The organism is Neobacillus sp. MER 74, from assembly GCF_023714155.1.
The window spans coordinates 173,014-288,356 of sequence record NZ_JAMAUV010000003.1; the positions used below are offsets into that span (position 1 = coordinate 173,014).

The 115,343-nt window shown below is 40.6% G+C and carries 126 protein-coding genes, 1 tRNA gene, 1 other RNA gene, 1 pseudogene and 2 riboswitches (2 of these 131 only partly in view); of the genes and pseudogenes, 22 read left to right on the plus strand and 107 right to left on the minus strand.

Translation table 11 applies throughout. The features are described 5' to 3' along the window. The 5 genes from M3610_RS07510 to yugI all read right to left on the minus strand — a co-directional run. On the minus strand, window positions 1-397 hold the beginning of the coding sequence (locus tag M3610_RS07510; RefSeq protein ID WP_251457911.1) for a glucose-6-phosphate isomerase. The gene continues 950 nt to the left of window position 1, outside the view; 397 of the gene's 1,347 nt are visible here — the first part of the coding sequence; it begins with the start codon at window positions 395-397; its stop codon lies off the left edge, out of view. Window positions 398-516: 119 nt separating this feature from the next. Continuing rightward, window positions 517-1,680 (minus strand): iron-containing alcohol dehydrogenase, encoded by a 1,164-nt coding sequence (locus tag M3610_RS07515; protein ID WP_251458353.1) that lies wholly within the window; start codon window positions 1,678-1,680, stop codon window positions 517-519. 95 nt (window positions 1,681-1,775) lie between these two features. Then, window positions 1,776-3,059 carry a Glu/Leu/Phe/Val family dehydrogenase gene (locus tag M3610_RS07520; protein WP_251457913.1) on the minus strand — a complete coding sequence of 428 codons (1,284 nt, stop codon included), beginning with the start codon at window positions 3,057-3,059 and terminating at the stop codon, window positions 1,776-1,778. Window positions 3,060-3,086: 27 nt separating this feature from the next. After that, window positions 3,087-4,286, minus strand: a complete 1,200-nt coding sequence (locus M3610_RS07525) for an ornithine--oxo-acid transaminase (RefSeq protein ID WP_251457915.1) — start codon at window positions 4,284-4,286, stop codon at window positions 3,087-3,089. Window positions 4,287-4,464: 178 nt separating this feature from the next. Then, window positions 4,465-4,869: a S1 domain-containing post-transcriptional regulator GSP13 gene (yugI, locus tag M3610_RS07530; protein ID WP_251457918.1), complete on the minus strand. Its 405-nt coding sequence runs from the start codon at window positions 4,867-4,869 to the stop codon at window positions 4,465-4,467. A 232-nt stretch (window positions 4,870-5,101) separates the two neighbouring features. Here yugI and M3610_RS07535 point away from each other — a divergent pair. Then, window positions 5,102-5,296 (plus strand): annotated as a pseudogene (locus M3610_RS07535) (helix-turn-helix domain-containing protein); the annotation flags it as partial. A gap of 145 nt (window positions 5,297-5,441) precedes the next feature. On the opposite strand, the gene M3610_RS07540 reads toward M3610_RS07535, so the two are convergent. The 6 genes from M3610_RS07540 to M3610_RS07565 all read right to left on the minus strand — a co-directional run bounded on the left by M3610_RS07540 (window position 5,442) and on the right by M3610_RS07565 (window position 9,386). After that, on the minus strand, window positions 5,442-5,705 hold the full coding sequence (locus M3610_RS07540) for a DUF1871 family protein (protein WP_251457921.1): 264 nt from the start codon (window positions 5,703-5,705) through the stop codon (window positions 5,442-5,444). Window positions 5,706-5,813: 108 nt separating this feature from the next. Beyond that, on the minus strand, window positions 5,814-7,010 hold the full coding sequence (locus M3610_RS07545; protein WP_251457924.1) for an alanyl-tRNA editing protein: 1,197 nt from the start codon (window positions 7,008-7,010) through the stop codon (window positions 5,814-5,816). A 125-nt stretch (window positions 7,011-7,135) separates the two neighbouring features. Then, window positions 7,136-7,570, minus strand: coding sequence for a hypothetical protein (locus M3610_RS07550; RefSeq protein WP_098572778.1), 435 nt, complete (start codon window positions 7,568-7,570; stop codon window positions 7,136-7,138). 154 nt (window positions 7,571-7,724) lie between these two features. Next, a complete protein-coding gene (locus M3610_RS07555) occupies window positions 7,725-8,252 on the minus strand; it encodes a superoxide dismutase family protein (RefSeq protein WP_251457927.1) in 528 nt (175 codons plus the stop codon). Between the two features lie 87 nt (window positions 8,253-8,339). Continuing rightward, entirely contained in the window at window positions 8,340-8,549 is a 210-nt protein-coding gene (locus M3610_RS07560) for a hypothetical protein (RefSeq protein WP_098572776.1), read from the minus strand. A 93-nt stretch (window positions 8,550-8,642) separates the two neighbouring features. Next, window positions 8,643-9,386 carry a peptidylprolyl isomerase gene (locus tag M3610_RS07565; protein WP_098572775.1) on the minus strand — a complete coding sequence of 248 codons (744 nt, stop codon included), beginning with the start codon at window positions 9,384-9,386 and terminating at the stop codon, window positions 8,643-8,645. Between the two features lie 114 nt (window positions 9,387-9,500). On the opposite strand from M3610_RS07565, the gene kapB reads away from it, so the two are divergent. Both kapB and M3610_RS07575 read left to right on the plus strand, forming a co-directional pair. Next, window positions 9,501-9,881 carry a kinase-associated lipoprotein KapB gene (kapB, locus tag M3610_RS07570; protein WP_098572774.1) on the plus strand — a complete coding sequence of 127 codons (381 nt, stop codon included), beginning with the start codon at window positions 9,501-9,503 and terminating at the stop codon, window positions 9,879-9,881. A 3-nt stretch (window positions 9,882-9,884) separates the two neighbouring features. Further along, complete coding sequence (locus M3610_RS07575; RefSeq protein ID WP_251457930.1) at window positions 9,885-10,094, plus strand: hypothetical protein; 210 nt, start codon at window positions 9,885-9,887, stop codon at window positions 10,092-10,094. Window positions 10,095-10,107: 13 nt separating this feature from the next. Here M3610_RS07575 and kapD read toward each other — a convergent pair whose 3' ends face one another. The 9 genes from kapD to M3610_RS07620 form a co-directional block, all read right to left on the minus strand. Continuing rightward, window positions 10,108-10,731, minus strand: a complete 624-nt coding sequence (kapD, locus tag M3610_RS07580) for a 3'-5' exonuclease KapD (RefSeq protein ID WP_098572773.1) — start codon at window positions 10,729-10,731, stop codon at window positions 10,108-10,110. Between the two features lie 177 nt (window positions 10,732-10,908). After that, a complete protein-coding gene (locus M3610_RS07585; RefSeq protein ID WP_251457933.1) occupies window positions 10,909-11,292 on the minus strand; it encodes a hotdog fold thioesterase in 384 nt (127 codons plus the stop codon). 108 nt (window positions 11,293-11,400) lie between these two features. Then, window positions 11,401-11,628: a hypothetical protein gene (locus M3610_RS07590; protein ID WP_251457935.1), complete on the minus strand. Its 228-nt coding sequence runs from the start codon at window positions 11,626-11,628 to the stop codon at window positions 11,401-11,403. Between the two features lie 170 nt (window positions 11,629-11,798). Next, window positions 11,799-13,307 (minus strand): leucyl aminopeptidase, encoded by a 1,509-nt coding sequence (locus M3610_RS07595; RefSeq protein ID WP_251457937.1) that lies wholly within the window; start codon window positions 13,305-13,307, stop codon window positions 11,799-11,801. A gap of 166 nt (window positions 13,308-13,473) precedes the next feature. Continuing rightward, window positions 13,474-14,082, minus strand: coding sequence for a 3D domain-containing protein (locus tag M3610_RS07600; protein ID WP_251457939.1), 609 nt, complete (start codon window positions 14,080-14,082; stop codon window positions 13,474-13,476). A 150-nt stretch (window positions 14,083-14,232) separates the two neighbouring features. Then, entirely contained in the window at window positions 14,233-14,556 is a 324-nt protein-coding gene (locus M3610_RS07605; RefSeq protein ID WP_098572768.1) for a YuiB family protein, read from the minus strand. Between the two features lie 140 nt (window positions 14,557-14,696). After that, window positions 14,697-14,822 carry a YuiA family protein gene (locus tag M3610_RS07610; RefSeq protein ID WP_180230041.1) on the minus strand — a complete coding sequence of 42 codons (126 nt, stop codon included), beginning with the start codon at window positions 14,820-14,822 and terminating at the stop codon, window positions 14,697-14,699. Window positions 14,823-14,979: 157 nt separating this feature from the next. Next, window positions 14,980-15,420 (minus strand): NUDIX domain-containing protein, encoded by a 441-nt coding sequence (locus M3610_RS07615; protein WP_251458355.1) that lies wholly within the window; start codon window positions 15,418-15,420, stop codon window positions 14,980-14,982. Window positions 15,421-15,612: 192 nt separating this feature from the next. Then, complete coding sequence (locus M3610_RS07620) at window positions 15,613-16,830, minus strand: NAD(P)/FAD-dependent oxidoreductase (RefSeq protein WP_098572766.1); 1,218 nt, start codon at window positions 16,828-16,830, stop codon at window positions 15,613-15,615. Between the two features lie 453 nt (window positions 16,831-17,283). Here M3610_RS07620 and M3610_RS07625 point away from each other — a divergent pair, with 453 nt between their 5' ends. Beyond that, on the plus strand, window positions 17,284-18,282 hold the full coding sequence (locus M3610_RS07625) for an NAD(P)/FAD-dependent oxidoreductase (protein WP_251457941.1): 999 nt from the start codon (window positions 17,284-17,286) through the stop codon (window positions 18,280-18,282). A 41-nt stretch (window positions 18,283-18,323) separates the two neighbouring features. Here the strand turns inward: M3610_RS07625 and erpA are convergent, their stop codons facing one another. After that, window positions 18,324-18,689: an iron-sulfur cluster insertion protein ErpA gene (erpA, locus tag M3610_RS07630; protein ID WP_285850992.1), complete on the minus strand. Its 366-nt coding sequence runs from the start codon at window positions 18,687-18,689 to the stop codon at window positions 18,324-18,326. Window positions 18,690-18,818: 129 nt separating this feature from the next. Further along, complete coding sequence (locus M3610_RS07635) at window positions 18,819-19,058, minus strand: YuzB family protein (protein WP_098572395.1); 240 nt, start codon at window positions 19,056-19,058, stop codon at window positions 18,819-18,821. A 225-nt stretch (window positions 19,059-19,283) separates the two neighbouring features. Here M3610_RS07635 and M3610_RS07640 point away from each other — a divergent pair, with 225 nt between their 5' ends. Beyond that, on the plus strand, window positions 19,284-20,351 hold the full coding sequence (locus tag M3610_RS07640) for an NAD(P)/FAD-dependent oxidoreductase (RefSeq protein ID WP_251457943.1): 1,068 nt from the start codon (window positions 19,284-19,286) through the stop codon (window positions 20,349-20,351). A gap of 86 nt (window positions 20,352-20,437) precedes the next feature. On the opposite strand, the gene M3610_RS07645 is transcribed toward M3610_RS07640, so the two are convergent. Continuing rightward, window positions 20,438-20,764, minus strand: coding sequence for a YuzD family protein (locus M3610_RS07645; RefSeq protein WP_098572393.1), 327 nt, complete (start codon window positions 20,762-20,764; stop codon window positions 20,438-20,440). 123 nt (window positions 20,765-20,887) lie between these two features. Between M3610_RS07645 and M3610_RS07650 the strand changes: the two genes are divergently transcribed. Beyond that, a complete protein-coding gene (locus M3610_RS07650; RefSeq protein ID WP_231507843.1) occupies window positions 20,888-21,151 on the plus strand; it encodes a NifU family protein in 264 nt (87 codons plus the stop codon). A gap of 63 nt (window positions 21,152-21,214) precedes the next feature. Here the strand turns inward: M3610_RS07650 and yutH are convergent, their stop codons facing one another. Continuing rightward, on the minus strand, window positions 21,215-22,225 hold the full coding sequence (yutH, locus tag M3610_RS07655) for a spore coat putative kinase YutH (protein ID WP_251457945.1): 1,011 nt from the start codon (window positions 22,223-22,225) through the stop codon (window positions 21,215-21,217). Window positions 22,226-22,422: 197 nt separating this feature from the next. On the opposite strand from yutH, the gene M3610_RS07660 reads away from it, so the two are divergent. After that, window positions 22,423-22,935, plus strand: a complete 513-nt coding sequence (locus M3610_RS07660) for a phosphatidylglycerophosphatase A family protein (RefSeq protein WP_251457948.1) — start codon at window positions 22,423-22,425, stop codon at window positions 22,933-22,935. Between the two features lie 29 nt (window positions 22,936-22,964). On the opposite strand, the gene M3610_RS07665 is transcribed toward M3610_RS07660, so the two are convergent. Further along, window positions 22,965-23,729: a TIGR01457 family HAD-type hydrolase gene (locus M3610_RS07665; RefSeq protein ID WP_251457951.1), complete on the minus strand. Its 765-nt coding sequence runs from the start codon at window positions 23,727-23,729 to the stop codon at window positions 22,965-22,967. Window positions 23,730-23,798: 69 nt separating this feature from the next. Then, on the minus strand, window positions 23,799-24,236 hold the full coding sequence (locus tag M3610_RS07670; RefSeq protein WP_251457954.1) for a DUF86 domain-containing protein: 438 nt from the start codon (window positions 24,234-24,236) through the stop codon (window positions 23,799-23,801). A 231-nt stretch (window positions 24,237-24,467) separates the two neighbouring features. Here M3610_RS07670 and M3610_RS07675 point away from each other — a divergent pair, with 231 nt between their 5' ends. Both M3610_RS07675 and M3610_RS07680 read left to right on the plus strand, forming a co-directional pair. After that, entirely contained in the window at window positions 24,468-24,734 is a 267-nt protein-coding gene (locus M3610_RS07675; RefSeq protein ID WP_251457956.1) for a DUF3055 domain-containing protein, read from the plus strand. Window positions 24,735-24,790: 56 nt separating this feature from the next. Continuing rightward, a complete protein-coding gene (locus M3610_RS07680) occupies window positions 24,791-25,081 on the plus strand; it encodes a cytosolic protein (RefSeq protein ID WP_098572387.1) in 291 nt (96 codons plus the stop codon). 82 nt (window positions 25,082-25,163) lie between these two features. Here the strand turns inward: M3610_RS07680 and M3610_RS07685 are convergent, their stop codons facing one another. Further along, complete coding sequence (locus tag M3610_RS07685; protein WP_373561672.1) at window positions 25,164-25,430, minus strand: YutD family protein; 267 nt, start codon at window positions 25,428-25,430, stop codon at window positions 25,164-25,166. Between the two features lie 124 nt (window positions 25,431-25,554). Here M3610_RS07685 and M3610_RS07690 point away from each other — a divergent pair, with 124 nt between their 5' ends. Continuing rightward, complete coding sequence (locus M3610_RS07690; protein ID WP_098572385.1) at window positions 25,555-26,175, plus strand: YhcN/YlaJ family sporulation lipoprotein; 621 nt, start codon at window positions 25,555-25,557, stop codon at window positions 26,173-26,175. A gap of 111 nt (window positions 26,176-26,286) precedes the next feature. Here the strand turns inward: M3610_RS07690 and lipA are convergent, their stop codons facing one another. Continuing rightward, on the minus strand, window positions 26,287-27,204 hold the full coding sequence (gene lipA / locus M3610_RS07695; protein ID WP_251457958.1) for a lipoyl synthase: 918 nt from the start codon (window positions 27,202-27,204) through the stop codon (window positions 26,287-26,289). A gap of 202 nt (window positions 27,205-27,406) precedes the next feature. Between lipA and M3610_RS07700 the strand changes: the two genes are divergently transcribed. Continuing rightward, window positions 27,407-28,405, plus strand: coding sequence for a M23 family metallopeptidase (locus M3610_RS07700; RefSeq protein ID WP_375375189.1), 999 nt, complete (start codon window positions 27,407-27,409; stop codon window positions 28,403-28,405). A gap of 21 nt (window positions 28,406-28,426) precedes the next feature. Here M3610_RS07700 and yunB read toward each other — a convergent pair whose 3' ends face one another. The 23 genes from yunB to M3610_RS07815 all read right to left on the minus strand — a co-directional run bounded on the left by yunB (window position 28,427) and on the right by M3610_RS07815 (window position 51,579). Continuing rightward, window positions 28,427-29,218 (minus strand): sporulation protein YunB, encoded by a 792-nt coding sequence (gene yunB / locus M3610_RS07705; protein ID WP_098572383.1) that lies wholly within the window; start codon window positions 29,216-29,218, stop codon window positions 28,427-28,429. 139 nt (window positions 29,219-29,357) lie between these two features. After that, window positions 29,358-29,660, minus strand: a complete 303-nt coding sequence (locus M3610_RS07710; RefSeq protein WP_098572382.1) for a YunC family protein — start codon at window positions 29,658-29,660, stop codon at window positions 29,358-29,360. A 64-nt stretch (window positions 29,661-29,724) separates the two neighbouring features. Beyond that, a complete protein-coding gene (locus tag M3610_RS07715) occupies window positions 29,725-31,077 on the minus strand; it encodes a bifunctional metallophosphatase/5'-nucleotidase (RefSeq protein ID WP_251457961.1) in 1,353 nt (450 codons plus the stop codon). Window positions 31,078-31,084: 7 nt separating this feature from the next. Then, window positions 31,085-31,906: a sulfite exporter TauE/SafE family protein gene (locus M3610_RS07720; RefSeq protein WP_251457963.1), complete on the minus strand. Its 822-nt coding sequence runs from the start codon at window positions 31,904-31,906 to the stop codon at window positions 31,085-31,087. Window positions 31,907-31,927: 21 nt separating this feature from the next. Next, window positions 31,928-32,773 carry a DUF72 domain-containing protein gene (locus M3610_RS07725; RefSeq protein ID WP_251457966.1) on the minus strand — a complete coding sequence of 282 codons (846 nt, stop codon included), beginning with the start codon at window positions 32,771-32,773 and terminating at the stop codon, window positions 31,928-31,930. Window positions 32,774-33,147: 374 nt separating this feature from the next. Further along, complete coding sequence (sufB, locus tag M3610_RS07730) at window positions 33,148-34,545, minus strand: Fe-S cluster assembly protein SufB (protein WP_251457968.1); 1,398 nt, start codon at window positions 34,543-34,545, stop codon at window positions 33,148-33,150. 93 nt (window positions 34,546-34,638) lie between these two features. Then, window positions 34,639-35,076: a Fe-S cluster assembly sulfur transfer protein SufU gene (gene sufU, locus M3610_RS07735; protein WP_251457970.1), complete on the minus strand. Its 438-nt coding sequence runs from the start codon at window positions 35,074-35,076 to the stop codon at window positions 34,639-34,641. Then, window positions 35,066-36,295 (minus strand): cysteine desulfurase, encoded by a 1,230-nt coding sequence (locus M3610_RS07740; RefSeq protein WP_251457973.1) that lies wholly within the window; start codon window positions 36,293-36,295, stop codon window positions 35,066-35,068. Before M3610_RS07740 ends, sufU begins: the two co-directional genes overlap by 11 nt. Then, a complete protein-coding gene (sufD, locus tag M3610_RS07745; RefSeq protein ID WP_098572375.1) occupies window positions 36,295-37,605 on the minus strand; it encodes a Fe-S cluster assembly protein SufD in 1,311 nt (436 codons plus the stop codon). Before sufD ends, M3610_RS07740 begins: the two co-directional genes overlap by 1 nt. Window positions 37,606-37,626: 21 nt before the next feature. Further along, complete coding sequence (gene sufC, locus M3610_RS07750; protein WP_026567865.1) at window positions 37,627-38,412, minus strand: Fe-S cluster assembly ATPase SufC; 786 nt, start codon at window positions 38,410-38,412, stop codon at window positions 37,627-37,629. A gap of 381 nt (window positions 38,413-38,793) precedes the next feature. Continuing rightward, window positions 38,794-39,639, minus strand: coding sequence for a MetQ/NlpA family ABC transporter substrate-binding protein (locus M3610_RS07755; RefSeq protein WP_098572374.1), 846 nt, complete (start codon window positions 39,637-39,639; stop codon window positions 38,794-38,796). Between the two features lie 13 nt (window positions 39,640-39,652). Then, entirely contained in the window at window positions 39,653-40,282 is a 630-nt protein-coding gene (locus M3610_RS07760; RefSeq protein ID WP_051633834.1) for a methionine ABC transporter permease, read from the minus strand. 34 nt (window positions 40,283-40,316) lie between these two features. Beyond that, on the minus strand, window positions 40,317-41,342 hold the full coding sequence (locus M3610_RS07765; RefSeq protein WP_251457976.1) for a methionine ABC transporter ATP-binding protein: 1,026 nt from the start codon (window positions 41,340-41,342) through the stop codon (window positions 40,317-40,319). Between the two features lie 169 nt (window positions 41,343-41,511). Then, a riboswitch (SAM riboswitch) is annotated at window positions 41,512-41,621 on the minus strand. Window positions 41,622-41,741: 120 nt separating this feature from the next. After that, entirely contained in the window at window positions 41,742-43,058 is a 1,317-nt protein-coding gene (locus M3610_RS07770; protein WP_251457979.1) for an O-acetylhomoserine aminocarboxypropyltransferase/cysteine synthase family protein, read from the minus strand. A gap of 69 nt (window positions 43,059-43,127) precedes the next feature. Further along, a riboswitch (SAM riboswitch) is annotated at window positions 43,128-43,239 on the minus strand. 82 nt (window positions 43,240-43,321) lie between these two features. Further along, window positions 43,322-43,681, minus strand: coding sequence for a hypothetical protein (locus tag M3610_RS07775; protein WP_251457982.1), 360 nt, complete (start codon window positions 43,679-43,681; stop codon window positions 43,322-43,324). A 215-nt stretch (window positions 43,682-43,896) separates the two neighbouring features. Beyond that, a complete protein-coding gene (locus M3610_RS07780; RefSeq protein ID WP_251457985.1) occupies window positions 43,897-44,205 on the minus strand; it encodes a thioredoxin family protein in 309 nt (102 codons plus the stop codon). Window positions 44,206-44,212: 7 nt separating this feature from the next. Beyond that, window positions 44,213-44,569 carry a toprim domain-containing protein gene (locus M3610_RS07785; RefSeq protein WP_026567857.1) on the minus strand — a complete coding sequence of 119 codons (357 nt, stop codon included), beginning with the start codon at window positions 44,567-44,569 and terminating at the stop codon, window positions 44,213-44,215. Window positions 44,570-44,711: 142 nt separating this feature from the next. Next, window positions 44,712-44,951 carry a YusG family protein gene (locus M3610_RS07790; protein WP_251457988.1) on the minus strand — a complete coding sequence of 80 codons (240 nt, stop codon included), beginning with the start codon at window positions 44,949-44,951 and terminating at the stop codon, window positions 44,712-44,714. Between the two features lie 107 nt (window positions 44,952-45,058). Beyond that, on the minus strand, window positions 45,059-45,442 hold the full coding sequence (gene gcvH, locus M3610_RS07795; RefSeq protein ID WP_026567855.1) for a glycine cleavage system protein GcvH: 384 nt from the start codon (window positions 45,440-45,442) through the stop codon (window positions 45,059-45,061). A gap of 76 nt (window positions 45,443-45,518) precedes the next feature. Beyond that, entirely contained in the window at window positions 45,519-45,875 is a 357-nt protein-coding gene (locus M3610_RS07800; RefSeq protein ID WP_251457993.1) for an arsenate reductase family protein, read from the minus strand. Window positions 45,876-46,058: 183 nt separating this feature from the next. Beyond that, a complete protein-coding gene (locus M3610_RS07805) occupies window positions 46,059-47,843 on the minus strand; it encodes an acyl-CoA dehydrogenase family protein (RefSeq protein ID WP_251457996.1) in 1,785 nt (594 codons plus the stop codon). Between the two features lie 77 nt (window positions 47,844-47,920). Continuing rightward, window positions 47,921-49,096, minus strand: coding sequence for an acetyl-CoA C-acetyltransferase (locus M3610_RS07810; RefSeq protein WP_251457998.1), 1,176 nt, complete (start codon window positions 49,094-49,096; stop codon window positions 47,921-47,923). Window positions 49,097-49,206: 110 nt separating this feature from the next. After that, the gene (locus M3610_RS07815) at window positions 49,207-51,579 is read right to left on the minus strand and encodes a 3-hydroxyacyl-CoA dehydrogenase/enoyl-CoA hydratase family protein (RefSeq protein ID WP_396953638.1); all 2,373 of its coding nucleotides are present in this window, start codon (window positions 51,577-51,579) and stop codon (window positions 49,207-49,209) included. 219 nt (window positions 51,580-51,798) lie between these two features. Here M3610_RS07815 and M3610_RS07820 point away from each other — a divergent pair, with 219 nt between their 5' ends. From M3610_RS07820 to M3610_RS07830, 3 genes are all read left to right on the plus strand, one after another. Further along, entirely contained in the window at window positions 51,799-51,930 is a 132-nt protein-coding gene (locus M3610_RS07820) for a YuzL family protein (protein WP_098572409.1), read from the plus strand. A gap of 102 nt (window positions 51,931-52,032) precedes the next feature. Beyond that, window positions 52,033-52,326, plus strand: a complete 294-nt coding sequence (locus tag M3610_RS07825; protein ID WP_251458004.1) for a hypothetical protein — start codon at window positions 52,033-52,035, stop codon at window positions 52,324-52,326. A 71-nt stretch (window positions 52,327-52,397) separates the two neighbouring features. Next, window positions 52,398-52,733, plus strand: a complete 336-nt coding sequence (locus M3610_RS07830; RefSeq protein WP_251458006.1) for a spore coat protein — start codon at window positions 52,398-52,400, stop codon at window positions 52,731-52,733. 45 nt (window positions 52,734-52,778) lie between these two features. Here the strand turns inward: M3610_RS07830 and M3610_RS07835 are convergent, their stop codons facing one another. The 5 genes from M3610_RS07835 to M3610_RS07855 are packed head-to-tail and all read right to left on the minus strand — an operon-like array spanning window position 52,779 to window position 56,653. Next, entirely contained in the window at window positions 52,779-53,030 is a 252-nt protein-coding gene (locus tag M3610_RS07835) for a DUF2573 family protein (protein ID WP_026567848.1), read from the minus strand. After that, window positions 52,990-53,769 (minus strand): siderophore-iron reductase FhuF, encoded by a 780-nt coding sequence (gene fhuF / locus M3610_RS07840; protein WP_251458009.1) that lies wholly within the window; start codon window positions 53,767-53,769, stop codon window positions 52,990-52,992. The genes M3610_RS07835 and fhuF overlap by 41 nt, the downstream gene beginning before the upstream one ends. Then, complete coding sequence (locus M3610_RS07845; protein WP_251458361.1) at window positions 53,762-54,580, minus strand: ABC transporter ATP-binding protein; 819 nt, start codon at window positions 54,578-54,580, stop codon at window positions 53,762-53,764. The genes fhuF and M3610_RS07845 overlap by 8 nt, the downstream gene beginning before the upstream one ends. Before the next feature lie 16 nt (window positions 54,581-54,596). Beyond that, window positions 54,597-55,652: a FecCD family ABC transporter permease gene (locus M3610_RS07850; RefSeq protein ID WP_251458012.1), complete on the minus strand. Its 1,056-nt coding sequence runs from the start codon at window positions 55,650-55,652 to the stop codon at window positions 54,597-54,599. Next, window positions 55,649-56,653 carry a FecCD family ABC transporter permease gene (locus tag M3610_RS07855; RefSeq protein ID WP_251458014.1) on the minus strand — a complete coding sequence of 335 codons (1,005 nt, stop codon included), beginning with the start codon at window positions 56,651-56,653 and terminating at the stop codon, window positions 55,649-55,651. The genes M3610_RS07850 and M3610_RS07855 overlap by 4 nt, the downstream gene beginning before the upstream one ends. A gap of 237 nt (window positions 56,654-56,890) precedes the next feature. On the opposite strand from M3610_RS07855, the gene M3610_RS07860 reads away from it, so the two are divergent. Further along, entirely contained in the window at window positions 56,891-57,871 is a 981-nt protein-coding gene (locus M3610_RS07860) for an ABC transporter substrate-binding protein (protein WP_098572358.1), read from the plus strand. Between the two features lie 480 nt (window positions 57,872-58,351). Here M3610_RS07860 and M3610_RS07865 read toward each other — a convergent pair whose 3' ends face one another. Beyond that, complete coding sequence (locus M3610_RS07865) at window positions 58,352-59,521, minus strand: FtsW/RodA/SpoVE family cell cycle protein (RefSeq protein WP_251458016.1); 1,170 nt, start codon at window positions 59,519-59,521, stop codon at window positions 58,352-58,354. 105 nt (window positions 59,522-59,626) lie between these two features. Beyond that, entirely contained in the window at window positions 59,627-60,391 is a 765-nt protein-coding gene (locus M3610_RS07870; protein ID WP_251458019.1) for a DUF4931 domain-containing protein, read from the minus strand. A gap of 205 nt (window positions 60,392-60,596) precedes the next feature. Between M3610_RS07870 and M3610_RS07875 the strand changes: the two genes are divergently transcribed. Next, window positions 60,597-61,379 (plus strand): undecaprenyl-diphosphate phosphatase, encoded by a 783-nt coding sequence (locus M3610_RS07875; protein ID WP_098572354.1) that lies wholly within the window; start codon window positions 60,597-60,599, stop codon window positions 61,377-61,379. A gap of 36 nt (window positions 61,380-61,415) precedes the next feature. Here M3610_RS07875 and M3610_RS07880 read toward each other — a convergent pair whose 3' ends face one another. The 3 genes from M3610_RS07880 to M3610_RS07890 all read right to left on the minus strand — a co-directional run bounded on the left by M3610_RS07880 (window position 61,416) and on the right by M3610_RS07890 (window position 64,348). Continuing rightward, complete coding sequence (locus tag M3610_RS07880; RefSeq protein ID WP_251458022.1) at window positions 61,416-62,078, minus strand: FMN-dependent NADH-azoreductase; 663 nt, start codon at window positions 62,076-62,078, stop codon at window positions 61,416-61,418. A 190-nt stretch (window positions 62,079-62,268) separates the two neighbouring features. Next, window positions 62,269-63,642: a sensor histidine kinase gene (locus M3610_RS07885; RefSeq protein WP_251458025.1), complete on the minus strand. Its 1,374-nt coding sequence runs from the start codon at window positions 63,640-63,642 to the stop codon at window positions 62,269-62,271. Further along, window positions 63,620-64,348, minus strand: coding sequence for a response regulator transcription factor (locus M3610_RS07890; protein ID WP_098572408.1), 729 nt, complete (start codon window positions 64,346-64,348; stop codon window positions 63,620-63,622). Before M3610_RS07890 ends, M3610_RS07885 begins: the two co-directional genes overlap by 23 nt. A gap of 521 nt (window positions 64,349-64,869) precedes the next feature. On the opposite strand from M3610_RS07890, the gene M3610_RS07895 reads away from it, so the two are divergent. Further along, entirely contained in the window at window positions 64,870-66,231 is a 1,362-nt protein-coding gene (locus tag M3610_RS07895; RefSeq protein ID WP_251458028.1) for a sensor histidine kinase, read from the plus strand. Between the two features lie 40 nt (window positions 66,232-66,271). Here M3610_RS07895 and M3610_RS07900 read toward each other — a convergent pair whose 3' ends face one another. From M3610_RS07900 to nadE, 8 genes are all read right to left on the minus strand, one after another. Then, entirely contained in the window at window positions 66,272-68,614 is a 2,343-nt protein-coding gene (locus M3610_RS07900) for an immune inhibitor A domain-containing protein (RefSeq protein ID WP_285851018.1), read from the minus strand. A 437-nt stretch (window positions 68,615-69,051) separates the two neighbouring features. After that, on the minus strand, window positions 69,052-70,569 hold the full coding sequence (locus tag M3610_RS07905; protein ID WP_026567831.1) for a flotillin lipid rafts scaffold protein FloT: 1,518 nt from the start codon (window positions 70,567-70,569) through the stop codon (window positions 69,052-69,054). A 13-nt stretch (window positions 70,570-70,582) separates the two neighbouring features. Further along, complete coding sequence (locus M3610_RS07910) at window positions 70,583-71,125, minus strand: NfeD family protein (RefSeq protein WP_251458033.1); 543 nt, start codon at window positions 71,123-71,125, stop codon at window positions 70,583-70,585. A 245-nt stretch (window positions 71,126-71,370) separates the two neighbouring features. After that, window positions 71,371-72,105, minus strand: a complete 735-nt coding sequence (locus M3610_RS07915; RefSeq protein ID WP_098572349.1) for an amino acid ABC transporter ATP-binding protein — start codon at window positions 72,103-72,105, stop codon at window positions 71,371-71,373. A gap of 15 nt (window positions 72,106-72,120) precedes the next feature. Further along, a complete protein-coding gene (locus M3610_RS07920) occupies window positions 72,121-72,819 on the minus strand; it encodes an amino acid ABC transporter permease (protein WP_251458363.1) in 699 nt (232 codons plus the stop codon). Next, a complete protein-coding gene (locus M3610_RS07925) occupies window positions 72,806-73,636 on the minus strand; it encodes an amino acid ABC transporter substrate-binding protein (protein WP_311315818.1) in 831 nt (276 codons plus the stop codon). The genes M3610_RS07920 and M3610_RS07925 overlap by 14 nt, the downstream gene beginning before the upstream one ends. A gap of 107 nt (window positions 73,637-73,743) precedes the next feature. Further along, window positions 73,744-75,174, minus strand: a complete 1,431-nt coding sequence (locus M3610_RS07930) for an amino acid permease (protein WP_251458035.1) — start codon at window positions 75,172-75,174, stop codon at window positions 73,744-73,746. 224 nt (window positions 75,175-75,398) lie between these two features. Then, window positions 75,399-76,220, minus strand: a complete 822-nt coding sequence (gene nadE, locus M3610_RS07935) for an ammonia-dependent NAD(+) synthetase (RefSeq protein WP_251458038.1) — start codon at window positions 76,218-76,220, stop codon at window positions 75,399-75,401. Between the two features lie 124 nt (window positions 76,221-76,344). Between nadE and M3610_RS07940 the strand changes: the two genes are divergently transcribed. Next, a complete protein-coding gene (locus M3610_RS07940; RefSeq protein WP_098572345.1) occupies window positions 76,345-76,857 on the plus strand; it encodes an acyl-CoA thioesterase in 513 nt (170 codons plus the stop codon). 97 nt (window positions 76,858-76,954) lie between these two features. Here the strand turns inward: M3610_RS07940 and M3610_RS07945 are convergent, their stop codons facing one another. The 5 genes from M3610_RS07945 to M3610_RS07965 all read right to left on the minus strand — a co-directional run bounded on the left by M3610_RS07945 (window position 76,955) and on the right by M3610_RS07965 (window position 81,583). Next, window positions 76,955-77,950 (minus strand): DUF3231 family protein, encoded by a 996-nt coding sequence (locus tag M3610_RS07945; protein WP_251458041.1) that lies wholly within the window; start codon window positions 77,948-77,950, stop codon window positions 76,955-76,957. Between the two features lie 117 nt (window positions 77,951-78,067). Then, window positions 78,068-79,042, minus strand: coding sequence for a cation diffusion facilitator family transporter (locus tag M3610_RS07950; RefSeq protein WP_251458044.1), 975 nt, complete (start codon window positions 79,040-79,042; stop codon window positions 78,068-78,070). A gap of 126 nt (window positions 79,043-79,168) precedes the next feature. Continuing rightward, window positions 79,169-79,402, minus strand: coding sequence for a group-specific protein (locus M3610_RS07955; RefSeq protein WP_251458047.1), 234 nt, complete (start codon window positions 79,400-79,402; stop codon window positions 79,169-79,171). A 64-nt stretch (window positions 79,403-79,466) separates the two neighbouring features. After that, complete coding sequence (locus tag M3610_RS07960) at window positions 79,467-80,471, minus strand: AI-2E family transporter (protein WP_098572342.1); 1,005 nt, start codon at window positions 80,469-80,471, stop codon at window positions 79,467-79,469. 95 nt (window positions 80,472-80,566) lie between these two features. Further along, the gene (locus tag M3610_RS07965) at window positions 80,567-81,583 is read right to left on the minus strand and encodes a polysaccharide deacetylase family protein (protein ID WP_251458050.1); all 1,017 of its coding nucleotides are present in this window, start codon (window positions 81,581-81,583) and stop codon (window positions 80,567-80,569) included. A gap of 248 nt (window positions 81,584-81,831) precedes the next feature. On the opposite strand from M3610_RS07965, the gene M3610_RS07970 reads away from it, so the two are divergent. Then, window positions 81,832-82,299 carry a hypothetical protein gene (locus M3610_RS07970; RefSeq protein ID WP_026567818.1) on the plus strand — a complete coding sequence of 156 codons (468 nt, stop codon included), beginning with the start codon at window positions 81,832-81,834 and terminating at the stop codon, window positions 82,297-82,299. Between the two features lie 43 nt (window positions 82,300-82,342). Here the strand turns inward: M3610_RS07970 and M3610_RS07975 are convergent, their stop codons facing one another. From M3610_RS07975 to M3610_RS07985, 3 genes are all read right to left on the minus strand, one after another. After that, the gene (locus tag M3610_RS07975; RefSeq protein ID WP_251458053.1) at window positions 82,343-82,723 is read right to left on the minus strand and encodes a 2Fe-2S iron-sulfur cluster-binding protein; all 381 of its coding nucleotides are present in this window, start codon (window positions 82,721-82,723) and stop codon (window positions 82,343-82,345) included. 4 nt (window positions 82,724-82,727) lie between these two features. After that, entirely contained in the window at window positions 82,728-83,576 is an 849-nt protein-coding gene (locus M3610_RS07980) for a family 1 encapsulin nanocompartment shell protein (protein ID WP_098572340.1), read from the minus strand. A 216-nt stretch (window positions 83,577-83,792) separates the two neighbouring features. Then, on the minus strand, window positions 83,793-84,365 hold the full coding sequence (locus M3610_RS07985; protein ID WP_251458056.1) for an IMEF encapsulin system ferritin-like cargo protein: 573 nt from the start codon (window positions 84,363-84,365) through the stop codon (window positions 83,793-83,795). 197 nt (window positions 84,366-84,562) lie between these two features. Here M3610_RS07985 and M3610_RS07990 point away from each other — a divergent pair, with 197 nt between their 5' ends. Next, a complete protein-coding gene (locus M3610_RS07990; RefSeq protein ID WP_251458369.1) occupies window positions 84,563-85,210 on the plus strand; it encodes a spore coat protein in 648 nt (215 codons plus the stop codon). A gap of 405 nt (window positions 85,211-85,615) precedes the next feature. Here the strand turns inward: M3610_RS07990 and ssrA are convergent. The 5 genes from ssrA to M3610_RS08015 all read right to left on the minus strand — a co-directional run bounded on the left by ssrA (window position 85,616) and on the right by M3610_RS08015 (window position 89,821). Beyond that, window positions 85,616-85,951: a transfer-messenger RNA gene (gene ssrA, locus M3610_RS07995) on the minus strand. Window positions 85,952-86,133: 182 nt separating this feature from the next. Further along, window positions 86,134-86,601, minus strand: coding sequence for an SsrA-binding protein SmpB (gene smpB / locus M3610_RS08000; RefSeq protein ID WP_026567812.1), 468 nt, complete (start codon window positions 86,599-86,601; stop codon window positions 86,134-86,136). 90 nt (window positions 86,602-86,691) lie between these two features. Then, window positions 86,692-86,922 carry a hypothetical protein gene (locus tag M3610_RS08005; RefSeq protein WP_251458058.1) on the minus strand — a complete coding sequence of 77 codons (231 nt, stop codon included), beginning with the start codon at window positions 86,920-86,922 and terminating at the stop codon, window positions 86,692-86,694. 42 nt (window positions 86,923-86,964) lie between these two features. Beyond that, window positions 86,965-88,563 (minus strand): spore germination protein, encoded by a 1,599-nt coding sequence (locus tag M3610_RS08010; RefSeq protein ID WP_251458061.1) that lies wholly within the window; start codon window positions 88,561-88,563, stop codon window positions 86,965-86,967. Between the two features lie 58 nt (window positions 88,564-88,621). Continuing rightward, window positions 88,622-89,821, minus strand: a complete 1,200-nt coding sequence (locus tag M3610_RS08015) for a Ger(x)C family spore germination protein (protein WP_098572336.1) — start codon at window positions 89,819-89,821, stop codon at window positions 88,622-88,624. A gap of 182 nt (window positions 89,822-90,003) precedes the next feature. On the opposite strand from M3610_RS08015, the gene M3610_RS08020 reads away from it, so the two are divergent. Continuing rightward, complete coding sequence (locus M3610_RS08020) at window positions 90,004-91,122, plus strand: GerAB/ArcD/ProY family transporter (protein WP_251458064.1); 1,119 nt, start codon at window positions 90,004-90,006, stop codon at window positions 91,120-91,122. A gap of 76 nt (window positions 91,123-91,198) precedes the next feature. Here M3610_RS08020 and rnr read toward each other — a convergent pair whose 3' ends face one another. From rnr to M3610_RS08080, 12 genes are all read right to left on the minus strand, one after another. Next, window positions 91,199-93,553, minus strand: coding sequence for a ribonuclease R (gene rnr / locus M3610_RS08025; RefSeq protein WP_251458067.1), 2,355 nt, complete (start codon window positions 93,551-93,553; stop codon window positions 91,199-91,201). Between the two features lie 26 nt (window positions 93,554-93,579). Then, complete coding sequence (locus M3610_RS08030; RefSeq protein WP_251458070.1) at window positions 93,580-94,326, minus strand: alpha/beta hydrolase; 747 nt, start codon at window positions 94,324-94,326, stop codon at window positions 93,580-93,582. A gap of 150 nt (window positions 94,327-94,476) precedes the next feature. Next, window positions 94,477-94,710, minus strand: a complete 234-nt coding sequence (gene secG / locus M3610_RS08035) for a preprotein translocase subunit SecG (RefSeq protein WP_098572332.1) — start codon at window positions 94,708-94,710, stop codon at window positions 94,477-94,479. Between the two features lie 147 nt (window positions 94,711-94,857). Further along, entirely contained in the window at window positions 94,858-96,156 is a 1,299-nt protein-coding gene (gene eno / locus M3610_RS08040; RefSeq protein WP_098572331.1) for a phosphopyruvate hydratase, read from the minus strand. Between the two features lie 25 nt (window positions 96,157-96,181). Further along, window positions 96,182-97,714 (minus strand): 2,3-bisphosphoglycerate-independent phosphoglycerate mutase, encoded by a 1,533-nt coding sequence (gene gpmI / locus M3610_RS08045; protein ID WP_098572330.1) that lies wholly within the window; start codon window positions 97,712-97,714, stop codon window positions 96,182-96,184. After that, complete coding sequence (gene tpiA / locus M3610_RS08050; RefSeq protein WP_098572329.1) at window positions 97,707-98,468, minus strand: triose-phosphate isomerase; 762 nt, start codon at window positions 98,466-98,468, stop codon at window positions 97,707-97,709. Before tpiA ends, gpmI begins: the two co-directional genes overlap by 8 nt. 212 nt (window positions 98,469-98,680) lie before the next feature. Continuing rightward, a complete protein-coding gene (locus M3610_RS08055) occupies window positions 98,681-99,865 on the minus strand; it encodes a phosphoglycerate kinase (protein ID WP_251458073.1) in 1,185 nt (394 codons plus the stop codon). Between the two features lie 142 nt (window positions 99,866-100,007). Next, the gene (gene gap, locus M3610_RS08060; protein WP_098572327.1) at window positions 100,008-101,015 is read right to left on the minus strand and encodes a type I glyceraldehyde-3-phosphate dehydrogenase; all 1,008 of its coding nucleotides are present in this window, start codon (window positions 101,013-101,015) and stop codon (window positions 100,008-100,010) included. Window positions 101,016-101,066: 51 nt separating this feature from the next. Further along, complete coding sequence (locus M3610_RS08065) at window positions 101,067-102,089, minus strand: sugar-binding transcriptional regulator (protein WP_251458075.1); 1,023 nt, start codon at window positions 102,087-102,089, stop codon at window positions 101,067-101,069. Between the two features lie 128 nt (window positions 102,090-102,217). Further along, window positions 102,218-102,484, minus strand: coding sequence for a glutaredoxin family protein (locus M3610_RS08070; RefSeq protein WP_396953635.1), 267 nt, complete (start codon window positions 102,482-102,484; stop codon window positions 102,218-102,220). 11 nt (window positions 102,485-102,495) lie between these two features. After that, window positions 102,496-103,818 (minus strand): RNA polymerase factor sigma-54, encoded by a 1,323-nt coding sequence (gene rpoN, locus M3610_RS08075; RefSeq protein ID WP_251458078.1) that lies wholly within the window; start codon window positions 103,816-103,818, stop codon window positions 102,496-102,498. Window positions 103,819-103,949: 131 nt separating this feature from the next. Further along, window positions 103,950-104,021: transfer RNA gene (locus M3610_RS08080), tRNA-Arg, on the minus strand. Window positions 104,022-104,225: 204 nt separating this feature from the next. Between M3610_RS08080 and clpP the strand changes: the two genes are divergently transcribed. Beyond that, the gene (clpP, locus tag M3610_RS08085) at window positions 104,226-104,834 is read left to right on the plus strand and encodes an ATP-dependent Clp endopeptidase proteolytic subunit ClpP (RefSeq protein ID WP_098572323.1); all 609 of its coding nucleotides are present in this window, start codon (window positions 104,226-104,228) and stop codon (window positions 104,832-104,834) included. Window positions 104,835-104,929: 95 nt separating this feature from the next. On the opposite strand, the gene M3610_RS08090 is transcribed toward clpP, so the two are convergent. From M3610_RS08090 to hisD, 13 genes are all read right to left on the minus strand, one after another. Next, on the minus strand, window positions 104,930-105,187 hold the full coding sequence (locus M3610_RS08090; RefSeq protein ID WP_251458081.1) for an HPr family phosphocarrier protein: 258 nt from the start codon (window positions 105,185-105,187) through the stop codon (window positions 104,930-104,932). A gap of 110 nt (window positions 105,188-105,297) precedes the next feature. Next, window positions 105,298-106,248 carry a DNA-binding protein WhiA gene (gene whiA / locus M3610_RS08095; protein ID WP_098572322.1) on the minus strand — a complete coding sequence of 317 codons (951 nt, stop codon included), beginning with the start codon at window positions 106,246-106,248 and terminating at the stop codon, window positions 105,298-105,300. A gap of 60 nt (window positions 106,249-106,308) precedes the next feature. Continuing rightward, a complete protein-coding gene (locus tag M3610_RS08100; protein ID WP_180230016.1) occupies window positions 106,309-107,292 on the minus strand; it encodes a gluconeogenesis factor YvcK family protein in 984 nt (327 codons plus the stop codon). Continuing rightward, window positions 107,289-108,182 carry an RNase adapter RapZ gene (gene rapZ / locus M3610_RS08105; RefSeq protein WP_098572321.1) on the minus strand — a complete coding sequence of 298 codons (894 nt, stop codon included), beginning with the start codon at window positions 108,180-108,182 and terminating at the stop codon, window positions 107,289-107,291. The genes M3610_RS08100 and rapZ overlap by 4 nt, the downstream gene beginning before the upstream one ends. Before the next feature lie 19 nt (window positions 108,183-108,201). Beyond that, window positions 108,202-108,660, minus strand: coding sequence for an 8-oxo-dGTP diphosphatase (locus tag M3610_RS08110; protein ID WP_026567789.1), 459 nt, complete (start codon window positions 108,658-108,660; stop codon window positions 108,202-108,204). A gap of 399 nt (window positions 108,661-109,059) precedes the next feature. After that, window positions 109,060-110,010: a thioredoxin-disulfide reductase gene (trxB, locus tag M3610_RS08115; RefSeq protein WP_251458084.1), complete on the minus strand. Its 951-nt coding sequence runs from the start codon at window positions 110,008-110,010 to the stop codon at window positions 109,060-109,062. Window positions 110,011-110,110: 100 nt separating this feature from the next. Next, on the minus strand, window positions 110,111-111,604 hold the full coding sequence (locus tag M3610_RS08120; RefSeq protein WP_251458087.1) for a tetratricopeptide repeat protein: 1,494 nt from the start codon (window positions 111,602-111,604) through the stop codon (window positions 110,111-110,113). A gap of 97 nt (window positions 111,605-111,701) precedes the next feature. Continuing rightward, the gene (gene hisIE / locus M3610_RS08125) at window positions 111,702-112,319 is read right to left on the minus strand and encodes a bifunctional phosphoribosyl-AMP cyclohydrolase/phosphoribosyl-ATP diphosphatase HisIE (RefSeq protein WP_098572318.1); all 618 of its coding nucleotides are present in this window, start codon (window positions 112,317-112,319) and stop codon (window positions 111,702-111,704) included. Next, window positions 112,316-113,077: an imidazole glycerol phosphate synthase subunit HisF gene (gene hisF, locus M3610_RS08130; RefSeq protein ID WP_251458090.1), complete on the minus strand. Its 762-nt coding sequence runs from the start codon at window positions 113,075-113,077 to the stop codon at window positions 112,316-112,318. The genes hisIE and hisF overlap by 4 nt, the downstream gene beginning before the upstream one ends. Beyond that, a complete protein-coding gene (gene hisA, locus M3610_RS08135; protein WP_251458095.1) occupies window positions 113,074-113,799 on the minus strand; it encodes a 1-(5-phosphoribosyl)-5-[(5-phosphoribosylamino)methylideneamino]imidazole-4-carboxamide isomerase in 726 nt (241 codons plus the stop codon). Before hisA ends, hisF begins: the two co-directional genes overlap by 4 nt. After that, window positions 113,796-114,422, minus strand: coding sequence for an imidazole glycerol phosphate synthase subunit HisH (hisH, locus tag M3610_RS08140; RefSeq protein WP_251458098.1), 627 nt, complete (start codon window positions 114,420-114,422; stop codon window positions 113,796-113,798). Before hisH ends, hisA begins: the two co-directional genes overlap by 4 nt. Window positions 114,423-114,534: 112 nt before the next feature. Continuing rightward, a complete protein-coding gene (gene hisB, locus M3610_RS08145) occupies window positions 114,535-115,122 on the minus strand; it encodes an imidazoleglycerol-phosphate dehydratase HisB (RefSeq protein ID WP_251458101.1) in 588 nt (195 codons plus the stop codon). Window positions 115,123-115,160: 38 nt separating this feature from the next. After that, window positions 115,161-115,343 carry the 3' portion of a histidinol dehydrogenase gene (gene hisD, locus M3610_RS08150; RefSeq protein ID WP_251458104.1) on the minus strand. The gene runs 1,098 nt beyond the window's last position, so the window shows 183 of its 1,281 coding nt (coding positions 1,099-1,281); its start codon lies beyond the right edge, outside the window; it ends in the stop codon at window positions 115,161-115,163.

Genomic DNA, 115,343 nt, shown 5'->3' on the forward strand with positions numbered 1-115,343 from the left:
CAAGGAGATCCATTAAATCTCTCATATAAGTGGAACTGATATTATTTCCAACAAAAATCACTTGAGGTGTATTTCTCTTATCCTTTGGAAGGACGTTATAGAAGCTGTGCTGGAGCATTTCAATCGCTGCTCTTGCCCCCAGATAAGATCCTCCAATTCCAATAACAAGAAGAATATCAGAATCAGCTTTAATTTTCTCAGCTGATTTTTGAATGCGTGAAAACTCTTCTTTGTCATAGTTGGTTGGGAGGTCAATCCACCCTAAAAAGTCATTACCCGCACCGGTCTGCTCATGTAGTGAGTGATGAGCAACTTTTACGGCATCACGTAAATATGTAAGTTCATGTTCTCCAAAAAAAGGTAAGGCTTTTGAGTAATCAAAATGAATATGTGTCATGCATGATCCTCCATAATTTTATTTACATAACCACTTTAACGAATGATGGGATGATTATCAAGGCAGGTCCACTATTGAAAGCGCACCCACTTTCGACAAATTTCTTAACTTTCGTAATTTTATAGTGATGCACGATAAATAGCTAAAACATCCTCACGGTTTAAACTGTTAAAATTCCCAAATTCACCGTTTTCCATCGCTCTGTCAGCCATTAAGTCTAGTTTCGAATCATCAATATCATAATCAATTAACCTTGATGGTGCATCAATACTATTCCAGAACTCACGTAATTTTTGAATTCCTTCAAGTCCTATTTGTTCTGCACTCTTGTCTGCTTCATTTACCCCAAACACCCGAATGGCAAGTTGCTTAAAGCGTTCAGGCTTCACGGCTAGATTATGCCTCATCCAATGTGGGAACAAAATCGCCAGGCCTCCGCCATGAGGAATGTCATATACGGCCGACACAGCGTGCTCTAGATTATGTGTAGCCCAATCACCGCGATAACCCATATTTAAAATTCCATTAAGAGCCATCGTTCCACTGTAAAGAATGGTCGCCCTATGCTGATAATTTTCTAAGTCCGCAAGCAACTTAGGTGCCGTTTCCATCACAGTAATCAATAAAGATTCACACATGCGATCTTGAAAATCTGTATTTTCTTCTAAATGAAAATAATGTTCAAGCACATGTGACATCATATCGACAATACCATAAATAGTTTGGTTCCTTGGCACCGTAAACGTGTTAACGGGATCTAAGATCGAGAATTTCGGATAAGTAACGGGACTTCCCCAGCCATACTTTTCATTTGTTTCCCAATTTGTAATAACCGAACCTGAATTCATTTCTGAGCCCGTTGCTGCGAGCGTTAACACCGTACCAAACGGAAGGGCATCTTGTGGAATTGACTTTTTAATAACAAGATCCCAAGCATCCCCCTCATATTTTGCACCGGCAGCAATAAGTTTGGTACAATCAATGACACTTCCGCCCCCGACTGCTAACAAGAAATCAATTCCCTCTTGTTTACAAATTTCCACCCCTTTTCGTGCGGTAGTAATCCGTGGGTTCGGTTCCACTCCAGGGAGTTCAAAAACCTCTGCTCCAATTTCTGCTAATAAATTTATTATATTTTCATACAAGCCGCTCCGTTTAATACTGCCCCCGCCATAGACGAGCAATATCTTTTTCCCGTAATGAGGTACTTCTGTTTTTAGTTGTTCCAACTCACCTTTTCCAAAGATCAATTTGGTCGGATTTAAAAAAGTAAAATTTTCCATCATTATACACCATCCTTTTCCTTACTCATTATTAGTTATTATCGTTCTTTTTGCAAAAAAACTTCCTCGCATCATCCATGATGCAAGGAAGTTTTTTATGCCCATCCCCTATACAAGGAGGCATCTGCCATTTTTTTGACGCCGATCATATACGCCGCCAAGCGCATATCCACGTTGTTAGTTTGGGACAGTTGATAAATATCCTCGAACGACTTGACCAGTTTATCGCGCAATTTCTCTTCTACTTCCTCTTCACTCCAATAATACCCCTGCTTGTTTTGAACCCATTCAAAATAGGAGACGGTCACACCACCTGCCCCAGCCAAAACATCTGGTACAAGCAAAATGCCACGTTCAGTAAGTATATTGGTAGCTTCAAGCGAGGTCGGCCCGTTTGCAGCTTCTACGACAATTTTAGCCTTGATGTTGTAGGCATTTTCAGCGGTAATCTGATCCGAAATCGCTGCAGGAACTAATACATCACATTCCTTCTCAAGCAGTTCTTTATTGGTGATGGTCCATTCGAAAAGAGTGCTAATCGTTCCAAAGCTGTCCCGACGATCCAACAGATAATTAATATTCAATCCATCAGGATTATAAAGTGCTCCATAAACATCAGAAATTCCAATTACAATCGCTCCTGCATCATGCATAAACTTTGCCACATAACTGCCTGCATTTCCAAACCCTTGAACAATGACACGGGATCCCTTAATGCGAATACCGCGTTTCTTGGCAGCCTCCTCAATACAAATGGTTACGCCCTTTGCTCCTGCCCTTTCCCGGCCCTCAGAGCCTCCAAGTACAAGGGGTTTGCCGGTAATAAAACCAGAAGAATCAAATTGGCGGAGACGGCTGAATTCATCCATCATCCACGCCATGATCTGAGAATTAGTGTACATATCGGGTGCAAGGATATCCTTCGTTGGACCAACAATTTGGCTGATAGCACGAACGTATCCGCGGCTTAATCGTTCAAGTTCACCGAATGACATCGTCCGCGGGTTACAAAGAATCGCTCCTTTTCCTCCGCCAAATGGTAAGTCAGCGATGCCACACTTCATACTCATCCACATCGATAATGCCTTCACTTCGGTTGCTGTGACCTTAGGGTGAAATCGAACCCCACCCATGGTCGGCCCAAGTGCATCATTATGCTGGGCCCTAAACCCGTTAAATATCTTGGTCGAACCATCGTCCATCCGCACGGGGATTCTAACATCCGACATTCTTAATGGCTCTTTCAATAATTCGAACATTTCTTCGTTATAGCCCATCTTTTTTAATGCATCATGAATAACAATCTGTGTTGAAGTGAGCAGGTCTAATGTCTCTATATCCTTATCACCGCCACTATTTGTTACATCATATATCCCCATTTTTGCACCCCTAGTATTTTTTACCTTTTATCCAAGTACGTTTTTAATCCTCTCCAAGGCCCAGTTCAGTTCATCTTTACTAATAATCAGCGGCGGCGCAAAGCGAATCACCGTGTCATGGGTTTCCTTACACAATAGTCCTTGCTCTTTTAATTGCTCACAATATTTGCGAGCCGGCTGAGATAATTCAACTCCGATAAATAATCCACGTCCGCGAATTTCTTTTATGATTGGATTTTTAATTTCTTTTAATTTATTAATAAAATACTCGCCAAGTTCTAACGATTTTTCTGCTAGCTTTTCATCCACCAGCACATCAAGGGCAGCTATGGAAACTGCACATGCCATTGGATTTCCCCCGAAGGTAGAACCGTGTGATCCCGGATTAAATACACCTAAAATATCTTTGTCAGCGACAACACATGAAATTGGAAACACACCACCGCCCAATGCTTTACCTAGAATATACATATCAGGTTCGATTCCTTCCCACTCACAAGCAAACATTTTACCTGTCCGGGCCAAACCAGCTTGAATTTCATCCGCAATAAACAAAATATTGTTTTCTTTACAAAGATCATAGGCGGCCTTCATAAAGCCTTCAGGTGGAATGACAATCCCAGCCTCTCCCTGAATCGGTTCAATTAAAAATGCCGCTGTATTAGGCGTAATCGCAGCCTTTAATGCCTCTAAGTCACCGTAAGGGATTAGCTTGATCCCCGGGAGCATGGGCCCAAACCCGCGTTTATACTCGTCGTCGGATGAAAGGGAAACTGCCGTCATTGTTCTGCCGTGGAAATTCCCTATACAAGCAATAATCTCCGCTTGGTTCTCGGCCACACCTTTTACATCATAGCTCCAGCGTCGTGCCGTTTTCACAGCTGTTTCCACTGCTTCCGCCCCGGTATTCATGGGCAGCACCATCTCTTTTTTCGTTAATTGACAAACCTTTTCATACCACGGACCAAGTTGGTCATTGTGAAATGCACGGGAAGTTAATGTAACTTTATCGGCCTGGTCCTTTAACGCTTGAATAATTTTTGGGTGACGATGTCCTTGGTTCACAGCTGAATATGCACTAAGCATATCCATATATTTATTGCCTTCTGGGTCCTCTACCCAAACACCTTCCGCCCTAGTAATGACAATTGGAAGCGGATGATAGTTGTTGGCTCCATATTTCTCTGTTTTAGCAATTAATTCATTCGTGTTTACATTTGCATTCATAAATAACCCCCCGTTTCATTGTTTCATTCTAATATTATGTACATATAGTACTATTGTAGCCGAGCATGAAAAAAGAATGAACACCCCAATATAATTTTATCCATGAAAAAGCTCTTTTTATGTAAAAAAAAGCCTAGCACCATGCTAATATAGCATTGGGTCTAGGCTTTACATGAATTTATTTTTTTATTAAATCTTCACGTTGTGACTGGTCAATCCACTCTTGTAGTTTATCTTTTAATGTGTTAAAACCTTGTTGGCCTTCCACTTCTGGAATAATCGCAGCAACTGGACGTTTACGAGGTTTCTTTGCCTTCGGAGCAGCCTGTTGAACAGGAGCTTCTTCCGTTGCACGAATCGAAAGTCCAATTTTACCTGCGCCTTCATCCACTGATAATACTTTCACCTTAATTTCGTCCCCAACTTTAAGGTGGTCATTAATATCTTTCACATAACCATGGGTAATTTCAGAAATATGGACAAGGCCTTGAGTATTATCGTCAAGCGCAACAAACGCTCCATATGGTTGAATTCCAGTTACTTTACCTGTTAAAATACTTCCAGTTTCGATCTTTTCTGACATGAAAACACTCCTAAGTAATTAATTATTTTATCCCTTATATACGCATTATAATATTATACCACAAAGAACGCTTTAAATCAAAAAAGATTGAAAAATAAACTGCAAATAATGCTTACCTTAGTGGGATTGTCGAAATTTCTTAACATAATATTCAAGGAAAGGGAAAGAAATAGTTACGAAACGTGATAAACTAATAGTGAGGAAATCTATTTTAAAGGGAAGGTGAACCAGTTTGAATACCATCGGCCAAACCATTAAAAATGCCCGTGAAATGCTCCATATGTCTCAGGAAGAGCTGGCACAAAAAGTAAGAGTTGGAATTCACACAATTGAGAAATACGAATCTGGAGAACAAATTCCTAGCACCCAAACCTTATTAAAGTTATCAACTGTATTAGATCTTCCTGCCACAGAATTGCTTGAACAATAATATGAATAATAACAAAGTTTTTCTATACTGCTGTATAAAAAAAGGAAATACTGGAAACCCTTATATCATAAGGCTTTCTAGTATTCCCCCTTTTTGAAGTGGACATCCATCATGGGATGTCCTTTTTTTTTGCCATGAAGTTTTAAATGGAACAAGCATCATTTGCTTTAATGACTAATAATTCTTTAGCTATTTTCAAGCACTCTTCCAAGGGAATTATTCTTTCAAAGGAAAAATCATAAATGCTTTGTATTCTTTTGGCCAACTCATCACAATCATCTAATTCATAGATAGCCTGAATGGTATCAGCGATTTCTGTGTCATATCCTCCATTAGTTAAGTTGAAGGGATTCCACTCATTTAATAGATCTACATATTGTAAATTTGTTTGCAGTTCTTTTCTCATTATTTTTAACTCCCAAATTTCGGCTTAAAAAAGGACTATTTTATTTCCTCATGGTCTCCAGTATACTTCTAAAAAAATGGAGTGTAAAAGATTGGTGCACCACACAAGTTATCTAACTATTTCCAATAGATGATGTAGCATTTGCTCTCCAGACACTAGTGCCTCACCGCCGCCCTGGGCAAATGAATCATTTCCTCCGCCCTTTCCGTTAATAAGCGGAAGGGCACTAGCGATTACTTGCTTCATACTTACCGTTTCAGCTTGTCCACGTGCACAAACCACTTGCAATCGCTTATCATTTTCCGATACAAAGTAAACAATAGCCGTTTCTTGTTCAGTAATTATGATTCGTGCTAAATTTTGCAATTCCTGAATGGACCGATTTTGAAACACCTCACTGACGAGGAGCTTCTCACGATGACTTCCTTTTTCAAGTAAGTCCTTCGCCTCAAAATGAAGGAGACTTTCCTGAGTTTGTTCAAGGTCTTTCTCTAATGTTTTGTTCGTTTCAAGGAGACGAAGGACAGCCTGTTCCATTTCCTTTTCAGGAGAATTCAGGATTTTTGTTAATTCCAGGAGCACCCTTTGTTTTTGTCCAAGCTGTGTAACTACTCGGTTCCCGCCAACAAATTGGACCCGCACCTTCTTCTTTTGTCGTTCCCAATCCAATACTTTTACCGCTCGAACCTCACCAGTAGCTCCTGGATGTGTCCCCCCGCACCCGTTATCATCAAAATCAGGAATAATAACCAGGCGAATATCCTCTTTCACTTTTGTCTCTTTTCGGAGATTATATTGAGACAATTCTTCTTCTGTAACCCATTTCGTCTCAATTGGTCTGTTTTCAAGGATGACCTGATTTGCTAGCGCCTCAGCTTCTTGTACTTGTTGCTCGCTAAGATGCTCCGTCTCTAAATCGATGGTAAGTATTTCTGCCCCTAAATGAAACCCAATTGTTTTGTATCCAAATAGGTGATCAAACGCCGCAGATAATAGATGCTGCCCGGCGTGTTGCTGCATATGATCCAAGCGTCTTTCCCAATCGATGGTCCCTATGACTTCCTTTCCAATATCATCGAATGGCCCATCAATGTAATGCCGAATTTCTCCATCGATTTCTTCCACGTTTATTACCGCTTTATTAGCAAGTGTTCCAAGGTCGTGCGGCTGCCCGCCGCCGGTTGGATAAAAGGCCGTTTGATTTAATACAATATACCAGCTGCCTGTTGGGTCTTGTTCTTGTTTTACCACTTTTGCTTTGAAAGTTTGTATGTATGGATCTTGATAATACAGTTTGTTCTCCATGTTTGTGGTCACTCCAATATATAATTATGAACTCATTGTCTAAAAAAAAGGAAAATAAATCAAGCAAACAAAAAACTGCTCCTCCTTTATGAGGAACAGTTTTTTCTAACTGATCTGTGACTTAACTACTTCTTATTTTTACGCTGTCCAAAAGAAGTAGGCATCGTTGGTAGGTTTTGTCCACCTTGCTGGGAAGTGCCCATCATTTGAGGAAAACCAGTTTGCTGTTGGCCTCCCATCATTTGAGGGAACCCGCCCATGCTTTGAGGAGTTCCTGATTGCTGGCCTCCCATCATTTGAGGAAAACCTCCCATGCTTTGAGGAAAACCTGACTGATGGCCTCCCATCATTTGCGGAAAACCGCCCATGCCTTGAGGAAATCCTGATTGCTGACCTCCCATCATATGTGGGAATCCTCCCATTTGTGGATAACCCATTTGATGATATCCTCCCATTTGCGGGAAGCCTCCCATTTGATGATACCCACCCATTTGCGGATAGCCCATTTGCGGGTAACCAGATTGTCCTGGAAATCCGCCAAAGAATTGTCTTTTTCCCAAACTTATCGCCTCCTAAATCGTCTCCATGCTAGTGTATGTCCACCTTTAGGAAAAGCTGTAGATTTCTACCTATTTACAAGAAAAAATTCAATGTTAAAGGCTATCACACTTAACTGATAGCCTGCCAAAAAATAATATTCTCATTCTAGCCGTTTTATTTGTTCGCTTTTTTATCTTTTGTTATTTCTCCACAGGCAATCCGTTTTCCAGAATCTCCTGAAGGCGGTGTCATACCATCATCTTTCCCTTCATCAATGACGATTGTGGTCCCGTCTTTTGTAAACAACGATGTCTTTCCATCTTTCAAGGTGACATTGGGTGCCGTTAAATCTACTTTTACAGACCCATCATCACCAACCATTAAATTAGGCAGATCGCCTGCATGTGCACCTTTGGGATGAAGAAGCCCATGTTCCTTATTATCGGGATTAAAATGGTTTCCTGCTGATTTAAAGTCTGGAGCTTTACATTTTCCCTTGTCATGGATATGAATCGCATGATCTCCGGCTGGAAGGCCATTTAAATCTACTGATAATTTTACGCCTTTGGCCTGCTCAGCTACCTTTATTTTGCCAAGGGAATCCCCTACCGCATTATACATCTCCACATCAATCTTTCTGATATTCTCTTCTGTACATCCTGTTAGAATGAGCAGTGGAATGATGATCCAGCTTTTCTTCATATGTATACTACCCCCACACTAGACAATTTGCATTTAGTATGAGCAATCCCCCGATCCTTTATCCAAACAAAAAGGAACAGTATTGGGTTAACTGTTCCTTGGAGTGTGCTCTTGATTTTGCAATTGTTTTTCTAATTCTTTTGCCTTTTTAGCCTCGCGTTTGGAGACTAAAATGATGACGCGCATCGTTAGTAAGGCTCCAATTAAGAAAATCGCAAAAGTGATTGCAGCAGGTATATATTCCGATTTATCTTCCGGAAAGTATAAAAACAATGAAAGTACCGATGGATGAAACATTTTTCTTCTCCCTTTCTCTAAAGGAACTGCTCTAATAATTCATTATAGCAACAAAAAACATTTCATACCACCTTCATAATCTACGGTTCATCGTTACTCTGCTAACACCTTGATTTTCTTAATGATCACATCTTTCTCAGGTTTATCTTGAGCACCAACAGGCGTGTTAGCAATTTTATCCACGATATCCATTCCTTCAACTACTTGGCCAAAAACCGTATGACGATGATCAAGCCACGGTGTACCACCGTTTTTATCATAGGCTTCAATAATCTCTTTCGGATAGCCTGCTTTTTCCATTTGGTCCTTCATGGCAGAATCTAGTGACGAGCTTTGCACAATAAAGAACTGACTTCCGTTTGTGTTGCTGCCTGAATTAGCCATGGATAAAGCACCGCGGAGATTATAAAGATTTTTCGAGAATTCATCTTCAAAAGGCTGTCCGTAAATACTCTCCCCGCCAGTACCGTTACCATTCGGATCACCGCCCTGGATCATGAAATCTTTAATAACCCTATGAAAAATAAGTCCATCATAGTAACCTTCTTTACCATGTTTTACAAAGTTTTCAACTGCTTTCGGAGCATACTTAGGAAACAATTTAATTTTTATATTTCCCATTGACGTCTCCATTTCAACGAGTTGTTCATTATCAAGCACCTCTGTTGAAAGCTGAGGATAGACGGCATTTGACACAGTTTGGTCCCCTTCCTTCTGTTCCGTTTTTGGCGCGGTCTTTTTGGTGGTTGCTTCTTCTTTCTTTGTGCTTGTCCCACAAGCAGCCAAAACTAGAACAATTGTAAATAATGTTAATAAGAAATGCAGATTCTTCCTCATATATCATTCCTCCAATTTTTTGACTTTAACCGAAATAAAATTATTTCACACATTGTTTTAAATTTACTATGATTCATATTAAAATAAAAGAGAAAAGTGGAAGGGGTGTTTTTTTTGTCGGAATTACAAATTGGTAAGATTGTTACAGCCATTTATAAGACTGGAAAATATATTGGAGAAATAACAGAGGTACGTCCACAGCATTATTTAGTAAGAGTTCTTGCTGTGCTTAAACATCCCATGCAAGGAGATTTACATAACCCTAAAGATGCAGATGTACTTATTTTTCACGAGAGAAAAGCGCTCAGCTTTCGGGAGCAGGCGAATATCCCCCTCAAAATGGTAAAGCCCTTTGAGAATGAGATTCCAGATTATAGAGAGTCGTTAAAAGAATCGTTAGCCAAAATGAAACAGGAATTAACAGAAACTAATTCAGAATGGGCTGAAATGAGCCTGAGAGCCTTGGAATCGCTTGAAAAGGATTATAAAATATAGGCTGTGTTAAAGCTCAATGTTAATTTTTGCACCCTGTTGATTGGAGTGGAAGGTGCGAAGACTCCTGCGGGAGGACGGGGCAGGGGAGACCCCACAGGCGCGCAGCGACGAGGAGGCTCCCCGGACCGCCCGCGGAAAGCGAAGCGCCTGGAGCGGAAATCAACAGGCAGATTAACAGAGCATATAAAAACGCTAAAGGCCAAATCAGTTTGAATGATTTGGCCTTTTATGCGAATTCATTTAATAACTTTGAAAAATCAATCCGATCCCCAATCGTGGTTGGCTCTGGTTTTTCTAAATAACGTTTATCCTTTTCAACGAGTTTGAATATATTAAAGGTAGTCAGCGCATCATCCAGTGCACGATGATGTTTGCCCGTTCCTTCTTTCCCGTATTCCTGAACTGCCTTCCAAAGTCCCGTTTGATTTTGATCACCAAAGAATCGTTTATATTCCATGGAAAGATCCAACTCCACTGCGTTTAGCGGAAACGCAATCCCTGCCTTTAAACAATTATGACGAAGAACCTTCATATCCATATTTCCCCAAGTAACAATGGTTGTTTCATAATTATTCTTGTTGAACTCCTCCAATTTTTTAACAAGTTCAAAAATAGATAAACCCTTGTCTACCTGTTGCTGAGAAATATGTAAAAAGGATTTACAGCGTTCAGTTAGTTTTGGAAATTTAAGTGGAGTAACAAAGGATGAAAACTGTTCTGTTACTTGATCATCTACGACTGCAACAATTCCAACTTCGATAATTTCCGCATAAAAATCCTTCATGCGAACATTCCGTTCAGGCATTGTAAACTCAAAATCGATAAATAAATGTTGCCGCCTTGCCCGCATCAATTTCACCACCTTTACGTTTACTCTTACTACATTATATAAAGAAACATGTACAAAAAATTGTGCTTTTTTTCTATTTTTTCTTATATTATAACACGAAACTAATGTTAATTTTTTAAATTTTTAATCAATAATAATCCTAATAATCCATTCTTCTACAAACAGATATTTTCGCGATTATTTTTTGAGCTTAATGACTGCCATCGTACATCTTGATACACAAATCATGCGGCCTTCTTCATCGGTAATTTTAATATCCCATACTTGAGTGGATCTCCCTTGATATAGGACAGTTGCAGTCGCTGTAACCACACCTTCCGTTTTCGGACGAACATGATTTGCATTAATCTCTAGACCCGCAACACCCTCCGTTTCTTTATCTGCCAATTCATATGCTCCTATACTGGCAACCGTTTCCGCCAAAGCAACAGATGCACCACCGTGCAGTAATCCAAATGGCTGACGAGTCCGCTCATCTACAGGCATGGTCGCCATAACCCTTCCTTTTTCAACTAGGGTAATCTCAATTCCTAAAGATTGCAGCAATGTATTTTCAATCATATTAATTCCTCCAATATGTAAACAGTTTTCATCTATATAAACTATTCGCTTTATTAACTAATTTTCCTTTTTTACATAAAAAAACAGCCCAAGAGCTGTTTTTTCATTTTAGTAATAATACGGGGCACCGAAGCCGGGATAAAAAGCCCCAGGAAAGCCTCCTGGCGGTGGAAATGGGGGTGGGGGCGGTGGATAAAATCCTGGATATCCGTAAAATGGCCGGCTAATTAACGCACCCCCTAATAAGCCTCCTAAAAATCCTCCAAGTAATGGCAAACCGAAGCCAATAAATCTTTGGTCTTGGACCTGATGAGGGTTTCGATAATAAGGGTACATGCAGCAAACCTCCTTCTTCTATACTTGCCTACACTATTTCATATGCGAATGGAAGGGGTTTTGAGTGGGCAAAAACAAAAGGCGGAAGCGCCAGGTTAGCGGCGTTTGCACTGGTGCGCTCCAATAGCACAAAAAAGCCTCCAAGATGTCTCGGAGACTTTTTCAAATCACTATTTCTCGATGGGTTCAAACCGTTCTACAAATAAGGCAAGTGTCCGGGTCATCACTCCGGTTGCACCGGCAGGTCCTAAATCATGGGATTTTGCGGTGGTAGCTGTCCCCGCGATATCTAAGTGCACCCATGGTGTTCCTTCGGCAAATTCACCGATAAAAGCCCCAGCAACCAATGCATGGCCTTCACTGCCAGGGGAATTATTTAAATCGGCCACTTTACTGTTTCTTACCCGTTCAATCTCCGTTTCAAACAATGGCAGCTGCCACATTTGCTCGCCTGCTTCCAGGGAAGCCCCTAAGACTTGATCATATAATGGACCATGATTAGTCATTGCCCCCGTTGTATGGAGACCAAGTGCGGTAATTACTCCTCCTGTTAAAGTTGCGACATCTACAAGATAGTCTGCACCGTGCTGTTTTGCATAGGTTACCGCATCAGCTAAGACTAGCCTTCCTTCAGCATCTGTATTTAAAACCTCGATGGTCTTACCGCTCATCGATGTAATCACGTCATCAGGCTTGAAGGCATTGCCGCTAATCATATTATCCGTAGAAGGAATAACCGCGACCACATTTTGTTCAGGCTGAATTTCACCGATGATTTCCATTGCACCAAGGACTGCTGCTGCTCCGCCCATGTCAGTTTTCATCCCCACGATCCCTGATTTCGTTTTAATGGAGTACCCTCCCGTATCGAAGGTTATGCCTTTTCCAATTAAGCCGATCACATCTTTCCATTCATCTTTCCCTTGATATTTAAGGACAATCATTTTAGGAGGCTCTGTTGAACCCTGATTCACGGCAAGGAATGCTCCCATTCCAAGCTTCTCTATTTCAGCTTTATCCAGGATTTCCACCTCAAAAGCATATTTACGTGCAAGTTCCCGAGCATAATTAGCCATATCTGTTGCCGTTAACATATTGCCAGGGATGTTAACGAGTGTTCGTGCCGAATTCGTTCCTTTACCAAATACATGTCCTACCGTTAACGAGGCTTGCACTTCATCTTCATCAAGGCTGTCACAATAAATCGTTAGATGAGCCAGCTTTCTCTCCGGTTCGTTCGATTTTTGCTTGTATCCTTCAAATTGATAGGTTGAGAGAGCAAATGCTTCGCTCAGCGCATGGGCAGCGTCCAAACCATCAACTTGTTCAGTTGTAAAGGAATCTAAATAAAAGGATGCTTCTTCAAGTTTATTTGCCTTCACTTCCTTAAAGAGACAGCCGAAAGCAGATTTTAGTTTATCAAAGGTAAATTCCTTTTCCTTCCCCAGGCCAACAAACCAAATACGTTTTGAGCCGATTTTCCCTAAACTATGTACTTTATTGATTCTTTTAAACTTTGCTGAAATGTCACTTGATTTTATGAGCTCTCTTAATTGGCCATTGAATGCATCATCGAGCAATGCTAAAAATCCTGTGAATTTTTCAGGTTTATCAAAGAGTCCAATGACTAAACCTTCGTGCTCTGTTGTTAATTCTAGTTCTTTTTTTACATTAAACAAATTACTTCACCTCCAAATTATTCGTGTTTAATTATAGCGAATTACCCTATTTATTTCGAGCAACTAATTATTATAAAAATAGGCTCTGGTAAAGTTGCCTGTTGCCTTCCGCTCCAATCAACATTTAACACAGCCTAAAAGTAAAAAACAGGCCAGCAGCCTGCTTCTATCTCTTCTCAGAACTAATATACTGCCCACGGAAGACTTGCATCGATTTATCTTCATTTAATGATTTAAGTGTTTGCTCTGTTAGTTTTCCATTCCCTTTTTGGACCACATAAATATCGAGCTTCTTTTTGCCCCACTTATTATAAACATCCTCAACCGTTTCATAATAAAGGTCTAGCTCATTCCCTTTGATAGCCCCGCCTTTATCGGCAACAACGCCATATCCATAGCCAGGGATAAAGAGGATCGTTCCAATGGGAAATACATTAAGGTCTGCTGCAATCGTAGAAAACAAATCACGTTTTACTTTTACACCGGAGTAAGTTATCCCATATTCAGGATGGCCAACACTTTTTCCTGTTGATTCTACTCCTGCTGTATATCCAGTGGCGGTAACTGTTTGTTTAGGATATTTTGACCAATCAATTTCATTTTCCAAGGACCTTTGGGTTCCTGAAACAGGTTCAGTCGACGCAAGAACAGACGCAAATTGGTTTAAAAACATTTGTGCATTTACTCCAGAGATTGATTGGAAGGTCGCAAAGACTGCCATTAAGAAGAGACAAACCATGGCCAAACGCCTACACCAATGTATCATTTTATTCATCAAAATTTTCACTCCTCCCAAAATATTCATTCCCAAGTTGAAGGAAAATATTCAAAAAAGGACAAGCGAAATTTTGCATGTGTGAGTGCAAATCATAAAAAAGACTCTTTCCAGGGGGGAAAAGTCCGTCTTTTCCCCTTGGTAAGAGTCTTAAAACATTTGGTATCCATTTTTTCGTAAAAGTTTGATCGTGAAACCTGCCGCTATCGCACCAGCTAGTCCACTTATTAAAATGAGAATATCAGCAGTGGCTAATGAAGTAAACCTGTGGCCCAATTCATTAAATGCCATTTTACTATTTGTAAAATATTCACTAAAACTCACTTTATCTACAATAAAAATGGCCACAATAGGATAAACTACAGCCATAACCCATGACATACGAAGCAGCATATTGAGAATAAACCCAATTCCAAAAAATAAAACAAAGAAAAGTAAAATCGATATGATTAAGACAACAATGCTCATTTGCATCCGAGATTCCCCCTTATACATCAACATTTAGTGTACTGAATGTCGAAAAAGGAGTCAATATAAACGAATGCATTTCTTTTATTTACAAGAAAAAAGCCCCTCGAATAATTCGAAGAAGCACTTCAATGATACGATAAACTTTATTCTTTTTTCTTGCCAGTTCCTTCGCAGCAGCTGCAGGTTTCCGATCCCCCTAGAACTAATTGAAAATAGCCCTTCCCTGCACAATAATCACATGCTTTTGAATCCACGATTTTTACTGTCATTTCTAAATCATCTCCTTAATAATTAACTTAATTTTCTGATAATATATCAAGGATTTTCTAAAAAAGAAAGGACGAAAATCTGGCAAATTCAATCGAGAAAGCGGATACATGTCAAGTTTTCTTACAATTACTTATCGTTACTTAAATTTTCTAAAAATTACAAAAATATTTTATAAGCTGTATATCCAAACTGATCTCCTGGGTTTAAATCACTAATCGCTTGTTTCAAGAAGGTAATATCTTTTCTAATTAAATATTGGAGTATGACAGAAGCATCTTTTTCATGGAATAATTCTTCGATCGCCATGAATCTCGCTTCATAAAGTTCGTTATCCTGATGACTAACCACCACCTGGTCACTCACCGGTTCAAGTAGAAAATGGAGCAAATTATCGCTAATTTCTCCTTTAATCACACCCGTTCTTAGACCAATTAGTCCCTTCACCCGACATTGGATTCCAGTTTCCTCCCATACTTCTCTAATAACCGCCTCATCCGCTGTTTCACCCATTTCAACAAAGCCTGCGGGCAGTGACCATTGGCCTTTTAAGCCGCCATATCGTTTTTTTACGACGAGCCATTTCCCCTCATTTGACATGACAACCCCTGCAACAGCCAACCAAACCTTGCCTCTTTTTTCACGACTACTCACCGAACTCCCCCTTTCACGATTCATTATTTTAATCATATCAAAAAGGGACAGATTTCTCTGTCCCTTTTACTAAATTTTTTCTGTGATTGAATTTTTATAACAATCTAGCTGCAGCGCCAAGGCGCTCCGCTTTTTTATTTAAAATACGTTAAATTTTCCTTTTTTCAATACAAGACCAGCGCCGCCAATCATGTAAAGAGAGCGATTATCGACGACTTTTTTCATGAAGGATGCTTTTGCACCAGTTATTTTTTTACCAAAAACAACCCCGATTGCATCATCTTCACCAAGGGAACAAACAGTCCCTTTATTATCAAACGTGAAAGTTTCTAATTCAGACTTATTACGAACTAATGCAGCGATATTGCGTGCACAAACTTCCCCTTGCTGCATCGCAATTTGTGCAGTTGGTGGATATGGACGGTTGATCTCTTCATTAATCATCAATGAACTGTCACCGATCATGAAAACATCATCGAAACCAGGAACGCGAAGATCCGGCTGAACTTTGACCCGGCCTCTCATTGCTTCAAAGCCTGATTTTTCAACAATAGCATTCCCGCGAATTCCTGCGGCCCACACTACAGTACCTGCCTTGATTTCACGTGGTTCCTCTTCACCCTTAGCGACAATGATGCCTTCTTCCGTACATTCCTTAATCGCTGTTCCGATTAAGAATTCAACACCTTTTCGTTCTAATTGTGACACGGCATAATTCACTAGTTCCGGATCAAACCCTGGGAGTACTGTTGGAGCAGCCTCGACACAGATAATTTTCACTTTATGTGAATCCACATCATACTCACGACATAATTCAGGGATTCTATTTGTTAATTCCCCAAGGAATTCAATTCCCGTAAAGCCAGCGCCACCGACAACAATAGTCAAACGATTGTCATTTTTCTCTTCTTCCATATTGTATGTGGCAAATTGGTATTCAATATGTTCACGCAATTGACGAGAAGAGTTTACATTTGTGATTCCAAAAGCATATTCTTTTAATCCTTTGATCCCAAATGTTTCTGGTTCACCACCAAGGGCGATAACAAGGTAGTCATAGTTGACTTCCCCTTTTTCCAAAATAACTTTCTTGTCTTCTTTGTTAATTTCTACGACAGTATCTTGAACAAAATCCACTTTACTGCGGTCGATTACATTACGGATATCATACCGTACGCGGTCATGATGCAGTGTGCCTGCAGACGCCTCATGCAGCCATGTGGTTTCATAATGATAGTCATTTTTATTTACTAAAACAATGTCCGCTTCATTCACGCCGATTAACTTCTGTAAGCGAACTGTTGTCATTAGTCCACCGTAACCAGCACCGAGAATAACAATTTTAGGCTTTCTCAAAGTGATCACTTCCACCCTTTATTTTTTAGATAATCCCTTTTTTCTTAGTTTCCACTGCTTTGACCATTTTTATTTTGTATAATAAAAAAATGTATGTGATATAATTCACGAATAAAGTTAAAAAAAATCAATTTCCCGAAGATGTATAGGTCAAGCAAGGTAATTGCTAAGAATGCTATATTTTACTACTTGACATAAAATCGTGCTATTTATGTCACAAAAAATTAACAATCTATCCTCAATTCATCTTATGCTACTTTCACCCGATTATCAAGCGATTTTTATAAATTTTTATCTTAAGTTTTGAGGAAAATTGAATATGATATATGTTGAGAAAAATATTTTTAAAATTGTCTCAGTTGTGAATATTCCCACATAAGGATGTGAGAATATTTCGTTTTATGATAATATTATAATGAGGGAGTTTGTTACTACAGGTTGGGGGGATACGGAGTGGAAGAAAATCAAAAAGTTTACGACATTACCATTATTGGCGGAGGTCCTACCGGTTTATTTACTGCTTTTTATGGTGGCATGAGACAAACTTCAGTGAAAATTATCGAGAGCTTGCCACAACTAGGCGGCCAATTGTCTGCGCTTTATCCAGAAAAATATATTTATGATGTAGCTGGTTTTCCAAAAATCCGTGCACAAGAGTTAATAAATAATCTGAAAGAACAAATGAAGAAATTCCAACCTACGGTTGCACTAGAGCAATCGGTTGAAAAGCTAGAGAAGCAGGAAGATGGTACATTTAAATTAACAACGAACAAAGAAATCCATTATTCTAAAACGATTATTATTACAGCCGGAAATGGCGCCTTCCAACCACGTCGTTTAGATCTCGAAAGTGCTGCTCAATATGAGCGTAAAAATCTTTACTACTTTATTGAGGATTTAAATCAATTTGCAGGTCAAAAAGTAGTTGTTTTTGGCGGCGGTGATTCTGCAGTCGACTGGGCCTTAATGCTTGAGCCGATCGCTGAAGAAGTTTCAATTGTCCATCGCAGAGATAAATTCCGTGCCCACGAGCATAGTGTAGAAAACTTATATAATTCAAAAGTACATGTGAAAACACCCTATGTTCCTGCAGAATTAGTTGGGGATGTAAGTGGAATCAAACAGGTTGTTCTTGAAACCGTTAATGGGGAAGAGAAGGTTACAGTAGATGTCGATGCTGTCATTTGTAACTATGGTTTTGTTTCTTCACTTGGACCAATTAAGGAATGGGGCTTAGACATCCAAAAGAATTCGATTGTCGTTAATTCAAAAATGGAAACCAACATCCCTGGAATTTATGCAGCTGGAGACATTTGTACCTATGAAGGAAAAGTGAAATTAATTGCCTGTGGCTTTGGTGAAGCACCTACAGCGGTTAACAATGCAAAGGCCTTCATTGATCCAAAGGCAAAAATTCAGCCAATACACAGTTCTTCGATGTTCAATAAATAAGAAAAAGCGTCCCTTTGTAAGGACGCTTTTTCTTATTTACCTTAGCATTCTTCCGGAGTACCAGTAGCAGTAGCCGTTCTAAACGATGACCCACATCCGCATGATGCGATTGCATTTGGATTGTCAATAGTAAAGCCGCCGCCCATCATTGATTCTTTATAATCAATCTTGGTTCCTTGTAAAATCGCTGCACTCTCTTTATCGACTAAGATTTGAATTCCATGTTGTTCAAGTTTCAAATCATCTTCATTTACTGTATGTTCAAAGCCCATCCCATAGGATAAACCGCTGCATCCACCACCTTTTACGCTAACGCGTAACAAAGCGCCTTCTTCTTCGTTATGCTTCATCATTTCTTTAATATGGATCGATGCCGCTTCTGTTAAAATAACCACATTATTACTCAATATGATACCCTCCCTTAATGAGGCTTTTAATTTATTATATACACGTATTGTTAACTACTCAAATGATACGATTCCTTCGTACTATCATATGAAATATATATAAATAAGGGAGCGGCGACGCTCCCTATTTTAAAACATTGGATTCTCTTCCAAATATTGATAAATATTATCGACCAATTCGTCAGGTGTTTTTCCTGTGACTACTTCCCCATTTACGAGAGCATATAACGAAGTCGCACATTTACCGCAATATCCAAGACATCCATATTCAATAATATCCAAATTGGGATCTTTTTCTAATTTCTCTAGTGCCTTTTGGGCACCATTCGCAAGATTGCTTATACAAAATTCGATGATGGGTTGAATCATTGCTTTCACCTCTCCACAACTAATTATCCTACTCCATTTCATCCACTCCGTCAAATACCATGTATACTATAACCATGTCAAGAAAATCATGAAAATTGTTGTTATTTTGTCATAATTCCGCTATACTCGTATGTGTTAAAGGAACGGATTTATTATTCTATTATTTTTTTTTGACATTTTAGGCAATTTTAAATATGAAACGGGCTATTCAAAGGGGTAATAAAAATGAAAAACCTTGTAATTCTTGGTGGCGGTTATGGCGGAATGAAGATTCTAAATGAACTTCTCCCTAACCATTTACCAGAGGACATGACCATTACACTAGTGGACCGTGTACCTTACCATTGTTTAAAAACGGAGTATTACGCATTAGCAGCAGGAACCATTTCTGACAAAGAGGTAAGGGTTGCTTTTCCGGAGCACCCACGATTAAAAGTAGTTTATGGTGAGGTAATCGGAATTCAAACAACTGAAAAAAAGATTACATTAAAGGATGCGGAGCCTCTCGACTATGATGACCTCATCATTGGTCTGGGCTGTGAGGACAAGTATCATGATGTTCCGGGAGCCGATCAGTTTACTTACAGTATCCAATCTATTGAAAAATCTCGACTTACCTACTCTGTCTTAAATAATCTGGGACCTGGCTCAGTTGTTGGTATCGTAGGCGCTGGTCTTAGCGGCGTGGAATTAGCAAGTGAATTAAGCGAAAGTCGTGAAGACCTAAACATCAAATTATTTGATCGGGGAAAACATATTCTCTCTGCATTCCCTGAACGTTTAAGCAAATATGTTGAAAATTGGTTTGTAAAAAACAATGTCGAAATTATTAATAACTCGAATATTACCAAAGTGGAAGAAAATGTATTATACAATCACGACCAGGCGATCCATTGTGATGTAATCGTATGGACCGCAGGAATTCAAGCCAATAAAATTGTCCGCGAAATGGACGGGGAAAAAGATGGAATGGGAAGACTAGTGATAAGCCCGCTTCACCACCTGCCCACTGATGAACATGTTTTTATTCTTGGTGATTGCGCAAGTCTTCCCCATGCTCCTAGTGCTCAATTAGCCGAAGGTCAGGCGGAACAAATTGTTGAAGTATTAAAGAGACGTTGGAAAGGTGAAGAACCTCCAACATCATTCCCACAAATAAAATTAAAGGGGATCCTTGGTTCCCTTGGGAAAAAGCACGGGTTTGGGATGATGGCAGACCGCGCCATTACAGGACGTGTCGCCCGCTTGCTTAAATCCGGGATTCTGTGGATGTATAAGTTTCATAACGGCTAATATAAAAAGCACCAACACCTTGAATAGGGGAGCTGGAGCTTGATTCAAAGAAGAAGCATTCCATTTTTGTGGAATGCTTCTTCCAATTATATAGCTGTATATCCGTGTTTCTCTAGTTCAGAAAAAATGGTTTTTAAACGCGGGTTCCCTTCTCCAACGATTTTGTCTTTGATGACAACCACTGGATAAAACATATCCTCTTCGACCACTTTTTCAGCAAACGCGATTTTTTCACTCTCCCCAGTGGGCTGATAGATATCCACATAGGTCATTTTAAACGGTTGGTCTGGAAATTTTCTCGCAATCGCTGCCTCCAGCCATTCAAACGTTTCTTTGGAAGATGGTAAATTGACACAACTCGGGCACAACTGCTCTGCACCGTAAACAACAATTTCTACTTCAGTACTATTCATCTACTCATTCCCGCCTTTTTATTTCAGGTTAACTCATTTTTGCGATATAACCAAGAAAATGACTATAAATGTGTGTTTTCCTAATTTCTGATAATGGATTTTTCACGATGATGACATTATAATATAAGTATAGGAAGGGAGTCGATTAATTTGGCAGAACAAGAAATTTTTGAACAAGTTCAAGAAGTATTAGATAAATTACGTCCATTTCTTCTTCGCGACGGCGGAGATTGTGAATTAGTAGATGTTGAAGAAGGCATTGTCAAACTACGCCTGTTAGGTGCATGCGGCAGCTGCCCAAGCTCAACCATCACACTGAAAGCTGGTATTGAAAGAGCTCTTTTAGAAGAAGTACCAGGAATTGTTGAAGTAGAACAGGTATTTTAATAATCAAAAAAGTGATTGCCATCCATAGGCAATCACTTTTTACTTTTTTAATGAAAACATGTTTTAGTAAAGCCATTCCAATAAAGGCAGGTTTACACGCTTAATTGGAGCATCCGTAAGTTGATAAAAAACCGCCAAAAATTGCTCATATTCACCAGATTGGCGTAATATTCTCATTAACTTTTCTTCTAATACCTTTTTGTCCTGTTCGGATGTGGTAATATAATAACTCTCTATACATTCAAAGTAATGGAGCGGGAAAATTAACCGGGAATACAATAACCGCCAGGAAAATGGCGACAAAGGGGCAATACTTTGATACTCTTCAAAAAAGCGCTTTAATTCCACATCATAAGTTTGGGAATTATGAAGATATCTTTCCCTTGTCCATTCACCGATGTCCCGGCTGCGATGGTCAAATACCCAGTCAAACGGATTTTTGATCATATAATTATTGTGCGGCCCCCAAGTCTTTTGCGTAAACCGTTCATGACAAACCGTTCCGCTATCCGTTTCAAGCGGTTCATCATCAATCTCGGTATCCACTAGATATTGAATAGCGTTTTCCGTTAACCCCAAATAATACGGGAAGGAATCAATAAACATCCGCTGAAATTCATCTTCAGGTGTTTGAAAAAGAAGACCATTCCACACCTTTTCCATCTGCTCGAGCCGCTTTTCCCATAAGGTCTTCCATTGTCCGATCCTGCTAGACCTCTCTATTTGAAAGGGGACTCTCCTGCCGCGCTCATGGAATTTTGCCAATTTCCTGCCCAATTTAACTTTTTTCTGTTCTTTCTGTTGTCGATTTGCAAGGACACAATATTTATTTTTTTCCCATTCTGTAATTAAATGCCCTTCTTTAGACGGTAAAATGGCGGGAACATTTTGATCACCATAATTGCGTAAATGCTCCGCGATTTTCTCAAGTTCGGCAATATCTTCTTCTTCCTTGCCCGCTGGTTTAGAGATTAAGTAGAGCCAGCCATTTCCTCTTAACGCATCAAACCGATCCAGTTTTACATATTCCTCGACCGTAATGCCATATTGATTTTCCAGCATTTTCTGAAGCATTTATAGTCCACCTCATTTCTTTCCCTTTTCTTACTTCATATATATGTTTTAGCTTAAGAAAACTTGTTCCTGAATAGCTTAGAAAAATGTAGGAGAATATAAGGTTTTAACCATGCTCTTTTTTAAGTTTCTTTTGCATAAGTTAGAATAATACAGTATATATATAGTGAAAATCCATAGAAAAGGTGATCAGAGGAATGGCAGACGACAAAAACGTAAATCTAACCGAAGTAACTGCACGTAGATGGCTGAATGACAGAGGCGTCAAAGTACAGGATATCGCTGATTTAGTTTTCTTTTTGCAGGAAAAATATCATAAGAACCTGAAAATGGAAGACTGTTTAGCCAATGTGGAACGCGTTCTTGCCAAACGTGAGGTTCAAAACGCAATTTTAACAGGAATACAGCTGGATGTACTTGCTGAAAAAGGAATGCTTGAGGAGCCGCTCCAATCAATAATCGGAACAGATGAAAGTCTTTATGGAGTCGATGAAATTCTAGCCTTTTCGATTGTAAATGTATATGGTTCAATTGGTTTTACCAATTACGGATATATCGATAAATTAAAACCTGGAATATTAGCCCATTTAAATGATAAATCAACAGGCGAATGCCATACTTTTTTAGATGATATCGTCGGGGCAATTGCAGCTGCCGCATCGAGCCGACTCGCACACCGGGCTGCTAGGGCTGAGAGTGAAAAGAAATAAGCAGAAAAAGGATGGGGCTTCCCATCCTTTTAAATTTCCCATTGATCTAACGAATCAATTGCATAAGTTGGCATCTTGTCATAACCGGAAAGCAGTTCTTTGGTCGTTACTCCTGTATGTACTAGTAATGTATCTATCCCGGCATTCATGCCTGCTAAAATATCTGTATCATAATAATCTCCGACCATCAATGTCTCTTCTTTCGGCGTTCCCAGTACCTTTAAAGCCTGTTCCATGATGATTGCTTCTGGTTTGCCAATAAAAATCGGTTTGGTTTGTGTAGAAACAGTAATAACAGATGTTAGTGAACCATTCCCTGGAACCAAGCCTCTTTCTGTAGGGATGGCGATATCTCCATTAGTGGAAATGAACGTTGCGCCATTGCGGACCGCCAAACAGGCAGCCGTCAATTTTTCATAATTGATCTCCCGGTCGATCCCTACCACGACGAACTCAGCATCTTCTCCGGCAAATCGGAACCCCTTTTCTTCTACTGCTGTCCGTAACCCCTCTTCCCCAATCACGTAAATGCGGGCATCATTCTTTCGTTCATAAATATAATTGGCTGTCGCTTGGCTTGTTGTGAACACTTGCTTTTCTTCCGCCGGGATGTCAAACTGGGTCAGCTTTGCAGCAACCTGTGCAGGTGTCCTTGAGGAATTGTTTGTCACAAAAAGATAGGGTATCTGTTGATCCCGGAGTTTCTTAACAAAGTCAGATGCAGCTTCAATCCGTTCTGATCCTTTATACATTGTTCCATCTAAATCAATTAAATAACCTTTGTAATTTTTCATATGTTACACTCCCAAAAGTTTTTTCCATATAGAACAAAAAAGACCGCGCATAACGGTCTTAATATATTATTATTTTTTAAACGCTGAAACTGGCCCTAACTCAGTGACAAGATATTCGCGAACATTGGCCGCAAAATTCACCAACTCATGTAAATGCTTTGTAAACGTCACTTGAAGTTCTTGATGATTGACATCTGTATAAGATTGGACAAGCATTTTCCGGTATTGAATCAGCACTTTCAAACTATTTCCCGTTTCAGATGTGATCACTTTTTCATCCATTAAAATATCAATGATATCATCGTAACTGCCTGGGTCACGCATAATAAACCCATCAATCATTGCATTTCCGACGTCCAAAACAGACTCGATCATCATATGGTTTACACGCTCTAGCGCTGCCTTTTCAAGTGGGGTGGACCACTCTTTTTGACTTAGGAACAGTTGAATTTGCATTTCTAAAAATTTGAGTATCTCTTCAATTTTTTCTTGATCAACAAAATACATATGAGCACCTTCTCCATTTTTCTAAGTTGTTATCTTTGCAAACGCAGACGGTCTGACATAGAACTTTCGAGAGTTCAAATTTATTGTAACATAATTTGACAGCCTTCGCGTTTTGAATCGTAAAAACTTATAAAAAATGGTGTAAAAATCTTTACTCCCCTTGATTGGTTTTATTTGTTACTATATAGAAGACGTCTAAAAATATCTAGTTTAATTAAAGGAGACCATCAAATGAAAGAACGCTTTTTCTTATACGATGATACAGAAGATACAAAAACAAGATTTGTCAGCTTCGTTGGTGAACATCAACGCTTTGATTTAGCGATTGTTCAAAGTGACCGTCATTATGGAAAGCATCTTGTTCTTGACATGCAGGGAAGCCGTTTTGCGATTATCGGCTTAGACGATTTGCAAGAGGAAGGGTATTTAGAATTCGCTTTTCAATTAAATGAGGAAGATGCGGAAGAATTAAGATCCTTTTTAATGGAATTAGTGTAAGGTTCGTCATGAATTATGCTCTCTTTGAAAATAATAGTGCTAAAGGGGGCGTAAGCATGACAGAACATAAAGAAGAAAAGTATACGGATTTATCCAATGTTGAAAAACAAAGGAACTTTCTTACAGCAGAAGAATTTCCAGAAGGTCCTTTTGGGTCTGCCATTCGTCAAGACGAACCAGTTGAGAACAAAAGTACACCATGGGAAGAAGGGCAACGGACTTACAGTGCCTTTAATTATGAAAATAAAACCCTTCATCAAAATCTTCCTCGGCAAATGGACGGGGCCCATCCAACCCATGATGACCCCGAAACAGATCAACAGCCGCCATATAGTGAATCCACATAGAAAAGCGGAAGCGCTGGTGCTGGACAGTTATCTACGTTCAAAACCTAAACATAAAGAAGGGCCAGAAAGTTCTGCCCTTCTTTTATTTTTTCACTTTTTTCAAGACAAAATAGGCACAGCCAAAATTACAGTATTCATACAGATATTCACTTAGTGTGCTAATTTTTGTATCGAATGTAGCTTTTGGGTTTTGGTCATCGAAAAACCCCTTTAATCGGAGTTGTCCATACCCCCAATCACCCACTACATAATCATATCTTGTTAAAATATCACTAAATCTCGCTTTAAGGGCTTCTTCATTAAATCCGTTTCGGTGTTCTTGGACGATTTCATAAACGGTGTTGTTCATTATTATCAAGATATTTCACCTCTTTTACCAGCTAATTCCTACTACCCATTATAACCGATTCCCCATCAATTACTAAGAAAAAAAATCACCTTATTGGCTATTCTAAGAAAAGGAGGTGTTTACATTGAAAAAATTAGTTATCATCTTGGGATTATGCACCGTAACGGCCCTAACAGGCTGTACTAAGGATATGAGCAACCGAGATGTCTATGAAGAAAGCGGAAATACCATTAATGTTAACAATAAAAGGCATGACCTCTACAATGAAGGAGCGAGCCGTGGAATCCGTAATGTTAGTAATAACTACGGCTTTGTCCGTCATCAAAAAAGTCCACTAATGAACGATAATACGGCTAATGACCATTATTCTGCATTAGATCGTGAACAGGCGGCCAATATTATTAGTAAATTAAGTGCCGATATTCCCAATGTACACGATGTATCCACACTTGTCACTGACCAGGAAGTGTTAATTGCTTATACTACCGATTCAAAAGATCGCAATTTGACTGCTGATCAAGTGAAAAAAACAGCGATGTCTGTCGTTCCAAGGTATTACCATGTCTACGTTACTGACAATAAAGTGTTAAGGAGAGACGTAGAAAATTTGGCTAATGTAGATTCCACAAGCCGAAATGCCCGTAATCTGGTCAATGGGCTAATCACACAGATGAAAAAATCACCACAAGGGCAGCGGATAAATGCAAGTGAGGACGAAAATGGCCGAACCGCTGATGATAAATAGAAAAGCAGATGTGCCTTGTTCAGGACGGATTGGCTTATTCCCCCGAGCTCTTAGGCGCTGAAGCTGGACATAAAAACAAAGAGTTCAGTCAACTTGACTGAACTCTTTGTTTTAGGCTTCTTGAGCTTTTTCTTCCCCAAGCATTTGCTTGTGTTTTGCTGCTGCGTTCACTTGCTCATCAGCATGATAGGAGGACCGGACTAGCGGGCCTGCTTCACAATGACTAAAGCCTTTACTTAATGCAATTTGCTGTAATTCTTTAAATTCATCTGGGCTATAATATTTTTCAACTTTAAGATGACTTTTGGTCGGCTGTAGGTATTGACCAATGGTCATAATATCGACGTGATTTGCTCTTAAATCATCCATCACTTCAAGAATTTCTTCCTTTGTCTCTCCTAGTCCAACCATTAGACTCGATTTTGTTGGAATATTCGGCTGCATTTCTTTGGCACGACGAAGGAATTCAAGGGAACGATCGTATTTCGCCCTGGCTCTTACTCTAGGGGTCATTCGTTTAACCGTTTCGATGTTATGATTTAAGATATCAGGTTTTGCGTCCATTAACAGACGTAAATTTTCTTCTTTCCCACCCATGTCAGACGGAAGAACTTCAATGCTTGTAAATGGATTTTTGCGGCGAATAGCGCGGACTGTTTCAGCAAAAACAGCTGCCCCTCCATCCCTAAGATCATCGCGGGCTACGGCGGTGACTACGACATGTTTTAAGTTCATCAATTGAACGGAGTCTGCCACTCTTTCTGGTTCTTGCCAATCCAACTCGGTTGGCAAACCAGTTTTAACGGCACAGAAACGGCATGCACGTGTGCATGTATCACCAAGAATCATGAAGGTTGCCGTACGTCTTTCTGCCCAGCATTCATGAATATTAGGGCAGCGGGCTTCTTCACAAACTGTGTGAAGATTTTTTTCACGCATCATTTTCTTTAAGCCCGTATAAGACTCATTTGTGTTTAATTTTATTTTTAACCAATCCGGTTTTCGTAAAATCTCTTCTTTCTTACTCATTAATGAATACACCCCTTGAAGCTAGAAATAGATCCTCCTTGTCACTTTAACATACGGAAAAAATAACGACAAGCATATCGGATAATATTAACTTGATGAACCGCTTTCATCAGCCCCTAAAAAGTTTACCATTTATTAACCATTATGAAATGGTTTAGAAAACATAAACTAACCTTGTACATTAATTGGAAGGAGGATTCTTGTGCGGGCTGTTCTATTATTGGGAACTTTTCTTTTTTTCCTTAGCACTTCATTGGCTGTTACGGATGTTCATGCCGCTGCAAATGAACCGAATCCATACCAAGAACGAATGAAGCTGTATAAGAAGGTAGAAACGGTTACACAAATTCCTTGGTACTATTTAGCGGCCATTGATCAATACGAAAGAAGCATCCGCCAGGTCCGCAGAGACTTACCTAAACCAGATAGTGTGATTGGCATCTATTTTCGTCCAGAAGAATGGTCTGGATTAACCAATCCAAATCCTTTGGAAGAAAACCCAGCCACAATTCAATTTTTTGATGGGAAAGGGGTAGATGGGGATGGCGATGGAAAGGCAAGTGCTAAAAATGATGAGGATGTCCTCTATGCGTTTGCAAAATATCTCCTATCCTACGGTGTCGATCATGATAATATAAAAATCGGCTTATGGAATTACTATCATCGCGATAAAACCGTAAGTATCATTGCTGGAAAAGCAAAAATATATCGGCATTTCGGCCGAATTGATTTGGATACTCAAGTCTTCCCCGTTCCTATCCGCAGCAATCACAGTTACAGGAGCACGTGGGGGTCGGCCCGTGGGTGGGGCGGCCGCAGGATACACGAAGGCACCGATATCTTTGCTGGCTACGGCGTTCCTGTTCGAGCAACTAACTATGGTATTGTTGAAATGAAAGGCTGGAATAAATTTGGCGGCTGGAGAATCGGGATTCGCGATATTAATAATACGTATCATTACTTCGCCCACTTAAGCGGTTTTGCTAAGGATTTAAAAATCGGTCAAGTGGTGGAGCCGGGAATGGTCATTGGCGGTGTAGGAAGTTCCGGGTACGGCCCTCCAGGTACCTCAGGAAAATTTCCTCCCCATTTACATTACGGGATGTACAAAGACAACGGTGTCACCGAATGGTCTTTTGATCCATACCCGCATTTAGCGAAATGGAAGCGGATGGAACGGATGAATGCACGCAAAAAATAGGACTTTCCACCGTGGATCGTCCTATTTTTTCGTATCTGATTTCTTCGTGTCTGTCTGTTTATCAGGAAGTTGAATCGATGGGGTAATACCGCCGCCGCCATTATAGAATTGCGGAACATCTCCTTGGATGAGCGATCCATCAACAGGGATACTTTGCGTCAGCTTTGTGATCTTCGTAGCAAAGGGAGTGATGATTTGGACGGAGACTTCAATATGAATGGAAACATCGACCCAGGTATTATTAATCCCCACTTCTTTCGTTTCAATTTTTACATCTGGCTCCACTTCACCAATGGCATGAAACTTGACTGGAATTTTTGGCCCAATATTTCCTAATAATGAAATATTCGTTGCTTGACCAAGCGGGACATACCAAATAATTCCGTCTTCCTTATTCGAATTTTGCGTTTCTATTTCTACATCGGTTAACTGCTCCAGTGAGGACAGATCCCCTTTTTTGGCTGCTTTCAGGTTCTTTTGAATTTGTGCGGTCGTTTCCGCTAAGACCCTGTTTATATAAACGGTATTAAGTTTAACATTTGAAGCTTTTCCATTTTCACTGGGCAATATCACAATGACCTCATTGTCTTCCCCCGTATCAGTTGTCCGCTTTGTGATTGCCTTATTAATGACTAATGAAGCAATATTTCGGGTTTCAGAAGTAGCAATCCTCATCAAAGTAGGTTCAATCCCCTTATTTACAAGCCATAATCCAGTCGCGGTAGAGAATAGAAAAAAAATAAACGTCAATAGCATGACATAACGGAAAGGCAACGGTCCCTTTTTAGGTCGCCGTCTGCGAAACTTCGCCAAGAAAATCACCCCTTCAAGCTATATGTATGCTCTAAAAAGAGGAACTAGCCTAAAAAAGTGGCTAAAAATATTCTTAATGAATTGAGAGTTATGTCCATCCGCATTCATAGAAAAAAGCTTGCTGTCTGTAGCAAGCTTTTTAGATCATTTTTAATAATGCGTCTCTGCCAATCATGCCAGGGTGAATGCCTAATTCTTCAGCCTCGGCAGTAACAGACTCTAAGGGGGCATTCAGAAGCTGTTCAATGGTCCTTACTCCGACGGCACGGCCGGCAATTATTTTGCGATCCTTTAGTTTATCGTTTAACAACCCTACGTCTAAAGCGCCGCACATGATATACCCTTTATCATTTGAGATCGATAGCAAAGTGGTTTTCGGAAGTAAAACTGAAACACCGATAAACATATGGCCATTTATATTAATGGGTAATAGATCAACCACAGATTCCCCACACTCCTTTCCTCACTATCACATTATGATTAGAAAGGAAAAAGCGTGTTTAGGGCTATGATTGGCTTTGTAATTTCCACTTTAAAATATCGCGAAGAAATTCCGGTAAGAAATATTTCTTTTCCTTATGTGGCAGTACCTCTTTGAAAAAGTGACCAAACGTGAACATGTCAGGAAGAGCCAAACTGTAATTACGTTCATGCTCCAAATGCATCCCATTTACGAGGATGATTTCATTCTGGAAGCTAATTTGATCGTAGACAAATACCCCTAATAGGGTCCCTCTGAATCCAAGACCTTTAATCTCTCTAGTGACTAACGCTTGATTTTTTGTTTCCCGCAGGACCTTTTCTAATTCCAAACCGGTCAGTTCCACTACACAGGGGTTTATAGGATGCGGACAGATTTTTAACAAATCGTATACCGTTACATCATCCTCTAAAGAGCCTAAGAGGAGTCCCGCATTAATCATCGCACAATCGGTTTGACACCATTCCCTTAATGCTCTGCAAAGCAGGCGAGAAAACTCCGTTTCCTGAAACAGTTCGGATTTTAGGGGAGTTTTTAAGGTGGTTACTTTTTGATTTAATAAGGATTTTCCTTTTGAAAAATATCCATCAATTAGATCCTGCTCATTGCGAACCATTGGCAGCTCCTTCCAGTCATAAAGAAGAGCTTCCTTACTTATCATCGTTTTTTCTTCGGTCAGATTGAGTGTAACTTGCCCGACATAATGCCCGTACTTTCCTGCTGCACCAAGGAGGGTATTACCTACAAACTTTCCTTTTTCAAGAAAATGATGTGTGTGTGAGCCTAAGATGACATCAATATCAGGAAATGCAGCTGCGATTGCTTCATCCTCCTGTAGTCCGAGATGGGAAAGTAAAATGATGATGTCCGATTCAGCTTTTAATCGTTCCATCCATTTTTTTAGTTCGCTGATTGGTTCAGTTACTTTCCATCCTAATAATCCATATAGATGGAAAAAGTATGCGGTAAGACCGATGACGCCTACCCTTGTTCCCTTTTTCGTTTGATATACCTTATATGGCTTTACCCAGGCAGGGCAGCCATCATTTGTTTGGTAAAGGTTTGCTAATAGTACATCAAACTGTGCATGTTCATAAAGCGTATTTAAGTCGTCGTAAGGAAGGTTAACACCTTCATTGTTGCCGATTGTTACCGCTGTATAATGGCTTTCATTTAAAAGGTCGATGTTACCCTTTCCCTTGGTAGCCTCTGTGAAGGGATGCCAGCGGTCAATAAAATCACCAATGTCAAAGAGAAACATGTCCTCATCCTTTTTCTGATGGTCTTCATGTTTATTTGATAAGAATTGCTTAATTCGCGGCCAATTTTCTATGTGACTGTGGACATCATTTGTATGATAAATATGTATGGTTTCCATTCTGTACCTACCCTAGAATTCCTTGATAAATTAAACGAATCCCAACAACGATGAGAATCGTTCGTAAAATTAAGACAATCGTTTTACTCTTAAGCTTAGTGTTTAAATAAACACCAATTTGGGCTCCAATCCACGCCCCAGGGACTAATGCCAGGGCGTATATCCAGTCAACATTTCCTAAGGTAATATGCGTAATCGAACTTAGTATTGAAGTTGGCAAAATCATAAACATCGATGTAGCCGTCGCCACATGGGGCGGAAAAAAGAAAATCAAAATCATCGTTGGAACCAGTAAGGAGCCGCCGCCCACCCCGAAAATCCCTGAGATAAAACCTACAACAAAGGAAATCAAAATGGCGATCACTGGATTATATCCATATTCTGAGGTATTCCCTCGATTATCGATAAACGTGCGGACGATTCCCCGGTCCTTCTTATATGGCAATGGCTTTAATTTATCCTTTAATAATAAAATTATCGAAACAAAAATAATAAATAACCCGAAAAAGATATTGAAGGTCTTCATTTGTAACCCTTCTGTTACCCACGCACCTAAAATACTCCCAGGACCGCTGCCAATCAGAAAAATCAAGCCGCTTTTATAATCAATGGTCTTGTGTTTCATATACGCTAAGGTGGAGGAAAGTCCTGTGAAAATCATCGTAAAAAGGGAGGTTCCGACCGCAACCTGAGGGGTTATATGCCCAAATGCTGGCAGGGTTGATAAATAAAGTAATGAGGGAACAACTACAATCCCGCCTCCTAAACCAATGAGCGAGCCTAAAGAGCTTCCGATTATACCGATAAATACGATTATGATCCATTCCATGTTATTTCTTCTCCTAACTTTTTATAGTAGGTCCAACTGGCGTGGAGCAAGCCCCTTGTATTCGAGATGCAAAAGTTTGATCATTTCCTTTGCATTATCAGCAGCATCTCCGCCAGAGTTGTTGTTAAAAAGGAGATAGATATCTTTCGAGTCTTTAGCTAATTCTTGAATGGAGTTTGCCCATTCTTCTAACTCTTGTTGGTTATAGCGGTAAAGATAACGAACCTCGCGCCAATCCACTCCGATTCGTTTTTGCCAGCCATGAAGATTACGGCCATGAAAACGGACGAGGACCTTCTCAGGAGTGGTTGACTGCAATACCATTGGGATGGACCCTTCTCCTGATTGCGGCTCATCGCAAATGCTATGGATCCATTTTAGTTCTCTCATAAACTCAATGGTTTTTTGACGATACTGGGGGACAAACCAGGATTGATGTCTGAATTCTAATGCAGATGGAATATCCCCCATTTCCTGCTTGCACCATCTTAGGTATTGGACATTTTCTTTCGAACATGTAAACCAGGGTGGAAATTGAAAGAGTGTCATGGCTAATTTATTGGTTTCTATGTAAGGCTCGAGCGATTCTTTGAAAGCACTAAACATCGCTTGTTTGTTTTCAAAAGGAATTTCCCCGCGCATATGTCCGGTCATTCCTTGGTAGGCTTTGACGATAAACTGGAAGCCGGCCGGTGTTTCATTGACCCACTTTTCAGCATTTCTTTTCGGCTGAATCGCATAAAAGGCCGAATCTACTTCAACGATAGGAAAATGTCCCGCATAGGCTTTTAGCTTGTCCCGTGAGGATATCTGACCTGGATATAAGCTGTCATGATCGCCCCAGCCTGTTACGCCGATATAGATCAAAAAACTCACCTCCAACTATTAATAATAGCATAACCATTTTTGGAAGGTGGTAATTTTTGAAAAGGTGGTTGTCGCCAGTAATGGGGTGGTATCCGCCAGTATTGGGGTGGTATCCGCCAGTATTGGGGTGGTATCCGCCAGTATTGGGGTGGTATCCGCCAGTATTGGGGTGGTATCCGCCAGTAAAGCGGTTCTATCCGCCAGTGTTTGTGGCTATTGAGAGTATTCCAACCCTATCCGAGAGTATCCCATACCCATCCGAGAGTATCCCATACCCATCCGAGAGTATCCCATACCCATCCGAGAGTATCCCCAATCTCCAGCACAAAAAACCCGCCTGCCATCCTCGGCAAGCGGGTTTTTTTATAAAACGATTATCCGATAGAACCTTCCATTTCGAACTTAATGAGACGGTTCATTTCAACGGCATATTCCATTGGTAATTCTTTTGTAAACGGCTCGATAAAGCCCATTACGATCATTTCAGTTGCTTCCTGTTCTGAAATCCCACGGCTCATCAAGTAGAAGAGCTGCTCTTCAGATACCTTCGAAACTTTCGCTTCATGCTCAAGTGAGATGTTATCGTTTAAGATTTCATTGTAAGGAATCGTATCTGATGTCGACTTGTTATCCATGATTAAGGTATCACATTCGATATTAGAACGGGCACCGTCTGCCTTACGGCCGAAGTGAACGATACCGCGGTAGGTTACTTTACCGCCATGCTTAGAAATGGACTTCGAAACAATCGTTGATGATGTATTTGGTGCTAAATGAATCATTTTTGCACCAGCATCTTGGTGTTGACCTTTACCAGCAATGGCGATAGAAAGTGTCATACCACGTGCGCCTTCACCTTTTAAAATAACGGCTGGGTACTTCATCGTTAATTTCGAACCGATGTTACCATCAATCCATTCCATTGTCGCATTTGCTTCACATACTGCACGCTTAGTAACAAGGTTGAAGACGTTGTTCGCCCAGTTTTGAATCGTTGTATATCGGCAATAAGCGTCCTTTTTAATCACAATCTCAACTACGGCACTGTGCAGGGAGTTAGTTGTATACACTGGTGCTGTACAACCCTCAACGTAATGCACGTGTGCGCCTTCATCAACAATGATTAACGTACGTTCAAATTGACCCATGTTTTCCGAGTTAATTCGGAAATAAGCCTGTAACGGCGTATCCACTTTCACACCTGGTGGTACATAGATGAAAGAGCCGCCAGACCAAACAGCCGAGTTAAGAGCTGCGAACTTGTTATCTGTTGGCGGAATTACCTTTGCCCAGTGTTCGCGGAAAATATCTTCATTTTCCCTTAAAGCTGAATCTGTATCTTTAAAGACGATCCCTAACTCTTCAAGTTCTTCCTTCATATTGTGATAAACAACTTCAGATTCATACTGAGCAGATACCCCAGCAAGGTACTTTTGCTCCGCTTCAGGAATTCCTAGTTTATCGAAAGTAGCCTTGATTTCTTCAGGCACTTCATCCCAAGACTTCTCAGATTTCTCAGATGGTTTTACATAATACGTAATTTCATCAAAGTTTAACGCATTTAAATCGCCGCCCCATTGTGGCATTGGCATTTTGTAAAAATGCTCAAGCGACTTCAAACGGAAGTCTAACATCCATTGTGGTTCATTCTTTAATTTAGAAATCTCTTCTACAATTTCAGATGTTAAACCACGCTTAGATCGGAATATGGAAACGTCTTTATCGGCAAAACCATATTTATAATCACCGATTTCCGGCATTTTTTTCGCCATCGTCGTGTTCCTCCATTCTTAGAAAAGCGGAAACGCCTTTATTTCAGGCGCTGAGGCTGAATATTGCCCTCTCCCAACCGCGTTTTCTTCATTTTATTCTTTTTCCTCGTTTTTCAATCCCTTTTCCATGGCTTTCCACGCTAATGTCGCACATTTAATGCGGGCAGGGAATTTAGCTACCCCTTGAAGTGCCTCGATATCACCTAAATCGATATCTTCGTCATACTCTTTGCCTTGCATCATGTCAGAAAAGATTGTTGAAAGTTTTAACGCTTCTTCAATCGTTTTCCCTTTAATCGCCTGGGTCATCATTGAAGCGGATGACATGGAAATCGAACAGCCTTCGCCTTCTTGCTTTGCGTCAACCACGATCCCATCAACCACTTTAAGGGTCAATTGAATCCGGTCCCCACATGTGGGGTTATTCATATTAATCGTCAGACTGCCATCCTCTAAAACGCCACGATTACGTGGATTTTTATAATGGTCCATAATCACCCGACGGTAAAGATTATCTAAATTAGAAGACATCGCTGAAATACTCCTTTGTTTTAACAAGTCCTTCAACAAGTTTATCTATATCATCTTCTGTGTTGTATAGGTAAAAGCTTGCACGTGCTGTTGCGGAGGCTTTTAGCCATCTCATTAGCGGCTGGGCACAATGATGTCCAGCACGAACCGCAATTCCTTCTGCATCTAGCACAGTTGCCACATCATGTGGATGAACATCACTGATATTAAAGGTGACTAGTCCTGCCCGCTTCGCTGGGTCAAGAGGACCATAAATAGTCATACCTTCTACAGTTGCCATTTTTTCTAACGCATAGGCCGCAAGTCTATGTTCATGTTCGGCAATTTGGTCTAAGCCCACTTCATTTAAAAAGTCGATGGCAGCGCCAAGACCAACGGCCCCAGCAATGATTGGTGTACCGCCTTCGAACTTCCATGGCAGTTCTTTCCATGTTGATTCGTACAATTGCACGAAATCAATCATTTCGCCGCCGAACTCGATGGGTTCCATGTTTTCGAGCAGATGTTTTTTTCCATAAAGGACACCAATGCCGGTCGGACCGCACATTTTATGTCCAGAAAAAGCAAGAAAATCACAATCTAAATCTTGAACATCAATCTTCATATGCGGTGCACTTTGCGCCCCGTCGACAACCATAATTGCTCCGTTTTCATGAGCAATTTGCGCTATCTCTTTGACTGGATTAATGACGCCAAGGACATTGGATACTTGCATAACAGAAACGACTTTCGTGTTTGAAGTAATTGTTGCACGAACGTCATCAAGTGAAATGGTTCCATCTTCTTGTAATGGAATGTATTTCAACTGAGCACCGGTCCGTCTTGCCACTTGCTGCCACGGAATAATATTGCTGTGGTGCTCCATATACGTAATGACGATTTCATCGCCTGCTTTTAAATTCGCCGCCGCATAGCTTGCAGCTACGGTATTAAGAGAGGTTGTTGTTCCTCTTGTAAAAATCACTTCTTGAGTAGACTTGGCATTGATAAACTTACGAACCTTTTCCCTTGCCCCTTCGTAAGCATCCGTTGCTCTTGTTCCTAGTGTATGCACACCACGATGGACATTGGAATTGATTTCACGATAATATTTTTCAACCGCCTCGATTACTTGGATGGGTTTTTGAGATGTTGCCGAACTATCCAAGTATACTAATGGCTTCCCATTGACTTCTTGATCTAAGATAGGAAATTGTGCGCGAATATCCCTGATATTCATTAGCGTACTTTCCTTTCAATTACTTCAGTTAACTGTTTCTTTACTCCTTCAATCGGTAACTGGTTAACGACAGGGGCTAAGAATCCATGAATGACTAAGCGTTCTGCTTCTTCTTTACGAATTCCCCGGCTCATTAAGTAGTAAAGTTGAACAGGATCTACACGACCTACAGATGCTGCGTGGCCAGCTACGACATCATCTTCATCAATTAAAAGAATCGGATTAGCGTCGCCGCGTGCTTTTTCACTTAGCATTAGAACACGGGAAGTTTGCTCTGCATCTGATTTAGATGCACCATGCTCAATTTTACCAATTCCATTAAAAATCGATGTAGCACTATCCTTAGCAACACCATGATTCAAGATATTTCCGACGGTATGTTTTCCGAAGTGTACAACCTTTGTGGTAAAGTTCTGTGTTTGGTCACCACGTCCAACAACAACCGTTTTTGTGTCGCCTGACGAACCGTCGCCAAGAAGGTTCGTTGTATTTTCTGAAATGGTATTTCCTTCATTCATTAAACCAAGGGCCCATTCAATTTTAGAATCTCTGCCAGCAACGCCGCGGCGATTTACATATGTCGTAATACCTTTAGCCAAGGTATCAACAGCGCCGTAACGTACGCTTGCATTAACATTGGCAATGACTTCCGTCAAAATATTAACTAGTGCATTAGAAGTTTCCACGGTGGAAATGTAGTTTTCAACATATGTCACCGCACTATTATCCTCAGCCACAACGATTACATGGTTAAACAAATTCGCCTCGGCATCATCCTGCACAAACACCGCCTGTATCGGTTCAGAAACTTCTACATTTTTCGGAATGTATAAGAAAACTCCTCCGTTAACCAGTGCAGCATTTAGGGCAGTTAAGCGATGCTCATCGGCATTGATGGCCTGAGTAAGATAATACTTTTTCAGGACGTCACCATGTTCCTTCGCAGCGGTAAAGATATCAGTAAAAATAACACCCTGGCTTTTTAGCTCTTCAGATAAAGATAAAAAAGCTGGAGTTTGATTTCGTTGAATATATAAATTTTTATTTTCGGCTTCCATATCAATTAATGCTTTTACCTCTTCTGGTAATTCAGAAAGAGAAGTGATGGGAGCACTTGATACTGTATGTTGAGTGAACTGGGTGAAGTTCCATTTATCAATCTTTGTTTTATCAGGTCTTGGCATTGGAAGCTGCTCAAAATCAGCTAATGCTTTAAGACGGAGCTCCTCGAACCAAGCAGGCTCGCTCGTTTCTTTTGAAAAAGAGCGGACATTTTCCTGATCAAATGATAATTTGATTTCTGTTGTCATTGTAATCCTCCTAACCCTCTCTTACGCTTCTTGCCCAACTGTTTCATCTTCAATTCCAAGTTCTTGTTTGATCCAGTCATATCCTTCAGCTTCTAAGCGTTGTGCTAGTTCAGGTCCGCCGGATTTTACAACACGGCCCTGCATCATTACATGCACATGGTCTGGAGTGATATAGTTTAAAAGACGTTGATAGTGTGTAATCACTAAGCAGCCGAAATCTTCGCCGCGCATCTCATTGATTCCTTTTGATACTACCTTTAGGGCATCGATATCTAGTCCGGAGTCAATTTCATCTAGGATTGCAATTTTTGGTTCTAACATCATTAATTGCAAGATTTCGTTACGTTTTTTCTCACCGCCGGAGAAGCCTTCGTTTAAATAACGTTGTGCCATATCAAGGTCCATTTCAAGGAATTCCATTTGCTTATCCATTTTACGGATAAACTTCATTAATGAAATTTCATTTCCTTCACCAAGACGGCTATTTAGTGCTGAACGTAAAAAATCGGCATTTGTTACGCCGTTAATTTCACTTGGATATTGCATTGCTAGGAATAGCCCAGCCCGTGCGCGCTCATCTACTTCCATTTCAAGAACATTTTGTCCATCTAGAGTGATAGATCCGCTTGTTACTTCATATTTTGGATGGCCCATAATGGCAGAAGATAAAGTGGATTTACCTGTTCCATTTGGTCCCATGATTGCGTGGATTTCTCCACCCTTTATTTCAAGGTTTACACCTTTTAATATTTCTTTCCCATCAATTGCTACATGTAAATCTTTGATCGTTAACGTTGATCCAGCCATATCTATACCTCCAAAGAGAAAGTGTTGTATCATGTAATCGGGTCGTTTGATAACCCTATTCTCATTTTATTCTCATTCCAATCTTATAACAAATGAAATGTATTAGCAACTCTTAAACAGTAAAAACATAGCACCTATTTTCATTAAGCTAGTATCAAATGAGAATGAAAGGGTATTTTTAATGAAAATTCTGATTAATCCTAAATAAGGAAAATGCACTCGAGTAAAATCATACCTCATTTTATTACATTTTGCCAATGGAATTCGGGTCTAATGGTCTTCCTATTTTTACCCAATGAAACTGTTTAAATGTATACCGTTTTAGACATCGGCATAGAAAAAGTCAGTGTTTAATACACTGACTTTCTTCCTATTTATAAGTTACTCAGAAACCGGTACAACGGCACCTTTGTATTTTTCAAGAATGAAGTCTTGAATTTCTTTTGAATGTAGAACTTCCACTAATGTTTTGATACTGTCTTTATTTTCGTCACCGCTGCGGACAGCAATCACGTTTACATACGGTGATTCTTTGTCTTCAATGGCGATGGAATCTTCAACTGGGTTCAAGCCTGCATCAATCGCATAGTTAGAATTGATTAGGACCGCGTCCCCTTCGCCATTATTATAGATTTTTGGAAGTAATGCTGCTTCATAGTTGGTATCGAACTTTAGGTTTTTAGGATTTTCAACAACATCTTTTAATTCTGCTTTCGTTTTATCAATGCCTTCTTTTAATTTGATAACTCCCTCTTTTTCAAGTAAAGAAAGAAGACGGCCATGGTCAGCTACAGAGTTGCTCATGATTAAATGTGCACCTTTTGGAAGATCACTTAGCTTTTTATATTTCTTTGAATAAACACCGATTGGCTCAATATGGATACCGCCAGCATTAACAAAGCCATAACCATTTTCTTTATTTTGAGAATTTAAGTAAGGGATGTGTTGGAAATAGTTTGCATCAAGTTCTTTTGATGCCAATGCTTTGTTTGGTAATACATAATCTTGGAATGTTTTGATTTCTAAGTCAATGCCTTTTTCTTTTAAAAGCGGTTTTGCTTTTTCAAGGATTTCTGCATGGGGAACGTTAGATGCTCCAACCACTAATTTTGTAGTTTCTGCTTCTTTGCCACCAGTAGTTCCTTCTGACTTTTCCTCTGACTTGCCGCAAGCTGCGACAACAAATACGATAGACAATGCTAACAATAAACTTAATATTTTTTTCATTTTGACCTCTCCTTTATCTTTTATCTAATTTTGAAGTGATAAAATCACCGATAAACTGAATGATAAACACAATAATTAAAATAATGATGGTTGCGACTAAAGTTACATCGTTTTGATTTCGTTGAAAGCCTTGAAGATAGGCAAGATTTCCTAAACCACCTGCTCCAATGACTCCCGCCATTGCTGTATAACCAACAAGAGCAATCGCTGTTACGGTTATCCCAGAGACCAGCGCTGGCATCGATTCTGGTAACAGAACCTTCCAAATGATCGTACCAGTGGTGGCACCCATTGACTTTGCTGCTTCAATCACGCCTTTATCAATTTCCCTAAGGCCAATTTCCACCATCCTTGCATAAAATGGTGCAGCACCAATAATCAATGCTGGCAATGCGGCATTTTCACCAATCATGGTTCGGAAAAGTATCGTTGTAAACGGGATTAATAAGACAATTAAAATAATAAAAGGAATGGACCGGAATATATTCACCACGCCGCTAATGACCACATTAATGGGTTTATTACTCCAAAGACTTCCTTTTGAAGTAAGGAATAACAACAATCCAAGCAGGATACCAAGAATAAATGTAGCCACAACGGAAATCCCTGTCATATAAAGAGTTTGTCTCGTTGCTTCCCACATTGCCGGCCAATCAAAATCTTCGAAATACGGTTTACTATTCACTTGTAACCACCTCCACTCCTACTTGCTGTGAACGAATATAGTCGACTGCCTTATTGACTTCTGCTTCGTCCCCATCAATATGAATGAATAAGGTTCCATAGGACCCGCTTTGGGTTTGTGAAATCTTCCCTTGCAAGATATTAACGGTCACGTTATTATGTCGAATGACATTTGTAATGATCGGCTGTTCAACAGACTCCCCAATAAAAGTTAGTTGAACAATTTGACCGGAACGATAACGTTCAATTAAATGTTCAGCAGTTTCTTTCGTTTCTTCTGGTTCGGTTACCTGCTGGACAAATCGTTTCGTAATCGACTGCTGTGGATTTTTGAATACATCTAATACTTGTCCAAGTTCGACGACCCTTCCACTTTCCATGACGGCAACCCGGTGACAAATCTTGCGGATTACATGCATTTCATGGGTAATAAGAACAATAGTCAGACCGAGCCTTTTATTTATATCAACTAACAATTCCAAAATAGAATCGGTCGTTTGTGGGTCGAGGGCAGAAGTAGCTTCATCACAAAGAAGTACTTTCGGATTGTTGGCAAGCGCCCTTGCAATCCCAACACGTTGCTTTTGTCCGCCGCTTAACTGGGATGGATAAGCATTCTCTCTACCTTCCAGGCCGACTAATTTAATTAGTTCACTAACTCTTTTTTGGCGCTCAGGACTTTTGATGCCTGCAATTTCTAAGGGAAAAGCAATATTTTCACTAACGGTTCTTGACCACAATAAGTTAAAATGCTGAAAAATCATACTGATCTCTTGCCGGGCTTTTCGAAGTTCAGCCCCTTTGATTTTTGAAACCACGCGGCCAGCAACGGTTACGGTCCCACTGGTCGGCAGTTCCAAACCATTTAACATTCTAATCAATGTACTTTTACCAGCACCACTGTATCCAATTACCCCGAAAATTTCACCATCTTGAATTTCAAGGTTTACATCATCAACAGCTCTAAGCTGACCCTGTTTGGAGGGAAAAATTTTCTGAACACTTTTTATAGAAATCATTGTATCACCTGCTTTTTATCCAATTTACCTTAAAATTCTGAAAGATTTTTCTTGTAATATACCGTTTAATCTAATATAGGGTTTGACTTTTTTTACGAAAAGATTCTATGTTATCAAAATAAAAAGCCTTTCTGCGCAGGCAGAAAGGCATCATAAATAATAATCCTTTCTCCCATCTTCCAAAGCAAACGCTTTGTGTGAATTGGCACCATTTCAATAATAAATATTGACGGTTGCCGGGCTTCATCGGGCACATCCCTCCACCTCTCTTGATAAGAGTATCAATTCCTATATTTAATTCAAACGTGAATTTGTTTAAGTAACTATATTACAAAAGTATCGTATCACGGATAAAAAGGGGTGTCAATGAAAATAGTTTCTTATTCAAAAAAATAAGTTTTAGGCATTAACGTTTAATGAAGTTAAACCAGTTGCCGAAACAATAGCCGACTCTAGGTCTTCAATTAGATCTTCTACATTCTCGATCCCGATGGATAGGCGAATTAAATCCTCTGTTACACCTGCAGCGATCAGGCCTTGGGCATCTAATTGCTGGTGAGTGGTGCTGGCCGGATGAATAATTAAACTTTTTGCATCACCAACATTGGCCACATGTGCCCAAAGTGTGATGGAATCAATTAATTTAGCCCCTGCTTCTTTTCCGCCTTTAATTCCGAATACCACCATCGAACCGGCACCTTTTGGTAGATACTTTTTAGCTAGTTCATAATCAGGATGGGATGGATGACCAGGATAGGAAACCCATTCTACGGCAGGATGGTTAGTTAAGTAATCGACGACTTCTTTAGTATTTACGACATGCTCCTTCATCCGGACATGCAGAGTTTCAAGCCCAAGGACAAACTGGAAGGAATTTTGCGGACTTAATGCCGGCCCTAGATCACGAAGCAATTGGACACGTGCTTTGATAATATAAGCCACCGCGCCTAGGGCTTCTGCATAAACCAAATCATGGTAGCTTGCGTCTGGTGTTGTAAAGCCTGGGAATCTTGGAGAATTCCAATCGAATTTACCGCCATCAACAATAATTCCGCCCGTTGTCGTTCCGTTCCCTAATAACCACTTAGTAGCGGAATGAATGACAATATCTGCTCCATGTTCAATTGGGCGGCAAAGGTATGGAGTGGCAAAAGTATTGTCAACGATTAGTGGTACACCTGCTTCATGGGCAATTTCTGCTACTTTTTCAATATCAAGGATGCGCAGGCTTGGATTACCAATTGTTTCCGCAAAGACTGCTTTTGTTTTGGCAGTGATCGCTTGGCGGAAGTTTTCTGGATTTTCTGGATCTACAAATTTCACGTTAATTCCATATTTCGGAAGGGTCACTGCAAATAAATTATAGGTGCCTCCATAGAGATTGGAAGCCGAAACAATTTCATCGCCAGCCTCAGCAATATTTAAAATGGCAAGAGTAATAGCGGCCATTCCGCTCGCCACTGCTAAAGCACCAACACCGCCTTCTAATAATGCGACTCTTTCTTCGAATACAGTGGTCGTTGGGTTGTGTATTCGTGTGTATATGTATCCAGATTCTGCTAAGCTAAATAAGTTTGCAGCATGCTCAGTATTTTTAAATTGATATGCATTGTTTTGGTAAATCGGAACAGCGCGGGCCCCTGTTACCGGATCTGGAGTTAATCCGCCATGGACACTTAATGTTTCAAAACGATATTTCTTTTGATTTTCACTCATCTTGCTTCCTCCTTTTTTTGATAACTCACCATACAAAAACCCCTGCTTCAGAGAAGAGGGGCTTCACACTTCTCATCTTCCAGAGCTGATTGCTCTGCTGGATTTAGCACCGTGTTATTATGTGTAGTAAACCGGTTGCTGGGCATCAAAGGGCCAATCCCTCCGCCGCTCTCGATAAGAATGTATTGATGAAATTGTAATAATTGGTTAAATATTCTAGTTATAATGTTATCTAAATTTTAATTCCGAGTCAATAGGTTTGATTAAAAATTTGTAATTTTCGCGATATGATCCTGCGTTTTTGTTAAATAGAAGATAGACTCTAGTAATAAGGTTGTGCGGATAGGAGCAGAAATACTTAATTGACCGTTTCTTTCAAGCGTCCGCAACCTTTCCTCCCCTGTAAGCAGCTGTCTCATCGCATAAAGATCCCCACGAATCTCAGGTATTGTTTGAGTCTCTTTGCTATCATGGAGGATGAAAATTTCCCTATCCTTCATGAAGATTTGATAGGTATTTTGTTCACAAATTAAATTCACTCTTGTATGGATATGCTCAAGTAACGGCAGTAAATGCCCTTGCTGCTTGATTGCTAATTGAAAGGTTTTCAATACCTCTATCATCTTCCATCACTCCGGTCTACGCTCTTATACTTACTATACAAGACATAGGCCAGAATTCCTCTTTAAATTGGTCGACAATTATCTACTTGGCAGGGCAGTGGTGAGAGAATTTCCTGAGAAATATGTCGGAAATCGGAATTTCCTTGGTTTTTCAACGAGGTTTGTCCGTAAGGTTGGGATTCATTAAAAAAACAGATGCACATGTGCATCTGCTCTTATAATATCTGTTGTTTTATTTTATCAAGTAAAAAAGGTACGGAGTGGAAGGCGTAGAGTGTTTCTTTTACTTCTCCAGCCTCGACCAATAACAGGCAAGGAACACTTTCAATTTCATATTCCCTAGCAAGGTCTGGATAGAAGTTTAGGTTCATTTTACCCATATCTACCTTTACTAGTTCCTCGATGACCTGGAGCATTTTTGAAGCTACCTGACAGGTCCCGCACATTGGTGTATAGAAATACACTAATCCAGTTGCCTTCCCTTCAATAAAGGAAGATAATTCTATTCGATTCCATTCGTTCATTTATCGTTTAACCCATTTCTAAAAATTCAGTATGCACATCAATATTTGCACCTAATAGTACGGTGGCTAAGTGGTGAACTGGTGCGGTCGCTACCTCACGATACATTCGGTCGATATATAAATGTTCGGCTTGGGGTAACTCGCGTTTTAATTGCTTGCGAAGTTTCTCACCGGAGAAGTCAGCATCGACAAGAATATAGACATCCTTATCTTCAAGGAAATCAATCAATTCATCTAATTTTGTAATACTGATGGTCCCATTTGTACAAATGATTTCAACTGGTTCCTTCACGATTTTTTTTACCTTATTTTTATCCGACTTTCCTTCGACAATAAGAACTTTGTCAACATACGAATCATTCATCATCCATCACCTGTATTAGAAGTTGTTTTATGTTAACATATTCTAAAATATTGATTACGTGTGCCTTCTTCTGACTATGTTAACCATATCATTATTGTCTTTTGAAAAAATAGGCTTGTGACTATAGACCCAAGTTACTCAGCTAGCACCAGCCGCCCTCATCACAATCAGTATACTTAGCATCCGACCCTTCAGTTGTCGTCAGGTGTTGATAAATCTTCTGCTGTTCCACTTCAAAATGATACTCTAATTCCACCTGCATGTGATCTGTCAATTTCATTTTTCCAATTGGCGTATTATCAAGAAACAATTCCATTTCTCCATTTTTCATTTTGCCAATAACCCGATCGGTTACGTCTATCCTTTGCTGCTTTAATGCCACGCTCCCACCCTCTTCAATATATTTATTATAGATTTCCCAAAAATAGTAGAAGAAAAAGTGGGAATTTAAGAGAAAAAGCACCTTGACAAGGTGCCTTTCCCTATTTTTTAGTCTTCTTTGATCATTTCTTCATATTGTTCAGCAGTCATAAGCTTATCAAGTTCGCTGCTGTCAGATAGTTCAATCACAATCATCCATGCCTTTTCGTATGGTGATTCGTTAACAAATTCAGGGCTGTCGCTTAAATCTTCATTCACTTCCACGACTTTACCGCTGACAGGTGCATAAAGCTCAGATACAGTTTTTACAGACTCTACGCTACCAAATGGTTCGTCGGCAGTTACTTCATCGCCCACTTCTGGAAGCTCAACAAAAACAATATCTCCTAGTTCATGCTGTGCAAAAGCAGTAATCCCGACACGAACTTTTTCTCCTTCAACCTTAACCCATTCATGTTCCTCTGAATAACGTAATTCTTTTGGTGTACTCATCGCTAAATCCCTCCATTGTTTTTTCTAAAAATCTATCATCGAAATAAATCGATTCCCATTGTGATGAAGAGCCGGCTTATCGCCACATTTTTTCAAACTCTTCTTCTTTAAAGCCTACGGTGACACGCTCGCCATCCGTTAAAATTGGGCGTTTGATTAACATGCCATCGGAAGCAAGTAATTCGAGCAGTTCTTCCTCTGTTGCAGACTTCATTTTATCCTTTATACCTAATTCACGGTATTTCATACCACTTGTATTAAAGAATTTCTTTAATTCCAGTCCGCTTTTTTGATAAAGATCCTGCAACACCTCACAATTTGGAGGATGTTCCACAATATGTACTTCTTCATAGGAAAGATGATGGGCATCCAGCCATTTCTTCGCGTTTCGACAGGTGCCGCATTTCGGATACCAATAAAAAGTCAGTGACATTCATTTCACCGCCCTTTCCCGTAAAAATCTTAACGTCACTTGAATATTATCATAACGTTTTTCAAAATCCTAATGCAAAAAAAATGTACTAATTTAAAAAATTCGACTAATTTTTCAAAATTCCTTCCTATTCTACTATAAAAATTTAGGCTCCCTTTCTAATCGAAAGGGAGCCTATTTTCATTAAACGATATAGCGCTCGGCTTCAATGATAACATCGGCTGCTTCACGTTTTTTCGCTATCACATTAATCGGGGTATGACGCGTAAATTTACGAAGCGACGATAACATCATCCGTAGTGTATCACCTTGTTCAACTGCAACTAATGTTTCTTTTGCAATCGCTTCAAGTTGATTGAAAGCTTCTTGGCAATAGATTTGTGTATACAGAAGCTTTTGCTTGTTCTTCTCTAATCCCGTTTTCGCAATTGCCTTCTCAGTTCGTAACACAACAGATTCCATGGCATACACGTTAGAAATAAGGTCAGCGATATTGGCTAACACTTCTTGCTCTTTTTCAAGTGCTTTGCCGAATTTTTGGGCCGCTAAACCGGCTGCTAATAGAGCGATTTTCTTTGCATTTCTCACTAGATATTTTTCTTGTGCAAGCGGCTCGTCACCAGGCTCTTCTGGCATTAGCATCATTAATTCCTCTTGCAGAGCCATCGCTTTTTGGAATAATGGCAGCTCACCCTTAAAGGCTTTTTTCAATAAGGTGCCTGGCACCAGCAAGCGGTTAATTTCATTGGTGCCTTCAAAAATACGCTGGATCCGTGCATCACGATAGGCTCTTTCAATTGGATATTCCTGCATGAAGCCATATCCACCATGTATTTGAACGCCTTCATCTGTTACATGGGCTAATACTTCACTGGCGAAGAATTTATTCAGTGAACATTCAATCGCATATTCGGCAATCGAATTCGCCACTAATTTAATGTCCTTTTCTTGCTCAGTTGTCAGCTTGCCTTGATTATCTTCGTACAGGCCAATCGTACGATAAACAGAGCTTTCGGCCGCATAAATTTCAGAGGCTAGCGTACCGAACTTTTCTTTTGTTAAATTGAATTGGGAAATCGGTGTTTTGAATTGCTGACGGCCATTTGCATACTTAACAGTGAGTTCGAATGCTTTTTTAGAGCCGCCAACACTTCCGACCGCTAGCTTATATCGGCCAATATTTAGGATATTAAAAGCAATGACGTGACCTTTACCAATTTCACCTAATAAGTTTTCAACAGGAACAGGCACATCTTCTAAAATAAGTGTTCGAGTAGAAGAACTCTTGATCCCCATCTTTTTCTCTTCTGCCCCAGTAGAAACACCTGGGAGATCTCTATCAACGATAAAAGCAGTAAATTGCTCGCCATCGATTTTGGCATACACGACGAATACATCGGCAAAGCCAGCATTGGTAATCCATTGTTTTTCCCCGTTTAGGATATAATGTGTACCTGCAGCATTTAATTTCGCTGTTGTTCTGGCGCCAAGGGCATCCGAACCTGAACCTGGTTCTGTTAGGGCATAAGCTGCAAGTTTTTCGCCTGATGCAAGTGCAGGTAAATATCTGCGTTTTTGGTCCTCGTTTCCGAATAACACGATTGGCAGCGAGCCAATTCCGACGTGTGCACCGTGTGAAAGGGAGAATCCGCCGCCTCCAGCCATTTTCTCGGTCAAAAGAGAAGAGGTAATCTTATCTAAGGCTAATCCGTCATATTCCTCAGGTACATCTACCGCTAAAAGGCCCAATTGGCCTGCTTTTTTAAGGAGCTTTACCGTACGATCAAACTCATGATTTTCTAAATGTTCCAACTGCGGCACCACTTCTTTTTCCACAAAGTCTTCTGCCGTTTTCGCAATCATTAAATGTTCGTCGGTAAAGTCCTCTGGTGTAAAAAGTCGGTCATATGAAATATCCTCTATTAAAAAGCTACCGCCTTTAATGACTTTTTCTGTTTGGTTTGTCATTGTTTATTCCTCCTAAACTTTTATTAGAAAGGAGCTGCCTAGCAGACTCTTTCTAAAAATTTATATGCTCGGGACAATTACAGTAATTCAAATACTCCAGCCGCACCCATTCCGCCGCCGATACACATTGTTACCACACCAAATTGTTGGTTGCGGCGTTTTAATTCGTGAATCAATGTGAGCGTTAATTTAGCACCTGTACACCCAAGTGGATGTCCTAAGGCAATCGCACCGCCATTGACGTTGACAATTTCTTCGTTCAGACCGAGTTCACGAATGACTTGCAGTGATTGTGACGCAAACGCTTCGTTCAGTTCGAATAAATTAATATCCGACAATTCAAGACCAGCTAGTTTGACAGCCTTTGGAATCGCGACAACCGGCCCAACACCCATAATTTCAGGCGGAACACCGCCAACGGCAAACGATCGGAATTTCGCCAACGGCTTAAGGCCCAGTGATTCAGCCTTTTCCCGATCCATCACCATCAAAGCGGCCGCCCCGTCACTAGTTTGTGAGGCATTCCCGGCTGTTACGGTGCCTGACACCGAGAAGGCTGGGCGGAGTGTACCTAAAGTTTCTAGGTTCGTATCAGGACGAACACCTTCATCCATTGAAAATTGAAATGTTTTCTCAATGAGTTTGTTGTCTTTGCCCACCGTCCGGATTGTCGCATCCACTGGAACGATTTCATCGACGAATTTTCCTTCAGCAATTGCCTTCGCGGCTTTTTGATGGCTTCTTACGGCAAAGGCGTCTTGATCCTCACGTGAAATGCCATATTTCAGGGCTACTTGCTCGGCTGTATGACCCATGCCCATATAATATTGAGGAGCTGACTCAGCTAGTTTAATATTAGGACGGACAACATGACCCATCATCGGGATCATACTCATCGATTCCACGCCGCCAGCGATCGCTGTATCTGTGTGGCCAAGCATGATTCCTTGTGCAGCATAAGCAATCGCCTGTAATCCTGAAGAACAGAATCGATTGACGGTGATGGCAGGAACAGTATAGGGAAGTCCAGCTAAAGCTCCGATATTCCGGGCCATATTGTTGCCTTGCTCTGCCTCAGGCATAGCACAGCCTATGATTAAATCATCAATATTTCCTTCATAATTTCCCGCACGCTTTAATGTTTCCTTTACCACTAATGCCCCTAAATCATCGGGGCGAACTTGGGCAAGCGACCCTTTCTTCGCTTTTCCGACCGGGGTCCTTGCTCCGGCAACGATTACCGCTTCTCTCATGTAAGTTCCCTCGCTTTCATTCAAACTAGAAAATTAGTATCTTAGGGGCTGAACCCTCATTCAAAACCGGCTATAATAAAGCCTTTGGCAGAAGGGTCAGACCCTTTGTTTTAATTTCTTAAAGGTTTACCTTTCACAAGCATATGCTGCATCCGCTGCTGCGATTTTGGCTCCGCAATGAGGCTTAAGAACGCTTGCCGTTCGAGATCCAATAAATATTGCTCATCTACTTCTGTACCAAACGGCACCCTGCCGCCAGCGATTACATAGGCAACTTTCTTAGCAATTTTCAGATCATGCTCTGAAATATATCCAGATAGTCGCATTGCTTCAGCACCAAGTAACAAGGTCGCATAACCTGTTTCACCCACAACCGGAACTTTACGGCGAACTTTTGCTTTATAGCCTTTTTCGTGTAGGGCAAGGACTGCCTGCTTTGCATCGTAGAGCAGATGGTCACTATTGAAACTGATTCCATCAGAATTACTTAAGAAATTATTTTCACGGGCTTCTTCCGCAGATGTAGAAACTTTTGCAGTGGCAATGGTTTCAAACACTTTATTGGCGATCGTTTGCAGATCAAACGGAACCCCGTTTGGCAGGTTCTCTAAGTGCTTCATATATAGCTCTTTGTTTCCGCCACCGCCTGGAAGTAAACCAACGCCCACTTCAACTAGACCCATATACGTTTCAGCTGAGGCTTGAATATGAGCAGCCGGCAAACAAACCTCTGCCCCGCCTCCGAGTGTCATACCAAATGGGGCTGCGACCACTGGCTTCGAACTGTACTTAACTTTCAGCAAGGCACTGTGGAGGTGACGGACAATCAGATCGAGTTCATAAATATTGTCATCCTGTACTTCCATGAGCATCATCGCCAAATTGGCACCCACACAGAAGTTCTTCCCTTGGTTCCCGATGACAAGACCCTTATAGTTCTTCTCCACTTCCTCGACGGCATAGTTAATCATTTGTACGATATCAAGACCAATCGCATTGTTAGGTGAATGGAACTCTAACAGCGCAACGCCATCACCGATATCAATCAAACTTGCTCCGCTATTCTTTTTAATAACACCCTTTTGCTTCTTGATCTTCTCAAGATCGAGGGCCTTCGGGTTGAATTCCACTAATCGATATTGACCGTTATCATAGTAGAACTTTTCACCGTTTTCTTCTAAATAGAAAGATGAATGTCCTTTTTCCAGCATTTCTGTGACCCATGCTGGGACTTCAATGCCGGCTTCCTTCATTTTCGCAACTGACTTTTCAACTCCGATTGCATCCCATGTTTCAAACGGGCCTGTTTCCCAGCCAAAGCCCCATTTCATCGCTCGGTCGATGGAAACAATATCATCAGCAATCTCGCCTAATAGCTGTGCGGAATATATAAGTGACTGTGCCAGCGTATTCCATAAGAATTGTCCGGCCTGGTCATTTGCGTATACAAGCGCTTTCATTTTATTGGCAGTGCCTTCTTCCTGCTTCGCCAATTCAACTGCAGGTGTGGACAGCTTTTTACGCGGACCATATTCTAATGTATTTGGATCAAGCTCAAGTATTTCTTTGCCTTTTTTCAAAAAGAAGCCTTGACCTGATTTGCTGCCAAGCCAGCCTTTTTCCACCATCGCTTTCAAAAAGGCAGGGATTTCGAATACTTCCTTTTCTTTGCCTTCGACTTTTTCATAAACATTATTAGCGACATGATAGAAAGTATCTAAGCCTACTACATCAAGTGTCCGGAAGGTAGCACTTTTTGCGCGGCCAATCAGTGGTCCCATGATTGAATCGACTTCTCCGACACTAAGGCCCGCCTTCAACATTTCCTGAACAGTTACGAGAAGTCCGTAAGTTCCAATCCGGTTCGCAATAAAGTTTGGTGTATCCTTTGCAACCACCACACCTTTTCCTAAAACATCTTCACCAAAAGTTTTCATGAATGAAAGGACTTCTGGAGACGTATATTGAGTAGGAATCACTTCAAGCAATTTCAAATAGCGCGGCGGGTTAAAAAAGTGGGTACCAAGGAAATGCTTTTGGAAATCTTCGGAACGGCCCTCGACCATTGCTTCTACTGAAATTCCTGAGGTATTCGAGCTAATAATACTGCCTGGTTTCCGGTATTGATCAACTTTTTCAAATACCTGTTTCTTGACGTTAAGGTTTTCAACGACCACTTCAATGACCCAGTCAACGTCCTTCAGTTTAAATAGATCATCTTCAAGATTGCCTGCTTCAATTAAGGCTAAATTCTTTTTCACTGCCAGTGGGGCAGGCTTTTGTTTCAATAATTTTTGGATGGAAGTTGCACTGATTCGATTACGCACTTGTTTATCTTTTAGTGTCAGTCCTTTTGCTTCTTCTGCTTTGGTAAGTTCACGTGGCACAATATCTAATAATAGTGTTGGGATGCCGATATTCGCGAGATGAGCAGCAATTCCCGACCCCATCACACCAGATCCTATGACAGCTGCTTTTTTCATTACATGGTTCAACATTGTCTCCCCCTTCAAATCTTGAATGAATACTCATTCATTTTTTATTCAAAAAAAATTCACATTTGAATGAGTCCTGTTACTACTTACTATAGAATATTTCGAAAATTTGTGCAATCATTAAACGCGGAAATTTGGATTTTTTTTAAAAAAAATTTTTTAAAATATTTTCAACTAAAAGGGCAACCTATTTCTGAGGTGATAACGATGGCAAAAATGAAAAAAGACCCTTCCAAAGCTGGAGTAAGTGCGGCAAGTGTGAAGGGCAATGGCGGGCCAGGCAATGAAGAGGCTCATCTTGATAAAAAAAACAGCCAGAATAATCAATATAAGCGCTAAAGTAAGCAGGCTGATTGTTTCAGCCTGTTTCTCTTTTTGCATAAATGTGCCCGTTTGAGAGACCATATAGGCGTAAAGATTACATGAAATAGGAGGGTTATTATGCAGCAACAAAATATGAATATGCCCAATATGAATATGCAAAATCAACAAGCAACCATGCAACAGCCTCCCGGAGTCGTGTCAACAAAAGATGCACTTTATTTAACCGATATGATGTCTTGGAACTTATTATCCGCGAAGAAAGCTCACTTTTTTGCCGGTCAGTGTCAGGACCCTGAAATTAAATCGGAAGCAGAAAAAGTAGCCCAAATGCACCAGCGCCACTATCAACAGATTCTAGGCCACTTAGGCCAGCATGCCAGCCAGCAGCAACCATTAAATAATATGCAATAAAGAAAAGCAGAAGCGACCGTTTAGCGGCGTATGGCCTGGAGCTAGACCATTTATAAGGAGGTAAGTTTATAATGAACCCACAACAGAAGATTCAAAACCCTGAAACTCAAGTACCAAAGACCCCGCAAATGAATGACCGTGATTTTATTAATGATTTACTAGCAACAGAAAAATATATGACTACTTCGTACAGCATGGCCCTGCATGAAGCAAGCCACGAAGGCTTGTATCAGGACATTATGAAAATTTTCTCTGAAACACAAAACTGTCAGCGTGAACTTTATAATCTCATGTTTAAAAAAGGCTGGTACGCGATCGAAGCAGCGGACCAGCAAAAACTTCAGCAATCCTATCAGCAATTTCAAGGATATACGAACCAGCTTCCAACTGGCGGTACCCTTCAATAATAGCAAAAACCGGAGGCATCAACGGCTTCCGGTTTTTGTATGTATTTATTTTTGAGAAGAGGAGCGATGCTGTTCATTCATGACTTTAATTTCATTGATGATCTGCTTCATTTCTTCTTTCGCATCCGGGTAAAGGCCATTCCAATGCTTAGCCAAAGCTGGCATCGACTTGGCGATATGGGTGTACAACGCCCACATCTTCACCTTCTCCTTTGTTTCCTCCGTGGATTCCCCCACCATAAGTTCGCTATACTTTTCAAGCAAAGCTTCGAACTGCTTCACAAATGTTTTCTCCATCATGACACCTTCTGTCCTTAAGCATTTGAGTACATGGGCAAGTTTTGCAGCGCTTACCTGCCGGCAGTTGGTAGGTTAAACAACAGGTCTTTCTTACTCTTACCTCTGTATCCCATTCTTCCAAATATGTCTTTTCAGCAAAGTACTTTGGGAGTGGATTTAGGTTATATCTACCAAACAATTTCCCTTCCGCTTCAGAAATTAAGAAACGGAAATCCTCAGCAGCCTGATGATCATCATTTAGCTCGGTTTCATAGAGCCAAAATAAGTAGACTGCAATATTTTCCCACAGGATTAACTTTGATATTCCGACGGTTTTTTCCAATTGAGAGATAAGTGGATAAACATTATTCGCAAACAAATCTCTCAAAACTCTTGAACGCCATTCCGTGCGGTTCGTTCCATCCCAGTCCTGTAGGTCCGCATCCTTTAATGAAATCCCCGGCAGCCAATCTTTCCCCTGTACAGCCGATTCCATTTTTATATTATCCAACGATACATTGAGCTTTTTATTTAAAGCCGTCATTGCATATAGGGACATCACGGCCAAAAAGGCATAGCGCTTGATAAAAATGGAAGCAGCTATTTTTTCAGAAGGGGCTCCAATCGTAACGGATAAATTTTTCAAAAAATCTTTGAGGTACGTTTCATCTAAGAGATCAGCCACATTGAAAGTGTCCTCTAAGTTTGGATTGAATCGGTATTTTTCCAATTGATTAAACGTGAGTATTTTATCCATTGACCGCAACCGCCTTATCGAGGATACATCTGCCCTTTCCATAAGGAATACAGAGCGGAGTCCCAAATAATGGGTCCATGGTTACCTCACAGTCCATACCAAACACATTTTTGACCAGACTGCGATTGATGACATGTTCAGGTTTCCCTTGGTCATATACCTTCTGATTTTTAATAGCAACCACGTTATGTGCATAACGGCAGGCTAGATTTAGATCGTGAAGTACCATGACAACCGTCCGTTTTTTCGTTTCATTTAGGTCAAACAGCAAATCGAGGATTTCGATTTGGTGGGTCATATCCAGGTAAGTGGTTGGTTCGTCAAGGAGGATAATATCCGTATCTTGAGCCAGCGTCATCGCAATCCAAGCACGCTGTCTTTGCCCGCCTGAAAGTGAATCAACGGTTCTTTCTTTTAAGTCCTCTAATCGTGTAGCCTTTAGCGCATCATGCACCTTTTTCTCATCTTCCTCGGACCATTGCTTTAACCAGGTTTGGTGTGGATAGCGCCCTTGTTTAACGAGTTGAAGGACTGTTAATCCTTCCGGGGCTGATGGCGACTGTGGGAGTATCGCCATTTTTTTAGCAATGTCCTTCGTAGATAATTTGGCAATCGCTTTTCCTTCAAGCAGAACCGCACCAGACTTTGGCTTTAAGAGACGAGCGATTGAACGAAGCAGGGTTGATTTTCCACAGCCATTTCCGCCAATAAACACGGTAATTTCACCCTTAGGAATCTTCAAATCTAATTCATTAATAATTAGTGTATCCCCATAAGAAAGTGATAAATTCTTCGTTTCAATCGCATTCATCATCTGACAGCTCCTTTTATGAATTTCTAGTTTTAAATAGCAGGTAAATAAAGTATGGTGCACCGATCCCAGCAGTGAACACACCCGCTGGCACTTCTAATGGCGAAAATAGGGTTCTGCCAATTAAATCAGCGACCATGACCAGAATGCCGCCAATTAATGCACTCGCAGGAAGCAATGCTCCAAATGAGGAACCAACTAATCTTCTCGCCATATGCGGGGCCATTAAGCCGACAAAGCCAATCCCGCCGGCAAAGGCAACGGAACCACCAATTAAAGCGGTACTAATCATTAATAAGAGAAACCGATGTTTTTGCACCTTGCCGCCTAAACCAGTTGCCACTTCATCACCGAGTTCTTGGATATTAATGGTTCGGGCCAATGCCAAGGCAATAATCACAAAGATTACCGTCCATGGGACAAGAATCGTAACATTTTTCCAATTGGAGCCGTATACGGTTCCAGTAATCCAAATATTCGCTTGACTCGCTTGATAAATCGGGCCCATGACCATTGTTAAGGTGGTAATTGCCTGCGTTAAAGCGGAAATCCCAATCCCAATCAACACGAGCCTGATTGGTGACACCCCATTTTTCCAAGCAAGGAAATAAACTAAAAAACCTACCACGGTTGCCCCGATAAAAGCAGCTAAGGGCAGCCAAGCAATACTGACGGTTAAGGAATGATTTTTATCACTAAACATTGCTAAAAAACTGACCACGGCTGCTGCTGCTCCACCGGTAATCCCTAATACATCTGGAGAAGCAAGTGGATTGCGAATCATCCCTTGTAAGATGCCGCCTGCAACCGCTAAAGAGATTCCAACCATTAAAGCAACAATAATTCTAGGGAGGCGAAAGGATGTAATAATGAGCTTTTCCATCTCAGGACCGCCGCCGAATAATACACTTACAACAGTAAGCGGGTTAATTCTCATTTCACCGCTTCCCGTGCTTACCACAAAAACAAGGAAAGTAATGATGAGAAGAATGCTGAACGTTACGGTTGCTTTTCGATCCATTAAAAAGGACAATTTTCCATTTAGGATGCGAAAATTTTTATATTTACTCATCGTCCATTGAACCCCCTTCTTGCGATGTAAATAAAGAATGGAGTTCCGATGATAGCTGTCATAACACCAACAGGCACCTCAGACGGCATGAACATGTATCTGGCGGCAATATCAGCAGCGATTAAGAGGATCGCCCCTAACACACCTGAAAATGGGATGACCCAACGATGATCGATTCCTACAATCGATCGGGTAATGTGGGGAACCACAATTCCAACAAAACCAATTGGACCAGCGACAGCGACAGATCCGCCTGCTAATAAAATCACAATCACGCCAATCGCAATTTTGAGAAGTCCGGTGTTTAAACCAAGCCCCTTGGCCACATCTTCCCCCATGGACAAGATATTCATTTTTCCAGCAATTAACACGGCACCCATCCAGCCTATTCCAATATAAGGTAAAACAGAAACAAGTGTCTCTAATTTTCTCCCCTGGACAGAGCCAGCCAGCCAAAATAATACCTGATCAAGCATGACTTCATCTAACACTAGTAATCCTTGTGTAAATGAGGCAAACATTGCTGACATCGCAGCCCCTGCTAAAGTAAGTTTCATTGGTGTTAGACCTTCACGGCCAGCTGAACCAATGGTATAAACACATATGGCTGCAAAGGCAGCTCCGATAAAAGCAAGAACACTAAAAGCTTGTAAACTATTGACGGAAAACACTGTCATCGCAACGACAACCGCAAACCCTCCGCCTGCATTGATCCCAAATATTCCAGGGGATGCCAGTGGATTCTTGGTTAAAGTTTGCATAAGGACACCGGCAATGGCCAAGCTAGCCCCGACCGCGGAAGCGATTAACGCTCTCGGCAGCCTTACGGTTTGAATAATGATATGTTCATTGGATCCGTTATTATTGGTAAAAGCATCAACTGCTGTTTGCCAGCTGGTATCGGTGTACCCAAAAATGATACTGGCACACATAGCTGCCACCATCACCACGATGGCAATCAGCAATCCAATCCATCTTAATGCAGTACTTTTTAAGAGCATCTCATGGTAACCTTTCTACCTTATTATTTAATTTAAGTCTATCTCCAATTGATAATGATTGTCAATGACTTTGAAAATCATTTTCATTTAAAAGATCCATGTGTTCACAAAAAAAGTTAGTGATTTTGAAAATCATTTTCAATTAAAACGTTGACATAATGGTACTTCTCATTTTATGATTAAGTTGTCATTGAAAATGATTATCATTAACAATTAGCTAAGGGGGATACATAAACAATGAAGGCAATCAAGACCATACTTACTCTTTTCTCTGTCATGACCCTACTCTTATTAGCGGCATGCGGCAGCAATGAGGAAAAAACGAGTGACGAAACGAAAACTACTGCAGAAAAATCATATACAGTAGAGCATGCAATGGGATCGACTACCATAAAAGGTACTCCGAAAAAAGTCGTTATTCTTACCAATGAAGGAACAGAAGCGCTGCTTGCTTTAGGTGTAAAGCCTGTTGGTGCTGTTCAGTCTTGGCTTGGAGATCCATGGTACGATCATATTAAAAACGAAATGGACGGCGTTGAGGTTGTTGGGGTTGAAAGTGAAGTGAACGTAGAGAAGGTTGCTTCATTGAAACCTGATTTAATTATCGGTAACAAGCTGCGGCATGAAAAGATCTATGACCAGTTGAGCGCTATTGCACCGACAGTTTTTTCCGAAACACTTAGAGGTGATTGGCAAGATAACTTTAAATTATACGCAAAAGCTTTGAACCTTGAAGAAAAGGGTAACCAAGTTTTAAGTGATTTTGATAAACACATTGCGGATTTAAAAGGTAAGCTCGGTGATCAAGTGAATCAACAAGTTTCAGTTGTGCGCTTTATGGCTGGAAAATCCCGTATTTACTACACAGATTCTTTTTCAGGTGTGATTTTTGATAAATTAGGCTTTAAACGTGCTGCCCAGCAGGAAGCACTATTTACTCCAGATAATAAGCTAGGTTTACTGGCTGTAGAGGTTGGCAAAGAAGTTATTCCTAAAATGGATGGAGACCTTCTCTTCTACTTCACTTATGCGCCACAAGGAGACCAAGCAGCTTTAGATACGGCAAAAGAATGGACAAATGACCCACTTTGGAAAAATTTAAATGCAGTGAAGAGCGGTCATGTGTATGAAGTTAGCGACGCAACCTGGAACACTGCCGGCGGCGTTCTAGCAGCCAATATTATGCTCGATGACCTTGAGAAAATCTTAGTTAAGTAATTTTTATAAAAAACCTCCCTGTTTTTTATAGTAGAAAAGAGCGCGGCTTGCCATGGCCCCGCTCTTTTTGTTTTGTTTTTTTGATTTGGGTTGCTGGGGGGATTTCGCCGAATTTATTGGTTATTTCGCCGAACTGGGTGGGGATTTCGCCGATGTTCTGGTTTATTTCGCCGAACTGGACTGGAATCTCGCCAACTCTCCAATTTATTTCGCCAAACCTGATTTGGAACCATTCAAATTCTGTTCAAGATCACTATACTAGGTGGGATTTCGCTGACTTTCTGTTTTTTTACACTGAACTGGGTTGGGATTTCGCCGATGTTCTGATTTATTTCGCCAAACCGGACTGGAATCTCGCCAACTCTCTGACTTATTTCGCCAAACGAAACCACAATTTCGCCGAAACCCCGATTTATTCCGCCAACCACCACTTTCAAACACAAAAAAAGAGCAGCAATACGCCGCTCTTTTCCCAAAATTCTATGCAGATGTTGAAAACATGTATTTTTTATAATGATAACGGATGGAAAAGATTAAGCCGAGCCCAAACATGTTCCCCATCAACGCACTACCACCATAGCTGATAAACGGTAACGGGATACCTGTAATCGGCAGCACGCCAATCGTCATCCCGATATTCTGGAAGACGTGGAAGGTAATCATGCTGATGACCCCGACACAAATATACGTATAAAAATTATTCTTTGTTTCCATTCCGACCTTGGTTATATGATAAACCAATAAGAAGAACAAACTGATCAAAACACTTGCGCCAATAAACCCGTATTCCTCGCCGACAACACTGAAAATAAAGTCGGTTTGGCTTTCTGGTAAATAGACTTCGCGATTTCCAAACCCTTTTCCACCCGTCTGCCCTGATCCGATTGCTAGCAGGGATTTGGTCAACTGATAGGCGTCCGAGCCTTGGTAGCTATAGGGATCAAGCCAGGAGTAAATCCTTCGAAGTTGGTATTCGCCTACCCCAAGGTATTTTTCAAGTAAATCCGGTTTCCATAGAACAAAATAAAAAATCGTCCCGACTAGTGCAATCCCGGCTGAAAATAGTGGAACAAGCAGCTTCCACGAGATTCCTGAAATAAAGATCATTCCGAGCATGATTGCTAGAAACACAAGCGCTGTCCCTAAGTCCTGCTTGATAATAAGTCCTAATGGGACCATGGTGACAATCCCTATCTTCACTAACAGCCAGAAATCAGTTTGCATCGTTTTCATCTGGTTCTTTTGGTGATGATCCTCAATTACGCGTGCAAGACCCAGAATAATAAAGATTTTTACAAACTCGGATGGCTGGATAGTTCCCACTCCAGGTATTTTAAACCAGTTTTTCGCCCCATTGATAACAGGGGCAATACTCTCCGGCGCTACAATTAAAAATCCAAGCATCAGAAGTCCAAACCCATATGCATACCAGGTCAGCTTTCGTAATTGGTCCGAATCAAGGGTCATCACACCAGTGATAATCCCACTGCCCACCGCATACCAAAAGATCTGCTTGATTAAGAAATTCTCCTTGTACTGCCCGCTCGCCTGGGCACTATAAATCGCTAAACAGCTGGCAAGAAAAAGTAATATTAAGATAAAAACAAGATTATAATCCAGTTTTGAAGTTTTATTCGTGTTTGAAGTCATATAGGTTCCACCTTACTAAGAAATACTACATTCCTTCATTATATTTTTAATATCACCAAATCACAACTTCTAAACTATGAATGGATTAAATTACATAAGAAAGTCCTATTCTTTAAAATAAATCCGATGCAGCTCCCCTGCCATCCATTCAAGATTACTTGGCACCTGAGGAATTCCATAGCCAATATAAAGCGGGGTGGTCACAAAGCGCGATACCACCTTGGCATAGATTTTATTTTCGATATGATGAAAAAACAGGTTATAACTCGTGGCTTTAAATGGAAAGTTGTTCAGGATATAATGAACCGCCGTTTGCAGGTAATCAGAAAACCTCTCCTGGTAGCCGGAATCATCCATTTCAATATTAAATTCGTAAAAGCCCACACGCGGTTTAGTTGACAAGGTAAAACGGACCCCTTCCTCCTCGGCGATGACAATCCCTTCAAACATGTCATGGGTTACCTTTTCTTTATAATCAATCTCATCGAGTCCGATAATTTGCATATGAGGATGGGAAAGCGTTCCTCCCGACAATGGTCCATGGTTTTTGAAGAAAATCACTGATTGATAGCGGCCGGTTGCCTCCATTTCTAACCAATGTTTGATTCCAAACCTCATCAATTTATGTAAATGCTCTTTTGAGTAGGTGGATAATTCACCATGACAATCATCTGTTTCAATTAATACCGTTTGAAAGGTATGTTCTAATACGGGATATTTATTTTTCAAAAGAATAATCGGTTCGTCTACAGCGATGAAGTTGGTCAGTTGATCTCTTTCGCAAAATGGACAGGCCTGGTCTTTGTTTCGAATATTCTCAGGTTTTTGAACACCAATCGACGTATTAAAATGTAGATGCGAATTTTCCAAATGCGTTTCTCCTCTCGAACGAGTATACTTCTATTTTATGGGAGAACGCCTTCTAATTGCACTTATTTTGATTAATCTACCAATATTTTCATTGACCTAATTGGTAATTAAATCCTAAAATAGAGGAGAATTTCATGAAATAGGTAATTTTAGCATATCTATAAACGGTACAGGCTTATCATTTCTTTAGATTGTGAGGGTATTTATGTTAACAAAATTAGAAGCATTCATTCTTGGAATCATTCAAGGGTTAACGGAATTCTTACCGATTAGCAGTACTGGACATCTTTATTTAGGAAGAAATTTATTCGGACTTCAGGAAGCTGGGCTCATGCTTGATACCATGCTTCACGTCGGAACATTGCTGGCTGTATTTGTTTTTTATAAGGCGGAATTTATTAAAATCATTAAAAATCCGTTTAGCAAGTTAACCTTTTTATTGATCGTTGGGACAATCCCAGCGGTAATCTTTGGACTTGCGTTTAAAGATTACATCGATGAAATTTCGAAAACCGGGGTGACGATTGGCTGGGAGTTTTTAATTACAGGTATTTTCTTGTGGCTGGCTGATTCCGTGAAAAATGGATATAAAAAAATGGATGATATTAGTTATAAGGATGCCCTTATCATCGGTACTTTTCAGGCCGTCGCAATTATGCCAGCGATCTCTCGCTCAGGGATGACAATCGTTGCGGCACTTTGGCGAAAATTAGATCGTGAAACGGCTGCGTATTTTTCCTTCTTATTATCCACTCCTGCGATTGTAGGTGCGATTGTCTTGCAAACGAAGGATTTACTTGAGGGTCAAGGGGAAGAAATATCCCTATCGGCATTGCTCGTTGGGATTGCCGCCTCTGCCGTGTTTGGGTATGTTGCGGTTAAGTGGATGATTGGCTATTTGAAGAATCACTCTTTAAAACCATTTGCCATTTATGTTTGGGCATTAGGGGTACTTGTACTATTTTTCCAATTTACAGGTAAATTTTAAAAAAAAGCGGCTCGATCCACTCGAGTCGCTCTATTTTTACAATGAAACAGGCAATTTCGCCATTTCTCTGGCCGCAACTGCTGCTTGTTCTTTTGCTTTTGCCATAATTTCAGGAATTTGTTTTGGAAAATGATCCATTCCTTCTGCAAATATGGTTTCCATTAAATCGAAACCTAGGAATTCAAGGGCTTTGCTCAAATACCGATCGCCCATTTCAAAATCGGCCATTTTTCCTATCGAATAAATTCCTCCACGCGTTTGAATGTGAATCGCCTTTCTTCCAGTAAGGAGACCTTCCGCCCCATGTTCCGAGTAAGTAAAAGTTTTCCCGGCAATAAATAAACAATCCATGAATGATTTCAAAATGGCTGGTGCTCCAAGGTTCCAGATTGGGGTGACGAACACATAGTAATCTGCATCGATAAACCGGTCAGCAAGGGTATGCATTTTTTCAAGTTTGGTCCGCTCCTCCTCGGAAAGCTGCTCTTTTGTATAGCCCATAAAGGATAATTTGGCACGTGCGTATAATAAATCCATGTCAATCTCAGGGATATCCATGCTATATAAGTGCATATGTTCAATGTCTACATCTGGCTGTTCCTTTTTAAATTCCTCTAAAAAGACTTCCCCAATTTGCATCCCTTTTGAAAGTTTTATATCATTCTTTGGATTTGCGGTAATATATAGAAGTTTTGACATATAGATCCCCTTTCCTTACCTCACAATATTTTCTTCTGTTTCTATAGTACAATAAACTTCTTTGCTCACGAATGAACAATCCGTGAAAATTATGAACTTAATGTGAAAACTTCATTCTTAGGTGTTTCTACAAAAATTGAGAATTCCACAAAAATGCCCCTGCACACGGCGGCGGCCCAATAATTTTGAGCTAATCTTCCTTTGGAAACCACAAAGTAATGCTCGTTCCCTTATTCCGCCTGCTTTTTACTTTAATGACTCCTTTATGCGCATCCATTAAAGCTTTGACGATTGAGAGCCCGATTCCTACTCCCCCGGTTTTCCGATCACGCGATTTATCCCCGCGATAGAAACGTTCGAAGATATGCGGAATATCATCCTCTGCCATTCCTGAGCCTTCATCCTGGATGTTGAATCCGACGAAGCCATCCATTTCCATTTTTACTGAAAGGGTGACATTTTTTCCTGCCGGTGTATACTTTAGGGCATTATTTAGGATGTTAGATAAGATTTGCATTAAGCGATCTTTGTCTGCTTCAAATAATTCATCCTCGGCAGGTTCGATAATCTGAAGATGAACGTCCTTTTCTTTAAACAAGGGCAAGAACATCTCATATAAAGCGGCCAGTACACTGCCTGCATCTAGTTGAATTTTCTCCAGTCTAATCTGCGGATTTTCGGCTGCAAGCAGTTTTTCTAATTCATTCACCAGCCTAACTAAGCGCATCAACTCTTCATGTGTGGTCTGCAACCGCTGCGGCGTCGGCTCCCAAATCCCATCCTGAAAGGCCTCGATTTGACTTCTCAAGGTCGCAAGAGGTGTCCGGAGTTCATGAGCCAAATCACCGGTAAAATGCTTTCTTAGGTTTTCTTCCTTTGCTAATGACACCGCCAGATTATTAAAGGAAATCGCAATATCCTTTACCTCGGTTGGCAATCCCGATAATGGAATCCGAATCTCAAGATTATGATTCTGCAGTTCATTTGCCGCAAACGATAGCTTTTGTAACCCTGAGGTGAGCTTTTTTGAAAACAGCATACTAAAAATAATCGCTAGTACAATCGTCAAACAAACGGCTGCATAAATGTATAATTGAATCGTTTGGATAAACGTATTTTCATCATCAATTAAACCCTTCGGATAGATGGCGACAAGTTTTCCAATGACCTGATTATCTACCCTCAGTGTATAGGTCTTGGAATGCCACTCTTCTCCATTTGGAGCAGGTTCGGTTAACCCGAAGCTGTTAAGCATGCCTCGGATGTTGGAAGAATCCATTTGTAATTGACCTAACCGGTCATAAAGTTGGAAATACAGCTGCTCAGTCATAGCATGCTCGTGCAAGAGGCCAAATACCGGATCACTTGTAAAGTGGCCATTTTTTTTATAATCCTTTTCAACTTCGGTAATAATTCGATCAATCTTTTTTTCCCGATTTCGATCCAAGTAGTTGTTAAAACTCTCTTCAAATCCATATTGGATAAAAAAACTCACAATGATGATCGCAATCATCGAGATGAGCAGTAGATAAAAAAGTATCTTAGACCGGAGCGTTTGCAGCATCTAATACCCCTCCAAATTTATAGCCCATACCGAAAACCGTTACGATAAAATCTGGCTGTCGTGAATCCCGTTCGATTTTCTTCCGGAGGTTTTTGATATGGGTATCGACACTGCGTTCATAGCCTTCATAATACATGCCTTCATCCTGTATTTTTTCAAGCAAATCCATCCGGCTGTACACCCGGCCTGGATTTACCGCCATATTGGTTAATAGCTTGTATTCAATTGGTGTTAAAGTAATCAAGTCTCCGTTTGCGGACACTTCTTTTTTCATTAAGTCGATGACCAGCCTTTTGCGATTGAATTCAAGTCGTTCCACTTTCTCTGTCTTTTTTACACGTCTTAAAATCGCTTGCACGCGGACGACGACTTCGCGCGGGCTAAACGGTTTGGTTAAATAATCATCTGCCCCCATCACAATTCCGTTAATCCGGTCATCTTCAGCTGACTTGGCCGTCAACATGAGAATAGGTACATCCGATTCTTTTCGCACGAGACGGCAGACTTCTTCACCAGAAATGTCTGGAAGCATTAAATCTAGTATAATTAAGTCGGGGGTTACTGTTTTTACTTTTTTCAACGCATCTATTCCATTATCGGCGCTATGAATTTCATAGCCTTCTCTTACTAAATAAGCTTCAAGAACTTCTATGATTCTACGTTCATCGTCTACTAATAATATTTTCACTTCTATCACTCCCCACATATTAAATATATCATTTAGCGTCTGTGATGTTTGTAACTTCACAAATTCACCACAAGTTCTTCATAACATCTTCAATTTTTCCGGGTAAGATGGGGGTGTAATTAGGAAGAGGCGATCACTAGAAGGACTCCCAAGTTTGTAGTGATTGCCTCTTTGATGAAGTACATGGTTTTAGCCATCTTACTCATCCCAAATTTAACCTCTCTTTTTCATATATTTCGGGCGTCCCAATAGTGGGACGCCCCTTTTTTTATTTAGGCTGTGTTACACTTGTCTGTTGATTTCCGTTCCAGTCACTTCGCTTTCCGCGGGCGTGCCGGGGAGCCTCCTCGTCGCTTTGCTCCTGCGGGGTCTCCCCTGCCCCGTACTCCCGCAGGAGTCTTCGTGCCTTCCACTCCAATCAACAGAGTGCAAAATCACATTAATCTTTAACACAGCCTTTATTTAAAAAATTTGCTACAATATGAAGCTCTTCTAATGCGGTCGTTATAGTATGCTAGGAGTGTGAGGTGTTCGAATTTATGAATAAAATATCAATCAAGATTGGCGTTCTTTTTTTTCTAGCGATTTTTATATTAGAAGGCATTTCAATGGTTTTTTTGCATAATAATATCATTCATTCCCGGGTGCATGAGGCATTAACTTCACTCCAGACACGCGGAAATAATCACCGTGAAATCCTTGAGGCCTCTTTTCATGATGAAACGATTCGGCACATTGCCATGATGGAGGCGCGGACGGATACACAGGTGATTTTAACCAAACCGGATGGATCCATTTATATGTCTTCCAATCGAGTGACAGATGCTATGAAAAAGATTATGAGTACTAAGCAAAAACAAGTTCCGCACGCGGGCTTAATTTTAGAAGATGATTGGAAACATGCGGCCTATATCGCCTCAGTTAGTCCTGTAATGGTTGACAATACAATTACCGGATATGTCTATATGTTTCAAAATACCCAAAAAATTAAAGAGTTGATTTCCGGATTAAACCAGCATTTCCTGATTGCCGGTCTACTTTCCCTAATGTTCATGATTATTATCATTTTCACTTTAACAAGGTATGTCACCCACCCGCTGATTCAAATGAGTGAAGCTACCAAACGAATCAGCAAGGGTGATTTTTCCGTGTCTCTACCGAAGAGTGGAAAGGACGAAATCGGTGAACTTGGGGAATCGATTAAGGTGTTAGCAAGCGATTTAGAAATTCTAAAAAATGATCGAAATGAATTTCTCGCCAGCATCTCACACGAACTCCGCACACCGCTGACCTATATTAAGGGATATGCAGACATTGCCCGCCGGCCAGAAACGAACAGTAAGGACAGAGAGAAGTATTTAGGCATTATTGTGGAGGAAACTGGCAAGCTATCGAAATTAGTGAAGGAGTTATTCCATCTCGCAAAAATGGATGAAAATTCATTTTCAATTGAAAAAGAAAAAGTTCATTTACTGCCTTATTTTCAAACGATTATCGAAAAAGTTACCCCTGCACTCAAAGAAAATCATATGGACCTTGTTTTAGAATGCTCTGAAGAACTTTATCTGTTCCTTGACCCCATTCGATTTGAGCAAGTCATTTTCAATCTGGTAGATAATGCTCGAAAATATTCTGAACCGAATACCACTATTCGGGTTGAAGTTAGCAACATCAGCGGAAAAGTTTATATTAAGATTCAAGATGAAGGAAGGGGAATCCCTGAAGAGGAATTACCGAGAATTTTTGATCGCTTCTATCGCGTAGATAAATCTAGGACACGTGCTCTTGGCGGAACAGGACTGGGACTGGCGATTGTTAAACAACTAGTTGAGGCACATGGAGGCACGATAAAGGTAACGAGTAACCCGAATATCGGGACTGCATTTGAAATTTGTTTATAACAGACGAAAGACACCAGGTGCCCGGTGTCTTTCTTATTGTTTATTTATGGATCCAAACCGCACCAGCAGAGTTGTCTTTTGCCTCACCGATTACTTGGAACTTAATTGGGTACTGAGCTGGGACTTTAACACCAGCATCAGGAATAACTGTGTTGATATAAGACTTAGTTGAATCAAATTCCGTTACACCTGGAAGACCTTTGTAATCATAGATTCCACGAGTTGGAGAATCGATATACCATGCAGGTGACTTGTCTAATGAAAACGCCGCATCTGCAACCTGATATCTAACACTTTGATTAATAGATGGTTTACCAGCTAAAGTACCGATGATCGCCTCAGGATGTGAATCCACTACATTTAGGAATCCTTCACCAGGGTGAACACCAGTCCAGTTATCAGTAAATGTATCATCACCATACCAAACTACTAAACCAGTATTATATTTTACGCCGCGAGAGAATAGAAGTGACTTATCAGAACCAACATAGTTTCTCCACTCTAGGTAGTAGTAGTGAGGCTTGTTAATCCAGCCGTCAGATACTTCGAAACCGTTTAATGTTACTTTTGCTTCTCCTTCTGCATCATCAGAGAATGTCACAATGCCATCTACCGTTAATTTAAGATTATCAAGTGCGAAACCGTCTGGTGCAAGACCGCCGTCGGTTACATAATTAAATACTAGTTTTACTTTCTTGCCAGCAAACTGGCTTAAGTCTAGGGATTTATCTTCCCACTTGCCCTGAGAAGTCTCGTAACCGCCTGCTGTGTCTTGATCCCCAATAGTATCTAGTATTACACTATTGCCGTCCTCAGTAACAGCATTTACATATAGGTAATCATAGTCAGTTTCAACTTTATAAAGTTGTTTGTAATCAAATTTTGCATTAGCAGCACTAGTTAAGTCAAAGACTGGAGTCTCTAATACTGTATTAAGGTCATCACCTTTTGTACTATAGTAGTATTTTGCTCCAAATGCAGGTGCAATACCAGGAACCTTTTTCTTAGGTAAGTTTACCTTAACGATTCCAGGGTTCTTAGATTTTGTAACGCTCTGGTCGATAACCGCAGCAAGACCATTTTTATCGATATCTTCATAGTTTACTTCAGTAATATTTGCCCAGTTACCACCGATTGTTTTCTGATAGAATTCTTTGACTTGTGGTGAGAAGCTTGGCGCCTCTGTTCCAGCAATATTACCATTCCAGCTTCCGCCGCTCATGATTGACCATTGAGAAACCGTATCGCCATGACCAGTATATTGAGTGTCATACTCATCTGGAGCACCTAGGTCATGACCAAATTCGTGAGCAAATACGCCGACTGCTCCATCTTCTGGCTCAATAGTGTAGTCATATGCAGCCATTTGTGTCCAAAGGCCATGGTCTGCATTATTTTGAGTACCAGCTATTGGTGTAATCCCACTTAACGTCCAGCGGTGTGACCAGATTGCGTCATCGCCTAATGCTCCGCCACCAGCTTCTTGTCCAACTCCAGCATGGAGTACCATTAAGTGGTCGACCAAGCCGTCCGGCTCGTTTTGATTGCCGTCTCCATCAAAATCGTAAAGATCAAATTTATCATAATCAGCTAAATTGATTCCCTTAGCAACAGCTGCTTTTAAGGCATCCTTTACCAGACCACGGGGACCTGGCTTTCCAGAAGCATTATCATGTCCACTACTGCTATCTGAACCGTAATCGGAAGCATTCCCTGGAACTGTCAACCAATCAGAAACAGTTCCGTTAACTGTATAGCTTCCGCCGGACTGCTCTTCATAATATTGCTTGAAGGTCTTAACTTTATCACCATTAAAAAGGGTGAAATCCTCGTCACCAAACAACATCTTTTCGTAATGCTCTTTGCTGAAATCATCTGCATACATATATCCTGGTTCTTGCTCGATATTGTTGTGCTCAAAGTCAGCATACTCTACTAGTAGTACTAGTACTTCATCTGTACGGACATCGCCGTTATAACCAGCCTGTTTAGCAGAATCTACTTTTACAGCTCCGGTTGGTTTACCCTTTTTAAAGTTTTCGTGACCTTTTGCAAGTTGCTTAGTAAGCTTGTCCTTTTGCTTTGTGACAAAGTCCTTTGCTTTTTGGTCAAAAGCTTTTTGTTCTTTGGTTAGGGCTTTATCAGTTTTGCCTGGCTTTTCGCCCTGCTTTTTCTTTATGTAGGCTTTTGCTGCTTTTGTAATTTCTGCTTTAGATGCATTCTTCGAAATAAGTCCTCTTTTTTGTAACGAAGCACCTAGTCGATCGATATCAACAATATTCAAATCGATTGGAGCTGAAGCAACTGTTGTTGCTGCCGATGTCGGTTTTGGTGCGACCGTGCTTCCAGCAAATGCGCCTGCGAACATGGTAGTAGCTACCATTGTACTAGCAGCGAGGCTGGATAAGACCTTTAAAGTGGTTTTCTTCTTCAAATCTTAAACCCCCTATTTTATATAGATATAATTACATCGTTCTCTTGAAGAGTGATGCTTTGCCAGTTTATCAAATTTACTCGAAAATTGTAAATAGTCTAAATTTAACGAAAAATACATATATTAAGCACTATATTGTACCTAATAAATGTAAAAAGAGAATTTTTCATACGAACTTAAACCCAGTAAAAGAGTTATTAAATAAGCCTTTATTCCTTATTTTTCATATTGTTTAAAAGTTTCCACAGAAAGCGAAAGTTTCGGCAACCGAAATTTAAGTAGATAGACCTATCGAAAACAGGAAATATATTTAACTCATCTAAAAAATGAAAAACTTATCAAAAAAAAACCTTATCATCAGTTGATAAGGTTTTTTGGGTGGATAATTATTCAGCTTTTTTCTTAAATTCATCAGTTAATTCTTCAATGCTCTTCCTAACATTTCCTTTTCCAGAATAGTTTTCAATCAATTCTTTTACGTCGATTCCGCTCGAGGCTTTAAGTGATTCTTGCAGACTTGCCATTAGGTTCGTTGCATAGCCGGTAATTTTATTGGCTCCGCCATTTTCACCCGATCCCCCCGTATCGACGACTGTAATTTTATCAATATTAGATAGTGGACTAGCAACTTGTTTGGCATATTCTGGAAGCATTTTGATGATCATGTCTAGAATTGCCGCTTGACCGAATTGTTCGAAAGCCTCGGCGATTTTTTCTTTCGCCTCTGCTTCAGCTAAACCTTTGAGACGAATAATTTCTGCTTCGGTTGCCCCTTGTGCTTTTTCCGCTTCCGCTTTGGCTAAACCATCCAAACGAATCCGCTCGGCTTCTGCTTTTGCCATTGCTTCGATCCGATACTTATTGGCCTCAGCCGCGGCTATTTCCTTGGCCTTATTTGCAGCGGCCGATTGTTCGACGGAGTATCGGTCAGCGTCTGCCTTTTTCTTCACTTCCGAATCATATTGCCGTTCGCGGCGTTGAATTTCTTTTTCCTCTAATTCAATTTGTTTTTGTCTTTCAATAATTTTAATTTGCATTTCTTGTTCCATTACATCTTGTTTGGACCTGGCTGTTTCCAGGTCGTATGCTTGGTCAGCACGTGCTCTGGCAATATCTTGTTCACGTCTAAACTCAGCCACTTTTAACTGATTGACTTTTTCCGCCTCAGCAATTTCCGTGGCTCGCTCTAATTCATTTCGTTTGGCTTCTTTGGCTGCCTCCGCTTTTTTAATACGGGTTTCTTTTTCTGCTTCGGCTGTGGCGATATCTGCATCTCTTTTGACTTGGGCAATCCGCGGTTTACCTAGTGAATCCAGGTATCCATTTTTATCACGGACGTCTTTAATCGTAAATGATACAATGACCAAGCCCATTTTGGCGAGATCCTGTGAGGCAACCCTTTGGACCTCTTGGGAGAATTTATCACGGTTTTTATAGATTTCTTCTACGGTCATCGAGCCAAGAATTGACCGCAGATGTCCTTCAAGAACTTCCCTTGCTTCATTCTCACGGTCTTCCTTTGGTTTTCCGAGGAACTGTTCCGCGGCTGTCGCAATTTCACTTATCGATCCGCCGATTTTAATAATCGCCACCCCATCAGCCATAACCGGTACACCTTGCTCGGTATACACCTCTGGGGTCGTTACTTCTAGTTTACTAGATAGTAAGCTAAGCGGCTTTGCCTGTTGGAAAACTGGCAAAATAAACGTACCGCCGCCGCGGATGATTTTGACTTTATTCCCAGACTCGTCAACATGGACATTTCCATTGCCAAGGAAGCTTCCTGTCACGATCAAGGCCTCATCCGGTCCTGCCGTTCTGTATTTTGTGATGAAAACGCCGATTAAGGCTAAAATAATAACCACAACAATTCCAATGATGATCCAAATAAAATTAAATTCCATCTCTTAAAACCCCCTATAAAAAACTTTCTAGTTGATGATGAACCGTCACTTGCAGGACGCCCTTTTCTACCTGCACAATCAGCACTTTTGTCCCACTCTCGATGAGATCACCATCAAAACTCGCTGCTGGCTTAGCAATTCTGCCGCTTGTACTGTCAATCATCACTTCCCCAAAACCATCAAAAGGAATGGTCGTGATCACCGTCCCAACTCGGCCCCGCAAGTCTGATTCTTTATAGACAAGTGATTCCTCAGCAGACGAGAGAGGAATGAGCACAAAGACATTTAATAACGTCACAACAATGAACGCAATCACGGCAGAAATGCCTAAAATAAGTAAATAGTGAATAGATGAGAGCCTTTCAAACAGATAACCGCTTGCTGACAGAATAGTCACAAAAGCAAAGACTAAGACAGGATTTAGAAAATTGAGTCCATCGCCAGTCCCATGAAAATGAAAAACATCGGCAAACAAAACATATAAAACTGTGACTATTCCCGAGATTATTAATCCATATAAATAAATCGTTTCTAAAGGAATGCTGAATGGTTCCATGCGCATCCATCCTTCTTATTTATTTATCATTCTAATTATACGAAACACCACTCCTCATCCATATGCATCCATCCCTTCCTATGTATCTACCTTTTATACGGTTGAGTAATGAAAAAGTTTCATTATTTTCTATAATTTACCTATTTTATTAAATATTTCGATAGCTCTAGTTGAAAATCCTGACAAGCTGATAGGATCATTGTCTTACAAAATAAAAAAGTGCCATAGCATTTAGCTACAACACCTTATTGAATCATATTCAAGAACTTCTTCGTTCGTTCTTCTTTTGGATTGGTGAAGATTTCTTCTGGCTTGTTCCTCTCGACAATCACACCTTGATCCATGAAAATAACCTCATCTGCCGCTTCACGGGCAAAGCGCATTTCATGGGTGACCACAATCATTGTCATGCCTTCCCTAGCCAGGTCCTTCATAACTTTTAACACCTCACCGACAAGTTCGGGATCAAGTGCAGAAGTAGGCTCATCAAAGAGCATCACTTCCGGTTCCATGGCAAGTGCCCGGGCAATACCCACACGTTGCTGCTGACCGCCGGAAAGCTGAGCGGGAAAATAATCCTGCTTATCACCTAGTCCAACTTTTTCAAGGAGTGCCTGGGCTTTTTTCCGTGCCTCCTCTTTCCTCTCCCCTTTGACAATAATCGGCCCTTCCATAACATTTTGAAGTGCAGTCTTGTGCGGGAACAGATTATAGCTTTGAAAAACCATTCCGGTTAAGCGACGGAACGAGGAGATTTGTTTTTTCGGGACATTTTTCGAAAAGTCCAAGCTCTGTCCCTCAATGGAAATGACTCCTTGATTCGGAGTTTCGAGTACATTTAAACAGCGGAGCATCGTGGTTTTACCTGAACCGGATGGACCGATGACAACAACCACTTTTCCCTTTTCAACGAGAAGGTCGATCCCTTTTAAGACCTCTAATTGACCAAATTGCTTATATAATCCTTTAATTGAAATCATCGTATAACTCCCTCATTAAGACGTATACCGGTCCATTCTCTTTTCCAAGGATCCTTGCAAGATCGAAAGGAAAAAACAAATAACCCAATAAATTAGCGCTGCTTCTACATATACCAATAAAAATTCATAAGTAGTTGAAGCAATTTCTTGAGCCCGGCGAAACATCTCTGTTACAAGGACAACTGATGCAAGTGAAGTGTCTTTTACAAGACTAATAAAAGAATTCGATAATGGCGGTATAGATACTCTTGTTGCCTGCGGCAGGATGATTCTTTTCAATGCCTGGTTGTAGGTCATTCCAATTGAATAAGCTGCTTCCCATTGTCCCTTAGGAATGGAGATAATTGCAGCCCGAATAATTTCTGAAGCATAGGCCCCAACACTTAGGGAAAAACCAATGATTGCGGATATAAATGGATCCAAGGTAACTCCTATATTAGGAAGTCCATAGAAAATTATGAATAACTGAACAAGTAATGGTGTTCCGCGAATGGCTGAAACATATACCCTGGCAATTCCTTGAAATAGTTTTCCGTGAGAAATTCGGGCAAGCGCGGTGAGCACAGCCAAAATAATCCCAATTATAAATGAAATGATGGTTAATGGAATGGTATTCATAACAGCACCCTCCAGCAGCGGCTGGAGGGAAGTCTTTGCAATCTCAATTAACCTGTCCATTCTTTCTGGGTCAGCAAAAATACTATTTAAGTACATCTTCACCAAACCATTTCTCAGAGATTTTTTTGTAGGTGCCATCGTCAATTATTTCTTTTAGCGCCTTGTTTACTTCATCTACGAGTGTGTCGCTATTCTTTCTAAACATGAACCCGCTGGAAGAAGCATCATTAGCAGTTGCCACAACCTTAATTGGCGCATCAGGCTTCTGTTTTTTGTAATCTAAAAATGAAAGCTTATCATTAATCGTCACATCGACACGTTTTTGAGCAAGGAGCTCCACTGCTTGCTGAAAACCATCCACTCCAACTAGTTTAGCCCCATATTTCTTTGCCATATCTGCGTAATTACTTGTCAATGATTGAGCTGCATTTAGACCTTTAATATCTTCAAAGGCTTTGACTTTATTGTTATCTTTATGGACAATCAGGACACCTGCGGATGTGATATATGGATCAGAGAAATCATACTTCTCTTGACGGTCTGGGCGAATCCCAACTTCGTTAGCAATCATATCAAAACGCTTGGCATCTAATCCTGCAAACATCGCATCCCACTGTGTTTCTTTAAATTCAGGTTTTACCCCAATACGTTTAGCTACCTCTTTCGCAAGGTCCACGTCAAATCCAGTTAGATTGCCGCTAGTGTCATGGAAAGTGAATGGTGGATATGTACCTTCTGTACCTATTAATAATGTTCCCTCATCTTTTACCTTTTTCAATAAATCTTTATCTGCCTTTTCAGCAGTCTTGTTGTCAGCTTTGTTTTTATCTTTATCGGCATTATCCTTGCCGCAAGCTGACAGGACAAACATAAAAACTAATAATAATGCAAAGATGATGGTAAGTTTTTTCACTGATGTAGCCCCCTAATTTTGATTGTTCTTATCGAAATTATCATTATTTTACCCCTAATTTACAAAATAAAACCTATCAGAGGCGTTCTGATAGGTTAAATAAAATATTATGCTGATAAAGCTTTTTTGCGTTCGACCATTACTTCCTTTTTTCTTCTCAACAGTGGACCATAAAAGAGGATACCGCTCGCTAGTAAAATCATTCCGTAAGTGAAGGTTTTAATATCTGCCGTTCCAGCGATAATCACCCATACAGAATAAATAGTGGAAAGTAGGGCAATCAGACCGTCTGTAATTCTCGAACGATCGCCATTATAGGTCTCCCCGGTTACAACTAATTTCAATTGATAGACGGAGGAGATAAAGTAAGGTACCAAGTATGCTAACGTTGCAATAACAATGACAAATCCAAAGGCGTCAGAAATGGATTTTGAAACCGTTGAAAAGATAAACAGTTGACCTAAACCATTCGAAACAATCATAGAAAATAATGGCAGACCTTTTTTGTTTTCTTTTTTAAATGCCGGAATGAATAATCCCTGCTTTGCCGCTTGATAAGGGACTTCCGCACTTAGCATTAACCAGCCAATCGTTGAACCAAACAAGCTAATTAACCCAATCCCGGCTAAAACTTTCCCGGCAATTGGTCCTAAAACGGATGAAATGGCATCAATGAGCGGCTTATCTGAATGGATAAGCGTGTTTTGATCTAACATTCCCATCACTAAAGTGCTGATACCGATGTAAATTCCAAGAGCGATAAATAAGCCCAGGATTGTCGCACGTTTCACATCCATTTGTTTTTTCGCACGAGATGCAAACACAACGGCAGATTCCACACCAATAAATGCCCACAAGGTATTAACAGCAGCATTCTTTATTTGGCTCATCATGCCAATCGTATGGCCGGCCTCATCCATTCTAACGGCCATAAATGGAAGGATATTGCTTTTTTGAAAGGCAAATAAGCCGACAAGAATGAAAATAAAGAATCCGGCAACCTTCGCTGCAGTTGCTATAAAATTCAACTTTCCCGCACTTTCCATTCCTCGCAGGATGATGAAGTGAGTTCCCCATAGCAGCAGGGAACAGACAAGAAAAGTTAATCCATTACCGACCTTAAGTGTAAATCCGCCAATCGTAAACCAGTCTGCTTGGCTTGTTAAAATAGGGAAAAAGGTTGATAAATAACCCGCAAAGGTGGTAATCATGGCAACATTCCCAGCTAGATTACCTATCCAGTATCCCCAAGATGACATAAAACCTGATAAAGTGGAAGCATGTGATCCTGCTTTAAACAGTTCCTTCGCATAAATTTGTGGACCGCCAGTTATATTTGGTTTTCTGATCGCAAGGTTACCAAATACAAGAGCGGTCATTAATACACCAAGTCCTGTTACAAGCCATGCTGAGATGACACCAGCAGGACTAGCTGCTTCAGAAAGCGAGCTTGGCAGCATAAATATCCCTGACCCGACCATGTTTCCGACAACAAGAGCGGTTAATACCCAAAATCCTAATTTATTAGCGTTCCCCATGGTGTAATCCCTCTCTTTAATCCGTGTGATTTATTTTAAAATAATGATCTTTTAGTGTTTTGTTGAATAAATATTAATTTGCTTTATAAATATAGAACCCGGACAGGATTGTGTCAATGGAAATTTTATTCTAATAAAGTATTAGAGTGGTGAATTAGTCAGACATCCAATAAATTTTTCGAATATAAAAGAGACTGCTCATGTAGCAGTCTCCTGTCTGTAGATTATTTCCACCACTCATCGAACATCGTTGTTGGCAGTTGGCGTTTATGTTCTGTCATTAGGTAGCGTTTTTCTATTTTATCAGCAACCTCTTTTGAAACGGACTTCCCTTCCAAATAGTCATCAAGTTCATCGTAAGTAATCCCTAATTCTGTTTCGTCGGCCTGACCAGGCTTTTGATCCAGAAGGTCCGCCGTAGGTGTTTTTAAATATAAGCGTTCGTCGGCACCTAGTTCTTTTAATAGGACTTTCCCCTGCCGCTTTGATAATCCGCTCAGCGGAAGAATATCTGCCCCGCCATCACCGTACTTCGTATAGAAACCTGTTACTGCTTCCGCTGCATGGTCTGTGCCAATCACCAGCAGACCTTCCATGCCGCCGACTGCATATTGAGCAATCATTCTCATCCTCGCCTTGACATTTCCCTTTTGATAATCACTTAACGGTGCCCCTTGATAGCTGGCATCATATTCTTTTTGGACTTCATCTACTGCTGATTTAATGTTAAAGACTGTCTCCCGGTCGGCGCGAATAAAAGCTAACGACCTTTTAGCATCTTCCTCATCCTGCTGGACGCCATATGGCAGACGGACAGCGATAAACAAAGCTTCTGTCCCTTCATTCCGAAGCTCCTCCACCGCTAGTTGGGCGAGTCGCCCAGCCAGTGATGAATCCTGCCCCCCGCTTATTCCCAGTACATAGCCCTTGGCCTTCGTCTTTAACAGGTAATTTTTTAAAAAATCGATCCGTTTTCTAATTTCCTCTTGTGGTTGTATCTTCGGTCTCACATTTAAATCCTTCATAATCTGTGCTTGTAAACTCATTACTGTACCTCCTGACAAACAATCTATATATTAACTAATGTACCACAAATGTTTAGATTTCACTAAAACGGTGAGAAAATAGTAAAATGGGTAAATTAACAAGGACATTTCAGGAGGGATTAGGATGGAAGCAAAAACATGTAATGAGACTCGGGTGGTAAGAACGAGCAGGATTTTTCCTAATGATGTAAATAACCATAATACTTTGTTTGGCGGGAAGTTAATCAGCGATATCGATATGATCGCCTCCATTTCTGCGGTCAGACATTCAAGAGCGGAGTGTGTCACGGCTTCAATTGATTCGGTCGACTTTCTTAGTCCGATTACACCAAAGGATTCTGTATGCATTGAAACGTACGTTTCTTCTACAGGAACCTCATCGATGGAGATTTTCGTTAAAGTAATCGCGGAGAATCTCATGTCAGGCGAGAGAAAAATTGCAGCCACCGCATTTTTAACTTTTGTCGCATTAGATGACAACGGCAAGCCAACAAAGGTGCCAGGTATCATCCCCGAAACGGAAGAAGAAAAAAAGCTGTTTGAAACAGGAAAAGAAAGAGCAGCCAAGCGGAAAGAACACAGAACAAGCAGCAAAGACCTCGCAAGCGTACTAACAGTACATAAACCATGGGAATAAGAAAAGCGGAAGCGTCTTGATACGGGGCTTATGACCCGAGCCACTGGGCGCAATAGCTAGACAATACAAAAAAGGTTCGCGAAATTCGCGAACCTTCTTATAATTTCTGGAGATCCCTTCGACTTGGTGCATGCGGCGGCAGTTGGGCCCAACCTCGATCAACCATAAGATCAAAACCTTTAGCCGAATAAACCATAATTTCCAGAATGTACTTTTGATAATAGGAAGCCAAATCTGATCTCATTGACAATGACAATGCATGCCCAATAAGGGTAATATCTATAGCGTTCAATGAATGGAAAAGTGTGACCACAAGCTTATCTGAAAAAGGAGAAACTGTAGAATCTGTCACTTCCATACTTGTTGAAACATTCCCAAGCAGCTCCTCTTTCAAAAGGATATCGTTAAAGGTTTTGATTTGCTTTTCAGATATTTTCTTACCTTCCTCAATATAATGATGGATCTCCTTGTCTGATACCACCTGAAGTAATCCCGTACATAGGAGGATTGAAAAATAATTCCGTTCGGTATTAAAATGAATTTCTGTAATTTCAGCCACGTTTAACGGTCTTTTCTTCCCAAATCCACTTAAATAAGACAGTTTTTCAATGTATTTCACATCTTTCGGATAGGGGATCATCGGCGGACGGTCATAGGTTCCTTTCGAAAGCATAAGATTTGTGGATTCCTGGTATAACAAGGAAGTTTGCTGGACCATCGTAACAAAGAAATCCCTCACATCTTTTCTAGCTACATTTGCCGTAATAAAACCGGTGTTAATCATACTCATGCGGCTCATCATATAAATAAAACTGAGGCCAAACATATCATAAAATAATGGCGGGGCAGATAAATTAAGATCCTTTTCAGAAAATCCATCAGGAATTGGAATGCCTTCCTTATTTAAAATGGTCGTGATCTTCTGAATATGGCCCTCAGATATTTCATATGCCTGTTGAAGAATTTTTTTAATCTCCTCATCTTGATTGTGATGAAGAAAATAGATAATTAAACAAACTGACATATTCTCCTGAATATACGTAGCCCATAATCCCCCGATTTCCGCACTTGTTAACCGTATATTGTGTTCCACCCTTAGTTCCCCCCTAATTATCCTTACAGAATAGAATTCCACTTAAAAACGGCTTTATTCGTTCTGTTAAGACCGAAGAAAGTCCAATTATGTTTTTTTCTACGGTGGGGGCATTCTCTAATTGGCGGTCGATCCACTTCGTTCCTTCCAAGTCATCACTTCATCTTCCTCGTCAATCTCAATCGTCACATCAACGACGCCTTTTTCTGCCATGATTTTTTCTTCTAATCGATCTTTGATATCATCTGCTGCAGCCACTGTTAATTTTGGATCGACTTCGATTTCTAATTCTACATGCAGGTCCTCACCCTCTTTAATGACGGTGATTCCTTGAATATCTTTAACATCAGGATCCTCCATCACAAGTGTGCCAATTTTGTTTTCCATTTCTTCATCTGCTTGACCAAGGACCCCTGCTGCATTATCCAAAAAGACCCTGCCAACTACAAAGAACATCATTACTCCTATCAGCATAGAGGCAAGCCCTTCAATTTGATGGAATGGTGAATAATGCGAAATGACGACCGCTATAATCGCTAATAAACCACCCATGGTTGCAACTAGGTCTTCCATAAAAACCAGTTTTGTTGCAGGTTTAGCTTTTCCTAAATTGGCCAAGCTTTTTGTAAACACTTGAAGTCCAGTTGCCTCAACCTCAATATCATGTAAAATCTCTTTCATTGCTTTAAATAAAACAAAGGTCTCTAGAAGGGTTGCAACAGCTAACACGACCAGGTTAATGACAAAACCGCTAGACTCTGTCGGATGGACGACATGGTGGTACCCTTCTTTAATGGTTTCAAATGCCATAATTCCGACGATTAATACGGCACCCAAAAGAACAAGGTTGACTAAACGGCCAAAGCCATTAGGATATTTTTCGGTCGGTGCCTTTTTACTTAAGGCAGAGCCGACAAACACGAAAAACTGGTTTGCAGCATCACCAAGGCTGTGCATCGTTTCTGCAAACATCGCCACATTGCCTGTAAACATAAAGGCGATCCCTTTAATAATGGAAATAATCGTATTAATGATTGCTGCCAATAAGGCGGATTTATTGCCGCGTTTTAGTAATTGTAGAAGTTCGCTCATTATATCCTCTTTTCCTAAATAAAGTTTGATTTTCTTAATATTTTCAAAAATAACCTATTTCATTATAACTAACTTTTTACAACAAGGAATAATCAGGGCCCTATTTTTCAATAGGGCCCTCAATAATTACAGATTCCTCAGTACCAAAAATAAGCGGTTGTTTCTGGTTTCTTGTTCTTCTTTGGTAGCTAAATCGTACTTTTTAAGCAAATGAAATACCTCATTTAAGAGGTCCTGTGTATGTTCTTTTTCAAAGAATTGATTAAATAATGGCTTCATCTCTTCCGGAAGAAAGGACGCTTGTGATTCATACTTACTTTTTACATCTTCCTGGCTATGGTTAAGTTTACATTCGCTCATGTGATTTCCCCCTTATCCTTCATACCTCTAGTATAAACAAAAAAAGCCCATACCATGGGCTTTTTTATTTAACCTTCTTACTCTCAGTTACTTCTAACACATCCAATAGGAAAACAAAGACGGGAATCCCAACGATCAAGCCCCACACACCAAAAAAGTGCTCGGAGAAGATCAATACAAGGAATGTATAGAAAACCGGTAGATTTGTTTTTGAACTCATTAAATTTGGATTTAAAATATAGGCTTCGATGCCATGAATAATCATTATTGCAATGCCCACGTAAAGAACAGTGGCCATACCGCCGATACTATAGGCAATGATTGTAAGTGGAATCAATGAAATAATGACACCTGCAACGGGGATCAGACCCAAAACAAAAATCATGATGGATAATCCGCCAAGCTGTGGGAAATCCAATATCCATAAGGAGATGGTGGTTAAAATACAGTTCACAACAGCTATGATTAGTTGGGCTTCAATTACTTTACCAAATGTACCCACAAACTTTCGAGCAAAAAATTCCACTTCAGTGTAAATAGATGCAACTTTACTAGTTCTAAATTTCTTCGTAAATTCAATCAAACGCGGTTTTTCTAATAAGAAGAACAAACTCATTAACAGAGCTAATAAAATTTGTAAACCAATTTTACTAATATCCGTAAAGTACTTAAATACAAAGGTAACTCCTTGCTCTAAGTAACTTGAGATTTTAATTTCTTCCATTCGACTGACAATATAATTCAGGACCAAGTTATCGTGCTTTGCTGTATAAAAAGCAGTCAACTGCTTGATTAATGCGGTGATTTCACCTGCAATCATAGGCAGGTACATGACCAAACCATAAGAAAGCAAACCAACAATACTTGCATACGAAATAACAACAATCAACTTTCGGTTAATCGGTATTTTTCCTTCTATGAAATACACTAACCGATCCATCAAAAAGGTAAAAATGAACGTAAGCAAGATTAAGTTGATCATTGACTTCATGGCATAAATTAAGATGGCAATTAAGACAAAAATAGATATTCTCTTGAACCCTGTACTCTGAAGTAATTTATTGATCATAGGCTATTATCGATCCCCATTATATTCGCTATATTTACATAAGAATTTTATTACAATAAATTGATTATACCAAATCTACAGATATATTGTCTGTTTTAAAATTGGACTGGCTCAGTTGATTTTTCAATGGGTTTTCCCTCATACCCATGTTCCTTTAAATAGTCTAGAAGCTTTGGCAAATGGGCTAGTGTTTCCTTTCGCTCATGTAAAAGGATGACAAGTGGTCCATTATGATGTTTCATCTGTTCAATTTGATCAATAACACTATTTACATAGCGTTTATCCTTATAATACCAATCCTTACTATCAATATTCCAATCCCACATTATATACCCCTTTTCCTTCACAGCCTGTTTATACTCGTCTGTCATCTTTGGGGCACTGCCATAAGGAGTTCTCATGATATAAGAATTGACACCTGATACCTTCTTTAAGGTGTGACGGTTTTGGTTTAGTTCACTCAGCACGGTTTCTTTAGATTTATAAAATTCCTTTTGACTGTGAGAGACACTATGTAGTCCAATCGTTTCGCCTGATTCAACCATTAATTTGACTGATTCAGGATATCTCTTAATATTCCCATCAATCATAAAGAATGTAGCTTTAAATTGATACTTCTCGAGTTGTTTGATGATTTGTCCGGAAAAGGGTGCAGGACCATCATCAAAGGTTAAATAAACTATTTTCTTTCCACTATTTCTTAGTTGTGTAATGTTTGCTTTATCTGGAGCTGCATTAGATTTCTTTGACGGTGGTTGAGAAGAAGTTTTATCTTTTGTGGTGGGTTGTGCCTCCGTATCAGGAGTACGATTATTGGGCACCTTACTAATCTCACGTTCTTGCTCGTTCCTCTGATGTAATGCTTCTTCTTGTTGTTTTTGCATTCGCTCTTTTTCCGACTTTAAGTCCTTCGTATTTCGTACAATTGTTTCTGGGCTTACACTTTTTTTCACAGGCAGATTAGTATCCTTATTTTTTTGAAGATTATTAGATTCTTTGCTCGCTGCTTTTGCTTGAAAATAATTACTAACGAAGATCCCCGCAAATAAAAAAGTAACAACAACGACGGCAATTATCGTTCCCTTCGACCAATTGCTTCTCAGATTCCCCATTGATCAATCCCTCTTCGATGTTTTTTATATTTACTACCTCCATTATAGACGATGTTTTGACCAAAGTGTTACCAAACTATGAAAATATTACAATTTCATTTACAAGATAATATTCTTATATTTGTAAACTAGAGTTCAGTTATTTTGTTTCAAACACCTTCCACATTTTGGTGCCTGACACCCATTGACAATGATTCTCATTATCTTTAATATAAAGGTACAGAGATTATATTGGAGGGGGATTCAACATGTTTAACATGCTATATGGGTTGAAGGATATTCACACGGTTATTTCTAATCAACGGAAAATTGGCGGTGCGGCTGAAGCTGATTCGATTCGGTTATCATCGGGTGAAACCTATCTAAACCCCGTGTTTACGAATGTTGATCTCTCAAAAGGTCATTATGTATCTGTTGGTTTTATTGACCAAGATGGCGCGAATGTGATTACACATGTTGATCAGATTGCTGTAATCAAAGGCTTGCAGCACAAATTAATTTGCCAGCTGAATAATACTTATATTAAACAGTATTTGCTCCATGATACATTGAAGTATTTACAGAAGCTATGTGAAGTGAATAACGGTTTTGTTACTACCTCTTTCAAAAAAGAAGCGTTGAAACTTGTGCGTGATATTAGTGTGAAAGAATTAAAAAACCACAATATCTCGCTTCCATTCCCAGTTGAAGATAAATTAGTGCAATTATATGCTTAATAAAAACGAGGTCTCACTTCAACAGTGGACCTCGTTTTTTTGTCTATAGGATGACCGCTTGGCAGGCTAATCGATAGCCGTTGCTTACTTCAGGGCCAAGTTTTTTATGCTCTTGTTCATTCGGTTTGGACAAGCCTGGACCTTGAAGAACTTGCACCGTACATTGTCCGCAGGTTCCTTTTTGGCATTTATATTTGATGGCCTTGCCCTGTTTTAGAGCAGCATCAAGTAATTTTCCCTTTTCCGGGGCGATTTCAAATTTATTCGACCCTTGAACCACGATTATTTTTTCTAGATTCGTTTTGCTTTCACCGGATTGTCTCGTAGTTTCTCTTTTTTCAACATGAGTCCGAGTAGGAGGTTTCATAACAGGCACAATTTTTCCAGGAATGAGCGAGCCTACTGTAAAAACTCGATGGTTCACTGGATTAATCCTCGATTGCTTCTAGTGTGCAAATAGCCCCAGGCCGCTTAATCCTTAATACCGCTGTTTCATATACACGGAACGGGTGGTTCATCCCTTCCACGCCCAAGTAGGCTGTATCAAAATCTTCGGAAACGGCAAGGTCTAAGTTGTTTCGTCCAGTGTTAAGGATGACACCTGTTCTCCCTTTCAAAACGGGCGATTGGAACACCCCATCAGTCACTAACTCTCGGATATGTTCAATTTCTAACACATTGGTGTCTTTATGGACTCGATGGATTAGGGAGTAGAGTTCCGGTGATAGGACAAGCGCAAACGGACCATGATGATTCATTTCGAGCAGTTTATTTCTAGCATCGACTATATCATGAAAAGCTGCTCCGGATTCATACCATTCCCCAATTAAGTGCGTCAGCCTGCCTTGGACATTCATTAATCCCGGGATATCAAACTCTCTTGCCCCATGAAAAATCATCTGATCCTCCAGGTTAGCTACGTCTCGAGCAGCGTTGGCAGCTGATGAAAAATCAATCGGAATATCGAGTGTCTTCGTCTGTTCGATATCACGCCAATAGAGGACGAAATCCTTATAAAGTAAAGGAATCGTGTGATTTACTCGTTTGCTGGATTCGACAATCGTCTCAAAGGAGCCTTGAAAATCCATTTTTGCTTCCATATTTTCAAAAAAGATATCATTTGGGATACTCTGTATGCCTCGTCCAAGCGGACCATATAGTTCAATAAAGCGCCGGCCGACTAACTGTCTGCGTGCTGACTCAATGACAGTTTGATCTAATTGGCTGAATTCTACTTCATTTAACGGTGAATCTGGATATAAGTGCAATTTGCTCATTGTTTTTCCTCTCTTGTTCAAGTGGTTATTTTTTCGAATAGGGATTGGTAAGTGGTGTCTGATGATTTCGCCAAGTTGGATTGTTATTCCGCCGATTTCAGCTTGGATTTCGCGAAGTCTGGAAATGATTTCGCCAAACTTAAAAGGGATTTCGCCAAATTCACCATTTATTTCGCCAAACACCAATATTCGTATAAATTCTTATGTAAAAAATACCTAAATTAAGCTCCCCACCGTAAACCCCTTTTTATATTTAGCTGGAGACACAACTGGGGCTGCTGTATGTGTGTTACCTGACCGGTCTAAGTGATCATGGTCGTGATCATGATGGGCATGCGGGTCGACGTAGTCATTATCAAACCTTTTATTGATGTCGATCAACATCGCTTTGACTTGCTGATAGTCCTGATAGGATACTTCCCGTAATTGGTTCAGCAAGTTGCTTCGTTCTTCGTCAGTAAAGCGAAATAGCGCTAAATCCAGGTGCTCCACAAAATTATGTAATCCGAACTTTTCAAGATTTAGCTCTTGAAGAAGCCGATTAAACTCATTATTGGTCGGCGCAAAATCCTTCTCATCTTTTTCATTTTCAAACTTACTAATAAGTGGAATGAGCTCAACTAAACGAGAAAGCCTCTGCTCCTCTTCTTCAAAAATATGATGATAATAAAGCCGTTCGTGGTCATCGGTGGCATTCTGAATAACCGGGTCCAGCATATTCATAAATTTTTCAATCGCATCTTTGGTAGTTGTAAAAATATGATAAAAAATCTTTAATTCCTCTTTCATCGTAAGCACCCCTAGTTCCTTAACTACTGTCATTATTGACGCGAACAAGAGCTTTTAATACCTAACTATTCGGAATTAATTTATGAATTGTAACAATTCACTCACTGTTTATTGACAGTATTTACGAGCATAACTCATCTTTCTTGAAACATAATAAATATGGTTATGCCACTACCTTTAGGAGGGAATTCAAAATGATGCAAAATCAACAGGGGATTATGCACCAAAATATGCATACAGGAAATGTTCCTCAACAATTAAATCACGGCGGTCATGAAGTGTTTGATGTCCATGAAGTGTTATCAGGAGCAATTGGGGCATTGGATCAATACATGTTATTACGTCCACATGTAAAAGACCCAGAATTACTCGATATTCTGGATCGCCAATATCAATTTATGCAGGATGAATATAACATTACGGTCGAATGTTTCAAATCTGGACAGAATCCTTCTAAACCAACACAGAGCTATAAAATGAATCAAGGAAATGATTTTGTTTATGGGTTAAAACCATCCCAGCCGAAAAAGCCTGCGCAATCCGTTTCAGAGCTTACGGATGCATGCGTTTCCAGCATGATGCTTGGCTGTGTAAAATCAGGGGCATCGATGAAGACAATGGCCGCTTTAGAAGTGACCAACCCGGTCGTTCGTCGGGTACTAGCAGACTCGGTTCCGAATTGCATTGAAATGGCCTATGAAATCTCGATTTATCAAAATAAACATCACTATTATCAGGTTCCACAGCTGGCCCAACAGGATATGAATCAACTGCTTAATGCCTTCGCCCCTGCGCAGGGAATGCCGCAGATGAACAATATGAATATGAATAACATGAATCATTAGCATAAAGACCGATTAAGACAAAAAGCTATCCTTCCTTGTTAAAAGAGGAAGGATAGCTTTTTTCCAGATATAAAAAAAACCAGCATCTCTGCTGATCTTTTCTTTCCACTATGTAGTGGAGACGGTGGGACGTGCTCTTCCATGCTTTCGTCATGGCACTGACTATATCTTGAACCTGTCATCAAACAGGTCCTCTGGCGTCTTATGCGAATCATATATTTGCCTCTTCAAGGCGGGATTTCGCATCCTAGTACTACCACGTCCATGGCAGCCTATAAGTCGATACACGGCTGTTGGATTACTCCACATACCGCTCGGCATTGCCCTATCACATTGATGTGACTTAGGTTTCACCGATAAAGCCAGATTTTCACTCGTGTGTTACCACACAAGGCGACTAATTACTAATCGAACCCACGTCCAAAGATATCGCCACTTAAGCTTCTACGAGTGTAGTCGATATATTGGTGTTTCGCTGAGGCCATATGCCTATCGACCGGCGTCCGGTCAGCTAGCCTGGTTGTTCTCTTCCTTCATCCTCAGGCGGTGGAATCCGGCGTAGCCCACTTAGAGTGAGTCCCTTACCCTACCACATGGGCAATGGAGGGAGGAACCGCTATGCAGTATTAAGCTGCGAAAGCGAGGTTGTTGTTAGTTTTGCCAGTTATGGCTTTGACGTTTTAACGAGGCCGATCCCCTCGACTCGCGACCTAAGCTCAAACTACCCCTGTCGAATCCGTAGCGTCCCCATAATAAAAGGAGCTGCAATCTAATCAAAGATTAAAGCTGTAGACGTTAGGATGCTCAGACAATTGTCCTTGAGCAAAGTATCTCATCGCTAACTTAGCGACAAACTTATTATAACATACTGTCCGCATTTTTCAATTGTAAGTAACTGTAAAATAATTTCCAGTTCACTCCGATTACATCTTCTGACGATCGCGGAAAGCTCGTTCAATTTCACGCTTGGCCTCTTTTTGCTTCAAGGATTCCCGCTTATCGTAATTCTTCTTCCCTTTCGCAAGCCCAATTAACACTTTGCAAAACCCATTTTTTAAGTATAGCTTTAATGGAACAAGCGCATAACCTGCTTCTTTTGTTTCACCGATTAGTTTATTAATTTCGCGCTTATGGAGTAATAGCTTTCGGGTTCGTAACGGGTCATGATTGAAAATGTTCCCTTGTTCATACGGACTGACATGCATTCCGAAAAGTATGGCTTCCCCATTTTGAATCCGTGCATAGGCATCCTTAAGATTCACTTTTCCCCCACGAATTGACTTAATCTCGGTCCCCTGCAGGACAATTCCCGCTTCATAGGTTTCTTCGATAAAATAATCATGGTAAGCCTTTTTGTTTTGCGCAACTACTTTTCCTTCACCTTTTGGCATAAGATTCACCTCTACTTATGGCATTAATTGTAGCAGAAATCAAATTCCATAACAATTAAACTATACCTAAAAAAGGCATGCGCCAAACGGTCACTTTAATAAATTCTCTATCATGCTGGCAAATGGTTTAAAAAGGACTGTTAACCAATCTAGTGGATTAGGCAACCTCATACCCAGAGCTTGTGCAATACTTAGCACGGTTCCAAATAGCAGAAGAATAGAAAAAATCCATAGCTCTTTTTTTAATTTTTTTCTCAACAAATGAGGTACATCAAACGCTATAATTACAGCGGAAATAACTAAGATGCCTGCAACAGCCACTAGGTCGTCAGCTCCTTACTCCATTATAGGTAATTAAAGTCATTAGATTTTATCTTGAGGGGGTTTTGGTGCCGAATTATGTTCTCGGCTTATGTTTTTTTGACTGATAAGACGTGGCCGTGAAAACATCCCCCACCAAGGTACACGGATAATTGTATCCTTTAAGTCTTGAGGGATTAATGGACCCAGAGGACTCATATATGGAATCCCAAAGGAACGCAGGCTGCACATATGAAGGATAAGTGATATTAATCCGACAAGTATACCGACTAAACCGAATGAAGCAGCAAGCCCCATCATGGGGAACCGAAGGACTCGCAGTGACATGGACATGGCGACGGAAGGAAGTATAAAGCTGGAAATCGCTGTGATTGCCACAACAATGACCATGGCAGCCGAAACGATTCCAGCCTCAACTGCTGCAGTACCAATGACTAATGTGCCTACTATAGAAATTGCTGAGCCTATAGCCCTTGGCATTCGTAAACCAGCTTCCCGTAAAATTTCAAATGCTACCTCCATCATTAGAGCCTCAATAAATGCTGGGAAGGGTACACCCTCGCGTTGGGCAGCAAGATTAATCAACAGTTCGGTGGGTATCATTTCCTGATGATATGTAGTAATAGCTATATATAAAGATGGTGCCAAAAGTGCGATCATAATACTAAAAAAGCGAAGCATTCGAATAAGAGTACTTATATCGGCACGCTGATAATAGTCTTCTGCCACTTGTAAAAAAGAAACGAACAGTGCTGGAACAATCAACACATTCGGTGACCCATCCACTATTATGGCGACTTTTCCTTCTAGGAGGTCAGCAGAAATCACATCAGGCCGTTCTGAATAATAGATAGTTGGAAACGGACTGTAGGTTTTATCTTGAATTAATTCCTCAATATAACCACTTTCCAATATGCCATCAATGTCAATCCGGTCTAGACGCTCGTGAACTTCCTGGACCACCTTTTCATTTGCAATTCCATTGATATACATAATTGCGACATCTGTTTTGGTCATTTCCCCAATGTTCTTTGTAGCCATCCATAGATTCGGTGATTTTATCTTTCGGCGAATTAATGCCGTATTCGTTCGGATGCACTCCGTGAAGCCTTCCTTTGGTCCCCGAACGACCGTTTCAGAGGTGGCCTCAGTTACACTCCGTTCTTTCCAGCCACGCACACTGATGATGAATCCTTGAGATTGTCCGTCTAATAAAAGAATAAGATCCCCTGATAATAATGAATTGAAAAGAGAGCTGTACTCCGTAACATCTCTTATTGAACCAACTGTGAGAATTTGTTCCTTTAATACTTTTAATAAATTCATTGTTGGAGAAGGGGATAAATCAGTTTCGAAATCGATTTCTAACATTATCGGTTCTAGAACAAAATGTTGAATGGCATCCGTATCTGCTAATCCATCCGTATAGAAAATGCCTGCTTTAACAGATTCCTCTTTCCCAATCTGTATTTCCCTAAACACGATGTCGTTGCTATTTCCGAGTATTTTTTGTACATAGTTTTTGTTTTCTTCAAGACTATGTTTTAAATAGTTATTTTCTTTCTTTGTACCTTGATCATCTTTCTCTAACTTGAACAGGTCCAAGCTGTTTTTAATTTTCGGTTTCTTAAATAAACTCATCAACTGCCCCCCTCTCAGTACCGCAAGAATTCGGATACTGCTGTATGATCAAACAAAATTACTTTATGTCTTTGACAAATGAATTTCCACTTGTTCCGATACCACGGATTTTTCCATCTATTTTAATATTTACCTTCAAGTCCTCGAATTTTTTATCCCAATCTATTTTTAGTTTTTCCCATGCATTGGGATCCGCCCTATGAATCGCTTCTCCAAATCCAAAAATGTCAACTTTATTTTTTTCTTGAACTTGTTTTATGGCCGTTTGAATCATTTTTTTCGTTCCAGTTTCGTAGATTTTCTCTAACTGACGAATCGATTTTGATTTTTTCAAGTCAATACCGCATTGTACTTCAGCTACTTTGCCATCCACACGCACATTTACATCAATTTCAGGTTTTCCATTTCGTATTTTCCCCTTCACTTTCGATTCTGAATCCGTTATTTGAAAAACGAATTTCCCGCCATTCGGACATGGAACAGCCCCAACAGAACCTTGTTCAAGATTGGTAACAATCGTATACGTTTTACTTTGAACTTCATTTAACCAACCTATTAATTTATCCCCGTCAAAAACCGCTAATTCTTGAAAAAACAACCTAGCAGGCGGATTGATTGTTTCTACATTTTGGTTGCTGGCGGAAGTTCCATTTTCGCCTTCTAACTTTATATGGATACCAGTTAACACAGCCTGTTTCCCTTCACTTACCATATTTGCAATTAGTTCATCTAACGTCACATATCTAGTTGCGGACCATGCTTTTGCTGAGACTTCAAGAGTATTAAACATTTTATTGGCCGGTATTCTGACTAAAGATGTTTGCACCTTTAGTACATCTTCTGCCATCCGTCCCTTAGCTACAGCAATGTAAAAATCTGATCGCATTTCCCAATCTCTTGAAAGGAGATCTAATGGTTTTCCGATCCCTTCTTTTGCTAATTCCTCTCCAATCACCAGGATTCGGAGATGTGAAGGATAAATTCTCCTTGGAGCTTCTTTGGTCATTTTTCGAAATGCCTCTAGTAGGGTTTTTCCCTTAGCTTGAAAGATGATTACCGGTGCATTTCCTCTTGCTTTATCAGTAATTTCCCCTGGATTCACTACTTGGGCAGTTACAAGATATTGTCCATCTGTACTGCGATCGATTCCCATAGCCAGAGTTATAGCAAGTTCATTTAATTCTCGTCGATTCCAACAGCCTGTAGTGAGTAATAAAATTGCAATCAATAAAAAAAAAATTTTTATTCTCTGTGTCATGGATTACGACCCTCTCCATTTATTTAAACATTCTATAATGGAAAACGTTTATTGGATAATTCCCCAATATCATTATCTACGATTTCTATCAGAGAATAATATTTCCATTTTTTGAAGAAAATATAAACTGACAATTATCTATTTTTTTAACCAGATTAAATAAATGAAAAGGATAAAAAACAATGCAGAAGGACGGTAAAATATCGGTTGCTCAATTTACAATATTAGTCATACTAGTAACAATCGGAAGTACGATCTTAAATGCACCGGAAAGATTAATTTCTTATGCAAGACAAGATGCGTGGATTTCCGTTATTCTTGGCATCATAATTGGATTATTGATTATGTGGTTGTATCACACCCTTGGAGTTCGTTTTCCCAATATGACGCTAGTCGAAATGAATGAAAGACTGTTAGGAAAATGGTTAGGCAAAATCGTTTCTCTCTTTATCAGTTGCAGCTTGTTCCTTTCTGCAGCTACACTGCTATTTTTTTTAGGAGAGTTTCTGACCGCACAATTTATACCGGAGACCCCTATTGAGGTGATTCATATTCTCTTCATATTAATTGTCATTCAAGGGGTACGTCTGGGCATAGAAACAATAGCACGTGCTGGAGAAATAATATTTCCGTGGTTTATAATGATTTTTACCATTTTTTTCCTTTTTCTTTCACCGAAAGTTGAAGTTCAGAATATTCAGCCTGTACTAGAGACTGGGATAAAACCCATCCTATCAGCTACTTTAACGTATTTAGAATTTTCCTCCCTATCGCTAATCTGTCTGCTAATGGTTTTTCCTGCTTTTATTAATCAACCTAAACGGTCCTTTAAGGCTTTTTTTCTCGGGAATTTAATTGGAGGGATTTTTCTATTATTCATTACTCTTTTTAGTATTTTAGTTCTTGGGGTGGACAATTCTGTAAGGCTTTTGTATCCAAGTTATGCACTAGCTAGGAAAATAAATGTAGGGGGATTTGTTCAACGATTAGAAGCAATGCTTGCCGTACTATGGTTCGTTTCACTTTATTTCAAAATGACTATTTATTTTTTTGGGTCTGTCGTTGGATTTGCCCAAATTTTAAATTTAAAAGATTACAGACCACTGACATTACCTTTAGGCATGATTTTAGTTGTCCTTTCGTTGATCATATTCCCAAATGTCACCTACTCTGAGTCAGATACAGGTATGCATGTTTGGATTCCACTTATGCTAACAATCGGCCTTTTTTTACCATTATCCTTATTATGTGTGGATTTCATTCGAAAAAGAATCGTCAGTAAAATTACAGTAAAAAATTAGGACACAGATAAAAGAAAAACACACGAGAAACGTGTGTTTTTTCTAGGAATATAAACAAAAAGTTAAAACGTAATACTTATTTGTTTTTCCGCTTATTACTTTTATTTTTTGGCACATTATCATAAAATTTACGTTTTTTCTTTGCTTTATTGCCTTGGCCGTTGCCGCCTTCAGACTTAGCGCTGCCGCCTTGACCACGTCCGCCGCTCTGCTGTTTATTTCTCCGTGGTTTCTTGGATTCGCTGCCCGAACTGAAAACCCTTGGCGTGTCAACACGTTCCCGGCGTGTTCCTTTCATGCCGACAATTTCAAAGTCGATGGAGCGTTCATCTTTATTTACCTTAACAACCCGGACGGTAATCTCGTCACCAATTCGGAAGACGTTTCCTGTCCGCTCGCCAATCATCGCAAAATGCCGCTCGTCAAAACGATAATAATCATCGGTCATATAGCTGACATGAACGAGGCCTTCAATCGTATTTGGCAGCTCGACAAACATTCCGAAATTCGTTACAGAGCTAATAATCCCATCATATTCAACGCCAATTTTGTCCTCCATATACTCCGCTTTCTTCAATTCATCGGTTTCCCGCTCAGCATCAACTGCGCGGCGCTCCATTTTTGAAGAATGATCAGCGATCTCTGGCAAGCGTACATTCCATTTCTCCTGTGTGGTTGAATCCAGCTTTCCTTCAATTAAATAGGTACGAATTAAGCGATGAACGATTGTATCCGGATAGCGGCGGATCGGTGAAGTGAAATGAGTATAGAACTCGGTTGATAATCCGAAATGACCAAGGCTCTCCGGATCGTATTTTGCTTGTTGCATTGACCGCAGCATGACAGTTGAAATTACCATTTCCTCCGGTTTTCCTTGAACTTCTTCAATAATTTCTTGAAGGGCTCTTGGGTGCACATCATTGGCAGTACCTTTTACAATATAGCCGAAGTTCGTGATGAACTCAAAAAATCTCCGCAGCTTATCTTCTTTTGGGTCTTCGTGAATACGGTAGATAAAGGGAACTTCCATCCAGTGAAAATGCTCAGCTACCGTTTCGTTCGCTGCAAGCATAAACTCTTCGATCAATCTTTCGGCTACAGACCGTTCGCGAAGAACGACATCGATCGGCTTGCTTTCCTCATCTACAAGTACCTTTGATTCTTTAAAATCAAAGTCAATCGCGCCACGCTTCATCCGCTTGTTTCGTAGGATGGCAGCCAACTCTTCCATCATTTCAAACATAGGCACGAGTGGTTCATACCTGGCACGGGTTTCTTCATCATGTTCAGCCAAAATGAGATTCACATCATGATAGGTCATCCGCTCGGTTGTTTTAATCACAGATTGGAAAATTTCATGCGAAACAACGGCGCCCTCCGAGGTAATCTCCATTTCACAGGATAGAACGAGCCGGTCCACTTTTGGATTTAAGGAGCAGATTCCATTTGATAAACGATGCGGTATCATCGGGATTACGCGGTCCACTAAGTACACACTAGTTGCCCGTTCCTCCGCTTCTAGATCGATCGGAGTGCCTTCTTTTACATAATAGCTGACGTCCGCAATATGAACACCGAGCTTATAATTGCCGTTTTCAAGCTTAGTAACAGTTACCGCATCATCAAGGTCCTTAGCGTCCGCCCCGTCAATCGTCACAATGGTTTCGTTCCTTAGGTCGCGGCGATTGGCCAATTCACTTTCATCGATGGTGTCAGGCACCTCGTTTGCTTGTCTTAACACTTCATCCGGAAAGGACATTGGTAACCCGTGCTTATGTATCACTGAAAGAATGTCCACGCCCGGATCGTTTTTGTGGCCGAGAACGGTAATCACTTCGCCCTCAGCGCTCTTCCGTCCTTCTGGATAGGTGATTAGCTTAACAACCACTTTATGCCCTTCGACTGCACCTTTGGAGGCTGCCTTTGGGATAAAGATATCACTAGCAAACTTCTTATCATCTGGAATGACAAAGCCAAAGCTTTTGCTTTCCACATAGGTTCCGACAATTTGCTGTACGCCGCGTTCAATGATCCGGATAATACTTCCTTCCCGGCGCTGCCCCGTGCTCTCAGAGGAGACACGTGCTAAGACTATATCCCCGTGCATCGCGGTGTTTGTTTCATTTGGCGGAATGAAAATATCATCCATTCCCGGTTCATCTGGCGCAACAAAGGCAAACCCCTTTGCATGACCAATCAGCTTGCCGCGAATTAAGTTCATTTTCTCCGGAAGTCCATAGCGGTTACTGCGCGTTCTCACCACTAGGCCCTTTTCTTCCATTTGAACCAATGCTTTTACAAATTCCTTAAAATCACTGGAGTCTTGGATACCAAAGGCAGTTTCCAGCTCTTGAACGGTTAATGGCTTGTACGCTTCATCCTTCATGTATTGTAATACCTTGTCTATATGCTTTTGTATATTATCTTCCAAACTAATCCTCCTTTGTAGTTTCCGAGTTAATCGTGCCAGTCTAACTTTTCTAAAAAGCTATACACATCCTCATGTAATTGCTCACGCTCTTTGTCGAGTGTGATGACATGACCGGATTCTTCATACCATTTTAATTCCTTTACGACTGATTCGATTTCGTTGTAAATAATGTTCGCACTTTCCGTGTTAATCATCTTGTCATGACGTGCCTGCACAACAAATGTGGGTGCATATATCATATCCACATTTTCACGCACATCTGCGATCAATGCCTGTAAGGCCTTTAATGTTTTCATTGGTGTTTTCTTAAACTCGTTCATTTCCATTTCGATTTGCTCGTTTGATTTTCCTTCACGATTTTTAAATTCACGAGCATATTCAAGAATTCCCTCGTACATGACCTCTTCGCTTTTTATATGCATCGGTGCACACATTGGTATAATTGCTTTTATAGGTACAGTGTATCCCAATTTCAACGAAAATACGCCACCTAGTGATAATCCTGCCACAGCAATTTCGGAGTGACCTTTATTTTTCAATAATTCATAGCCATTGATAACATCCTGCCACCAATCTTCAGGACCCGTATGAACAAGCTCTTCAGGCGGTACCCCGTGGCCTTTGTAGTGCGGGGCATGACAGGTATAACCTTTTTTCTCTAAAAAACGGCCCAGCATCCGGACATCCGCTGAGTTTCCGGTAAAGCCATGTAAAAGAAGAACAGCCCTTTTTCCTCCTTCAAATGTAAATGGCTTCGGTATAGTTACTTTCATGATATAAAAACTCCCTTAATTTCATTTCACTTTAGTTTAGTTTTAACAAAGCAATGGTGAACATTCCAGAAATATGGCTCACGCTTCTGATAATAATTTTTTCAACAAACAAAAAACCTGACCACTCGGACCAGGTTTGTGTGTGAATGATTAAATTTTAAAGTAAGTCACTGCCATAGCAAGCAAGATAAACAAGATTGCCAAGACAACCGTAATACGATGGAGAATCAAATCAAGTCCGCGTGCTTTCTGCTTACCAAATAAAGATTCTGCACCACCAGAAATGGCACCAGACAATCCAGCACTTTTACCAGATTGAAGTAAAACAACACCAATAAGTCCAATACTTACGATCACTAATAAGATTACTAAAAATGTATGCATAAAGGCCACCTCCTGTTAGTCGCACAATTCACAGTATATTAAATTTATCATATTTTGTCGCTTTAGACAATAGTCCTTGTTGTGACATTCACGCCCTAAATAAAAAAAGGGCACATCCAAAAATGTGCTCCTTCTTATATCATCAAATTATTTGCTTAAGTTGTAGAATGTTTTCTTGCCAAGGTATTGAGCTGTTTCACCTAATTGATCTTCAATGCGAAGCAATTGGTTGTATTTTGCAACACGGTCGGTACGAGATGGTGCACCAGTTTTGATTTGACCAGCGTTAGTTGCAACAGCGATATCAGCAATCGTGTTGTCTTCTGTTTCACCTGAGCGGTGAGAGATAACCGCTGTGTAACCAGCGCGTTTTGCCATTTCAATCGCATCAAATGTTTCAGTAAGTGTACCAATTTGGTTCACTTTGATAAGGATGGAGTTACCAATTCCTTTTTCAATACCTTCAGCAAGTTTGCGAGTATTAGTAACGAATAAATCATCACCAACTAATTGAACTTTTTTGCCAAGGCGTTCTGTTAAAAGCTTGTGGCCTTCCCAGTCATTTTCATCTAAACCGTCTTCGATTGACACGATTGGGTATTTAGAAGAAAGTTCTTCGTACCAGTCAACCATTTCCGCAGATGTCTTCACAACACCTTCGCCAGCAAGATGGTATTTACCGTCTTCTTTGTTGTAGAACTCAGAAGATGCAGCATCCATCGCAAGCATTACTTCTTCACCTGGCTTGTAACCAGCTTTTTCGATTGCTTCAACAATGGTTTGAAGAGCTTCTTCGTTTGATCCTAAGTTAGGAGCAAAACCGCCTTCGTCCCCAACTGCAGTGTTAAGGCCTTTGCCTTTAAGAACAGATTTTAATGTATGGAATATTTCTGCGCCCATACGAAGTGCTTCTTTGAAGTTTGGAGCGCCAACAGGCATAATCATGAATTCTTGAATATCCACGTTGTTATCCGCATGCTCCCCGCCATTCACGATGTTCATCATTGGAACTGGAAGTTGCTTAGAGTTGAATCCGCCAAGGTATTGGTATAAAGGAATATCTAAGTAATTTGCTGCTGCATGAGCAACCGCCATAGATACACCTAGAATGGCGTTTGCACCTAATTTACCTTTGTTATCTGTTCCATCAAGCTCGATTAAAGCTTGGTCAATAGATACTTGATCTAAAACGCTGAATTCTTCGCCAACAAGATGTGGAGCGATAATTTCGTTTACGTTGTCTACGGCTTTAATAACACCTTTTCCAAGGTAACGTTCTTTGTCTCCATCACGTAGTTCCACTGCTTCATATTCACCAGTAGAAGCACCACTTGGAACCATAGCACGGCCAAAGGCACCTGATTCTGTAAATACTTCAACTTCAACAGTAGGGTTACCGCGGGAATCTAATACTTCGCGAGCGTATACATCTGCAATAAATGGCATGTAAAATCTCTCCTTAATAATTAGGTTATTTTAATAATGATGTACCAGTCATTTCAGCTGGCTTTTCAACACCCAATAAGTCTAACATAGTTGGCGCTAAATCCCCAAGAATTCCTCCTTCACGGAGTTGAATTCCTTGTTTTGTCACAATTACCGGCACTGGGTTCGTTGTATGTGCTGTCATTGGTTCGCCTTCTAGTGTAATTACTTCATCGGCATTTCCATGGTCAGCGGTAATAATAGCAGAACCGCCTTTTTCTAGAATTAAATCAACGATTTTTCCTAAGCATTCATCGACCGTCTCAATCGCTTTAATGGTAGGCTCAAGCATACCTGAATGCCCGACCATGTCAGGGTTCGCGAAATTTAGTAAAATCGCATCAAATTTATCTGCTTGAATTTCTTTTAAAAGTGCATCCGTTACTTCGTAAGCACTCATTTCTGGCTGAAGATCGTAGGTTGCCACTTTCGGCGAGTTGATTAAAATCCGCTCTTCGCCTGGGAACTTTTCTTCACGGCCGCCGCTCATAAAAAAGGTAACATGCGGATATTTTTCTGTTTCAGCAATTCTTAATTGCTTCAAGTTGTTTTGTGCTAATACTTCACCAATGGTGTTATCTAAATTGGTTGGTTTGAAAGCAACATATCCATCGACCGATTCACTGAAGTGAGTTAAACACACGAAGAACAAATCCTTCGGATGCTTTGGTCCACGGTCAAAGGAACGGAAATCATCATTCGTAAATGTATTTGAAATCTGAATGGCACGGTCAGGACGGAAGTTGTAGAAAATAACTGCATCATTGTCCTGAATTGTGGCAACAGGCTGTCCATCTTCTTTTGTAATCACAGATGGAATCACGAATTCGTCAAAGATTCCATGAGAATAAGAATCTTCCACAACATCTAAAGGATTCGTGTATGTAGGGCCTTCGCCATAAACCATCGAACGATACGATTTTTCGACACGCTCCCACCGCTTATCACGGTCCATAGAGTAGTATCTCCCTGAAATCGTTGCAAATTCACCTACACCGTATTCCTTCATTTTGTCTAATGTTTCCTGGATGTATTTCGTCGCTGTTTTCGGACCAACGTCACGGCCGTCAAGGAAAGCATGCACATACACCTTTTCCACGCCTTCTTCTTTTGCCAGCTTTAGTAAGGCAAACATATGTTGAATATGGCTGTGGACACCGCCGTCTGACAGTAATCCGAATAAATGAAGGGCTGTGCCATTTTTCTTGACATGCTCCATCGCGCCTGTAAAGGTTTCATTTTTTTCAAATTCACCTTCACGAATCGCAATGTTTACACGAGTTAAACTTTGGTACACAATACGTCCTGCACCAATGTTTAAGTGTCCAACCTCAGAGTTGCCCATTTGTCCTTCAGGAAGACCCACAGCCTCCCCAGACGCTGTTAAATGAGAATGTGGATACTCGCTCCAAAACCGGTCAAAATTAGGTTTTTTTGACTGGGCAACCGCATTCCCTTTTGTTTCGCCCCTGCATCCAAAACCATCAAGGATGATCAGAGCAACGGGAGATTTACTCATAGCTGCCTGCCTCCAATAGTTGTAAGAAGGATTGTGCTTCAAGGCTTGCTCCGCCTACTAATGCACCATCGATATCTGGTTGTGCCATGTATTCTTTAATATTCTCTGGTTTTACACTGCCGCCATACTGAATTCTTACCGCATCAGCGACGTCTTGTGAGAATTGCCCGGCAACCACCTGACGGATATGGGCACATACTTCATTTGCATCCGCTGAAGTAGAAGATTTACCTGTACCAATCGCCCAAATTGGTTCGTAGGCGATGACAGTTTGTTTGACTTGCTCAGCTGATAGACCTTGAAGGGCTTTCGCGACTTGATCGCCAACTAATTGATTGGTTTCACCATTTTCACGCTGCTCTAATGTTTCACCACAGCATACGATTGGAGTTAAGTTGTATTTAAAGGCAGCAAGTGCTTTCTTGTTTACTGTTTCATCTGTTTCATTGAACATTTCACGGCGTTCTGAATGTCCGATGATTACATATTGAACAGCAAGGTCAGCAAGTGCTTTCGGGCTGATTTCGCCTGTGAATGCTCCACTTTCTTCAAAGTGCATGTTTTGAGCACCAATTTTAACATTGGTTCCTTCGGTTACTTCTACTAGACTTTGTAAAAATAATGCTGGTGCACAGATTACAGAGTCCATTTTTTCTGGGGCAGGTACTAGTCCTTTTACTTCTTCTGCGAAGCTTTTTGCTTCTGAAAGTGTTTTGTTCATTTTCCAGTTTCCTGCAATAATTGGTTTACGCATACTGGCACATCCTTCCATAGTTTAGGTTATTAAACTTGGCTGTTGATTTGGGCTCCAGGCACTTCGCTTTCCGCGGGCGTGACGGGGAGCCTCCTCGGCGCTTATAGCGCCTGTGGGGTCTCCCCTGCCCCGTACTCCCGCAGGAGTCTTCGTGCCTTCCGCTCCAATCAACTGAGTGGCAAAATCTTGTTTAACACACTATTCTAAAAAAATTATTTATCGTTTAATGCGACTACACCTGGGAGTGCTTTGCCTTCCATGAATTCAAGGGAAGCTCCGCCTCCTGTGGAGATATGGCTCATTTTATCGGCTAAATTGAATTTTTCAACGGCTGCTGCAGAGTCTCCGCCGCCAATGACTGAATATGTACCTTCTGCTTCAGCAAGTGCTTCTGCTACTGCCTTTGTTCCGCCGGCAAATTTATCAATTTCAAATACACCCATTGGTCCATTCCAAATCACTAGTTTTGACTTTTGAATAACGTCACGGTAGATTTCGGCTGTTTTTGGTCCAATATCAAGCGCTTCCCAATCTGACGGAATTTCCTCAATAGATACTACTTTGGAATTAGCGTCTGCTGAGAAATCATCAGCCACGATAACATCAACAGGCATGTAGAAATTAACACCTTTTGCTTTTGCTTTTTCAATGAATGAATTGGCAAGATCAATCTTATCTGCTTCTAGTAATGATTTTCCAACTTCGTGGCCTTGTGCTTTCACGAAAGTATAAGCAAGTCCGCCGCCAATAATTAAGTTGTCTACTAATTCTAACAGATTTTCAATAACACCAATCTTGTCCTTTACTTTTGCGCCACCGATAATTGCTGTAAATGGGCGTTCTGGATTAGAAAGTGCTTTACCAAGTACATCTAATTCTTTTTCCATTAAAAGTCCGGAAACCGCTGGTAAAATATGTGCAATCCCTTCGGTTGATGCATGGGCACGGTGCGCTGCACCAAAGGCATCATTTACATAAACATCTGCTAATTCAGCAAAAGATTTGGCCAACTCTGGATCGTTCTTTTCTTCGCCAGGATAGAAACGAACATTTTCAAGAAGCAGAACATCTCCTTCAGTCATCGTTTCAATCAATGCTTTCACAGAATCACCATACGCTTCATCAGCCTTCTTCACGTCTTTACCGAGCAGTTCAGAAAGTCGGACACCGACTGGAGTCAAGCGCATTTCTTCTACTACTTTCCCTTTTGGACGGCCGAAGTGGCTCGCTAAAATAACCTTAGCGCCTTGATCTACTAAGTATTGAATCGTTGGAAGGGCTGCACGAATCCGCGTTTCATCAGTAATTTTTCCATCCTGCATTGGAACATTAAAATCCACTCGGCAAAATACACGTTTCCCTTTTACATCAACATCTTTGAGCGTTTTCTTATTCATAAAGGACCTCCTAAAATATTGAAAATTCAGCATAAAATCAGTAAAAAGGGGAGGGGGGCATATACTCCCCGCTCCCCTTTGGAAAACCTTTGTATGATTAACTTCGTATGATTGAAAAATCAATCATCGTCCGTCCGATATATTAAAGTCCTTTTTGTGCAAGGTAGTCACAAAGGTCAACAACGCGGTTAGAGTAACCAACTTCGTTATCGTACCAAGATAATACCTTAACCATGTTGCCTTCAAGAATCATTGTTGATAATGCATCGATTGTTGAAGATACAGGAGCTCCGTTGTAGTCAGTAGAAACTAATGGAAGATCGCTGTATGCTAGAATTCCTTTTAATGGACCTTCAGCTGCTGCTTTTAATGCAGAGTTCACTTCATCAGCAGTTACATCTCTTTCTAATTCTGCAACTAAGTCAACTACAGATACGTTCGGAGTTGGAACGCGGATAGCCATACCGTTTAATTTACCTTTAAGTTCAGGTAAAACAAGGGAAACAGCTTTTGCTGCACCAGTTGAAGTAGGAATCATGTTCTCAGCTGCTGCACGAGCACGACGGTAGTCCTTGTGTGGCAAGTCAAGGATTTGTTGGTCATTTGTGTAAGAGTGAATAGTTGTCATCATACCGCGTTTGATTCCAAAAGTATCATTTAATACTTTTGCAAACGGAGCAAGACAGTTTGTAGTACAAGAAGCATTAGAAATAACATGGTGGTTATTAGCATCATATTGATCTTCGTTAACACCCATTACGATTGTGATATCTTCGTTAGATGCTGGTGCAGAAATGATTACTTTTTTCGCACCTGCTTCAAGATGTTTCGCAGCATCTTCACGCTTTGTGAAACGGCCTGTTGATTCAACTACTACGTCAACACCTAGACCGCCCCAGCCTAATTGTGCAGGATCGCGTTCTGCAAGAACTTTCACTTTGTGTCCGCCAACTACTAAGTATTCACCATCAACTGTTACGTCTTCTGCAAGAGTTCCGTGAACAGTGTCATATTTTAAAAGGTGTGCAAGCATGTTTGCATCAGTTAAATCATTAATCGCAACGATCTCAACATTGCTATTGTTTAATGCCGCACGAAAAACGTTACGACCGATACGTCCAAATCCGTTAATACCAACTTTTACTGACATAATAAATTTCCTCCTTTAATTGGGTAAGGATGTTTTTATTTTAAAAAGGATTTACCCTTTTAATAACTTTCTTGCTGCACCCTCATCTGTGATTAAGATGGTTGATTTCGGTGCTTGTTTTAAGTAAGCTTTGATGGCTTTTGCCTTCGAGCCCCCGCCGGCAACAGCGATGACATTTGGAATGTGAACTAAATCTTCTAACTGCAGTCCAATCGTTGACACCTTTTGAACGATTTCACCTTGTTCGTTAAAATAATAGCCGAATGCTTCACCCACAGCTTGTTGATTTTCCAGCTTATGCAAAACTTCTGGATTCGTTTTGCGCCGCTCAGCCATTGTGATAGCATCCCCAATCCCATGAAGAACCATGCTTGCTGATTTAATTAGTTTTAATACCTCATGAATGTCAGGTTCTTTGATGAGTGATTCATAAATTTCAGTACTAACCTGGTCAGGTACATATAGAACACGATGTTTCGCATGGGTGTTTTTCGACATGATCGAGCAAATCGTATTTGCTTGATTGTGAACATCCTCGCCTACTCCGCCTCTTGCTGGGACAAATAGTAGTTCTTTCTGGGGATACTCGGGTGAAAGTCTTTCTGCGACAGCAGCCATCGTTGAACCGCCAGTTACAGCAATGATATTTTTTCCGCCGAGTAACTTTTTCATGCACACCGCACATGCCTTGCCAAGTTCACCTTTTACCATCGGCGATTCATCACTATCGCCTGGCACAATGATGACTTTTTTAATACCGAGTCGGTGCTTTAATTCCAACTCCATCACATCAATACCTTTTAATTCACGCATAAAGCCTTCTAAGTCTTCGAGCAAATTTTTTCCTTCAGGTGTTAAACTCATTCCCACATTATTTGTGTAAATTAAATTTTGCTCCCTTAGGAATTCTACTTCGCCTCGAAGGACTCTTTCCGTATATCCCAAGCTAACCGCTAAACTCCTTCTTCCTACCGGTTGCATAAAACCAATATATCTTAGGATAGAATATCTCTTCTGAAGGACCTGAAGGAGATCGGGTAATAGTCTTTTCTGGATATCGATTAATGACTGCATGAAGCTCATGCTCCTTTATTATATGTAGTTGGTCTAAAAATGTCCACCATAGACATATTATGTCCCGCTACATCCAAAAAAAATAACCCCTGCTACGTTTTTTATTGTAACAGGAGTGAAAACCTATTTCAACTGTTTAGATTGGCTTTTTTTTCATGCAAACGGTTACTTATGTCAAATTTGTTAATGACACCAAAACCTGCTTCTACTCCATCAATTTGAACGACAGGAATCATTAAACCGTATTGTTCGGTTAATTCATCACTAGATTCAATATCAATTTCTTCTAAGGTGAAATCCCAATCTTTGCTAAGTTCTTGCAGTGTGGACTTTGCTTTCTCACAAAGCGGGCAGCTTTTCCTTGTGTAAAACGTGATTATCGTTTGTTCCATCATTTCGTTTCCTTTCAGTCAAACCTTTTCCTTTTTGAAGAGGACGGAATTCCCAACTGATCCCGATATTTCGCAATGGTTCTTCTTGAAACGACCATGCCTTCCTCTATTTTTAATTGCTCCACAATATCTTGATCCGAAAGAGGTTTCTGTTTATTCTCATTTTCTATTAATGTTGAGATTTTCTTCTTTACTTGTGTGGATGAGGTATTTTCATCCTCCGAAACGGTTTGTATTGTACTTGTAAAAAATGATTTTAGCGGGAAGGTCCCGTATGGGGTTTGCACATATTTTTCTCGAACCGCTCGACTTACGGTTGATTCATGGATATTCAGTTCTCCGGCAATTTCCTTCATCGTCATCGGTACTAAATTATTGGAACCTTTTTGAAAAAATGCTTCCTGCTTTTCAATAATTTTGGCAATGACCTTAGTTAGTGTCTCTTTCCGCTGCTCAATACTTTTTTGAATCCAATTGTAATCCTGTAGTTTATCCTGCAGGAAACGGCTTACCTGTTGGTCCTGATCTTTGAATTTATGATAATACTGCTCATTTAGGCTAATCCTTGGCAGTGATTCATCAGACATCCTTACTGTAAGTCCGTCGCTTGAGTGCTCGATGATTGCATCCGGGATAATGTATGTGGTTGCTTCCTTACCTAGAATAGTTCCCGGCTTTGGGTTCAAGGATTGAATTTGATCAAAAATATCCTGGATCTCTTTAAGAGTTACTTTTAGTTCCTTTGCAATTGGCTTCCACTTTTTTTCAGCGAACGGTAAAAAATATTCAGAGATAATTTTTTGAGCCAGTTCATTATTTGGATTCTGATAATAGATCTGCATCTGCAGGCACTCTTGCAGGTTTCTTGCACCAATCCCCGCTGGCTCCAATGTTTGGATAATAGCCAAGCATTCTTCCACGACATCTTCCTTTACTCTTAGCTTTTGGGAGATTTCATGAAGGTCGCCTGTAAAGTAACCGTTTTCATCAAGGTTCTGAATCAGACGGCGAATAACAGTTAATTGTTCCGCTGATAAATTCGTTATTTTTAATTGTGATAGTAGATACTCTTCAAGTGAAAAGGGTTTATCGGCAATTTGCTCAATCCAGTCCTTTTCCACTTTTTGGTTCTTCCGGCGATTTCGGTCAATGAGTGGATTCATCGGCTTAATATTGCTATGTTCAACCTGCAATAGGGGATTTTCAAGTGCCTTATCGTCTAAAAAAGCAGTTAACTCTTGGGCAGAGTACTGCAACAATGCAATGGCCTGAGATAACTCCTGTGTCATTGCTAATTTTAATGTTTGCTGTTGCCATAAACCAGCCTTTAAGTTCATTTCATATCCCCCCTGCATTCTATTTTACACGATGGACGGAAATTCGGGAATGGAAAATGATAAACTAGGAGATTAGGATGATTTTTTCCAATAAAAAACCTCCCATTTAATAAAACAGGAGGCTTTAGTGATGCGCTCGGCAGGAATCGAACCTGCATTTCAAGCTTCGGAGGCTTGCGTGCTATCCGTTGCACCACGAGCGCTAAATATTAGCGACTTACATATTATATTCCAGTTTCCCGCACTTTGCAAGTAAAGATTTAGTTTAAAATTCTTAAAAATGGTTATGATGGATTAGGGAAAGTTGTCGAACAATTTTATAGTCAAATTGTTTGACCTTTATTGACCATCAGTGTATGATAACAATACATATTACTATTACCTTTACAATCAAAGGAGGAAGAAAAATGAATTTGATCCCTACAGTAATTGAACAAACAAACCGGGGCGAGCGAGCGTATGACATTTACTCCCGTCTGTTAAAAGACCGGATTATTATGCTGGGAAGCGCCATCGACGACCATGTTGCTAACAGCATTGTAGCACAATTATTATTCCTTGAAGCGGATAATCCAGAAAAAGATATTTCTTTATATATCAACAGCCCAGGCGGCAGCATTACAGCTGGTATGGCGATTTATGATACTATGCAATTCATCAAGCCAAAAGTTCAAACGATTTGTATTGGTATGGCTGCATCTATGGGTGCATTCTTACTTGCAGCTGGTGAACCAGGCAAGCGTTATGCCCTTCCAAATGCGGAGGTTATGATTCACCAACCACTAGGCGGCGCACAAGGACAAGCAACTGAAATCGAAATTGCTGCAAAGCGTATCCTCTTCCTTCGTGAAAAATTAAATGGTATTTTATCAGAACGGACAGGCCAGCCTCTTGAAGTAATTGCCAAAGATACAGACCGCGACAACTTCATGACTGCCGAACGTGCAAAAGAATATGGTTTAATCGACCACATCATCACACGTAATCTAATTGATGATGAGAAGAAAAATAAATAAGTAACAAAGAAGCAATCGGCATCGACCGGTTGCTTTTTTTATTCTTCTAAAAATAATAAAACGGCCGGTCCCATATGGAACCGGCCGCAAATATATTATTGTTCTTTTTGAATAAAATCAGCCAATGCTTCAATAGCGGATGCTTCATCGTCACCATCTGCCACGATATCAATCATGACACCAGTACCAACCGCAAGACTCATTAAGCCCATAATGCTCTTCGCATTAACTTTCTTTCCATCCTTCTCCAGGAAAATATCCGCAGAGAACCGATTGGCTTCTTGGACAAAAAGGGCTGCTGGGCGTGCTTGAAGACCTGTTTTCAATTTTACTTCTACTTGTTTCACTAACATTATACAATTCCTCCTCATGTTTTTTTCGTCTATATTTCTTGAAGCTTATTCAAAAAATTTACTACCAGCTCATGTTATGGCTTTCACAAGATTACTTATGAAAGAATTTTCTATTCTGAGATCATCATATCCCCTATACGAAGCCTTTCCGCGATAGCATCAATTTTTCTCAAACGATGATTAATTCCAGACTTACTGATCGCACCGCCAGAAACCATTTCCCCCAATTCCTTAAGGGTTACATCGGTATAATTTAAGCGGAGTTCTGCAATTTCTCTTAACTTCTCAGGTAAAATTTGCAGACCGACTGTCTGGTCGATATAGCGTATATTCTCGACCTGCCGAATCGAAGCACCAATTGTTTTATTAAGATTGGCGGTTTCGCAATTTACAAGCCGATTGACTGAATTGCGCATATCACGAACAATTCGAACATCCTCGAAGCGAAGGAGTGCGTTATGGGCACCAACAATATTTAAAAACTCGGTTATTTTCTCTGCTTCTTTTAAGTAGGTAATATAACCTTTCTTGCGTTCAAGTGTTTTGCTATTAAGCCCAAATGTATTCATCAATTCGCATAAAGAATCATTGTGTTCTTTATAGAGCGAAGCAATCTCCAAATGATAGGAGGATGTCTCTGGATTATTGACAGATCCGCCTGCTAAAAATGCACCGCGGAGATAAGAACGCTTACAACATTTCTTCTTTACAAGTTCTGGTGAAATATCGTGAATAATCGTAAAACCTTCACCGATAATTTTGGTATCCTCGAGAATTTCCTTTGCTTGCTGGGATAAACGGACAATATAGACATTGTTTTTTTTCAAACGCATCTTCTTCCGAACAAGCAGCTCGACTTGGACATCATAACTCTTTTTTATTAATGTATAAATTCTTCTGGCAATCGCAGCATTTTCGGTTTGAATATCAACTACTAACTTTCGATTTGAGAATGAAAGGGAACCATTCATCCGAATGAGAGCTGATAACTCTGCTTGAATACAGCACGTTTTCACTTCTAAGTTAGTTAATTCTTTTTTCGTTTCCGAAGCGAAAGACATCCCTTTCCCCTCCATACTAAAAACACACTAGATTTATGCGTTTTTTAATAGTTACTATAATTACGTTTCATAACGCTTTTTGGTTTCAACTAAAAGCAAATTATATAATATTTTTGCCACTTTTTTCGGGTCATGACGTAATGCGCCATTTTCTTGGTAAGCAATATCCGCATGAACCACTTCGAGCCCTAATTCAAACAGTTGCGGCAAATCGTAGACAACAGGATCGGCCAACTCTTCATTATAACGGAGCTGGATGTCTTGTGGAATTTCTTCATTGTTCACAAGGATGGTATTAATAAATGCACAGCTCATATGATCATATAAGGCTTTTACATGATCACTTGCTGAAAAACCATGCGTTTCCCCGGCCTGGGTCATTAAATTACAGATATAGACCTTTTTGGCATGGGAGCGGCACAGCTCATCCCCGATTTTGGGAACGAGTAGATTTGGCAGAATGCTTGTATATAAACTTCCTGGTCCAATTATGATTAAATCGGCTTGACGAATCGCTTGAATAGTCTCTGGTAAAGGTCGAATATTCTCCGGCGTCATAAATACTTTTTTAATTCTTTTCCCAGAGTAGGGAATTTTCGATTCCCCTGAGACAATTGTCCCGTCTTCCATTTCCGCATGAAGAACAACACTTTGATTGGCTGCAGGCAAAACTTTGCCGTGAACATTTAAAATCTTGCTCATTTCCTGAATGGCGTGAACAAAATTACCTGTAATCGAGGTCATCGCCGCTAGGATTAAATTGCCAAGCGAATGTCCGGAAAGCTCATTCGATGTTTTAAATCGATGCTGAAACATTTCCTCAACGAGCGGTTCCACATCCGATAATGACGCTAACACATTGCGGATGTCACCAGGAGGAGGAATATGCAAGTCCTCACGCAAACGTCCTGAACTGCCGCCGTCATCCGCGACTGTCACTATGGCGGTAATATCGACTGGATACTGTTTTAATCCACGTAATAAAACTGGTAATCCGGTTCCCCCGCCAATGACGACAATTCGAGGCTGTCCGTAAATGCTCATGTAGTTTTTTCCTTTCTCCTCTCAATGTCACGATGAGAAATACATGTCTTGTAGTCCTTTTCGAAAAATTTACCTAGATACTCAGCCAGCGTTACCGAACGATGCTGTCCACCTGTACAGCCAATTGCAATGACTAGCTGGGCTTTCCCCTCTCGCTTATAATGTGGAAGCATGAAGGAAAGCAGGTCGGTTACTTTTTCTAAGAACTTATGCGTTTCATTCCATTTTAATACATAGCCGGAGACATCTTCATCTAATCCTGTTTTAGGTCTCATATGCTCAATATAATGAGGATTTGGCAAGAAGCGCACATCAAACACTAGATCCGCATCAATGGGAATTCCATACTTAAAGCCGAATGACATGACATTGACTGTAAAGATTGATTGTTTATTCGCGGTAAATTCAGTTAATATTTTCTCACGAAGTTCCCTAGGTTTCATCAGGGAAGTATTGTAAATCACTTGAGCCCTGCCTTTCAGTTCTTCAAGAAGCTCGCGCTCAAGCGTTATACCTTCTAACGGCAGACCTGTCTGTGCGAGTGGATGTGACCGCCTTGTTTCCTTATATCTGCGCACTAATGTGGAATCATCTGCATCTAAAAATAAGATCCTCGGGGCTACCCAGGAGGTTTCTGCCAATTCATCTAATGCTTTAAAGAGATGATCAAAGAATTCTCTGCCCCGCAGGTCCATCACGAGAGCAACTTTATTCATCTTATTCCCGGATTCCTTCATAAGTTCAAGGAATTTTGGAAGCAGGGTTGGAGGCAGATTATCGACACAGAAGAACCCTAAATCTTCAAAACTTTGAATGGCAACAGTTTTTCCTGCACCAGACATTCCTGTAATAATGACCATTTGTATGTCATTTACTGCACCGGTACTCATGATTTATTCCCCCTATAAATTAGCTTGGATCTAATCGGTAACTGATTAGTTGAAAGTCTTTTGTATAAGTAAAAGTACCGTAAATAATTCCTTTTCCATGAATCATGTAATCAAGAATATGATAATCGCCAGCGGCCATTGGCAAATTTTTCAATTGGTCAATCATTTGCCACTCCAACTTGCCTTCCTCGGATTCGTCTAGATCGACTCCATCTGAATCAGTGGCCACAAATGTAAACATCATCCATTCTGAAAGCAATTGGTCATTTTCTTTCATAATCATTGTAAAAATCCCTTTTAATTGTGGATTTTTTAGATAGATTCCTGTTTCCTCACGATATTCCCTGATGCAGGAATCCCTGACAGATTCGCCTGGCTCCATTTTCCCGCCAGGAGCCACCCACCAGCCGCGGCGTGGCTTTTGCAGAAGCAATATTTTTCCGTCTCTAATCAATACACAATTGGTGACTCTTTGCACAGCATTCACCCTCTTTTACACAGCATCTGCATTTTAACAGCTCTCATTAGAGGCTTGGTCTTTTTCTATACAAACTCTCTCTGAGGCATGGCAATATTTCCTACTATAACTTTGAATTCATTCTTATTATTATACTATTTTTAGGATACAGTCACAATGAATACAAATTTGATATTTATGTTAAATTTAACAGTGGTTAGTATGTTCTTGTAAAACTTGGGGATATGAGCAGAAACCCCCAAAAAAAATAGCACAGGCTACGGGCCTGTGCATAAAAGAAATATATTTTTAAAGGGGGTCAATTACTGTTTCTATCATACCGTAACTATATTGCACAATTGTTACAGAAGAATTAAAACAGTTTTACGTTTTTACAAATCCCCACCACAATATTTCTTTTTAACTTTTTTGTTTCATTCCCTCTTTAAGTTCTTCAATATAATGCTGGGCGCTTTGGGCTGCGATACTGCCATCCCCAGTCGCTGTTACAATCTGGCGCAGTGTTTTTTCACGAATGTCTCCTGCAGCATAAATTCCCGGTACCCTTGTTTCCATCCGGTCATTCGTTTCAATATATCCATTATCATTGGTAATTCCAAGGCTCGCAAATGGTTTCGATAACGGAACCATACCGATGTAAATGAAGACACCGTCAGCCGGTAATACTTGCTCTTCACCATTTTCGGTGGAAACGAGTGTGACACTGCCTACTTTGCCATCCTTGTCATTAATAGCCTTGATCGTGTGATTCCAAATAAAATCCACTTTCTCATTAGCAAAAGCACGGTCTTGAAGAATTTTTTGTGCACGCAATTCATTACGGCGATGAACGATGGTCACCTTGGAAGCAAAGCGGGTTAAGTACACACCTTCTTCAACAGCTGAGTCCCCTCCGCCAATGACGAATAATTCTTTTCCTTTAAAGAAAGCTCCATCACAAACCGCACAATAGGATACACCGCGGCCGCCCAGTTCTTTTTCCCCTGGAACGCCAATTTTCTTATATTCTGCACCCGTTGTAATGATGACCGCGTAGGCCTTGTATTGCTTGGAGCCTGCGACTACGATTTTATAATCGCCATGGTCTTGGATTTCTTTAATATCGCCATACGCATATTCAGCACCAAATTTTTTCGCATGCTCGAACATTTTTGTTGATAAATCTGGACCTAAAATACTTTCAAAACCTGGATAGTTTTCCACGTCCTCTGTATTGGCCATTTGTCCGCCCGGCATTCCGCGCTCAATCATTAATGTGGATAGGTTTGCTCGTGATGTATAAACAGCCGCTGTCATCCCCGCAGGGCCAGCACCGGCAATAATAACGTCATAAATTTTTTCATCTGACATGGTTTAAACACTCCCTATATAAAAAAAATACGATTAAGTAAGAATTATTGTTCCCTTACTTAATCGTATATAACAAATGTTTTATCGTCCACCAATTTGCTTAGTTCAAATATTTATTCACTATTTTCACATATTTACCAATGGTTGCGGATGAAATTCCATAACGATCGGCTACCTCTTGCTGTGAAACCTTTTCACTACGCAGTTTATGCCAAACATACTCGACGGCACCCGCCCAGGCACGTTTATTTTTCAATGGGAGGCTGTCTTTGGAAACCTCGACAAATACAGAAAACCACATCAAGTATAAACCTGACTCAATGGTGCCAATCGGTTGAAAGGTCTCATAAAAGAGTTCGGCCACTTCCTGTGCCTCGGCCGTCATCGAAGGTTTTCCCGAACGAATCAATGAGATATATTCCTTTTCCAAGGACGTAAATTTCTGATTTTGAAACAGTCGCTTGGAGGTGATGATTTCTTCCTTTTTACTCGATACAGTCGTGAGGAAAAGGGCAAATAAGCGTTCCTCCACATAGTCGCTGTCCAGTTTTTGAAAAATTGAACCCGAAAGGTCTTCAAAACCATTGGTTGGTGCATTTTCTTTGTTCCATGGTTCAGAGCCTTCCTTATCAGGATTAAGTTCCAGCACTTTTTTCCAGATATTTTTTGCGAACGTTTCATTGCCTGTGAAATAGGCAGAATGGGAAAGCCAGTAGTAAAACGGACTATCACCATCAAAGCCTTGCTTATATAATTTTTTCAACCATACATAGGCTAGGTCATATTCACCTACTAGAGCAAATGATGCCCCCAGTTTGAATTGCTGTTCACTTAAAAGTGGTTGAATTTTCTTTAACATGTCAGTCATACCGGCAACATCTTGTTCCTGCCCTTGATAATAGGCAAATACAAGCTGGTTACATAGAGCATGTAGATTACCTGGATTTCGCTCTAATACATCATCTAAAATGGATTCCGCCTTTTTTGTCTTCCCTAAATAAAAATAGGCGAGCGCCAAGTTGTTGTACGCTGACCAGTACTCTGGATAATCCTTGACGACATCTTTTAACAGTTCAATCGCTTTTGGAAAGTATCCTGACTCAAGCAGGTCACGAGCCTGTTCTTGTTTAACGATAAGGTCATCCTGCTGATACAGATCATCCTCAAGATCTTCTGATTCCAATGTAAGTACATCTAGTAAATCCTCAGTATCCTCGCTAAAGTCACCATCTGGATCTAGCTGTAAATACAGTTTGGCGTGATGATACGCATCTTTAAAAAATCCCATATGGGCATAATTATTGGCCAAAAAGTAATGGCATTCCACCATTTCTTGATCTAGTTCTTCAAGGATGAGGTGCAAGAGCCGGTTGGAATGTTCAAACTCGCCAAGTTCTGTTGACACGATCGCCAACTGGCATATAATCATCGGTTCACCCGGCTCAAGCTGCATCGCTCGCCCAAGATATTTTTTTGCTTTTATAAAATCACGTCGATGGTATGCCTTTAAACCCTTCGTGAAATAATATTCCCCCGTAGGAACAAATGTAAGTAATTTTCCCATATGCTTTCTTGCTTTCGCGTCTTTACCCATGAAGTCCTCCACATTTTTAACATAACTAAGGTAGTATACCACACTAGGGAGATGTTCGAGAAGATACCAGAAAAAAAGCATAAAAAAACCAGTCGATTTACGACCGGTCCTTGTGTCTCTCTTCTAAAGTTCTCAAAACTTCCTTGAATGGAAGGCCTTGTTCAACGAGTAATACCTGCAAGTGATAAAGGAGATCAGCTGCTTCCCAACGCAGTTCCTCTGCGTCGCGGTTTTTCGCTGCAATAATTACTTCGGCCGCTTCTTCGCCAACTTTTTTCAAAATCTTATCGACGCCTTTTTCAAACAAATAGGTGGTGTAAGCCCCTTCTGGACGCTCACGTTCACGGTCAACGATGACTTTTTCAAGCGATTGTAAGATCTCGTAGTCTGCCAGACTTGATGTCCCCGTATAGCCTCTTTCTGTAAAACAGCTAACCGCACCAGTATGGCATGCCGGACCCTTTGGATATACAAGGACTAATATTGCATCTTGGTCACAGTCATAGTTCATGCTGACTACGGTCTGTGTATTTCCGCTTGTTGCACCTTTATGCCATAATTCCTTGCGAGAACGGCTATAGAACCATGTTTCGCCCGTTTCAATTGTTTTGGCGAGCGACTCCTCGTTCATATAAGCGAGCGTTAATACTTCTTTTGTTCCAGCATCTTGAATAATCGCAGGCACTAACCCTTTTTCATCAAATCGTACATTCATCGAACCGTCACTCCTTTTTCCCGTAAATAGCTTTTTACTTCATGAACAGATGTCTCTTTATAGTGAAAAATGGACGCAGCGAGAGCCGCATCTGCTTTTCCGGCTAAGAACGCTTCCTCGAAGTGTTCCGAATTCCCTGCCCCGCCCGAAGCAATGACAGGAATAGTTACCGCTTCGCTGACTGCCTTCGTCAGCTCCAGGTCAAATCCATTCTTCTCACCATCACTATCCATGCTCGTTAGCAAAATTTCACCCGCACCCAGACGGGCAGCTTCGCTAGCCCACTCAACAACTAGTTTGTCTGTCGGCGTTCTGCCACCGTGGGTGAATACCCTCCATGTTCCCACTTCTTCATCATATTTCGCATCGATTGCGACCACAATGCATTGCGAGCCAAAGTAGCTGGCACCTTCCTTAATCAGTTCCGGGTTAAGGACCGCCGCCGTGTTGAGCGATACTTTATCCGCACCGGCACGCAGGATTCTTTTCATATCCTCTAAGGCATTAATGCCACCGCCTACCGTAAACGGAATAGCCAACTCAGAGGCGACGGCCTTTACAACTTCAACCATTGTTTTTCGGCCTTCAACAGAGGCAGAGATATCGAGAAAAACAAGTTCATCCGCCCCCTGCTCATCGTAAAAGCGTGCAAGTTCTACAGGATCACCGGCATCACGCAGTTGCACAAATTGGATCCCTTTGACCACTCGGCCATCTTTTACATCCAGGCATGGGATGATTCTTTTTGTAAGAGTCATCGGGAGCCACCCACTTTCAGAGCCTCTTTTAAAGTGAAGCGGTTTTCATATAGGGCTTTACCGACGATTGCTCCTTGTATCCCTTCGGAAGCAATGGCTTGTAAGTCTGCTAGACTGCTCACCCCGCCGGAGGCGATCACATTTTTCCCCGTCACTTCAGCCATTTCACACACAGCGGCAATATTCGGACCGGCTAGTGTTCCATCCGTAGCGATATCCGTAAAAATAAACGTCTCCGCCCCGGCATCTGCAAAGCGCTTGCCGAGATCGACGGCCTTTAGTTCTGAAGTATCCAGCCAACCGTGTGTCGCGACATAGCCATTTTTAGCATCAATGCCGACAGCAATTTTCGCACCGTATTTTTTGATCATATCGATGGCAAATTCGGGGTTAGAAACTGCAATACTGCCAATGATGACACGGTTCACACCATTCTTAAGATAGTGAAGGATATCCTCCTCCGAGCGAATACCGCCGCCAATCTGAATATTTACATTTAACTTTTGCGCGGCTTCAATCACAAACCGGTCATTGACCCGCTTGCCATCTTTTGCCCCATCAAGGTCCACCATGTGAATCCACTCGGAGCCGTCAGCGGCAAAACTTTTGGCCATATCAAATGGCGAGTCACCATAAATGGTTTCTTGGTCGTAGTCCCCTTGGAGAAGTCGGACGCACTTGCCGCCGCGCATATCAATTGCTGGATAAATCGTTAAACTCATCGGACTGCCTTCCTTTCCTCCACCATTTGTAGAAAATTAGCGAGCAGGGCCATGCCCAGCTTGCTGCTTTTTTCAGGATGAAATTGCATCCCAAATATATTATCTTTACCCACAACCGCAGATACTTGTTCGTGATAATTGGCCTTTGCCAGTAACACATCGGAGTTTTCCGCATCCACATAATAGGAATGGACGAAATAGACGTAATCCTCTTCTAAGTTTTTTAATAGCGGGGATTCTTGGACAAATTCAAGTCGATTCCAGCCCATATGCGGAACTTTGTAGGTCTGTCCTTCCGGCGTTTTCCCTGGAAAACGGCGAACACGGCCCGGTAACAATCCTAAACCTTCTGTCGGTCCATTTTCCTCACTTCGTTCAAACAGCAATTGCATCCCAAGGCAAATCCCAAGGAGCGGTTTACCTGATGCCGCAAATTCCTTAATCGTCTCTACTGGCAAACGCTCCATCGCATCCCGAAAGGAGCCCACACCTGGAAGAAGTAAAGCATCTGCCGCCAGCAGCTCACCCTTATCAGCCGAAATAAAATACTCAGCACCGAGCCGTTCCAATGCCTTGCTAACACTAAACAGATTTCCCATTCCATAGTCAACAATGCCAATCATCTAAAACCATCCTTTCACGGTGCCTATCCTTGGTGCCTGACACCTAAGTTATGTTTTTCACATGGTGCCTGACACCACTACACTACATACCATTACACTACACTACTTCTTTCTAGAGCATTCCTTTTGTCGAGGGAACGCCTTTGATGCGCGGGTCGATGGTTGTTGCTTCGTCAAGGGCACGGCCGAGCGCTTTAAAGACGGCTTCGATCATATGATGGGTATTTTTTCCGTAATGGACGATGACATGGAGATTCATCCGGGCCTCAAGTGCAAGCTTCCATAAAAATTCATGAACCAGCTCAGTGTCAAAGGTGCCCACTTTTTGTCCTGGGAACTCGGCACGCATTTCTAAATGCGGACGATTACTGAGGTCAACGACAACCTGTGCCAACGCTTCATCCATTGGTACAAAGGCATTCCCGTAACGCTTAATCCCGCGTTTGTCACCTAAGGCTTCACGTAAGGCCTGTCCAAGACAAATACCAATATCTTCTGTTGTATGGTGGTCATCAACTTCTGTATCCCCATTGGCATTCACTGTTAGGTTGAATTGTCCATGTTTTGTGAATAAATCAAGCATATGGGTCATGAACGGTACGCCCGTTTCTAAAGTAGACTGACCTTCCCCATCCACATCTAATGTTAATTGAATTTGTGTTTCATTCGTGTTTCGTTCAATACTTGCGATTCTTTCCATGAAATGGGACCCCCTATTTATTGTGCAGTACGATTATTTTATAATTTTCCGTCGTTTTTCAATCGGAATTCAACTGCCCGTGCATGGGCTTCAAGCCCTTCCTTCCGGGCAAACTCAGCAATTTTAGCCCCATTCTCAACCATCGCCTTTTGGCTGTAGATAATCACGCTTGATTTCTTCTGGAAATCATCCACATTCAACGGACTAGAAAAGCGGGCTGT

Excerpts from the sequence above, each read along its gene's own strand:
- M3610_RS08065 (WP_251458075.1), bottom strand. The coding sequence starts at position 102,089 with ATGCAGTCATTAATCGATATCCAGAAAAGACTATTACCCGATCTCCTT.
- M3610_RS07835 (WP_026567848.1), bottom strand. The coding sequence starts at position 53,030 with ATGGAGAAAACATTTGTGAAGCAGTTCGAAGCTTTGCTTGAAAAGTAT.
- M3610_RS07665 (WP_251457951.1), bottom strand. The coding sequence starts at position 23,729 with ATGAAAAATTACAAAGGTTATTTAATTGATTTAGATGGAACAATGTAT.
- M3610_RS07590 (WP_251457935.1), bottom strand. The coding sequence starts at position 11,628 with ATGTACCCTTATTATCGAAACCCTCATCAGGTCCAAGACCAAAGATTT.
- M3610_RS08090 (WP_251458081.1), bottom strand. The coding sequence starts at position 105,187 with ATGTTAGTGAAACAAGTAGAAGTAAAATTGAAAACAGGTCTTCAAGCA.
- M3610_RS07930 (WP_251458035.1), bottom strand. The coding sequence starts at position 75,174 with ATGGGGAACGCTAATAAATTAGGATTTTGGGTATTAACCGCTCTTGTT.
- M3610_RS07850 (WP_251458012.1), bottom strand. The coding sequence starts at position 55,652 with ATGAGTAAATATAAAAATTTTCGCATCCTAAATGGAAAATTGTCCTTT.
- M3610_RS07920 (WP_251458363.1), bottom strand. The coding sequence starts at position 72,819 with ATGTACTTAAATAGTATTTTTGCTGACCCAGAAAGAATGGACAGGTTA.
- M3610_RS07895 (WP_251458028.1), top strand. The coding sequence starts at position 64,870 with ATGAATAAAATATCAATCAAGATTGGCGTTCTTTTTTTTCTAGCGATT.
- M3610_RS07880 (WP_251458022.1), bottom strand. The coding sequence starts at position 62,078 with ATGTCAAAACTTCTATATATTACCGCAAATCCAAAGAATGATATAAAA.
- sufC (WP_026567865.1), bottom strand. The coding sequence starts at position 38,412 with ATGGCTGGATCAACGTTAACGATCAAAGATTTACATGTAGCAATTGAT.
- rapZ (WP_098572321.1), bottom strand. The coding sequence starts at position 108,182 with ATGAGTACCGGTGCAGTAAATGACATACAAATGGTCATTATTACAGGA.
- M3610_RS07720 (WP_251457963.1), bottom strand. The coding sequence starts at position 31,906 with ATGGAATGGATCATAATCGTATTTATCGGTATAATCGGAAGCTCTTTA.
- yugI (WP_251457918.1), bottom strand. The coding sequence starts at position 4,869 with ATGTCAGAAAAGATCGAAACTGGAAGTATTTTAACAGGTAAAGTAACT.
- M3610_RS08010 (WP_251458061.1), bottom strand. The coding sequence starts at position 88,563 with ATGAGTTTATTTAAGAAACCGAAAATTAAAAACAGCTTGGACCTGTTC.
- M3610_RS08070 (WP_396953635.1), bottom strand. The coding sequence starts at position 102,484 with ATGATGGAACAAACGATAATCACGTTTTACACAAGGAAAAGCTGCCCG.
- M3610_RS07820 (WP_098572409.1), top strand. The coding sequence starts at position 51,799 with ATGGCAAAAATGAAAAAAGACCCTTCCAAAGCTGGAGTAAGTGCGGCA.
- M3610_RS07755 (WP_098572374.1), bottom strand. The coding sequence starts at position 39,639 with ATGAAAAAAATATTAAGTTTATTGTTAGCATTGTCTATCGTATTTGTT.
- hisA (WP_251458095.1), bottom strand. The coding sequence starts at position 113,799 with ATGAGTTTAACGATTTATCCAGCAATTGATATGCGCGGCGGCAAGTGC.
- sufD (WP_098572375.1), bottom strand. The coding sequence starts at position 37,605 with ATGACAACAGAAATCAAATTATCATTTGATCAGGAAAATGTCCGCTCT.
- M3610_RS07520 (WP_251457913.1), bottom strand. The coding sequence starts at position 3,059 with ATGGGGATATATGATGTAACAAATAGTGGCGGTGATAAGGATATAGAG.
- lipA (WP_251457958.1), bottom strand. The coding sequence starts at position 27,204 with ATGAGTAAGAAAGAAGAGATTTTACGAAAACCGGATTGGTTAAAAATA.
- rpoN (WP_251458078.1), bottom strand. The coding sequence starts at position 103,818 with ATGAACTTAAAGGCTGGTTTATGGCAACAGCAAACATTAAAATTAGCA.
- M3610_RS07900 (WP_285851018.1), bottom strand. The coding sequence starts at position 68,614 with ATGGTAGCTACTACCATGTTCGCAGGCGCATTTGCTGGAAGCACGGTC.
- trxB (WP_251458084.1), bottom strand. The coding sequence starts at position 110,010 with ATGTCAGATGAAAAAATTTATGACGTTATTATTGCCGGTGCTGGCCCT.
- hisIE (WP_098572318.1), bottom strand. The coding sequence starts at position 112,319 with ATGAATGTACGATTTGATGAAAAAGGGTTAGTGCCTGCGATTATTCAA.
- M3610_RS07560 (WP_098572776.1), bottom strand. The coding sequence starts at position 8,549 with ATGTTTCATCCATCGGTACTTTCATTGTTTTTATACTTTCCGGAAGAT.
- M3610_RS08100 (WP_180230016.1), bottom strand. The coding sequence starts at position 107,292 with ATGAGCATTTACGGACAGCCTCGAATTGTCGTCATTGGCGGGGGAACC.
- M3610_RS07915 (WP_098572349.1), bottom strand. The coding sequence starts at position 72,105 with ATGATTTCAATTAAAGGATTATATAAGCAATTTGGTCAATTAGAGGTC.
- M3610_RS07645 (WP_098572393.1), bottom strand. The coding sequence starts at position 20,764 with ATGAATAGTACTGAAGTAGAAATTGTTGTTTACGGTGCAGAGCAGTTG.
- M3610_RS07845 (WP_251458361.1), bottom strand. The coding sequence starts at position 54,580 with ATGAATGCGATTGAAACGAAGAATTTATCACTTTCTTATGGGGATACA.
- M3610_RS07715 (WP_251457961.1), bottom strand. The coding sequence starts at position 31,077 with ATGGAAACCATACATATTTATCATACAAATGATGTCCACAGTCACATA.
- yutH (WP_251457945.1), bottom strand. The coding sequence starts at position 22,225 with ATGCTTCAGAAAATGCTGGAAAATCAATATGGCATTACGGTCGAGGAA.
- nadE (WP_251458038.1), bottom strand. The coding sequence starts at position 76,220 with ATGAGTTTACAAGCACAGATTATGAAGGATTTAAATGTGAGACCGAAG.
- hisH (WP_251458098.1), bottom strand. The coding sequence starts at position 114,422 with ATGATTGGCATTGTTGACTATGGAATGGGAAATCTGTTTAGTGTTAGC.
- M3610_RS07515 (WP_251458353.1), bottom strand. The coding sequence starts at position 1,680 with ATGGAAAATTTTACTTTTTTAAATCCGACCAAATTGATCTTTGGAAAA.
- M3610_RS07585 (WP_251457933.1), bottom strand. The coding sequence starts at position 11,292 with ATGATTGAAAATACATTGCTGCAATCTTTAGGAATTGAGATTACCCTA.
- M3610_RS07525 (WP_251457915.1), bottom strand. The coding sequence starts at position 4,286 with ATGAATGCAAATGTAAACACGAATGAATTAATTGCTAAAACAGAGAAA.
- M3610_RS07640 (WP_251457943.1), top strand. The coding sequence starts at position 19,284 with ATGAAAAACCTTGTAATTCTTGGTGGCGGTTATGGCGGAATGAAGATT.
- tpiA (WP_098572329.1), bottom strand. The coding sequence starts at position 98,468 with ATGCGTAAACCAATTATTGCAGGAAACTGGAAAATGAACAAAACACTT.
- M3610_RS07860 (WP_098572358.1), top strand. The coding sequence starts at position 56,891 with ATGAAGGCAATCAAGACCATACTTACTCTTTTCTCTGTCATGACCCTA.
- M3610_RS07785 (WP_026567857.1), bottom strand. The coding sequence starts at position 44,569 with ATGAATGATTCGTATGTTGACAAAGTTCTTATTGTCGAAGGAAAGTCG.
- sufB (WP_251457968.1), bottom strand. The coding sequence starts at position 34,545 with ATGGCGAAAAAAATGCCGGAAATCGGTGATTATAAATATGGTTTTGCC.
- M3610_RS07600 (WP_251457939.1), bottom strand. The coding sequence starts at position 14,082 with ATGAATAAAATGATACATTGGTGTAGGCGTTTGGCCATGGTTTGTCTC.
- M3610_RS07825 (WP_251458004.1), top strand. The coding sequence starts at position 52,033 with ATGCAGCAACAAAATATGAATATGCCCAATATGAATATGCAAAATCAA.
- M3610_RS07855 (WP_251458014.1), bottom strand. The coding sequence starts at position 56,653 with ATGCTCTTAAAAAGTACTGCATTAAGATGGATTGGATTGCTGATTGCC.
- M3610_RS07810 (WP_251457998.1), bottom strand. The coding sequence starts at position 49,096 with ATGAGAGAAGCGGTAATCGTTGCCGGAGCAAGGACCCCGGTCGGAAAA.
- M3610_RS07830 (WP_251458006.1), top strand. The coding sequence starts at position 52,398 with ATGAACCCACAACAGAAGATTCAAAACCCTGAAACTCAAGTACCAAAG.
- smpB (WP_026567812.1), bottom strand. The coding sequence starts at position 86,601 with ATGCCAAAAGGTGAAGGAAAAGTAGTTGCGCAAAACAAAAAGGCTTAC.
- M3610_RS07545 (WP_251457924.1), bottom strand. The coding sequence starts at position 7,010 with ATGGAGAACAAACTGTATTATCAAGATCCATACATACAAACTTTCAAA.
- M3610_RS07960 (WP_098572342.1), bottom strand. The coding sequence starts at position 80,471 with ATGATCAATAAATTACTTCAGAGTACAGGGTTCAAGAGAATATCTATT.
- hisB (WP_251458101.1), bottom strand. The coding sequence starts at position 115,122 with ATGGAAAGAATCGCAAGTATTGAACGAAACACGAATGAAACACAAATT.
- M3610_RS07890 (WP_098572408.1), bottom strand. The coding sequence starts at position 64,348 with ATGTGGGGAGTGATAGAAGTGAAAATATTATTAGTAGACGATGAACGT.
- hisF (WP_251458090.1), bottom strand. The coding sequence starts at position 113,077 with ATGACTCTTACAAAAAGAATCATCCCATGCCTGGATGTAAAAGATGGC.
- M3610_RS07680 (WP_098572387.1), top strand. The coding sequence starts at position 24,791 with ATGACAGAACATAAAGAAGAAAAGTATACGGATTTATCCAATGTTGAA.
- M3610_RS07905 (WP_026567831.1), bottom strand. The coding sequence starts at position 70,569 with ATGGAATTTAATTTTATTTGGATCATCATTGGAATTGTTGTGGTTATT.
- M3610_RS07985 (WP_251458056.1), bottom strand. The coding sequence starts at position 84,365 with ATGAAAGAGGAATTAAAGATTTTTTATCATATTTTTACAACTACCAAA.
- M3610_RS07675 (WP_251457956.1), top strand. The coding sequence starts at position 24,468 with ATGAAAGAACGCTTTTTCTTATACGATGATACAGAAGATACAAAAACA.
- M3610_RS07805 (WP_251457996.1), bottom strand. The coding sequence starts at position 47,843 with ATGACAAACCAAACAGAAAAAGTCATTAAAGGCGGTAGCTTTTTAATA.
- M3610_RS07955 (WP_251458047.1), bottom strand. The coding sequence starts at position 79,402 with ATGAGCGAATGTAAACTTAACCATAGCCAGGAAGATGTAAAAAGTAAG.
- fhuF (WP_251458009.1), bottom strand. The coding sequence starts at position 53,769 with ATGGATAAAATACTCACGTTTAATCAATTGGAAAAATACCGATTCAAT.
- M3610_RS07865 (WP_251458016.1), bottom strand. The coding sequence starts at position 59,521 with ATGACTTCAAACACGAATAAAACTTCAAAACTGGATTATAATCTTGTT.
- eno (WP_098572331.1), bottom strand. The coding sequence starts at position 96,156 with ATGCCATTTATTGCAGATGTATACGCTCGCGAAGTATTAGATTCCCGC.
- gap (WP_098572327.1), bottom strand. The coding sequence starts at position 101,015 with ATGTCAGTAAAAGTTGGTATTAACGGATTTGGACGTATCGGTCGTAAC.
- M3610_RS07610 (WP_180230041.1), bottom strand. The coding sequence starts at position 14,822 with ATGACAGTAAAAATCGTGGATTCAAAAGCATGTGATTATTGTGCAGGG.
- M3610_RS07950 (WP_251458044.1), bottom strand. The coding sequence starts at position 79,042 with ATGAGCGAACTTCTACAATTACTAAAACGCGGCAATAAATCCGCCTTA.
- M3610_RS07800 (WP_251457993.1), bottom strand. The coding sequence starts at position 45,875 with ATGTCACTGACTTTTTATTGGTATCCGAAATGCGGCACCTGTCGAAAC.
- M3610_RS07875 (WP_098572354.1), top strand. The coding sequence starts at position 60,597 with ATGTTAACAAAATTAGAAGCATTCATTCTTGGAATCATTCAAGGGTTA.
- M3610_RS07980 (WP_098572340.1), bottom strand. The coding sequence starts at position 83,576 with ATGAGCAAATTGCACTTATATCCAGATTCACCGTTAAATGAAGTAGAA.
- M3610_RS08030 (WP_251458070.1), bottom strand. The coding sequence starts at position 94,326 with ATGAAAGTAACTATACCGAAGCCATTTACATTTGAAGGAGGAAAAAGG.
- M3610_RS07965 (WP_251458050.1), bottom strand. The coding sequence starts at position 81,583 with ATGGGGAATCTGAGAAGCAATTGGTCGAAGGGAACGATAATTGCCGTC.
- M3610_RS07775 (WP_251457982.1), bottom strand. The coding sequence starts at position 43,681 with ATGATAGAGGTATTGAAAACCTTTCAATTAGCAATCAAGCAGCAAGGG.
- M3610_RS07540 (WP_251457921.1), bottom strand. The coding sequence starts at position 5,705 with ATGAGAAAAGAACTGCAAACAAATTTACAATATGTAGATCTATTAAAT.
- M3610_RS08055 (WP_251458073.1), bottom strand. The coding sequence starts at position 99,865 with ATGAATAAGAAAACGCTCAAAGATGTTGATGTAAAAGGGAAACGTGTA.
- M3610_RS07660 (WP_251457948.1), top strand. The coding sequence starts at position 22,423 with ATGGCAGACGACAAAAACGTAAATCTAACCGAAGTAACTGCACGTAGA.
- M3610_RS07780 (WP_251457985.1), bottom strand. The coding sequence starts at position 44,205 with ATGAACGAATGGAATCGAATAGAATTATCTTCCTTTATTGAAGGGAAG.
- M3610_RS07885 (WP_251458025.1), bottom strand. The coding sequence starts at position 63,642 with ATGCTGCAAACGCTCCGGTCTAAGATACTTTTTTATCTACTGCTCATC.
- M3610_RS07615 (WP_251458355.1), bottom strand. The coding sequence starts at position 15,420 with ATGTCAAATGAGGGGAAATGGCTCGTCGTAAAAAAACGATATGGCGGC.
- M3610_RS07670 (WP_251457954.1), bottom strand. The coding sequence starts at position 24,236 with ATGTATTTTGTTGATCAAGAAAAAATTGAAGAGATACTCAAATTTTTA.
- M3610_RS07760 (WP_051633834.1), bottom strand. The coding sequence starts at position 40,282 with ATGTGGGAAGCAACGAGACAAACTCTTTATATGACAGGGATTTCCGTT.
- M3610_RS07555 (WP_251457927.1), bottom strand. The coding sequence starts at position 8,252 with ATGAAGAAAAGCTGGATCATCATTCCACTGCTCATTCTAACAGGATGT.
- M3610_RS07765 (WP_251457976.1), bottom strand. The coding sequence starts at position 41,342 with ATGATTTCTATAAAAAGTGTTCAGAAAATTTTTCCCTCCAAACAGGGT.
- M3610_RS07740 (WP_251457973.1), bottom strand. The coding sequence starts at position 36,295 with ATGAATATCAGGGATATTCGCGCACAATTTCCTATCTTAGATCAAGAA.
- M3610_RS08020 (WP_251458064.1), top strand. The coding sequence starts at position 90,004 with ATGCAGAAGGACGGTAAAATATCGGTTGCTCAATTTACAATATTAGTC.
- whiA (WP_098572322.1), bottom strand. The coding sequence starts at position 106,248 with ATGTCTTTCGCTTCGGAAACGAAAAAAGAATTAACTAACTTAGAAGTG.
- M3610_RS07770 (WP_251457979.1), bottom strand. The coding sequence starts at position 43,058 with ATGAGTGAAAATCAAAAGAAATATCGTTTTGAAACATTAAGTGTCCAT.
- gpmI (WP_098572330.1), bottom strand. The coding sequence starts at position 97,714 with ATGAGTAAATCTCCCGTTGCTCTGATCATCCTTGATGGTTTTGGATGC.
- M3610_RS07565 (WP_098572775.1), bottom strand. The coding sequence starts at position 9,386 with ATGAGGAAGAATCTGCATTTCTTATTAACATTATTTACAATTGTTCTA.
- M3610_RS07685 (WP_373561672.1), bottom strand. The coding sequence starts at position 25,430 with ATGAACAACACCGTTTATGAAATCGTCCAAGAACACCGAAACGGATTT.
- M3610_RS07990 (WP_251458369.1), top strand. The coding sequence starts at position 84,563 with ATGCAAAATCAACAGGGGATTATGCACCAAAATATGCATACAGGAAAT.
- M3610_RS07815 (WP_396953638.1), bottom strand. The coding sequence starts at position 51,579 with ATGAAAAAAGCAGCTGTCATAGGATCTGGTGTGATGGGGTCGGGAATT.
- M3610_RS07635 (WP_098572395.1), bottom strand. The coding sequence starts at position 19,058 with ATGATTCAACCCATCATCGAATTTTGTATAAGCAATCTTGCGAATGGT.
- secG (WP_098572332.1), bottom strand. The coding sequence starts at position 94,710 with ATGCATACATTTTTAGTAATCTTATTAGTGATCGTAAGTATTGGACTT.
- M3610_RS07910 (WP_251458033.1), bottom strand. The coding sequence starts at position 71,125 with ATGGAACCATTCAGCATTCCTTTAGAAACGATTTATTTATATGGATTA.
- M3610_RS07970 (WP_026567818.1), top strand. The coding sequence starts at position 81,832 with ATGTTTAACATGCTATATGGGTTGAAGGATATTCACACGGTTATTTCT.
- sufU (WP_251457970.1), bottom strand. The coding sequence starts at position 35,076 with ATGTCTTCTAATTTAGATAATCTTTACCGTCGGGTGATTATGGACCAT.
- M3610_RS07605 (WP_098572768.1), bottom strand. The coding sequence starts at position 14,556 with ATGCAAATGAGCATTGTTGTCTTAATCATATCGATTTTACTTTTCTTT.
- M3610_RS08120 (WP_251458087.1), bottom strand. The coding sequence starts at position 111,604 with ATGGGTAAAGACGCGAAAGCAAGAAAGCATATGGGAAAATTACTTACA.
- gcvH (WP_026567855.1), bottom strand. The coding sequence starts at position 45,442 with ATGAGTACACCAAAAGAATTACGTTATTCAGAGGAACATGAATGGGTT.
- kapD (WP_098572773.1), bottom strand. The coding sequence starts at position 10,731 with ATGCGGGCAAGGCGGCAACATTTATTTATCGATTTTGAGTTTACAATG.
- clpP (WP_098572323.1), top strand. The coding sequence starts at position 104,226 with ATGAATTTGATCCCTACAGTAATTGAACAAACAAACCGGGGCGAGCGA.
- M3610_RS07940 (WP_098572345.1), top strand. The coding sequence starts at position 76,345 with ATGGAAGCAAAAACATGTAATGAGACTCGGGTGGTAAGAACGAGCAGG.
- M3610_RS08015 (WP_098572336.1), bottom strand. The coding sequence starts at position 89,821 with ATGACACAGAGAATAAAAATTTTTTTTTTATTGATTGCAATTTTATTA.